The organism is Thauera sp. SWB20 (assembly GCF_000831325.1).
GTDB classification, from domain to species: domain Bacteria; phylum Pseudomonadota; class Gammaproteobacteria; order Burkholderiales; family Rhodocyclaceae; genus Thauera; species Thauera aminoaromatica.
In genome coordinates, this window is the sequence record NZ_JTDM01000018.1 from 57,672 (window position 1) to 173,014 (window position 115,343).

Below are 115,343 nucleotides of genomic sequence, written 5' to 3' on the forward strand. Positions count from 1 at the left end.
GAACTGGGTCGCAGCGACGGCCGACACGTGGAGGTGCTGGCAGGCCTGCAGGCGGGCGAGCGCTACGCGGCGAAGAACAGCTATGTCATCAAGGCGGAGCTCGGCAAGGCCGGCGCCAGCCACGACCACTGACCGGGAGCCCCCGACATGAAACAGATCACTGCCATGATTCGCCCCCACCGCCTCGACGCCGTCGAGACGGCGCTCGAAACGCTCCCGCATTGCCCCGGCTTCACCGTATTCGGCGCGAAAGGCCATCCCCGCGGGCATGGGCCGGACCACCGGTTCGTCGCCGACGAATGGAATCCCCACGCCCACGATGTGCTCGTGCTGCTGATCCTGTGCCAGGACGATGACGCGTCCGCCATCGTCGACGCGGTCGCGGCGGCGGCACGCACGGGGCAACCGGGCGACGGGATGGTCGGTGTCGTCGAACTCGTCACCGCGGTCCGTATTCGCACCGGCGAACGCGACGCCGCGGCGCTTTGAGGAGAGGCTCGTGTTCGAACGCATCATCCGCTTCGCCATCGATCAACGATGGCTCGTGCTGCTCGCCGTGCTCGGCATGGTCGGCGTCGGAATCTACAACTATCAGCGTCTGCCCATCGACGCGGTGCCCGACATCACCAACGTCCAGGTCCAGATCAACACCGAAGCACCCGGCTACTCCCCGCTGGAGTCCGAACAGCGCGTGACCTTTCCGATCGAAACCACGATGGCCGGTTTGCCCAATCTCGAGCAGACCCGTTCCCTGTCGCGCTATGGCCTGTCCCAGGTCACCGTCGTGTTCAAGGACGGCACGGACATCTACTTTGCCCGGCAACTGGTGAACGAGCGCATCCAGGAGGCCCGCAGCAAACTGCCGGCCGGCCTCGCCCCGGCGCTCGGCCCCATCGCCACCGGGCTGGGCGAAATCTACATGTGGACGGTCGAGGCGACCGAGGGCGCGAAAAAACCCAACGGAAGCGCGTACACACCGATGGATCTGCGCGAGATTCAAGACTGGATCATCAAGCCGCAATTGCGCACCGTCCCAGGGGTCACCGAGATCAACACGATCGGCGGCTATGCAAAGGAGTTTCAGGTGGCACCCCTGCCCGAGCGCATGGTGTCCTACGGGCTGGCCATCAGCGATCTGGTCACGGCGCTCGAGCGCAACAACGCCAACGTGGGGGCAGGTTATATCGAGCGTCGGGGCGAGCAGTATCTGATCCGCGCACCGGGACAGGTCGCCGGCATCGACGATATCGCCAATATCGTCGTCGGCCACGCCCAAGGGGTCCCGATACGCATCCGCGATGTGGCTGAAGTGGGCCTGGGCAAGGAGCTGCGCACCGGTGCCGCGACCGAGAATGGCCGCGAAGTGGTGCTGGGCACGGTGTTCATGCTCATCGGTGAGAACAGCCGCGACGTGTCGAAGGCGGTCGACGCACGCCTGCAGGCAATCAACAAGACCTTGCCCGAGGGCATCGTCGCCAAGACGGTCTATGACCGCACCATCCTGGTCGAAAAGGCCATCGACACGGTCAAGAAGAACCTGACCGAGGGCGCTCTGCTGGTCATTGCCATCCTGTTCCTGTTTCTCGGCAACATCCGTGCGGCGCTCATCACCGCGATGGTGATCCCGCTGGCGATGCTATTCACCTTCACCGGCATGGTGACGAACCGGGTCAGCGCCAACCTGATGAGCCTGGGCGCCCTGGACTTCGGCATCATCATCGATGGGGCCGTGGTGATCGTCGAGAACTGTGTGCGCCGCCTCGCCCACGCGCAGGCTGCGCTCGACCGGCCGATGACGCGCAACGAGCGGTTTCACGAAGTCTTCGTGGCGTCGAAGGAATCGCGGCGGGCGCTGCTCTTCGGCCAGCTCATCATCATGGTGGTGTACCTGCCGATCTTTGCCCTGACCGGGGTCGAAGGCAAGATGTTCCACCCGATGGCCTTTACCGTCGTGACCGCATTGCTGGGCGCGATGATTCTGTCGGTCACCTTCGTACCCGCAGCGGTTGCGCTCTTTCTGTCCGGCAAGGTCAGCGAGACCGAAAATCGGCTCATGGCGATCGCCAAGCGCGGCTACGCCCCGGCGTTCGACTGGGTCATGGCGCGCAAGCCGTTGGTTCTGACGATCGCCTGCGTCAGCATCGTGCTGTCAGGGCTACTGGCGACCCGCATGGGCAGCGAATTCATCCCGAGCCTCGATGAGGGCGACGTCGCGCTTCATGCGTTGCGCATTCCGGGCACGAGCCTGAGCCAATCGATCGACATGCAGGTGCAACTGGAGCGCACGGTCAAGGCCTTCCCCGAAGTCGACAACGTGTTCGCCAAGATTGGTACGGCCGAGATCGCAACCGACCCGATGCCACCCAATGTCGCCGACAACTTCGTGATGCTCAAGCCGCGGGACCAGTGGCCGGACCCGCAGAAGTCCAAGAGTGAGCTGGTCGCGGCGATGCAGCGTGCGGTCGGTCAGATACCGGGCAACAACTACGAGTTTACGCAACCGATTCAGATGCGATTCAACGAGTTGATCTCGGGCGTTCGCAGCGACGTGGCGGTGAAGGTCTTCGGTGACGACATGGACACCATGAACGAGACGGCAGAACGCATTGCCGCCGTGCTCGAGGGGGTTCCGGGTGCTGCCGACGTGAAGGTGGAGCAGACCACTGGCCTGCCCATGCTGACGGTCCGGATCGACCGGAATCAGATTGCCCGGCTCGGCCTGAACGTCGCCGACGTCCAGGACAGCGTCTCGGCTGCGCTCGGCGGGCAGGAGGCCGGGGCGGTGTTCGAGGGCGACCGGCGCTTCGACATCCTGGTCCGGTTGCCCGATGCGATTCGCGGTGACCTCGAGGCGATCCGCCGTCTGCCAATCCGCGTGCCCGCCGGCGAGAACGGCGCGCGTGGCTTCGTCCGGCTGGGCGATGTCGCACGCATCGAGTCTGCGCCCGGCCCCAACCAGATCAGCCGCGAAAACGGCAAACGTCGGGTTGTGGTGACCGCCAACGTGCGCGGGCGCGACATTGGTTCCTTCGTCGCCGAGGCGGAAACGAAGATCGCCACGGCGGTGCAGGTGCCCACAGGGTACTGGACGACCTGGGGCGGCACCTTCGAGCAGTTGCAGTCGGCCGCCAAACGGCTTCAGATCGTCGTGCCGGTCGCGTTGCTGCTTGTCCTAACGTTGCTCTTCATGATGTTTGGCAATGTCAAGGACGGGCTGCTGGTCTTTACCGGCGTCCCCTTCGCGCTGACCGGCGGCATCCTGGCGCTGTGGTTGCGCGATATCCCGCTGTCGATCTCCGCCGGTGTCGGCTTCATCGCGCTGTCGGGCGTGGCCGTGCTCAACGGCCTGGTGATGATCTCGTACATCCGGAGTCTGCGCGATGACGGCTTCGATCTCGATGACGCGATCCGGGAGGGCGCGCTGACGCGATTGCGTCCTGTGCTGATGACGGCGCTGGTCGCATCGCTCGGGTTCGTTCCCATGGCGATCGCGGTCGGTACCGGTGCCGAAGTGCAGCGGCCGCTGGCCACTGTGGTCATCGGCGGCATCCTGTCGTCTACCGCACTGACGCTGCTCGTGCTGCCGGCGCTGTATCGCATCGCCCATGGACGCGAGAGGCGAATGGCGCCACCCGCGGAGACATTCGCTCCCGCCCATTGATCCTGTGTGGGGCGGAAGGGTACGAACCGCTGCGCTTTCGCCCGATAGACCCGATCCACCCGCGGTTCTCTACTTCGTCATGGAGGTCGCATGAAACACGCTTCTGTCATTGCAACGGTGATCGTCCTGGTGTCCTTCAGCGTCTTCGCCGCAGGCGGGCATGACCATGACAAGGGCCATGTGCCCCGACATGGCGGCATGGTGGCCGAAGTCAATGAAGTGGACTATGAACTCGTGGCTACGTGAACCCTGCTGCAACTCTACCTTCGCGATCATGGGAAGAGCGTTGCCGTCACCGGAGGCGCCGCAAGAGTCACTTTGCTGTCGGGTAAGGAAAGGATCGAAACCGCGCTATTGCCCGCCGTGGAGAAATTCGAGGTGCAAGGCCACTTCAAGATCATCCCCGGCATGAAGTTTGTGGCCGTGGTTGCCCTCCCCGGGCGGGGTGAGGCAACCGTGTGGTTCCGATTGCGATGACTTGACGCACCCATTGCGTCCGATGTGGGGTCAGCTCACGAAACGGAAAAATCGTACGCTAAGCCGGTCGTAGCGGCCCTAGATTTGCCACGCTCGGCTACGAGGAGGTTTGCGAAGCAACAGGATCAATACCGCCGAGTCTCGCGAGGAAGCGGACATAGACCAACTCGCTGAGCAACTCGACAAGAGTTTGCGTAACGACGATGGCAGGCAATACGGGTATGGCCCCAGGTACAGCGAGAGCAAGCGGCAACACGACAAGGGAATTTCGAGTGCCTGCGCTGAAAGCGATGGCTCGGCCGGCGGGGGCATCAAGGCGGAACAGCCGGCTGATGCTCCATCCGATCAGGGGGGCGATCACAGCAAAGGCGATATAGAAGGGAATCACACCCAAGGCCGCATCGGTCGCGGAGCCGAGCCGCGGCACCACGGCCGCGACGACGACGAATAGGACAAGGGCGGTCGCTGGTACCGGCAATAGACCAAGTGCCGCTGAGGTCTTTTCACCGGCCAGGCTTCGAGCCGCCCATAGTTGCACAAGCCCAGCAAGGGCGAGTGGAACCGCGATCAACCAGACGAAGGCATGAACGAACGGGCCGGGCTGCACGAGGGTTGCGGCATCGTTCCCGAGAAGCAGGCCGAGATAGACCGGCAGCAGCAGCATTTGCACAACCAGGAGCGCAGGGGTTGCCGCCAGTAGCAGCCGCGCATCGGCACGACCGAGGTGCGAGAACGTAACCACGTAGTCAATGCAAGGCGTCAGCAACACCAGCAGCACGCCAAGCCTCACCATAGGGTCCGATGGCAGGAATTGCACCAATACGGCCACCAAGAGCGGCGTTACGATGAAATTGGTAATGAGCAGTGCGGCAAGGAACCGGCCGCGACTGAAGGCCCGGCCAAGGTCGGCCAGGGGCACTTGCAGGAATGTCACGAACAGCATGAGTGCAAGCGCCGGGTTGACGCCACCCTCAAGCGCTGCCGTGCCGGGTACGAGCAAAGCGACAAGCGCAGCCAACACAACGGCCGCGAAGTAAATGCCGACTTGGTGCCTCTCGAATATTTCCCGGATGTCTTGCATGTCTGTATTTCGCTCCTTTGTGTCAATTTGAAGCATACCCTATCCTGATGTCAGGAGAAGCCACCCAGCAACGTCAGAATAGAGCCAATTTTTGTATTTCTTGACACCTGCGGCGAAAGGTCATAAATTTCTTCCTGACACTTTCGTGTTTAGAGGCACCATGCAGGGTCAACGCATCGGCTATGTCCGGGTCAGCAGCTTCGACCAGAACCCGGAACGGCAACTGGAGCATGTCGAAGTCGGCAGGGTATTCACCGACAAGGCGTCGGGAAAAGACACCCAGCGGCCTGAACTCGATTCGTTGCTGGCCTTCGTGCGCGAAGGCGACACGGTGGTGGTGCACAGCATGGATCGCCTGGCGCGCAACCTCGATGATTTGCGCCGCCTGGTACAAAAGCTGACCAAACGCGGCGTGCGCATCGAGTTCGTCAAGGAGAGTTTGACCTTCACCGGCGAGGATTCGCCGATGGCGAACCTGATGCTGTCGGTGATGGGTGCGTTCGCCGAATTCGAGCGGGCCTTGATCCGCGAGCGGCAGCGCGAAGGCATCGCGCTCGCCAAGCAGCGCGGAGTCTACCGGGGCCGTAAGAAAGCACTGTCGCCCGAACAGGTCGCCGAACTGCGGCAGCGTGCCGCAGCCGGCGAACAGAAAGCGAAGCTGGCACGTGAATTCGGTGTCAGCCGGGAGACCCTGTATCAATACTTGAGATTGGAGCAATAGCGATGCCTCGTCGTTCCATACTGTCCGCCGCCGAGCGGGAAAGCCTGCTGGCGTTGCCGGACACCAAGGACGACCTGATTCGACATTACAGATACTGACCTTGCCATCATCCGGCAGCGGCGCGGGCCTGCCAACCGGCTGGGCTTTGCCGTGCAGCTTTGCTACCTGCGCTTTCCCGGCATTATCCTTGGCGTCGATCAGCCGCCGTTCCCGCCCTTACTGAAACTGGTCGCCAACCAACTCAAGGTCGGCATCGAAAGCTGGGACGACTACGGGCAGCGAGAGCAGACCCGGCGCGAGCACCTGGTCGAGCTGCAAAACGCGTTCGGCTTCCAGCCCTTCACGATGAGCCACTATCGGCAGGCTGTGCATACGCTGACTGAGCGAGCCATGCAGACCGACAAGGGCATCGTGCTGGCCGATGCCTTGATCGAACATTTGCGGCGACAGTCCATCATTCTGCCCGCGCTCAATGCCATCGAGCGCGCCAGCTCCGAGGCCATCACCCGCGCCAACCGACGAATCTACGAAGCCCTGTCCGAGCCGTTGTCGAACGGGCACCGGCATGGCCTCGACGATCTTCTAAAACGCCGCGACAACAGCAAGACGACTTGGCTGGCCTGGCTGCGGCAGTCGCCCGCCAAGCCCAATTCTCGGCACATGCTCGAACACATCGAGCGTCTCAAAGCCTGGCAGGCGCTCGACCTGCCGCCCGGCATCGAGCGGCTGGTTCACCAGAATCGGTTGCTCAAGATCGCCCGCGAGGGCGGCCAGATGACGCCCGCCGACCTGGCCAAGTTCGAGCCGCAACGGCGCTACGCCACCCTGGTGGCGCTGGCCATCGAAGGCATGGCCACCGTCACTGACGAAATCATCGACCTGCACGACCGTATCCTCGGGAAGCTGTTCAACGCAGCCAAAAACAAGCATCAGCAGCAGTTCCAGGCGTCCGGCAAAGCCATCAACGCCAAGGTGCGCCTGTACGGCCGCATCGGCCAGGTGCTGATCGACGCCAAGCAATCGGGCGGCGACCCGTTCGCCGCCATCGAGGCCGTCATGTCCTGGGACGCCTTCGCCGAAAGCGTCACCGAGGCGCAAAAGCTCGCGCAGCCCGATGACTTCGATTTCCTGCACCGTATCGGCGAGAGCTACGCCACCTTGCGCCGCTACGCGCCGGAATTTTTGGATGTGCTCAAGCTGCGGGCAGCGCCCGCCGCCAAGGACGTGCTCGATGCCATCGAGGTGCTGCGCGGCATGAACACCGACAACGCCCGCAAGGTGCCCGCTGATGCTCCGACCGATTTCATCAAGCCGCGCTGGCAGAAGTTGGTGATGACCGACGCCGGCATCGACCGGCGCTACTACGAGCTGTGCGCACTGTCGGAACTCAAGAACTCGCTGCGCTCGGGCGACATCTGGGTGCAGGGATCACGCCAGTTCAAGGACTTCGAGGACTACCTGGTGCCGCCCGCGAAGTTCGCCAGCCTCAAGCAGTCCAGCGAACTGCCGCTGGCCGTGGCCACCGACTGTGACCAGTACCTAGACGACCGGCTAACGCTGCTGGAGGCGCAACTTGCCACGGTCAATCGCATGGCAGCGGCGAACGACCTGCCGGATGCGATCATCACCGAGTCGGGCCTGAAGATTATGCCGCTGGATGCAGCCGTGCCCGAGACTGCGCAGGCGCTGATCGACCAGACCGCGATGATCCTGCCACACGTCAAGATCACCGAACTGCTGCTGGAGGTAGATGAATGGACGGGCTTCACTCGTCACTTCGCGCACCTGAAATCGGGCGATCTGGCCAAGGATAAGAACCTGCTGCTGACGACGATCCTGGCCGACGCAATCAACCTCGGCCTGACCAAGATGGCCGAATCCTGCCCCGGCACGACCTACGCCAAGCTGGCTTGGCTACAAGCCTGGCATATCCGCGACGAAACCTACTCGACGGCGCTGGCCGAGCTGGTCAATGCACAGTTTCGGCACCCGTTCGCCGAGCACTGGGGCGATGGCACCACGTCATCGTCGGACGGCCAGAACTTCCGCACTGGCAGCAAGGCCGAGAGTACGGGCCACATCAACCCGAAATACGGCAGCAGCCCAGGGCGGACGTTCTACACCCACATCTCCGACCAGTACGCGCCGTTCCACACTAAGGTCGTGAACGTCGGCGTGCGCGACTCGACCTACGTGCTCGATGGCCTGCTGTACCACGAGTCCGACCTGCGCATCGAGGAGCACTACACCGACACGGCAGGCTTCACCGATCATGTCTTCGCCTTAATGCACCTGCTGGGCTTCCGCTTTGCGCCGCGCATCCGCGACCTGGGTGATACCAAGCTGTTCGTCCCAAAGGGTGAAGCCAGTTACGACGCGCTCAAACCGATGATTAGCAGCGACAAGCTGAACATCAAGGCGATTCGTGCCCACTGGGACGAAATCCTGCGGCTGGCCACCTCAATCAAGCAGGGTACGGTGACAGCCTCGCTGATGCTCAGGAAGCTCGGCAGTTACCCACGTCAGAACGGCCTGGCCGTGGCCCTGCGCGAGTTGGGCCGCATCGAGCGCACGCTGTTCATTCTGGACTGGCTGCAAAGCGTGGAACTGCGCCGACGTGTCCACGCCGGACTCAATAAGGGCGAAGCGCGCAATGCGCTGGCCCGCGCCGTGTTTTTCAACCGGCTGGGTGAAATCCGCGACCGCAGTTTCGAGCAGCAGCGCTACCGGGCCAGCGGCCTCAACCTGGTGACAGCGGCCATCGTGTTGTGGAACACGGTCTATCTGGAGCGGGCGGCGAACGCCCTGCGTAGCCACGGCCAAGTCATCGATGACAGCCTGTTGCAGTGCCTGTCGCCGCTGGGCTGGGAGCACATCAACCTGACCGGTGATTACCTGTGGCGCAGCAGCGCCAAGATCGGAGAGGGCAAGTTCAGGCCGCTACGACCGCTACAACCGGCTTAGCGTGCTTTATTTTCCGTTTTCTGAGATGACCCCAAGACGGGCGGCATCCACACGCTGCGCCACGCCTTCGCCACCCATCTGCTGGAGGCCGGCGTCGATCTGGCCACGCTCGCGAAGCTCCTGGGCCACGGCCACCTGTCGACCACGCAGCGCTACCTGCATCTGGCGCGTCCGGGTTCAATCCCACACGACAGCCCGCTCGATCTGCTGCGCCGGCTCTGAGGCCGAGCGGCCATGGACCGGCCCACGCTGGCCGGCATTCTGCGCGCGCACGGCGAAGACTACCGGCGAGGCCACACCCTGTCGGCGGTGCAGACACGGGCCTGGCGAGCCATCGTCGACTGCCGCACCGCAGCGCTCGGCGGTGTGCGCGAGCGTTGCGCGAACTGCGGCGCCGAGCGCCATGTCTGGCGTTCATGTCGCAACCGCCATTGCCCGCAGTGCCAGACGCGGGCCAAGGAGGCCTGGCGCGCGGCGCGCCTGCGCGAGGTGCTGCCGGTGCCCTACGCGCACTGGGTGTTCACGCTACCCCACGCGCTCAATCCACTGGCGATCCGGCACCCGCGCTGGCTCTACGGCGCGTTATTCGACAGTGCGGCGGCCACCTTGCTCGAGCTCGCCGCCAACCCGCGCTGGCTGAGCGCCGTGCCCGGTTTCAGCCTCGTGCTCCACACCTGGAGTCAGGACCTGCGCATGCACCTGCATGTGCACGCCCTGATCACCTGCGGCGGGCTCGACGCCGAGGGCGGCTGGCGCGCCCCGGTGCGCGGCGCCACCTTCCTGTTTCCGGTCCGGGCCGCCTCGCAGGTGTTTCGCGGCAAGTTCCTCGCGCGGCTCGACGCAGCCCGCCGCAGCGGCGAACTGCCCGACGATCCGCAAGGTGCGCCGGATGCATGGCACGCCCGGCGCAGTGCGTTGCTCGCGCATGACTGGGTGGTCTACGCCAAGCCGCCGCCGGGCGGGCCCGCCCAGGTGCTCGACTACCTTGCCCGCTACACGCACCGCGTGGCGCTCTCGAACGACCGCCTGCTCGGCTGCAATGCGGGTCAGGTGCGCCTTCGGGTGCGTGACAACGAAACCGGCGGCAAGCGCACGGTGAGCATGCCGACCGACGAGTTCATCGGACGCTTCCTGCGTCACGTGCTGCCGGCCGGCTTCAAGCGCCTGCGCCACTACGGGTTGCTCGCCTGCGGCCACAAGCGTGCCCGGCTTGCTGCCGCGCGTGCCGCGCTCCAGACGCCGGCACCGCAGCCGGCGGTGATCGAAGCGGCCGCAGACTTCCTCGCCCGCGTGAGCGGTGAGGACCCGCGATGCTGCCCGCACTGTGGGGTCGGGCGTTGGCACACGGTCGAGATCGTCATGGCTCGCCGGTACGATCCGCCCGCGCCTGCACCGCGCTGTCGGGATGGGCCGCCATGAACACTCACGCTCCCCCGTCTCGGCCCTTGCCGATGCAACGTCCGCACCGGCAGGCCGTGGCACGTCCCCCGTGTGCTGAACGCGACCGACACCGCACGCCGGATGCACGGCCGGCACCCGATCGCTGCCCATTACGGCGATGGTCGCGAGCGGCTCAGCGGCGTCGGATACTCGTTGCTGACCCGACCCTGCCGCGCGCTATCCGATGTGGATGACCCGCGCGTAGAATCCCCAGTATCACCGCCTGAGCGGCGGTTCAGTTCAACAAGGCTTATCCCTCGCGGCAGGCGCCTGCGCACCGAGCGGCGCTTGCGGCGCGAGGGATAAACCCTATTCGTTAGATGTAATTAACCGGAAAGTTGCGCACGAATAATTTTTTTCTTCAAGACTGCAACTTTAAGAGAAAAGAACACATAATCCCTTCGAATCATATTGGAGGCGGATCATGAAAAGCTGGTTATTTCTTACTGTTGCAATTCTTGGAGAGGTAGTTGCAACATCTGCATTAAAGTCCAGTGAAGGTTTTACGAAGCTCGTACCATCTTTCATCGTAATTGTTGGCTATGGAATTGCATTTTATTTCCTTTCATTGGTCTTGAAGTCTATTCCTATAGGGGTGGCCTATGCAGTTTGGTCTGGCCTTGGCGTAGTATTAGTCACTGCTGTTGCATGGGGGCTTTACGGGCAAAAGATTGATGCATGGGGTTTCGTGGGTATTAGTTTAATAGTTTGCGGTGTATTGGTTTTAAATTTGCTTTCTAAAGCAAGCGTTCATTAAGTGGCACTGGCATCTAACAATCGGCAGCAGGCGGACAGCCTACACTACGCGGTTTTGTGTTACTCGCTGCGCTCAAACATTAACACAAAACCGCTCCGTTACGGCTGCCGCTGTGCCGGGCGTTGAATGACAGCTTTCCCAAAAGCTCTACGGCTGCTCTGGGTCGAAACGACTCACCAGCCAGTGGCAGCTTTCGGGAAGCGAACCTTCAACGTCGGCTTTCCGGCGGTGAGTTCGAAGAGTTGTCGGTCGCCACCCGACCCTAAGGCGACGGTGGCTCCCACGAAAAGCGGTCGTTGAGTATGTAGCCCGGAAGCAGCGTAGCGAAATCCGGGTTAGTGGTTACTCAACCGCCGAGTCCCGCAGTCGGGCCAATCGCCCTCGTCCGGGCTACGCTCGCTGTTCTCGCTCGGTTTACACTTTCAATCTTCACCGTGGATCGAAAGTCTTAATAAACCAATTCGCAATCTCTTTCGCTGGAGCAACTAAGCTCAGTGCCTTTCTAGTTCCGATGCCTTCGTTCAGGCCATGAGAGATGACATTCCTACGATCAACAAGAAAGGCGAGCTCCCTTTGCAACTTTTCGTCGTCGGCCTTTAACATCGTTTCGAGTTGATCCGCCCAAGTTGCGTCAAATCTCTTCGTTAGATCGATGAGTTTGACGGAACTGGGGTTCCTGCCTACGCCAAACCAGCTTGACCCGAATGATGAGGAACGAGGGCAAGATTTACTCTTTAAATAGGCTTTGCAACATTCTTCAACCACCTGTTCTAGGTATCCGCATGTTCGGACGACCAGGAAGCGGGCAAGCGCAGCGCTAACCTCGTCGGATCTGCTCGCATCGTTGCTCGCCACGACTTTCTCGAGAGAAGTCAGTGATTTCGTGAGATTTGTGATAGTTAGGTGCGGCCACGCTTCGTTCCAGGCCAATTTCAAAGCTCCGCAAATGCTTTAGTTCCGGCTTCCAAACGGCTCTTTACTTGCTCTTCATCAGCAGTCGAACGCGTAAATGCTTCATTGAAGGCTGCCGACCCACGCATTGTGTCTATGGCAACTGAAACGCTGGCAGCATCAGGCGCATTGCCGCCTTGATCAAGCCGTCTCATTAAGCCGACCATCACGGACTCTGTAAGCGCGGCGTTCACCTGTTGGCCTCGTAGACGAAACGCATTCCTCCCTGCGTGATCGCTAATTATCTCGGTGGCGAGCCTAAATACCTCTCTAGTTGCCTCAAGTTCAGGCGATACATTTGGGCGATTTTTTGCTGCGAAGTCATTGAGAAACTTCTTTAGGGGTCTACTGTATTTGGCTGCGTTTACGTACAAGGCGACTATTCGAAGCACAAGCTCTTGATCTCGCAAGCGTGGGGAACGATTGCCGTATAGAGCTCTCCAGCTGTCGAGGCGGTTTAGATCCTCCAAGAAATCGATGAATGGGCCAGCATGTAACGCCACGCGAATCTCGTGGGGAGTTAGTTGAGTTCCACCGGAATTCAGGCGCTCGAAAATATTGTAAACGGCGTCGAGTGCTTCCGGAGTGCCATCGCTGGCAACCAAGATCGCCTGGATGAATGTATTGTCAAATTTACGGCGTAGATCATCAGGCAGCCCCTTATAGGTTAACCCCTTGAACCGGTCTGCAACATTATCGAGGCTAAAAACTCTCCCCCCATATATGCCGTCTACAAAAAAGCGAAGGGTAGAGAGTCTTTGCTGCCCGTCAAGAACAAGGTAACGGTTGTCACTTTGCTTGACCAAGAATATTCCTGGGATCGGATATCCAAGCAGCAGCGACTCAATGAACCTGTCCATCTGAGGCTTTCGCCAAACGAAGCCTCGCTGAAACCCATCCGCCTCGATTCGATCATCATTGTGACCGAAAGAGGGAACAAGTATGTCTTCTTGGACTATGCGCCTCACCAAACCATTTACATCGAAATCTTGGCCTGAGTAGGTAACTTCTCGCGCGTCGCGCTCTGATTCCTGGAGGTCGGCAATTTCCTGTGGGTTCAGCAGTTCGGGCTCTTTGGCGCTATCTGTCATGGCATTCCTCAATCTGTACCTATGTCTTCAAAATATGCATTATTCGTACCCCTCATGGCGCTTGACGCTGATGACAATATCTAGGTCGATTGAAGGTTTTGTCCGGATCAGTCACCGGTTTTGTGCGGATGAGCCCGAAGGCCGCTCTTGGCCCGGACTCCCCGATCGGACTGCGCCGAGACCGGCCCGTCGTTCCCAACATTCTTCGACCGGCCTCTCAATCCGTGAGCGACAGCCCGGGTCCGACCCAATCGCGACAATCGTCTTGCTGCGAAGCAGTCATTCAATGGGCAGGCTGGAGGCCTGCACGAGAGAGCCAAGCCCACCCTTTACGGCCCCTGCCTTGGTCGATCTGCAACATCAGGCGTTCATCGACGTCGGTGACCAGTAGATGGGTACCCTCGGACGCACGCCGGTCGGGCGCCTGCGCCCTTCAACCATGTGAAACGGAGAGGGGGCCACGTCCGCAGGCCCGAGCGCTTCAGGCAAGGGACCGAAGTAGCAGGCGCACTCGCTGACGTATTCAACATAAAGAATCCAGCGTTCTCGGCGCAATTTAGAATGCCGAGGTTTTCAAGTATGTGCTAGCGAAGGCGCGTCTCGAATAAGCTCCCGTCGGAACTAAGCTGAGGGCAGCAAACAGCAACACCATCCTTCCACAATGCGAACCTCGCGCCAATCTGTCGGCTCCAGTTCCACAACGCGTGGATCAACCCTGCCGCGCCAGCGGTTTCATCCAATAGGCGACACCCACCATCTCTCATGGGATCTGAGCAGGTTCCGACAACCCAGAACGTAGCCCCCAGCAGGTGACAAGCCGAAGCTATCCGCCTACTCTGGCATGTCTACCAGCCCGTTGGTGCCAGGCCGAACGGAAGGTAAGACTTTGAGGATCGTGCATTGCCCCCATGAGGGAAACGCCGAATCGCTGCTGGGGGTAGTCCCAGTATCAAGGAGAACGTTAAGAAAATTAGGGCTCGCCGCGCTTGTTGTTACCTTGAATGAGACTTTCTTCTTCAAGGAACTCGGGAGACCGTCCCCGTACTGTGCGCCGCCAAAAGTGAATGGTGCGCTGATGGGATCAAAGGGTGACGAATCCCAGTACTTGACCTGCAGAATGTTAACAAGGAAGACATCCCAATATCCCGTTCCACCAGCCGTGGGCGCGTTGTAGGAGTCCCAAGTGTTCAGATTGCAGTCCAATTCGACTTGGTAGGATGGGTTCGGCGGGAGTCCGCCAGAAAAGCCATGCCTCGATGGCGACTGGAAACCGGATTCCAGCGGCGTGAGAGGTGCGCCAAACCGAATTACCTTTCCGCGACGCAGAGGATCCTCAGGCCCAACTTCCGGAGGGGTTGGACATCCACCGCAATCCTTCCATTGGATGATATTAACAAGGTTCTTGAATAGTGAAGGGTACCAGATCTCGATGTTAAGAGCTTGTCCTCCAACTCCCGCATAGCCACCCCAGTTCTTACCAACCACCGGTGTATATTGCCAAAACGCTGCGGTCGCCCTATTCGCAGGGGTAACCGAAAGATTCTCCCACGAGCATGACGATCCAGCGCACGTCTTGTTTTCGACGTTAGGCGCCCAACCACCAATAGTCTCACCCTTGGAATCAATATCATCCAGGAACTTGCGGAATCTTGAAACACCGCAATCAAGCTGAGCTCGAAAAGTCTTGGCGCAGCCTTTGGCCCCCATCCAGCCATCAGCAGGTTCGCTCGGTTTTGAACTGGAGGTAACCAGTAGCGATTCTTTTTGCATAGTCACAAGAATAACTTGTGGGTTGATTCTATACTTCTGAGCTAAATCATAAATGAGTTGCGCCGGCGAGAATTTGACTCCGTCCGTGTCCGTGTACGTATCATCGATTGTTTTCGTTTTGAGGAAGCTCCCTCTTTCCGTTAGCAAGTCCAAAATCTGCTGTGGGTTCATTGCAGTCGAATCTTCCATCACGTCGTCGCTGATAAACGCAGAGTTTACGGCAGGATCAATTGTGGCTGATGCCGCAGGGGCTGAAAGCATTGCCGGCAAAGCCGTCTCGGCTGCACTTGACGAATCGATAAATTTTGGAATAGTGAGCGATCCAAAATCCTTAAGTACGTCGCCACTCAATCCCAAGACTTGAAGCTTATAATCGAACATTCCTAGTGAACCATCAATACCGTCGAACAAAGGTAAAATGAAATTTTCGGCATCGTAGTCGAAATCCTGGACCGCTTCCCATGTGTTCGATCCGTGTTGCGATCGGAGAAGCCTCAGTGCCTTGGTATTGGTCGGCAACGGCCCACCAAAGTAAACGGCGATCCCGCCCGTGCCAAGGTTGATTGCCCATAGATCCTTCGCCTTATTGAATACCGTTGTATCCGACCGAACGGATAAATAGAACGGCGACGAGGCAACTCGCAGGAGCTTTCCCTTGACAGCAACGCTGATCTGGAGCCGCAACTCCGAAGGAGTGTCTTCCGAAATCAAGATCGTGGCCGTGTATGTTCCGTCCAGGGAGAGCTCATCACCTGCTGTCCCATCGTCGCGGAGAATACCAAGCGTCCTGATAATCCTTCCATTATTATCAACGAGCTGAGCAGCGACCCCTGTCGGAAGAACTCCCACCCCGCTTATAACGGCACGTACCTTAACTTCGGTTGGAATGCCATTGGGGATCACTGATGGATCGACATCGATACTTTCGATGGTTACAGCTTCCGTCGTACCGCTCAGAGACAAAGTCATAGTAGCCGATGACGAGTTTGGAACTGGGCGGGGCTTTAATTGTGCATATGAAGCCGCGCTACCCAGCATGGCGAACGCTATAAACGCGGTGTAGGCCAGTTTAGACAAAACGGTACTCGCGGTTGCGCCGATGCACCCGCCAGCCCATCGTGTCACCCTCACTAGCAAGATTCCCGCACCAGTTAGGAACACGAGGATCAAGGTTCCAGGTTCCGGAACTGAGAGGGCAGTTGTCGAAAACGCCAAGTCGTCGAAAACGAAGGAAAAGCCGCCTGGATCGCCCATGATGGTCACGCTGGAAATCACGGGCGACGTGTAGGAGAATCCAAGGAGCTCATTTGGGGAGCTACCGAAATCACCCGAAACAAGAGTATTGTTACTGAATTTGCTCACAATCAGATCAAGCAACACACCGTTGGAATCAAAGGCCGCGAGCTCAAGAGGGGCCGCGTAAGTGAAGAATGCAGAGACAAACCTCATTGGCGAGAGGAATTTAATCACAACCGGTCCAGTGTTATCGTACGCGACATTCGATCCACCGTAGGGCGGAAACTCCAGTTCATTTAACGATAACCTGAATCCGTGTTCGCTTAGCCGGAAATCCAGCCTAACGCATTGATGTAATTGTATAATTACGCATCCGAGCCTTTCACCCAACCGACCATGCCGCGCTTCGAAGTCAAGCAATCCGCCAAGCTCAATCTGACGTCCTACTCGGGCCTGGCGTTGATCGGGCAGTGCTGCCAGGCGGCACAGGTCGAGGCGGTGATCGACCCGAGGCTGCCGGTGTCGCAGGGTATGCGGAGCTCGGACCTGGTCAAGTCGGTGGTGGGGCTGCTGAGCCTGGGCAAAAGCGACTTCGAGGCGATCGAGCCGTTTCGCGGCGACCGCTTCTTCAAGGAAGCGCTCGGGCTCGCCAAGGTGCCCGGCAGCGTGTGGATGCGCCAACGGCTCGATGCCCGCGCGGCCGAGCTGCGCGAGCTGACCGACGAGCTGAGCCTGCGCCTGCTCGAGCGCACCGAGGCGCCGATCACGGCGCACAAGGGCTACGTCTGCGCCGATCTGGACACCTTCGTGATGGACAACTCCGACACCAAGAAGGAGGCGGTCAGCCGCACTTACCAGGGCGTCGATGGCTACACGCCGATCGCGCTGTACCTGGGCAACGAGGGCTGGAACCTCGGCCTGGAGCTGCGCGCGGGGTCGCACCACTCGGCGCTGGAGACCGAGTATTTCTTCGAGCGCGCGTTCCCGCGCCTGCGCCGGGTGTGCGCGGCCGATGCGAAGCTGCTGTGGCGGGCCGACAGCGGCTTCGACAGCGCCCGGCTGCTGTTCGCGCTGGCCGACGAGCGCGATCGCTGGGCAGCGCTGGGGCGTTCGTTCGACTACCTCACCAAGTGGAATCCGCGCCGTCAGGACAAGACCGCCTGGGTGGACCGGGCCGAGGCCGCCGGCGTCTTCGAGGAAGTGCGCGCGGGCAAGCGGGTGGGGCTGCTGGACCTGAAGATCGACCGTGCCTGGAAGAAGGCCAAGCGCACGCTGCGTCTGGTGGTGCGGGTGACCGAGCGCACGATCGACAAGAAGGGCCAGCACCTGCTGACCCCCGAGATCGAGATCGAAGGCTGGTGGACCAGCCTCGAAGTGGCGATGGCCGACGTGATCGAGCTCTACAAGCACCACGGCACGCACGAGCAGTTCCACTCCGAGATCAAGACCGACCTGGACCTCGAGCGCCTGCCCTCGGGCAAGTTCGACACCAACGACGCGGTCATGCATCTGGCCGCGTTCGCCTACAACTGCCTGCGCCTGATCGGCCAACTCGGGCTGACCGGCGAGCTCTCGCCGATCCGTCACCCGGCCAAGCGCCGACGCATCAAGACAGTGCTGCAGGAGGTGATGTACCGTGCGGCGAAGTTCGTCGAACACGCCCGCCGCCTGGTGCTGGACTTCGGACGCGGCGTCGCCGCGCATGTGAAGGTGTTCACCACGGTGCAGGCGCGACTGTGCGCGGTGGCTTCGCCGTGATGCAAATCCGACGGCCGGATTCTCCGAATCGAGGCCATTTCGCTGCGGCGAAAGGGCGACGGCCGCGTGGGAGCAGGAAAATGACGTAGCGCACCCCCCGTAAGCCCGGCTCGCCGGGCCTCCGGGCCGTGAAAGGACGGTGCTCGGGGCTGCGGTGAGCTGAGATTGGGAGTCAGGCAGCAGAAAAATCATGCGCTGGGGCTCGCGGAGCGGGTACGCGCTGAAGACAACACGGATTCAGGGATAAGCCTGCCGAGATTGCAGTCGCAAGATCAAAGGTAACTAGTTCGCTGGTCTCATAGAAATCTCGAACTGGCGTATCGTCCGTAAGCTCTTCGAATCCTATGACGGCAGCGAACGACGCATGCGCCGCAATTAGTGTCATCCCTGCAGCAAAGAGGATTTGCCTCAGAACGCGTTTCATTGCATGCCCCCAATTGATAGAAATTAGCTTCACTATGCAGAAGCTTCACCTTTTCGCATTTTTTGATCGGCCGCTAAAGGTGAAATACAACCCATAGAACTCACGCGCATTTGAAAGTCTATGCGGCGGGTCTCTATGGAAGCCCTGGTCCATTCAGAGGCGGTGAAACATGGCAGTAATGAACTCGTCATCGCATTGAGAAATACGATCTACTAGGCGGCCGCCAATAGCTTCTGGCCGGACTGAGAACCCCCCCCCCCGACACAAGCCTACTGCCATGTCATTGGCTCAGCATAGACGGGCGCCATGGATTCGCAAGTGAAATGTAACGGTCACCGGCCGCTACTGGCCGGAGTCGTGAGGTCACGAACGGCAGCTTCGTGGCAGCGAAACTCACAGAAGGGCCCCGTGCCTCAGCAATGCTCTCAACTTAACGCTCCCTTATAGGACATATGCAAATGTGGCTTGCTTCGGGGCGGTCGTGGGTAGCTTCTGCCTGGCTGGATGCGGCATCGACTGCGGCCCATGGCGGCCAGGGTATCGGGCAATGCCGCCCATGCCTGAGCGATGCCGAGCAGGCACCCGGCGAGGATGGGCTTGAGTGCGCCGAATGCGTAGGTGCGATTCGGGCGGGAGCCGGTCTGGATGGCGTCGTCGGTGCCGCTGCCGCTGAGCAGTGCGCACAGGTTGTCGGCCAGAATCTTGGCGGCGAAGTCCTGCTGCAGGGCGAGGTAGTTCAACCCCGTCGTGGCCTCGAGGCGCAGACGATGCTTGATGCGCTTGAAGGCCTCCTCGACGCGCCAGCGCTGGTGATAGAGCGCGCTGAACTGCGCGGCCGGATACGACTGGGCATCGAGCAGGTTGGTCATCAGGACGCGGATCTGGCCGTTCGGAGCGATGTTGCGGATCAGGCGCACGGTGGTGGCGGTGCGGGCCAGATCGAACGTGCTGGCATCGCGTGCGGTGGGCGGCGACAGTGTGACCACGCGCTCGGCCTCGTTCGAGCGTCGGAAGTCGGCGACGCAACGCCAGCCGCTGGCATCGACGCGCAGACAGAAGGCCATGCCGTGTTGCGCCAGCGTCGCTGCCATGGTGTTGCCGACGTAACCTCGGTCGAGCACGAGCAGATCCTGCGCCGGATCGAGTGCGTCGAGCGCCTCGAACAGCATCTGCCGCTCCGAGCCGTCGGCCGGATGCAGACTGGCGTGCAGCGTGAGTTCGGTGCCCGGCAGAAACAAGGCAAACGCGTAGTGGTCCGCCGTCAGTGCGGCCGTCTTGCGTGTCGACACACGCAGGCGCGACGCATCAGCCGCCACCACGCGGCGGCCATTCCAGCGTGCCGCCTCTATGTGCGGGCGCGCCAGGTGCAGCAGGTGCGCACTGGCCAATTCGAACAGCCGGCCCGAAAACCCCTGGCGGGCCTTGCTGAAGGCCTGTGCGCTGACCTCGCGGATCCGCCCGGGCACCGCATGCAGGCGACCGAAAAAGGCGTCGAGTTCGGCTTGAACGCTCGCGCACATGCCCGAGATCATCATGGCCGCCAGGCGCGGCAGGGTGAGCTTGCGATCGCGGGTGAAGGCCCCAGGCCGAAGACGTACCTGCTCGGCCAGCGCGGGGTCGAGCAGAAAGTCAGCGAACTCGGACAGCAGCGACTCGTGGTCGAGTATTCGAGTTCATATTGTCTATTTATCAATGACTTAACGAACGCCATTTTACCCGTTTCCCATAGGGTTCACAAGGGCTATAAGCTAAAGTTGAGAGCATTGCGTGCCTCAGCGGCGGCTTCGGGGAAGTCCGGATGCCCGGTTTGGGTCGATACTTCCAGTTGGCAGGATGGAGAAGCCGCCGTTCGCCCTTGCCTGACGCTCGAACGGCAGGTGACCAACACATTGCTGCCTGACTGTGCCATCAAGCCACCGGCAGCTGAGGCCGAGAACGCGACACATCTCAATCACAGCTGACGCGAAGCCGCCGGCAATCATCACTTCCGACATGCTCCGGGACGCATGGCGTTCACCTCATCCGATTGAATGCCGACGAGACCCGGGGCGAGTTACAGGCTAACGGGACTTTCTCTCAGCGACTCCGAGGCGTCACGCTTAGCGGGGACGTAACTCATCACTCACGGCGAAGCTCAACCGAGCGCAGGTATCGCCCGTTGCGAGTAACGTGATCAAACGAGAAAACGTGTTCGACGGGGGAGTGCTCGCACCGCCCGACCAGCCTGCCCCAAAACTCGAGCCCGCCGGTCTTGACGGTGATTTTGCCTGCACAGATCGGACAAGTCGTCGCGTAGCGAACGGCCTTGATGGACCTATCACCGAATCGCGGCGGCTCGCGCCGCTCCAAGAGGCGATCATCGTCGACGGACTGCATCCACCACGGCGCAACTACGATTTTGCGATCCGCAAGTCTCAGGATGCGCCCTGTCGTACTCCAGAATACGATGCCAAAGACGAACAACGTTGCCGCCGAGCTCCAGACATGCCTGTCGGCACCCGACTTCGAATACAACATCTGAACTAGAACGAGGACGAGGATCAGGGCAAAAATAACGATCGACGAGATCACGGCACCAAGCAGCAGACCGCGCCTCCACCCCTCTAGCAGGTTGTTGATTTAGCCAGATCCGAGCACTGGCAAGGCTTTTCGGGACGTTACAATACGATCTGCATTACCACTCTAATTGTTCCTATGCGCGGCGCCGACCATAAACAAAGCCCCCTGTTCAGCTACGTCAATCTCGAGGATCGAATTCCCCGAGACCACCCGCTGCGTCGCGTGAAGGTGCTCGCCGATCTGGTTTTGCGTTCGATGTCTGCGCATTTCGATGCGCTCTATGCCGAAGGCGGACGTCCCTCGATTGCGCCGGAGCGGCTGCTGCGCGCCTCGCTGCTGCAATGCCTGTTTTCGATCCGCTCGGAACGTGCGCTGGTCGAACATATCGACTTCAACATGATGTACCGCTGGTTCGTCGGGCTGACGCTGGACGAGGCGATCTGGGATCACTCGACGTTCTCGGCCAACCGCGAGCGCCTGCTCAAGGAGAGCGTGATGCGCGAGTTCTTCGGCGGCGTTGTGGCGATTGCCGAATGGGCCGAGCTGGTGTCCGATGAGCATTTCAGCGTCGACGGCTCGTTGCTGCGGGCGTGGGCCTCGCACAAGAGCATGGCCGCGCGCGACGGCTCGGATGAGCCACCCGGACCGGATCAGGGGCGCAACCCTGAGGTCGATTTCCGGGGCAAGAAGCGCTCGAACGCGACGCATGTTTCGCGCACCGACCCCGATTCGCGGCTCGCGAGCAAGGGCGGCGGCATGGCGTTTCTGAGCTACACCACGCACGCCCTGGCCGAGAACCGGCACGGGCTGATCGTCGATGTGCACACGACCACAGCGACCGGGACCGCCGAACGTGAGGCCGCGCTGGTGATGGTCAAGCGCAGCGTCAAGCCGGTGAGTGGGGGCCGCAAACCCACCGTGGCTGCAGATCGGGGTTACGACACCGCCGAATTCGTGGGCGCCCTGACAGCACTGGGCATCGCCCCGCATGTGGCCGCCAAGATCAAGGGCAGTGCAGTGCCGGAGTGCGTCAAGGCCACCGAAGGCTACGCGGTCAGTCTGCGTCGGCGGAAGATGATCGAGGAAGCCTTCGGCTGGGTGAAGGATATCGGCACGCTGCGTCGTTTGATGGCGCGCGGCCTGGACAAGATTCGCGCGCATGCGCTGCTCAATTTCGCTGCGTACAACCTGACGCGATTGGGCAATTTGTTGGCGTCGTAATTCGTTGGCGCTCTCGCGCCATTCGAAGTGCGGCATGGGATAGGAAACAACGTCTTTGCAGCGACGGGAGCGCTGCTGAATTGCGGTAGCGGAATCGGCTCGAAAGACGGCTGGAAAGTGCTTCATGCCGAACCACGCCAGAGTTCTTCAGGGTCCACTTTTCCCAGCCAAGCTGGAAACCGAAGGTGATGATGCAATTTTCAACACCCTGCTAGCCGATAACCACGCCCTAGCACTCGCACGAAAAAGCGCGCGTCCTGTATATCCTCGCAAACGTAACGGACATCTCCAGCCACTCCGAAAGTTTCGGGCTCGACGGCTTCTTTGGCACGCGATTTAGCGTTAGCGGCACCCCACTCGATCCGGTACCGAGTGACTCGCCCGGCGCCCCCCAATGCTCTCAACTTTAGCTTATAGCCCTTGTGAACCCTATGGGAAACGGGTAAAATGGCGTTCGTTAAGTCATTGATAAATAGACAATATGAACTCGAATACTCGACCACGAGTCGCTGCTGTCCGAGTTCGCTGACTTTCTGCTCGACCCCGCGCTGGCCGAGCAGGTACGTCTTCGGCCTGGGGCCTTCACCCGCGATCGCAAGCTCACCCTGCCGCGCCTGGCGGCCATGATGATCTCGGGCATGTGCGCGAGCGTTCAAGCCGAACTCGACGCCTTTTTCGGTCGCCTGCATGCGGTGCCCGGGCGGATCCGCGAGGTCAGCGCACAGGCCTTCAGCAAGGCCCGCCAGGGGTTTTCGGGCCGGCTGTTCGAATTGGCCAGTGCGCACCTGCTGCACCTGGCGCGCCCGCACATAGAGGCGGCACGCTGGAATGGCCGCCGCGTGGTGGCGGCTGATGCGTCGCGCCTGCGTGTGTCGACACGCAAGACGGCCGCACTGACGGCGGACCACTACGCGTTTGCCTTGTTTCTGCCGGGCACCGAACTCACGCTGCACGCCAGTCTGCATCCGGCCGACGGCTCGGAGCGGCAGATGCTGTTCGAGGCGCTCGACGCACTCGATCCGGCGCAGGATCTGCTCGTGCTCGACCGAGGTTACGTCGGCAACACCATGGCAGCGACGCTGGCGCAACACGGCATGGCCTTCTGTCTGCGCGTCGATGCCAGCGGCTGGCGTTGCGTCGCCGACTTCCGACGCTCGAACGAGGCCGAGCGCGTGGTCACACTGTCGCCGCCCACCGCACGCGATGCCAGCACGTTCGATCTGGCCCGCACCGCCACCACCGTGCGCCTGATCCGCAACATCGCTCCGAACGGCCAGATCCGCGTCCTGATGACCAACCTGCTCGATGCCCAGTCGTATCCGGCCGCGCAGTTCAGCGCGCTCTATCACCAGCGCTGGCGCGTCGAGGAGGCCTTCAAGCGCATCAAGCATCGTCTGCGCCTCGAGGCCACGACGGGGTTGAACTACCTCGCCCTGCAGCAGGACTTCGCCGCCAAGATTCTGGCCGACAACCTGTGCGCACTGCTCAGCGGCAGCGGCACCGACGACGCCATCCAGACCGGCTCCCGCCCGAATCGCACCTACGCATTCGGCGCACTCAAGCCCATCCTCGCCGGGTGCCTGCTCGGCATCGCTCAGGCATGGGCGGCATTGCCCGATACCCTGGCCGCCATGGGCCGCAGTCGATGCCGCATCCAGCCAGGCAGAAGCTACCCACGACCGCCCCGAAGCAAGCCACATTTGCATATGTCCTATAAGGGAGCGTTAAGTTGAGAGCATTGCGGCGCCCCCTCCCTCAACCTTGTTGAGCAACGGAACAACGTCGGCTCCAACATCGCACAGCGCCTGCCGAACGCCTTCCTCCTTTGTGGGCCACAGTTCAAGCAACTTGTTCCACTGCCGACGAACGTCGTCCGATACCCGATCCTTGTCTGTGCAATCGGACCATCCGTGCCGCCTGAGACGACCTATCTCAAGCGCAACATCCATCGCGGAAAAACCGTCGGTGGCTTGCTCCGGATCAGCAACCGAAAGCCGGCAGATCGCGCGCAGCACCTGCACATCGAGCCGATTACTCTCCTTCCAGCCTGAAGAAAGTTTCTCTAACAGTTCAGCGAGTTGCGAAGCGTTCAACCCCGTTTGAACCCCGTTTTGCTCCTGTTCGCCATGCGAACGATCGGAAAAATGGACCCCGGCAGTACCCATACGAATAGGAGTAAGACAAATGGAAAGGCTCAGTTTGCTGCAGTCATTCGCAATGGACAAGAACGGGCGCATCCGTTCGATCGATGAGGTCAACCGCGGCTTGGCATGCGAGTGCGTCTGTCCCTGCTGTGAAGAACCGGTCCTTGCCCGTCAGGGGGACGTTCGAGAGTGGCACTTTGCCCACGCATCCGGGTCCGAGTGCGACGGCGGGGCAGAGGGAGCACTGCACGCCGCCGCTAAACAGCTGCTGCTCGAAAGTGGCGGCATGGCGATTCCAGAAAGGCGAGTCACCGCATCAGCATCGCTCCCCGATGGGCGACATGCGGCAGCCGAAGCTGCGCGCCCTGAAGCCTGGATCGATTTCGCCACGATAGAGGCCGAAAGGAAGATCGGCGAGTTGCGACCCGACATCATCGCCACGGTCGGCACCGAGGTCATCTTCATCGAAGTAGCCGTCACCCACTTCATCGACCGGGAGAAAGCAACGAAGATTGAATCGCTCGGCTTCCCGACGCTCGAAATAGACATCGCAAAGCTCCACCGCGAAAAGTGGTCCTGGGAGGAGTTATTTGGCGTCGTCGTTGAAGGCGTCACGGCGAAACGCTGGATTAGCCCCATGTCGGGCAAGGCACTCCACGACGAGGCGCACTCCGCCGCGATTCAAGCAGCTTTTGCCTTGCCGGCTGTACCCCTACCGCACACGCCCCCTCAAAAGCCACCGCGAACTCGCTTCATGGTCGGAGGGCGGATCGTCGATCTCATCGAACTACCATTCGGTATCGCCCTATGGAACAGCTTCGATCCGTCCGTCAATGCGGTCACCAAGTCACTCATGCAGCGCGTAGGCGGACGGTGGCAACCTCGTTTCAAAAATTGGCTAGCGCCAATTGAAGCGAAGGACTACGTGCTCAGCGAGTTGACCAAACTCTCAAGCGCGCCACCCACCCGCAGGGGTTAATCGCGAAAAGCCCGGCGAGGTCGCCCGTTCCCTACTCGAAATCGGCGGGGTTGAAATCGACGACTTCCCGCCGGGCGAAACCAACGAGCAAACGACTGGCACAGAACTATGCCCATGAGCTATCGTTACGCAGACGTTGTTGCCCTTCAATGATAATCCCCTCCCTTCCCATCCCGTCATTCGTCACTCACCCTCACCCCTTTGGACTACCCCGTTCAAAGCTGCCGGCAACTTGCACAAAACAAATGGAAGCTAGCACTCCTCATGCCCGCGCCGAACCGGATAGATCTCGCCCACCACTACTTCGTAAACGACCTTCCGGGCAGCACCATCCCCGCGAGCCGTTTGTGCGACGTCCTCGACAAACTTCAGGAGGGTCGTCCGCTCACTGCGAACGGACTGAACTACCTGCGGCAACTGGGCCTCGCTGCCCTTGGGCAACTCGCCCGAGGAGAGATCGCGTATGAAACGTTTCGGCCACTCGCTAAAACGGAACAGGCCAAGCGCGAACAGACGGCCGAAGCCGAGCGGCACGCCAAACACGAATCCATGCTGGCCAAGGCCGCCGAACAGAAGGCACGCGAAGCCGAGTATTGGGCACAACAGGAAGCAGCCCGTCTGGCGCGGGAGAGTGATCCCAAATACATCGCAAAGATGAAGAACCGGGCACTCCGAGACCGCTACGGCATCGACATCTTCATCGAGCAAGCCCATTTTCCTCGGCTGATGAATATCCTTCGTCGCTTCGATGATGGCAACCGCCTGTCAGACGATGATGTGCTATGGCTGACGACTGAGGGCCAGGGTTATTACAGCGATCTTCTCCAAGCAGCCTTCCACGAACGCGAGGGCGAGTTCTACGCCAGCGAGTACCGGCGGACATCCGACCCGTGGAACGCAGTCAACGCAAGCGGGCACTTCCGCAAGTGCAAGCAGGCCCGAAAAGCCGACGATCTGCTCACTTCGATCCCTTCAGAGCGACAGAAACCGCCGAAGTTGAGGTCGGCGATTGCCACGACCCACGGAGGAGTCATGCGCGATCTGAAACGCCTAGACGATGCGTTGAGCCTCGGCAATCAGGCCCATGCACTCACGCCGAACGACTTCCGCCCCTGCACCCTACTCGGTGCCGTCAACTTCGAACTCGGGCACTACGACATAGCCCGCGACTGGTACACCAAAGCGATCGAGCGCGGGGCAACCGAGCGCTCAATCGACTACGATCTACGCGGCATCTTCCTTCGCGCAGATCCGGCAAGGCGCGAAGAAATCAAGGCATTCCTGCTACGCGAGGACCCAGTCCGTTACCGTTGGGTCAACAACCTGCAGGGCAAGATGCCACGCTCGACGGGAGAATGAGTGCCCTAGTTGTTAGTCGTTCAGACGTCGCAAGCGGTGGCCGCTAGGTCTACGCCGTACCGCAGCCTCTCATCTGACGGGGCGTGGCCGGCCGTAATGGCCGAGTAGGAGCCCCACATCATCGCGACGTCAGAGGTGAAGCCAAGAGCGAAAGTCCAACCGATGAAGCATGTCCCTCGCGGTCGTTGCGTGTGCCATCGGAGTTTGGAATCACGGCACGCGGTGTTACGAATATATTGCCACTCGCGTTCTATTGAAGGCCTAACGGGGGTCCTGCGTTACGATAATTTCGAAGATAATCCGGAAAAGTGGGGTCGCAGAAGCCGCACGAATGCTGGGTTGCCTGTTACGAATATATTGTGCAGAAACAGATCTCCCTGTGCGAACAGGGTTCGAAGGCAGGCAGCGGCGATGGCTGCTTGGCGCTCTTGGGTCTCCCTGTGCGAACAGGGGTCGAAGGAAGCGGCGAGGACTGTCCGCACGGCTGGTCCGGGTCTCCCTGTGCGAACAGGGGTCGAAGGGCAATGCCGCGCCTCCCATCGTCGCGGCTGACTGTCTCCCTGTGCGAACAGGGGTCGAAGGTGAGCGGTTGCCGAACGGCTGGCGCTTCTCCGGGTCTCCCTGTGCGAACAGGGGTCGAAGTTGATCCGGGTCGCCCACGGCAAGGCGCCTGCAGGTCTCCCTGTGAGAACAGGGGTCGAAGGGCGCAGGGGCCAAAGGCCCCGAAGGTCTTCACGGTCTCCCTGTGCGAACAGGGGTCGAAGCCGATACCCGCCTCATCCAGGACTACCTCGGGCGGTCTCCCTGTGCGAACAGGGGTCGAAGGCTGGCCGCGACAACGTGTTGAACCTAAAAGCCTCAGTTACCCCACGCCGTTTGCATGATCAGTCAGCAAGCGGGGCGTCTGGGACGGCCCGATGGCCGCAAGGGTGCGCTTGAGATGCTCGCAGCAGCGCATCCACACCGATCCGGCATTCAACTGCTCCGCAGCATCTCTCGCCCACGCCTGGAGCTGGCCGGAGATACGCATGAGCACCTGCCGGGCCTTGTCGAAGTAGGCATGCTGTCCGGTGAGCGTGATCGTGGTCTGGCCCGCATGCTCGGTGCGCCGACCGACCGAGGACATCAACCAGGGCCGGCTGGTGATGGCCTCGAGTCGGGCTTCGGGGTTGGCCAGACGCACGAACAGACTCCACCAGTTGTAGATCAGCGCCACGGCACGCGCCGACAGTTGGCAACGATGCAGATCGTGCGTGGTGAAGCCGCCCCAGCCCCACTGGTTCTTGAGCTCGTCGAAGGCGTTCTCGGCGTCGGCCCGGTCGCGGTAGAGCTGGCCGAGCGAGAGGATTTCGTGCTCCAGGTTGGTGACCAGCACGGCGTACTCGTAGCCGGTGATGCGTTTGCCACCCTTGCGGTCGGCCTCGATGAAGCCCAGCAGTTGCTGCCCGTTGTCCTCCTGAGCGACGAGCATCTCGCCCTGCAAGGGGCGACGCAGCACGACCACGCGGCGCGTGTCCTCCCACCCGGTGAGCGCCAACGTACTGTCGATCCCTTCCCAGCCCTGGCCGGCATCACACCAGCCCGAGATCCGGAACAGGCGCTCGATGTGGCGTTTGACGTTCTTCGACAGGCGCAGCTTGAACAGGTACGGCTGTGTGCGCGCTTCGAGCTCGCGCATGATGCCGTCCGAGCCGAACCCGCAATCGCCGCGCACCATCTTCGGTTTGTGATGGGCGGGCAACTCATCGAGGATCCTGAGCAAGCCGGGCAAGGTGTGACGACCCGAGTGCTCGTTGCCCGCCTTGACCTCGACCCCCATCACCAGGCGCAGCCCGGCCATCAGGTAGGTGTGGTAACTGTGCGAAGGCCGGCCCGGCTTCTTCGGGTTGTAGGACACCACCGCCCCTTCCTGCTTGCCGTACAGCGGCTTGATCGTCGTGTCGATGTCCAGAATCCAGGGCACCTCGAGCAACGGCGCAGTGCTCTCGCGCAGGTGGCCATCGAGCCAGCCCACGCCTGCCTCTTCCGGGATCGCCAGCAGCGCCCGGCGCAGCGCGTCCTCGCTGATCACCTTGTCCATCCCCAGGAGCCCCGGATTGACCCCGTCACAGCGAATCGTCGTCACGTGCGAGTAGCGCCGGTGCCCCGACAGGATCGACAGCATCCACGTCCCCAGCACCTCGGCCTTGCTCGGCGCGTTCGGGCTCGTGTAGGACAGCGGGCACCGCTCCTGCCAGCCCGACCACAGACCGGTCAGGGTCAGAAACTCGATGAAGTACGCCAGTTGCCCCATCGGCGTGGCTGCTCCGTCCGCTTCCCAGCGCACCTGCACGCGACCGCCCGCCGTCTGCACCCCGGCGCACGACAAAAGCATTTCCTCAGCGTGCAAACGCTTCAATTTCGACTCACCCATCGGGTGACTTCCTCGATCAACGCCAAACCCGTAGCCTGCCAGCGTTTCGGACGCGCTGCACCTCATCAACTGAGGTTCTTAGGTTGAACCGAATTCTCGGTCTCCCTGTGCGAACAGGAGTCGAAGGATGGCGTCATGCCGAGTCTTCGCGTTACGTTCGGTCTCCCTGTGCGAACAGGGGTCGAAGGGAAACCACTTTTGCTATGGGGCGACCGTTAGCGGTCTCCCTGTGCGAACAGGGGTCGAAGGTCAGGCTAGGCGCGCTCACCGGGGCAATCTCCGGTCTCCCTGTGCGAACAGGGTCGAGGGAAAGCCTCGTCCCCCTCCTGCACGACCGGGGCGGTCTCCCTTTGCGAACAGGGGTCGAAGGTAAAGCGTGTTCGGGGAGCGCTCGCACAGCTTGGTCTCTCTGTGCGAACAGGGGTCGAAGGATGGGCGACTAACCAGGGGTCGTCTCAGAAAACGGAAAATAAAGCACGCTAAGCCGGTTGCAGCGGCCGTAGCGGCCTGAACTTGCCCGCGCCGATCTTGGCGCTGCTGCGCCAGAGGTAATCGCCGGTCAGGTTGATGTGCTCCCAGCCGAGCGGCGACAGGTACTGCAACAGGCCGTCATCGACGGCTTGACCGTGGCCACGCAAGGCGTTCGCGGCCCGTTCCAGATAAACCGTGTTCCACAGCACGATGGCTGCCGTCACCAGGTTGAGGCCGCTGGCCCGGTAGCGTTGCTGCTCGAAACTGCGGTCGCGGATTTCGCCCAGGCGGTTGAAGAACACGGCACGGGCCAGCGCGTTGCGGGCCTCGCCCTTGTTCAGTCCGGCATGCACACGGCGGCGCAGCTCGACGCTTTGCAACCAGTCTAGGATGAACAGCGTGCGCTCGATGCGGCCCAACTCGCGCAGGGCGACGGCCAGACCATTCTGGCGCGGATAGCTGCCGAGCTTGCGCAGCATCAGCGAGGCCGTCACCGTGCCTTGTTTGATCGACGTGGCCAGCCGCAGGATTTCATCCCAATGGGCGCGGACGTGCTTGATGTTGAGCGTGCCGCCGATCATCGGTTTCAATGTCTCGTAGGCGGCATCGCCCTTTGGAATGTAGAGCTTGGTGTCGCCCAGGTCACGGATGCGCGGCGCGAAGCGGAAGCCCAGCAGGTGCATCAGCGCGAAGACGTGATCGGTGAAGCCCGCCGTGTCGGTGTAGTGCTCCTCGATGCGCAGGTCGGATTCGTGGTACAGCAGGCCGTCGAGCACGTAGGTCGAGTCGCGCACGCCGACATTCACCACCTTGGTGTGGAACGGCGCGTACTGGTCGGAGATGTGGGTGTAGAACGTCCGCCCTGGGCTGCTGCCGTATTTTGGGTTGATGTGGCCGGTACTCTCGGCCTTGCTGCCGGTGCGGAAGTTCTGGCCGTCCGATGACGACGTGGTGCCGTCGCCCCAGTGCTCGGCGAAGGGATGCCGGAACTGCGCGTTGACCAGCTCGGCCAGCGCCGCCCCGTAGGTTTCGTCGCGGATGTGCCAGGCTTGCAGCCAGGCCAGCTTGGCGTAGGTTGTGCCGGGGCAGGACTCTGCCATCTTGGTCAGGCCCAGGTTGATCGCGTCGGCGAGGATCGTGGTCAGCAGCAGGTTCTTGTCCTTGGCCAGGTCGCCCGATTTCAGATGCGCGAAGTGCCGGGTGAAGCCCGTCCATTCGTCCACCTCCAGCAGCAATTCGGTGATCTTGACGTGCGGCAGGGCCATTGCGGTCTGGTCGATCAGGGCCTGTGCGGTATCGGGCACCGCCGCATCGAGCGGCGTGATCTTCAGGCCCGACTCCGTGATGATGGCGTCCGGCAGCTCGTTGGCCAGCGCCATGCGGTTGACGGTGGCGAGCTGCGTTTCCAGCAGCGTCAGCCGGTCATGCAGGTACTGGTCGCAATCGGTGGCCACGGCCAGCGGCAATTCGCTGGCCTGCTTGAGGCTGGCGAATTTCGCGGGCGGCACCAGGTAGTCCTCGAAGTCCTTGAACTGGCGCGAGCCTTGCACCCAGATGTCGCCGGAGCGCAGCGCGTTCTTCAGCTCCGACAGCGCGCACAGTTCGTAGTAGCGCCGGTCGATGCCGGTGTCGGTCATCACCAGCTTCTGCCAGCGCGGCTTGATGAACTCGGTCGGCGCGTCGGTGGGCACCTTGCGGGCGTTGTCGCTGTTCATGCTGCGCAGCACCTCGATGGCGTCGAGTACGTCCTTGGCGGCGGGCGCGGCCCGCAACTTGAGCACGTCGAGAAATTCCGGCGCGTAGCGGCGCAGCGTGGCGTAGCTCTCGCCGATGCGGTGCAGGAAATCGAAGTCCTCGGGTTGCGCGAGCCGCTGCGCTTCGGTGACGCTCTCGGCGAAAGCATCCCAGGACATGACGGCCTCGATGGCGGCGAACGGATCGCGGCCCGCTTGCTTGGCCTCGATCAGCGCCTGGCCGATGCGCCCGAACAGCCGCACCTTGGCATTGATCGCCTTGCCGGATGCCTGGAACTGCTGCTGATGCTTGTTCTTGGCGGCATTGAACAGCTTGCCCAGGATGCGGTCATGCAGGTCGATGATTTCGTCGGTGACGGTGGCCATGCCCTCGATGGCGAGCGCCACCAGGGTCGCGTAACGCCGCTGCGGCTCGAACTTCGCCAGGTCGGCGGGCGTCATCTGGCCGCCCTCGCGGGCGATCTTGAGCAGCCGGTTCTGGTGAACCAGCCGCTCGATGCCGGAGGGCAGGTCGAGCGCCTGCCACGCCTTGAGGCGTTCGATGTGTTCCAGCATGTGCCGCGAGTTCGGTTTGACCGGGGATTGCCGCAGCCAGGCCAGCCACGTCGTCTTGCCGTTGTCGCGGCGCTTGAGCAGATCGTCGAGGCGACGGCGATGCACGTCCGTCAGCGGCTCAGCCAAGGCGTCGTAGAGACGCCGGTTGGCGCGGGTAATCGCTTCGGCGCTCGCCCGCTCGACGGCGTTGAGGGCGGGCACAATGACCGACTGCCGCCGCAGGTGCTCGATCAAGGCTCTGGCCAGCACGATGCCCTTGTCGGTTTGCATGGCCAGCTCGGTCAGCAACTGGACAGCCTGCCGGTAGTGGCCAATCGTGAACGGCTGGAAGCCGAACACCGTTTGCAGCTCGACCAGGTGCTCGCGTCGGGTCTGCTCACGCTGCCCGTACTCGTCCCAGCTTTCGATGCCGACCTTGAGCTGGTTGGCGACCAGTCTCAGCAATGGCGGGAACGGTGGCTCATCAGCGCCAAGGATGACGCCGGGAAAGCGCAGGTAGCAGAGCTGCACCGCGAAGCCCAGCCGATTGGCCGGGCCGCGCCGCTGCCGGATGATGGAGAGGTCGCTTTCGCTGAACGTGTAGTGACGGATCAACTCATCCTTGGTGTCCGGCAACGCCAGCAGGCTTTCGCGCTCGGCGGCGGAGAGGATCGAACGGCGGGGCATGCGGTTTCCTTCTTCTTGAAAACGTAGGTTTGTGACAAGCCCGCCAAGGCAACCGGCGCTGTCATTTTCAGAAGACGACTGCACCAATTGACGGGGCGTAACGCCAGATGTGCAGGCGACTCCTGACAACGCAATATCAGAAGTCATCTGCACCAATCTCGACTATGCTCAATACTCGTGTGCACCAAAGCGAGGTGTGAGCATGGCGTCAGACACATCATTGATTGCCGAGCAAGGCGTGGCCACCCTGCCCGATGCGGCTTGGGCGCAGGCCCGGCAACGGGCGGAAATCATCGGGCCGCTGGCAGCGCTTGATGTGGTCGGGCATGAAGCCGCCGATGCCGCTGCTCACGCGCTTGGCCTGTCCAGGCGGCAGGTGTATGTCCTAATCCGCCGTGCCCGGCAAGGTGCTGGGCTTGTGACGGACCTGGCTCGCAGCCGATCCGGCGGCGGAAAAGGCAAGGGACGCTTGCCGGAATCAGTTGAGCGCATCATCCGCGAGTTGCTGCAAAAGCGCTTCCTGACCAAGCAGAAGCGTAGCCTGGCAGCGTTCCACCGCGAGGTCGCGCAGGCTTGCAAAGCGCAAAAGCTGCGGGCGCCGGCGCGCAACACCGTGGCTCTGCGGATCGCCGGCCTCGATCCGCTCAAGGCCACTCGCCGCCGGGAAGGTCAGGATGCGTCCCGCAGCCTGCAAGGTGTCGGTGGTGAGCCTCCCGCCGTGACCGCGCCACTGGAACAAGTGCAGATTGATCACACGGTCATCGACCTGATCGTGGTGGACGAGCGCGACCGGCAACCGATTGGCCGTCCGTATCTGACCATCGCCATCGACGTGTTTACCCGCTGCGTGCTCGGCATGGTCGTCACGCTGGAAGCGCCGTCATCTGTTTCGGTCGGCCTGTGCCTTGTGCATGTCGCCTGCGACAAGCGTCCCTGGCTGGAGGGTCTGAACATAGAAATGGAGTGGCCGATGAGCGGCAAGCCCAGGCTGCTCTACCTGGACAACGCGGCCGAGTTCAAGAGCGAAGCGCTACGCCGAGGCTGCGAGCAGCATGGCATCCGGCTTGACTATCGCCCGCTCGGGCAGCCGCACTACGGCGGCATCGTGGAACGGATCATCGGCACGGCGATGCAGATGATCCACGACGAATTGCCAGGGACGACCTTCTCCAACCCTGACCAGCGCGGCGACTACGATTCCGAAAACAAGGCCGCCCTGACGCTGCGTGAGCTGGAGCGCTGGCTCACATTGGCGGTCGGCACCTACCACGGCTCCGTGCACAACGGCCTGCTCCAGCCGCCGGCAGCGCGCTGGGCCGAAGCTATCGCGCGGACCGGCGTGCCAACCGTCATCACTCGCACCACGGCTTTTCTGGTCGATTTTCTGCCCATCATCCGCCGCACGCTGACCCGCACCGGCTTCGTCATCGACCACATCCATTACTACGCCGATGCGCTCAAGCCGTGGATAGCTCGGCGCGACCGCTTGCCTGCGTTCCTGATCCGGCGCGACCCGCGCGACATCAGCCGCATTTGGGTGCTGGAGCCGGAGGGGCAGCACTATCTGGAAATTCCATACCGCACCTTGTCGCACCCGGCTGTCACCCTCTGGGAACAACGACAGGCGCTGGCGAAATTGCGGCAGCAAGGGCGCGAACAGGTGGATGAGTCGGCGCTGTTTCGCATGATCGGCCAGATGCGCGAAATCGTGTCCACCGCGCAGAAAGCTACGCGCAAGGCGCGGCGCGACGCGGATCGACGCCAGCATCTCAAGGCAACGGCAGTTCTTTTCAAAACCACGCCACCACCGGACGCGGACATGGCTGACCCGCAGGCAGACAACCAGCCACCTGCCAAACCGTTCGACCAGATTGAGGAGTGGTAGCCGTGGAAGAATATCCCATCATCGACTTGTCCCACCTGATGCCGGTGGCCCAGGGCTTGGCCCGTCTTCCGGCGGACGAACGCATCCATCGCCTTCGCGCTGACCGCTGGATCGGCTATCCGCGAGCAGTCGAGGCGCTGAATCGGCTGGAAGCCCTGTATGCGTGGCCGAACAAACAACGCATGCCCAACCTGCTGTTGGTCGGTCCAACCAACAACGGCAAGTCGATGATCGTCGAGAAATTCCGCCGCACCCACCCGGCCAGCTCCGACGCCGACCAGGAGCACATTCCGGTACTGGTCGTGCAGATGCCATCCGAACCGTCGGTAATCCGCTTCTACGTCGCGCTACTTGCCGCGATGGGCGCGCCATTGCGCCCGCGCCCACGGCTGCCGGAAATGGAGCAATTGGCGCTGGCACTGCTACGCAAGGTCGGCGTGCGCATGCTGGTGATCGACGAATTGCACAACGTCCTGGCCGGCAACAGCGTCAACCGCCGGGAATTCCTCAACCTGCTGCGTTTCCTCGGCAACGAGCTGCGCATCCCGCTGGTCGGGGTCGGCACACGCGATGCCTACTTGGCGATCCGCTCGGACGACCAGTTGGAAAACCGCTTCGAGCCGATGATGCTGCCGGTGTGGGAGGCCAACGACGATTGCTGCTCACTGCTGGCCAGCTTCGCGGCTTCGCTCCCGCTGCGGCGACCCTCGTCGATTGCCACGCTGGATATGGCCCGCTACCTGCTCACGCGCAGCGAGGGCACCATCGGCGAGCTGGCGCACCTGTTGATGGCGGCGGCCGTCGCTGCCGTGGAGAGCGGTGAGGAAGCGATCAACCATCGCACGCTCAGCATGGCCGATTACACCGGTCCCAGCGAGCGGCGGCGGCAATTCGAGCGGGAACTGATGTGAAGCCAGCGCCACACTGGCCACTGCATCCGGCTCCCAGGGAAGGCGAAGCCTTGTCTTCGTGGCTCAACCGCGTGGCCCTTTGCTATCACATGGAGGTGTCCGAGCTGCTGGAGCACGATCTTGGTCACGGCCAGGTTGATGACCTGGACACCGCGCCACCACTGGCGCTGCTGGCGATGCTCTCCCAGCGGAGCGGCATCGAGCCGGACCGGCTGCGTTGCATGAGTTTCGCCGGCTGGGTGCCTTGGCTACTGGACAGCCTTGATGATCAGATTCCAGACGCATTGGAAACCTATGCGTTCCAGCTCTCGGTGCTGCTGCCGAAACTCCGCCGTAGGACGCGATCCATCACGAGCTGGCGTGCCTGGCTGCCCAGCCAGCCGATACATCGCGCCTGCCCGCTCTGTCTGAACGACCCGGCAAACCAAGCCGTACTGCTTGCATGGAAGCTGCCCCTGATGCTGAGCTGCCCGCTGCATGGCTGCTGGCTGGAATCCTATTGGGGCGTGCCTGGGCGGTTTCTCGGCTGGGAGAACGCCGACACTGCGCCGCGCACCGCCAGCGACGCGATTGCGGTGATGGACCGGCGCACCTGGCAGGCACTGACGACCGGCCATGTGGAGCTGCCGCGCCGACGCATCCACGCTGGATTGTGGTTTCGGCTACTACGCACGCTGCTCGATGAGCTGAACACCCCGCTTTCGACGTGCGGAACCTGCGCGGGGTATCTCCGCCAAGTCTGGGAAGGCTGCGGGCATCCGCTGCGTGCTGGGCAAAGTCTGTGGCGACCGTATGAAACCCTGAACCCGGCAGTACGGTTGCAGATGCTGGAGGCGGCGGCAACGGCAATCAGCTTGATTGAGGTGAGGGATATAAGCCCGCCGGGCGAGCATGCAAAGCTGTTCTGGTCCGAACCCCAAACCGGTTTCACCAGTGGCCTGTCGGCGAAAACGCCGAAGCCCGAACCCGTCGATCACTGGCAACGGGCAATCCAGGCCATCGATGAGGCCATCATTGAAGCGCGGCACGACCCCGAGACGGCACGCTCGCTGTTCGCGTTGGCTTCCTATGGTCGGCGCGACCCCGCTTCCCTGGAACAGTTGCGCGCCACCTTCGCAAAGGAAGGCATCCCCCCCGGAATTCCTGTCACATTACGTGCCTGATGGACCCTTTGCATGTCTTAGACAGAATGACGGGTTAAGTGACAAATTTTGACGACCAGAACTTTCCGGTGCACACTGTCACATAATCGAACGTATATGTGACAGGTACGACATGCTGATAGGCTACATGCGGGTATCGAAGGCGGACGGCTCCCAGGCTACCGATTTGCAGCGCGACGCGCTGATTGCCGCCGGGGTCGATCCAGTACATCTTTACGAGGACCAGGCATCCGGCATGCGCGAGGATCGGCCCGGCTTGACGAGCTGCCTGAAGGCGTTGCGAACTGGCGACACACTGGTCGTGTGGAAACTGGATCGGCTCGGACGCGACCTGCGACATCTCATCAACACCGTGCACGACCTGACTGGGCGCGGCATCGGCTTGAAGGTATTAACCGGGCACGGCGCGGCCATCGACACCACGACCGCCGCCGGCAAGCTGGTCTTTGGCATCTTCGCCGCCCTGGCCGAGTTCGAGCGCGAGTTGATCGCGGAGCGCACGATTGCCGGCCTAGCCTCGGCCCGCGCGCGCGGGCGGAAAGGCGGCCGGCCGTTCAAGATGACCGCCGCCAAGCTGCGGCTGGCGATGGCGGCAATGGGTCAGCCAGAGACCAAGGTCGGCGACCTGTGCCAGGAACTTGGCGTCACGCGGCAGACCCTGTATCGGCATGTTTCACCCAAGGGTGAGCTACGTCCAGATGGCGAGAAGCTACTCAGCCGAATTTGATGCCGGCATGAGGCAACGTAGCGACAGCGTGGTTTGTCTCAATGGGAAGCGCTCATGATCGATCTTTGAAGGCCCGCAGCAGTCGTGTCACAGACAGGACGAACAAACCGGTCAGCGTGAGGGCTGCGATACCCCAGTACTCTCCGATGAACGCGCCGGCCGTCGTGCCGGCCAGCACAATGGCGAGAATCGGCAAATGGCAGGGACAGGTGAGCACGGCCAGCGCGCCCCACAGGTAGCCGGTGATCGGTTTGTGCGTCTCGGACGGCAAGCGCTCGGGGCTGTTCATGGCAGACTCTCCGCGTGCTGTGCCGGCTCGGTCGGCATGGTGGCCAACTGCACCTCCAGATCGGCCAACGCTTCGCGCCGACGCTCGACGAACTGGCGCAGAACGGCAAGCTGCGCGGCCGCTTCATCGCCGTCCGCAGCATCCAGCGCCCGGCACAGCCGCGCCAGCGCGTCCAGGCCGATGCCCGCCTCGAAGGCCGCCCGCACGAAGCACAGCCGTTGCAAGGCGGCATCATCGAACAGGCCATAGCCGCCCGGGGTGCACGCCACCGGACGCAGCAATCCGCGCAGCAGGTAGTCGCGCACGATATGCACGCTCACCCCGGCATCAAGGGCCAGCCGGGACACGGTGTAGGCGCTCATTGAAAACCTCCTTTTTTTATCCAGCGCAGCAGGAAAGCTGCTTCACGTCCTTGTTGAAGGTCTGCGCCGCAAGCTTCAACCCCTCGACCATTGTCAGGTAGGGGAACAACTGGTCGGCCAGTTCCTGCACCGTCATGCGGTTGCGGATGGCGAGCACCGCCGTCTGGATCAGTTCGCCCGCTTCCGGGGCCACCGCCTGCACGCCGATGAGCCGTCCGCTACCTTCCTCGATGACCAGCTTGATGAAGCCGCGTGTGTCGAAGTTGGCAAGCGCTCGCGGAACGTTGTCGAGTGTCAGCGTGCGACTGTCGGTCTCGATGCCATCGTGGTGCGCTTCCGCCTCGCTGTAGCCCACGGTGGCGACTTGCGGGTCGGTGAACACCACTGCCGGCATCGCGGTCAGATTGAGGGCTGCGTCGCCGCCGGTCATGTTGATCGCGGCACGGGTGCCGGCGGCCGCTGCCACGTAGACGAACTGCGGCTGGTCGGTGCAGTCGCCGGCCGCGTAGATGTTCGGGTTGCTCGTGCGCATGCCTTGGTCGATAACGATGGCCCCTTGCGCATTGACAGTGACCCCCGCCGCGTCCAGCGCGAGGCTGCGCGTATTCGGTGCCCGACCGGTGGCAACCAGCAACTTGTCAGCGCGCAATTCACCGTGTCCGGTGGTCAGCACGAATTCGCCGTTCACATGGGCGACCTGGCTGGCTTGCGTGTGCTCCAGCACCTCGATGCCCTCGGCGCGGAAAGCGGCTGTCACGGCCTCGCCGATGGCCGGGTCTTCCCGGAAGAACAAGGTGCTGCGTGCCAGGATCGTGACCTGGCTGCCGAGCCGGGCAAAGGCTTGCGCCAGTTCCAACGCCACCACCGACGAACCGATCACGGCCAGGCGTGCGGGAATGGTGTCGCTGACAAGCGCTTCGGTGGAAGTCCAGTAGGGTGACTCTTTCAGGCCCGGAATCGGCGGCACGGCCGGACTGGCACCGGTGGCGACCAGGCAGCGGTCGAACGTTACCTCGCGCTCGCCACCCTCGTTCAAACGGACGACCAGGCTCTGGTCGTCCTTGAAACGCGCTTCACCGTGCAAAACGGTGATGGCTGGATTGCCGTCCAGGATGCCTTCGTATTTGGCGTGCCGCAGTTCATCGACACGGGCCTGCTGCTGGGCCAGCAGTTTGCTGCGGTCAATCGCAGGCACAGTTGCCGCAATACCGCCGTCGAACGGACTTTCCCGGCGCAGATGGGCAATATGGGCAGCGCGGATCATGATCTTGGACGGCACACAGCCGATATTGACGCAGGTGCCGCCGATGGTGCCGCGTTCGATCAGCGTGACCGTCGCGCCTTGCTCGACGGCCTTCAGCGCCGCCGCCATCGCGGCCCCGCCGCTGCCAATGATGGCGATATGCAAACCGGCGCCCTCAAGTGCATCACGGATTTTTGGTTCATCTTTGAAATCACCAACCCGGATCGAGCCTTGATAACCCAATGCGGCGATGGCGGCCAGCAGTTGGTTGTGGCTCACGGCGGTGTCTGCCATGACTTGCGCGCGGCTTTCTGGATAGGACACCACAGCGGCATTCACGCCGGGAATCTTTTCCAAAGCATCTTTGACATGGGTGGCGCAGGATGTGCAGGTCATGCCATTCACGGTGATTTCGGTCATTTTTTTACTCCATTGAATTTCGGTGTGCAGCAGGCATCGGCTTGGCGTTTTCGTTGGATGGCGTAGATGGTCAAGCCGATGAAAATCGCCAGCGCAGGCAGCAGCACATAGTCCAGATAGCCGGTCAGCGCGGACAAGCCGACCACACCGAGCAAAATGACCAGAACAGGGGTGAAGCAACACAGCGCCACGAGGGTTGTGCCAATGATGCTGACCCGCAGCAGTGTCTTCGGGTCTTTCATGATCAGTTCTTGACTGATGATGGGTAGCCCGCATCCTCGGTAGCCTTGGTCAGTTTCTGCACGCTGGTCTTGGCATCATCGAAGGTGACCACCGCTTCGCGCGTCTCGAAGGTCACGTCAACTTTACTGACGCCATCGACCTTGGAAATCGCCTTCTTGACAGTGATCGGACAGGCCGAGCAGGTCATGCCCGGTACGGACAGCGTAACGGTCTGGGTGGCGGCCCACACGGGGGCAACAACGGCAGCGAGGGCAAGGGCGGAAAGCAGCTTTTTCATGGTGAACTCCTGTGATCAATAGAAAAATGGCACGACGTAGGGAAATCCGAGCGCGACCAAAACCAGCACGGCCACGCCCCAGAAAATGAGCTTGTAAGTAGCTCGCACTTGGGGAATCGCGCAAACCTCACCCGGTTTGCAGGCGGCTGACGGCCGGTAGATGCGCCGCCAGGCGAAGAACAACGCCACCAGCGCCACGCCGATAAAGATGGGGCGATAGGGTTCCAACACCGTCAAGTTGCCGATCCAAGCGCCGCTGAACCCCAAGGCGATCAGAACCAGCGGCCCGAGGCAGCAAGCCGAGGCGAGGATGGCGGCCAGCCCGCCAGTGAAGAGCGCGCCGCGCCCGTTTTGAGGTTCAGACATACGTTTGTCCTTTCGAATCTGAATTGGATAGCTTAAGCTTACTTCCGTAGTTATGTACGGAGTCAAGCGATATGGAAAACAATTTGGAGAACCTGACCATTGGCGTTTTCGCCAGGACGGCCGGGGTCAATGTGGAGACCATCCGGTTCTATCAGCGCAAGGGCTTGCTCCCGGAACCGGACAAGCCTTACGGCAGCATTCGCCGCTATGGCGAGACGGATGTAACGCGGGTGCGCTTCGTGAAATCAGCCCAGCGGTTGGGCTTCAGCCTGGATGAGATCGCCGAGCTGCTGCGGCTGGAGGATGGCACCCATTGCGAGGAAGCCAGCAGCCTGGCCGAGCACAAGCTCAAGGACGTGCGCGAGAGGATGGCTGACCTGGCGCGCATGGAGGCCGTGCTGTCTGATTTGGTGTGCGCCTGCCATGCGCGGAAGGGGAACGTTTCCTGCCCGCTGATTGCGTCACTGCAAGGGAAGAAAGAACCGCGCAGTGCGGACGCGGTGTAGCCCGAGGGAACTACGCCTTAGCGTGCTTTATTTTCCGTTTTCTGAGGCGACTCCAACGTCAGAAAAGACCGTGCGGTCGACTTTTGATATTTCGTGCTGTCGCCTTCTGAAAGTGACAAGCAAGTCAGTGCTGGGTCAGTGTCGGATAGCCCTGGATGAATACGCGGTCGGTCTTGGCCGCCGGCACATGGCAGCCCATGCAGTCGGCTGCGTAGCTGACGGCGACATTCTTGGCGGGGGCGTCGGCCTTGAACAGCGCCCAGCCCCAGCCGTCGCCCCACAAGGGGTTGCTGGCGAAACGGCCTTTGGCGTCCTTGACCATCACGAACCACACGGCCGCATCGGAACCCCAGACCACAGGGTCGCCGGTGGTCATGGCGCTGGTTTCGAGCTTGCGGATCTCTTTCACCAGCGTGGCGCCGTCCGGGAACTTGCCGGTCTTGCGGTAGTGCTCGGCCGAGGCCTTTTCGGTGTACACATCGTGCAGGCCGCGAGAGGCGGATTTTTCGTCCAACACCGCATATGAGCCCAGGTGGACGAAGTTTGTGCGGAAGTCTGTGGGGCGGCTGATGCCGCCCTGGCTGTCCACATAGGGCGAAAAGTCGCCGGCCGTGACGGCCAGTGGCAGGACGAGGGCGCTGGCGAGCAGAGCGCCGGTGAGTGCGATTTTCATCGTGTTCTCCTTATATGCCTATGGAGATCAGACGGCGACCACGGGGAAATCCACCGTGGGGTCGGCGATGTGGTTGGTGTAGTTGGTGAGCGTGTTCAGCGCGACGTTGGCGATCACTTCCAGTATCAGGCCGTCGTCGAGCCCCGCGCGGCGGTAGTTGGCCATGGCGTCGGCCGACACCACGCCGCGTTGCTCGACCAGCGCGCGGGCAAAGCCGGCGATTGCATCGTCAAGTGCGTTGGCCGCCTGGCCGGTGCGGGCCGCGGCGATGGCCTCTGCCGACAGTCCGGCACCTTTGCCGATCAGGGTGTGTGCGCTCAGGCAATACTGGCAGCGATTGGCTTGAGCGGCAGCGAGCCCAACGATCTCGCGCTGGGAGGCATTCAGGCGGCCGGTGCCCAGCGTTTCGGACAAGCCGAGGTAGCCATTGAGCGCCGCCGGCGCGTGGGCCAGCGTGGCGAACAGGTTCGGCACCATGCCAAGCTTGGCTTTGACGGCCTTGAGTGTGGCAGCGGTAGCGGCGTCAGCGGTGTCGATGGTCAGGGGGGCGATTTGGGGCATGTCTATCTCCGTAGTGGGTGAGGTGCAAGAGCACGTGGGCATGATCGCCCTTTGTTTGGTACGATATGGCACGTAAAGTATCAAATACGTAACCTATCGTCTTATATGGAGAGTGGAATGGCGGATCGACTGGCCGGCTTGCTCCGGCACTACTCGCTTTCGGCGCGCGTTTTTCACAGCGGCGCCTTCTGTAGGCAGCATCATTACGCGGCGCCGCATGGCTATATCCATCTGGTGCGGCGCGGCCCGATTACGGCGCGTTCGCCCGTGCATGAAGATCTGCTGGTTACCGAGCCGAGCCTGCTGTTTTATCCGCGCGTGGCGTCGCATCGTTTTGTCGCCGCCCCCGGCGATACCGCTGAGCTGTTGTGTGCGGAGGTCGACCTGGGCGCTTCGACGGGCAATCCGTTGGCCATGGCCTTGCCGTCGATGCTGCTGATTCCGTTGGCGGACTTGCCCGGCCTCGGGCCGACGCTAGAGTTGCTGTTTGCCGAAGCCGAGCGCGACCAGTGCGGTCGGCAGGCCGCCATCGACCGCTTGTGCGAGTTGCTACTGATCCAGTTGCTGCGTTATCTGATGGATGGGCGGCTTGGCGCCACCGGACTGCTGGCGGGCCTGGCCGACCCGAAACTCGCGCGCGCCATAACCGCCATGCACGATGCGCCGCAGACCGCGTGGTCGCTCGAGGCGCTGGCGGCGAAGGCGGGCATGTCACGCGCGCGCTTCGCCGCCGCGTTCAAGGACGCGGTGGGCGTCACGCCGGGCGACTATCTGGCCGACTGGCGGATGAACGTCAGTTGCACCCTGCTCAAGCAGGGGCGGCCGGTGGCGGTGGTGGCCGACCGCGTCGGCTACGGCAGCCCGAACGCTCTGGCGCGCGCCTTCCGCGTGCGCATGGGCTGCGCCCCGCGCGACTGGCTGGCGCAGCAGCGCGGTGACGCGGCGCTCAGCGGTTCGTGAGTTTGAGTTCGATTCGCCGGTTCTTGGCGTAGGCGGCGCCGGTGTTGCGCTCGTCGAGCGGGTGAAATTCACAGGCGCGGCACGGGAATCAAGGCATTGCGATTCTCGAAAATAGTTCTTGAAATTCTATTCTTGATTGCATATCATCTCAACGAGTTTCGATAAGAAAGGATGCGCATGCGACCGTCTGTTGTGCTTGACATGAAGCGAAGCGCAGTGCGTGAAGCGGTAGGCCGCTTTCGCGCCGCGAACCCGCGCGTCTTCGGCTCGGTGCTGCATGGCACCGACCGGGATGGCAGCGACCTCGACCTGTTGGTCGATGCGCTGCCCGGTGCCACGTTGTTGGACTTGGGCGATTTGGAAGAAGAACTGAAATCGCTGCTCGGCGTTGACGTCGATCTGCTGACTCCCGGCGACCTGCCGCCGAAGTTCCGGGCCAAGGTGCTCGCGGAGGCGCAACCGATATGAGCGAGAACCGCCTGCCCGATTACCTCGACCACATTCAGCAGGCCGCAACCGATGCGCGCAGCTTCGTGGAAGGGATGGCCAAGGACGACTTCTTGGCCGACAAGCGCACCCAGCAGGCCGTCATCATGAGCCTGATCGTCATCGGCGAGGCGGCCACAAAGGTGATGGATGGCTACGTCGAGTTCACCCAGGCGCATGCCGACGTGCCGTGGCGCAGCATGCGCAATATGCGTAATCGCATGGCTCACGGCTATTTCGACATCAACCTCGATGTGGTGTGGGAGACGGTACAGGAATGGCTGCCGGCGTTGCTCCAGCAATTGCCCGCCGTGCGTCAGGATGCCGACGATGAAGACCGTAACGACAAAGGCATGGAGCCATGACCAATCAAGCCGCCGATGTTCGGCCCCTCTGGCGTGTTCGATCCCGCGACCTATGAGCCGCGCTCGGGCAAGACCTTCTGGATGGCCGCAACGGACGTGAGTTCGCTGGTGGGCAAGGAGGCAGCAGCCGACACGCTCATCGGCAACTGCACGACCGCACGACCAGCCTCCCGTTCAAATTCGAGTTAGAATTCATATCCAGCCTGTCTGGGGGCACTGTGAAAGAGGGATCTCCGATGACTGTTGAATCGAGAATATTTTCTGTAGCCGAGTATGTTCAGCCGTCCGAAGGCGAGCCTATTCGTTCCGTTGTGCTTGAAACCCGAGACTCAATTATCGTGGTTTGGCATGTCCATCCCGGGCAGGAAATTGCGGCTCACATTCATCCTCACGGCCAAGACACGTGGACTGTTTTGTCGGGAATGGCTGATTACTTTCAGGGCAATGGGATTGTTCGTGCCCTCAGGGAAGGTGAGATAGCCGTGGCAAGACCGGGCCAAGTGCACGGGGCGCGAAATACAGGTACCGAGCCATTTGTGTTCGTCTCGGTTGTGGCATCAGCCAATGCCGGTTTCGTATTGGCTGAGCGATAGAGCCCAATCTCTGGAGTTGGTCCAATGAGCGGTCGGGGAGATAGGTAACAGACATGCAGCGGACACGGCTGCTAAACCAGGTCGCAAACCTCCTTGCGTCGCAGCGTGCCGCAAGCGACGCGATCAATCGAATGGGGTCGGCATGAGACTGAACACCATCCAGTTCCCGACCGCGTAGCCGCCTGTCCTGCCGATCAGGTCTTGACCATCGACGCCTGGGATCAGTCCTGAATGTTCTTGGAGACCACTACGTTATGAGCCGCAGCCGCCGCAAAACACCCATCGTCGGGCACACGACCTGCGGCAGCGAGCGCGAGGACAAGAAGCTCTGGCATCAGCGCTGGCGCACCCGTGAGCGCACGGCGCTGACCAGCGCGTCGCCCGAAGCCCTGAGCGCCCATCTGCCCCTGCTGGAAAACCAGGCCAGCAGCGTCTGGTCGATGGGCAAGGATGGCCGCTCCTACTGGCCCGTCAAGCGCCAGGCCGCCACGGCGGATCGCATCGCCAATCACAAGGGACGCAACCCGCAAGAACGCGCCTCCCTGAAAAAGCGCCTGCTGCGCAAGTGGATGAGCAAATGAAGCTCTCCTTCCATATCAGCACATTGCGCTGTTCTGGATGATCGGTGCTCCGGGCGTCTTCGCGCCCGTGATCGAGAACGCCAAGCGGCCCGATGCCGGCGCCGTCATGGCGTGGGGTGTCGCGATCGTGGCGGTGATGATCCTCTTCACCCCTTTGCTGCTGCGCTGTCCACCATTCCGGCGCTGGTATGGCCGGACGGATGCGCTGTCGGAGCGGCAGCGCCAGGCGCTTGCCGAGCGCGGCCTGCGCCGCTACTACCAGACCGCTTTCGATGACGGCTACGTGCCCCGCGTGATGCCCTACGTGTGGCGCATCATCTGGACGGTCGGCGGGTTGATGGCTGTGACCGCCGTACTGCCTACCAACACCGGACGGCCAGCCTTCGATGCCTTGGTGGTCTTCTCGACCTGGTATCCGATAGGCGTGATGCTGCTGGTTTTCGCGTCGAGGCCCCTTGGCCGGTTGATTCGCCAAAGAGCACAGGAGCGGCGGAAATGAGCACGTCAACCATCGAGGCGCTGGCCAGCGCCTGGGCAAGGATTGCCGAGGAAGCGGAATTCCCCGCTGACTACGAGGGGACTGCCACACCACAAGCGCATCGGGCTAGCGAAGCTATTCAGGAGCAGATTCGGGAGCGCATCGTCGCCACCAACGACATGCGGCTGTTCAGCCTGCTGCACCTGCTGGGTCAGGCGTCGCTGCGCATGGAGCAAGCGCTGTGGCCGGAGGATTACGAGCGGATGACGCGCGAGGTTGAGGAAGCCCTGCGGCAAGCCACCGACGCCAACGCCAGATCGTACACCCACGAAGAAGTGATGCAGGCGATGCAGGAACGCATCGACCGGGCGCGAGACAAGCCATGTTGATTGGCTATGCGCGCGTCTCGACGCAGGATCAGAACCTGGAGCTGCAACGCGAAGCCTTGAGCAAGGCCGGATGTAAAAAGGTCTTCGAGGACAAGGTGAGTGGCACGCGGGCAGACCGGCCTGGCTTGGCCAAGACGCTCGAAATGCTGCGCGAAGGCGATACTTTGGTCGTCTGGAAGCTCGACCGGCTGGGCCGGTCGGTCAAGCAACTGGTCGATCTGGTCGGCGATCTGCACAAGCACGGTGTCCAGTTCAGGAGCCTCACCGACTCCATCGACACCGGCACACCATCCGGGCGGTTCTTCTTCCACGTCATGGCGAGCCTTGCCGAAATGGAGCGCGAGCTGACCGTCGAGCGCACCCGCGCCGGGCTGGAAGTCGCCAAGCAGCTCGGCCGCAAAGGCGGCCGCAAGCCGAAGATGACCGACAGCAAGATCGAGTCGGCCAAGAAGCTGCTGGCCAGCGGGGTGCCGCCCAAGGACGTGGCCAAGAACCTCGGCGTGTCCATTCCGACGCTGTACCGCTGGGTGCCAGCCTCCACGCACGCTTAGCGTGCTTTATTTTCCGTTTTCTGAGACGACCCCAACCACGTCGGCCTGGCTGGATGGTCTCCCTGTGCGAACAGGGGTCGAAGCCTCAGCGAACTTGATCAGTTCCAGCACGCTCTGGTCTCCCTGTGCGAACAGGGGTCGAAGGGTAGTCCTCGGTCCGGGTGGTTCGCCCATCCAGGTCTCCCTGTGCGAGCAGGGTGATAGAAACCGGCGCAAGCAGCGCCCCAACCTTTTGAGGCTTGCCCCGCGATCGTGGGAAGCATCCAGCCCCCGTACTGGAAACCGACGGGCTATTGCTGGGCGCCGTTCTGACGTGTCGGTTTCTCCCACGAGATTGCCATGCTGAGTACAACCCGATCCGTTCGAGAAATCCTGATCGCACTCCCAGACACCCCCGCAGATCTGTATCTTCTGCATCAACAGGTCTGGCAGCATGCTAAAAGGGCCGCAGTGCCAGATCAGAGGCCGACTTTCCTCTACCGCGTCGACGATGGCCTGGTGCGCGTCAGGAGCCCGCACTTTAGGAAATAGAGGTCCCCCTGTGCGAACAGCTCGTCGAAGGGAAGCCTGGCTGCTGTGGTTTGAGAGCGCTGCGGTCTCCCTGTGCGAACAGGGGTCGAAGCTGCGACGCGCCGTAGATCATCGACTCGAGCAAGGTCTCCCTGTGCGAACAGGGGTCGAAGCTGGGGTGCTCAGTATGAGCTGGCCGCGGGTAAGGTCTCCCTGTGCGAACAGGGGTCGAAGGGTGACGACTGGGCTTTGTCTCCCGGGGAGACAGGGTCTCCCTGTGCGAACAGGGGTCGAAGGCAAAGGGGCCGCCGGCAGCCGAGTTTGTCCAAGGTCTCCCTGTGCGAACAGGGGTCGAAGGTTAGCCGACGGCTTCAATTACCGCAAACCCGAGGTCTCCCTGTGCGAACAGGGGTCGAAGAGTCAACTATCGGTCCGCCTTGCCGCGCCCCATGGTCTCCCTGTGCGAACAGGGGTCGAAGGTAGCCTCGCCTCGACTGAGGAGAAGCCCGCCCGGTCTCCCTGTGCGAACAGGGGTCGAAGGTTGGGGCTTGGCCGTCTCCAAAGCCGTGCTGGGGTCTCCCTGTGCGAACAGGGGTCGAAGGGTGACGTACCAGGGGTAACCCAGACGGGCAGTGGTCCCCCTGTGCGAACAGGGGTCGAAGGGCAACCGAGACGATGCGGCCGGTGAGTGTGAGGGTCCCCCTGTGCGAACAGGGGTCGAAGGCTGGAGAGGCTGACAGCCGACCGACGGTAGCGGGTCTCCCTGTGCGAACAGGGGTCGAAGTTGGTATACCTACGCTAAAAAAGGACAACTTTTGGTCTCCCTGTACGAACAGGGGTCGAAGGAGTCTGAAGAGTACATCACGGTCGAGAATATCGGTCTCCCTGTGCGAATAGGGTCGAAGGGTTGTCTCGTCCTGCATCAGCGCGTCGAAGGCGGTATCCCTGTTGAGGGTCGCTAACGGAAGTCGGGGAACCGCGGAAACGGTCATCCCATATGGGTAAGGGTGCTGCGGGCCGGATGACCGCACCGGCCGAGTAGGAGCCCCACATCATCGCGACATCCGAGGTGAAGCCAAGAGCGCAAGTCCAACCGATGAAGCATACCCTCGCTGTCGTTGCGTGTGCCATCGGAGTTCGGAATCACGGCACGCGGTGTTACGAATATATTGCCACTCGCGTTCTATTGATGGCCTAACGGGGGTCCTGTATTACGATAATTTCGAGGATAACCCGGAAAAGTGGCGTCGCAGAAGCCGCATGAATGCTGGGTTGCCTGTTACGAATATATTGTGCAGAAATAGCCGGCCCGCGGCCGGCCGAGCTGGATGCGAAAGCGACCCGCGTGGTCGCTTTCGTGCTTTATGGCCGGTACGAGCGTCGGCGCGCGCGCGCAGCCCCCTGCGCGTCGGCGAGGCACCACCGACGAGACACGAGATGCTCGAGATCCTCTACCGCGACGACTGGCTGGTTGCGATCCACAAGCCCTCCGGCCTGCTCGTGCACCGCAGCCCGATTGCCGCGCACGAGGAACGCTTCGCGGTGCAGCTGCTGCGCGACCAGCTCGGCCGCCGCGTGTATCCCGCCCACCGGCTGGATCGCGGCACCTCGGGCGTGCTGCTGTTCGCGCTCGATCGCGAGGTGGCGCGCACGCTCGCGCAGCGTTTCGAGGCGCAGGCGGTCGACAAGCGCTACCTGGCGGTCGTGCGCGGGCATCCGCCCGAGCACGGCGTGATCGAGCACGCGCTGGTACGCCGACTCGATGCGGTCGAAGTGCGCAGCGGCAAGGGCGCCGGGGCCCGCGACGCGCTGCCCGAGGATGTCGACGACAGTGATTCGCCAGAGGCTGCCGAGCCGGTCGCCCAGCCCGCGCGCACCCGCTTCCGCCGCCTCGCCACGGTCGAGCTGCCGCACGCGGTGGACCGCTACCCCAGCAGCCGCTACGCGCTCGTCGAGCTCCTCCCCGAGACCGGCCGCCGCCATCAGCTGCGCCGCCACCTCAAGCACATCGCCCACCCGATCATCGGCGACGCCACCTACGGCAAGGGCCGCCATAACCGCCTGTTCCAGGCGCTCTTCGGCAGCCACCGCCTGCTGCTCGCGTGCACGCGGCTGGCGCTGGCGCATCCGGTGACGGAGCGCCCGCTGGAGATCGTGGCGCCGGTGGCGGAGGATTTTGCCGCAGTGCTCGCGGCGCTCGGCTGGCAGACGGCACAGCGCAGCACTTTCGAGGCAGAATCCAGGCTTTCCGCCGCCCGCGGGCCCGCGCCCGAGCGGCCCCGTTCCCACGACACTCCAGGTAGAACGATGAACCCGCTGCTCCAGGTACGCCAGCACGGCCAGCAGATCTGGCTTGACAACCTCTCCCGCACCCTGCTCGAGGAAGGCCACCTCGCCCGCTTCGTCGCCGACGACGGCGTCGCCGGCGTGACCACCAACCCGGCGATCTTCCACAAGGCGATTTCCGGCGGGCGTTATTACGAGGACGATCTCGCCGCGCTCAAGCAGCAGCCGCTGAGCGCCGAGGCGCGCTACGAGGCCCTGGTGATCCCCGACGTGCAGCGCGCCTGCGACCTGCTCGCACCCCTGCATCGGGACAGCGGCGGCAGCGCCGGCTACGTCAGCCTGGAAGTCTCGCCCGCGCTCGCCCACGACGCCGACGGTACCGTGGCCGCCGGCCTGCGCCTGAAGGCCGCGGTCGACCGCCCCAACCTGCTGATCAAGGTGCCCGCCACGCCGGCGGGCCTGGTCGCCATCGAGCGCCTGATCGGCGAGGGCGTCAGCGTCAACGTCACGCTGATGTTCTCGCTCGCGCACTGCGAGGGGGTGGCCGAGGCCTACCTGCGCGGGCTCGCGCGTCTGCGCGCGGCGGGCGGAGACGTCGCGGGCGTGATGTCGGTGGCGAGCCTGTTCCTGTCGCGGGTCGACACCCTGGTGGACAAGCTGCTGGAAGAGCGCGGCGGCGACCTGCCGGCGCTGCGCGGCCGCACCGCGGTGGCGATGGCACGGCTGGCCTACGAGGCCTACCAGGAGCGCTTCCACGGCGCCGGCTTCGAGGACCTGGCCGCGGCGGGCGCACGTCCGCAGTACATGTTGTGGGCAAGCACCGGCACCAAGAACCCGGCCTACAGCGACCTGCTCTACGTCGAGCCGCTGATCGGTGCCGAGACCATCAACACCCTGCCCGACGCCACGCTCGACGCCCTGCGCGACCACGGCCGCGTGGCCTCGACGCTGGAACAGGATGTCGAGCAGGCCGCCGCCCACTTCACCGCGCTCGCGGCCGCCGGCATCGACCTCGTGGCCGTGGGCGAGCGCCTGCAGCAGGAAGGCGTGGCGCAGTTCGAGCAGGCCTTCGCAGGGCTGCTCGAACTCACCGCCTGAGTTGCCACCTCGCTCGCCAGCCGAGCACGACCGGGGCGGCGGCTACGCCGCCTCGAACAGCGTCGAGCGCGACACGCTGCGCCGATCGCCGGCCGACTCGAGCAGCTCCTTCATGTCGAGGATCAGCACGATCTGGCCGTTGGCGAGCGTGGTCACCCCGGCCACGCCCTTCGGTCGGAAGACCTCGAGCGACTTGATCACCGCGTCCTCGCGCCCGGCGAAGCTGTCGATCGCGAGAATGAACACCGCGGCGCCCGACTGCATCACCACGCCATACTGCGGCACCGCCTCGCGCGGCCAGCCGAGCAGCGCGGACAGCGGCACGATCGGCAGCACCTCGCCGCGCACCACCATGGTGGCCTTGCCACCGACGTCCTGGATGCCGCCCGGCTCGATCGGCAGGATCTCGCGCACCATCGACAGCGGCACGGCGAAGGGCTGATCGCCGAGGCGCACCAGCAGCACCGGCAGGATCGCCAGGGTCAGCGGCAGGTGGATCAGCAGCGTGGTGCCCTTGCCGAGCTGGGACTGGATCTCGATGCTGCCGTTGAGTTTCTGGATGTTGGTGCGCACCACGTCCATGCCGACGCCGCGGCCGGACACGTCCGACACCTTCTCGGCGGTGGAAAACCCGGGCAGGAAGATGAGGTCGTAGCTCTGGCGCTCATCGAGCGTGCTCGCCTCCTCGGCGGTGATCACGCCTTGCGCGAGCGCCTTCGCGCGCAGCCTCTCGGGATCCATGCCGCGGCCGTCGTCGGCCACGGTGATCACGATGTGGTCGCCCTCCTGGCGCGCCTCCAGGCGCAGCACCGACTTGGCCGGCTTGCCGGCGGCGGCGCGCCGGGCGGGATCCTCGATGCCGTGATCCACCGCGTTGCGGATGAGGTGGATGATCGGGTCGGAGAGATCCTCGACCATGGTCTTGTCGATCTCGGTGTCCTCACCGACCAACGCCAGCTCGACCTCCTTGCCGAGGTTGCGCGCGAGATCGCGGGCGATGCGCGGGTACTTGTGGAAGAGCCGGCCAATCGGCTGCATGCGCGTCTTCATCACCGCGTTCTGCAGATCGGAGACGAGCAGGTCGAGCTGGCTCACCGCCAGGTCGAGCGCCTGCAGGGTCTCGGTGTCGGTGCGGCCGGCAAGGATGTCGCTGCGCAGCGCGTTGAGCCGGTTCTTGGTGAGGCCGATCTCGCCCGAGAGGTTGAGCACCTGATCGAGGCGGGCGGTGTCCACCCGGATCGAGTTGTCGCGCTGACGCTCGCCCTCGCGCCGACCGACCGGCGCGCCGGCACCGGGCACGTCGCTGGCGCGGCGGCCGAAGGCGGCGGCGACCACCGGGTCGGCAGCCGCCGCGGCGGCGGCGGGCACGAGCGCGGGAAGCGGCGCGGGCCGCGGGATCGCGGGCGCCGCGACGGGCGCTCCGGCCGGCGCGGTCGCGCCGGTGACCGCAGCATACAAGGCATCCCAGTCGGGCCCGCCCGGCCGCGGCAGGACCACCCCGGCGGGCCGCACCTCGGCGGCGGGCGCGACGGGTGCCCCCGCGGCGGCTGCCGCCGGTCGCCCGGCGCACGCGGCGCGCAGCGCCTCGAGCAGGTCGGGCGCAGCCGGCCCCGGACGGTTGCCGCGGCCGAGATCGACAAACATGTCGCGCACCGCGCCGGTCGCCGACAGGATCACGTCCATGCGCTCGGGGGTGACCTCGAGCTCGTGCTTGCGCAGGCGATCGAATAGGCTCTCGGTGAGGTGGCACAGGGTCACCAGCTCGGCCGCCCCGAGGAAGCCCGCGCCGCCCTTGATGGTGTGGAAGCCACGGAAGATGTCGTTGAGCAGGCCGGGGTCATCCGGGCTGTGCTCGAGTTCGACGAGCTTGTTGTCGACGTCGGACAGCAGGTCGCCGGCTTCGACGAGGAAGTCCTGCAGCAGATCCTCCATCCCGGCAAAATCACTCACGGCTTGCTCCTGGTTGCGGTGCGACCCCACGCGGGACGATCACCGGTTCGCGCGGGGTCCGGCCCCGCGGCTTGGTCAGAATCCGAGACGCTCGAGCAGCTCGTCGACCTGGGCCTGGTCCTGCACCACGTCGCTGCGCCCGGCCGGGTCGATCACCGGTCCGTTGAGCAGCCCGGCCGCCTGCTCGGGCTCGAGCACCTGCGCCGGCGCGGCCTCGATCAGCACCTGCAGCAGCTGGGTCTCGAGCGTGCGGGTGAGCTCGACCAGGCGCTTGATCACCTGTCCGGTGAGGTCTTGGAAGTCCTGCGCCATCATGATCTCGTGCAGCTGCGCGCCGGTGCTGCGCGCGCCGTCGCCCACCGTGCCGAGGAAGGCGCGCGTGTCGGCGGAGAGTTCGCGGAAGGCCTCGGGACTCAGGCGGCCGGCGTAGAGTTCGTCCCAGCGCGCGCACAGCGCATCGGCCCCGTTCGCGAGTTCCGTCTGGATCGGCCCTGCCACGTCGGTGGCGTTGAGCACCCGGCTGGCCGCCTGCTCGGTGGTGCGGGCGACGTAGGTGAGGCGCTGGCGCGCGTCGGGCACGGCCTCGGCCGCCCGGTGCAGCGTGGTGTCGAGGCCGAGCTCGCGCAGCGCGTCATGGACCTGGCGGGCGAGCTGGCCGAGACGGTTGTACACCACGCCCTCGCCAGCCGCCGCGCCGGCATTCTCGACCGTGCCGCCCGCAACCGGCGCCGCGGCGCCAGCCTGCTCGGCGACGGCGTCGAAGAGCGCCTGCAACTCGTCGTTATCCCCGGACTCGTCGACCGGCAGGATCGATGCCGCCGGCTCCGCACCCGCACCCGCCGCGGCGAAGGGGTCGGCGGCAATGCTGTCGAAGAGCGCCTGCAATTCGTCTGAATCGCCCATCGAGTCCACCTTGGACTTCTTGCTCATATCCATGCTCCGTCTGCGCTGCGGACGAGGTTCATGCCCGGCCGCGGCCCATCTTCTCGAAAATCTTCTCCAGCTTCTCGGCCAGCGTCGCCGCGGTGAAGGGCTTGACCACGTAGCCGCTGGCACCGGCCTGCGCGGCGGCGATGATGTTTTCCTTCTTGGCCTCGGCGGTGATCATCAGCACCGGCAGGTGCTTGAGCTCGGGCGTGCGGCGGATGCTCTGCAGCAGGGTCAGGCCGTCCATGTTGGGCATGTTCCAGTCGGTGACGACGAAGTCGTAGGGGCTGGACTTGAGCTTCTGCAGCGCCACCGCGCCGTCCTCGGCCTCGTCGACGTTGGCGAAGCCGAGCTCCTTCAACAGGTTGCGCACGATGCGGCGCATGGTCGAGAAATCGTCGACGACGAGGAAGCGGGTCTTGGGATCGGACATCAGATGTCTCCGGGTTCTTTGCCTGTTCGGTCAGGAAGTCCGACGCGCCCGTTGCAGCATCGGGCGGATGGTGTCGGCCAACACTTCGGCGTCGAATTTTGCCACGTAGGCGTCCACCCCGACCCGCGTGCCCATGGCGCGGTTGGCCTCGGACGACAGCGAGGAGTGCATGACCACCGGGATGCCGGCGAAGCGCGTGTCGCTCTTGATGCGGCGGGTGAGCACGTAGCCGTCCATCTCGGGCATCTCGGCGTCGAGCATGATGAGGTCGATCTCGTCGATCAGCCGGTGCCCGGTGTTCTCGGCGTGGGCGGCCAGGCTGTCGAGCCGCTTCCACGCCTCCATGCCGTTGGTCGCGTGCTTGTGGCGCACACCGAGGCGGTCGAGCACCTCGGTGATCTTGCGGCGCGCGACCATGGAGTCGTCGACGAAGAACACATTCACCTCGTGGCCGTTGCCGATCGGCGCGATGTCGCCGACCACCGCCTCGCCGAAGGTGTCGGCGAGGATGGACTCGACATCGAGGATCGACACCAGGCGGCCGTCGTCGAGCTCGGTGATCGCGGTGATGAAGCCCTGCGTGCCGGTCGACACGTTCTCGGGCGCACGCACGCGCTCCCAGTCCACGCGCACGATGCGGTCGACCGAATCGACCAGGAAACCGAGCGTGCGCTTGCTGTATTCGGTGACCATCATCGCCTCGCCGAGCGGCGCCCCCGCAGAGGTCAGCCCGAGGATGACGCCGAGCGAGAGCACCGGGATAACGTTTCCGCGCAGCGAGATCAGGCCCTCGACACCGCGCGGCATGTTGGGTGTGCGGGTGATGAAGGGCGTGCGCGAGACCTCGCGCACCTTGAAGACGTTGATGCCGAAATGCTCGCCGGTACCGAGCGAGAACAGCAGGATCTCCATGCGGTTCGAGCCGGCCAGCGTGGCGCGGCCATCGACCGCGTCGAACAGGGCGGATTCTTCGTGACGGTTGTGTTCCATGGCTCTTCCTCAGCGTCCGCTCGCGGCCTCGGCCATGCCGAGCAGCCGGGTCAGCACCTGGGACAGGCGCTGCGGTTCGAACTTGGACACGTATTCATCCACCCCGACAGAGAGGCCGAGCTGGTGGTTCGAGCTGCCCGACAGCGACGAGTGCATGATCACCGGGATGCCGGCGAAGCGGCGATCGGCCTTGATCTGGCGGGTGAGCATGAAGCCATCCATCTCGGGCATCTCGACGTCGGTCAGCACCAGGCTGACGAAATCGGCGACCTTGCGACCATTGGCCTCGGCGCGCGCCGCGACCCGGGAGAGTTCCTCCCAGGCCTGGCGGCCGTTGACCGCGCCGACGTGGCGCAGGCCCATGGCATCCAGGGTCTGGGAGATCTGCTTGCGCGCCACCGAGGAGTCGTCGGCGAAATACACCACGTGGGCATCGGCACCCGGCAGCGGCGCGATGTCGCGGAACAGGAAGGCGTCGTCGTAGCGCGAGGTCTCGGAGAGCACGCGCTCGACGTCGAGCATCATCACCAGGCGGCCGTCGGCGAGCGAAGTCACCGCGGTCACCAGCCCGCCCAGGCGCGCGGTGAGCATCTCGGGCGGCACCCGCATCTGCGACCAGTCCAGGCGCAGGATGGTGTCGACACCCTCGACCAGGAAGCCCTGGGTGTGGCCGTTGTACTCGGTGACGATCATGATCTCGCGCGCAGCATCGTCACCGACCCCGACGTAGCGGCCGAGATCGACCACCGGGACGAGCGCGCCGCGCAGGCTCACCATGCCCTGCACCGCGTCGGGCATGTCGGGCGCGGCGGTGATGGTCGGCCGGCGCATCACCTCGCGCACCTTGAAGACGTTGATGCCGTAAGTCTCGCGGCAGCCGCTGCGCGCGTCCACGCCGAGCGTGAACAGCAGGATCTCGAGCTTGTTGGTGCCGGCGAGCCGGGTGCGGGCGTCGATGTTCTTCAGCAGTTCGGACATGGCTGCAGCCTTGGATTCAATTGGGCGCCGGGACAATCCCCGGGCTTCCCCTCATATCGGCCGGATTGCGCCCGACTTGAGCACCGCCCGGCGGCGGCGTGGCGCCGGGCGCCTGCTGGCTGCGCATCGCCTCCTCGGCCGCACGGTTGAGCACCACGATGCTGATGCGTCGGTTCGCGGGGTCGAGCGGATCGCCCGGATTCAGGTGCGCGGTGTCGGCAAGGCCAACCACGCGCAGCATCTTGCCCGCCTCCAGCCCGCCCGCCACGAGCTCGCGGCGCGCGGCGTTGGCGCGGTTGGAGGACAGCTCCCAGTTCGAGAAGCCGCGCTCGCCGCCTGCGTATTGGGCCGAGTCCGTGTGGCCGGACATGCTGACACGGTTGTCGACATCGTTGAGCGCAGCGGCGATCTCGCGCAGCAGCTCGCGCGTATAGGGGCGCAACTCGGCGCTCGCCGAGGTGAACATCGGCCGGTTCTGCGCGTCGACCAGCTGTATCCGCAAGCCCTCGCTGACGATGTCGATGAGGAGCTGGTTCTTGAACTGGCGCAGCGAGGGGTTGGCCTCGATGACCGCCTCGAGCTTGCCCTTGAGGTCGATCAGGCGCGCGCGTTCACGGCGCTCGGCGACGGCCTGCGCGGTGGCCTCGGCCTCGCTCTTGACGCGCGCGGGCGCGGCGTCGAGATTGATCGCGCGCGTGCTGGGGGTGTCGCCCCTGCGCACCTGGCCGACCTTGCGCGAGAGGTCCTCGCCACCGCCCTTGATGATGCTCGAGCTGTCGCCGGTGCCTTCGCCGCCCTGCATGGCGAGCTTGAGCGGGTTCTGGAAGTAGTCGGCGATGCCCTCGAGGTCGCCCTGCGCGGTCGAGCCGAGCAGCCACATCAGCAGGAAGAAGGCCATCATCGCGGTGACGAAGTCCGCGTAGGCGATCTTCCATGCACCGCCGTGGTGGCCGCCACCGCCCTTCTTGATGCGCTTGACGACGATCGGTTGCTGGGTATCGTCGCTCATCGCGCAACTCCGCACGCCGGCGCAGGGCGCGGCGCCTGGGGACGACGGGAGTCAGGGACGCGGGGGCTCATCGCGTTCAGCCCTTGCGGTTCTTGATTTCCTGCTCGAGCTCGGCGAAGCCCGGGCGGTCGGTCGAGTACAGCACCTTGCGGCCGAACTCCACCGCGACCTGCGGCGCATAGCCGTTCATGCTCGCCAGCAGCACCACCTTGATGACCTGGTAGATCTTGCCGCTCTCCTCGACCTTCTGCTCGAGCTGGCTGGCGATCGGCGCGACGAAACCATACGAGACCAGGATGCCGAGGAAGGTGCCGACCAGCGCGCCGCCGATCATCTTGCCCAGCACCGCGGGCGGCTGACCCACCGAGCCCATCACGTTCACCACGCCCATCACCGCCACCACGATGCCGAAGGCGGGCACCGCATCGGCGACCTTGGAGACCACGTGCGGCGCCTGGTGCGCCTCCTGGTGGTGGGTCTCGATCTCCATGTCCATCAGGTTCTCGATCTCGAAGGCGTTGAGGTTGCCGCCCACCATCATGCGCAGGTAGTCGGTCATGAACTCGACCGCGTGATGGTCGGCGGCGACGCTCGGGTACTTGGAGAAGATCGGGCTGGAGTCGGGGTTCTCGATGTCGTTCTCGATCGACATCAGGCCTTCCTTGCGCACCTTGGCGAGGATCTCGAACAGCAGCGCGAGCAGGTCGACATAGAGCGCCTTGTTGTACTTCGAGCCCTTCACCGCCAGCGACAGCGAGCCGAGCGTGCCCTTGATCGCCTTCGGGCCGTTGCCGGCGACGAAGCCACCGATCATCAGGCCGATGATCGCGAGGTACTCCATGGGCACCCACAGCGCGGCCAGGCTGCCATGCACCGCGTAGGTGCCCAGCGAGGCGGCGAGGATGATGACGTAGCCGATGATCAGGAACACGGGGAAACTCCGAAGCGTTTCGCTGCGCCGCGCACGGACCGGCACGGCTCTCGCAGGGGATAACGGCGGCGGCGGGAGGAACTTGAACGCGCCGGGGCGCGACGCCACGCCGTGCGCGGACGTGACATGGGCCGCCTGTTTCCAGCGCGGCCCATGTAGGAACCTGCATGCGGGCCGGAGGGCCCGCCGGGGTCAGGCGACGACCGCCTTGCGGCTGGCGGCCGTCGTCTTGTGCGTGGGCGCGACCGCCTTGCGGGTGGTGGTCTTGCGGCGCGCGGAGCCGGCGCGCGAGGGCATGTTGCACAGGCCGCACACGTAGTCGTGCACCGGATCGTGGGCGTGGGCGACGAACTCGCCGCCGCAGCGGGTACACGCGGCCATCTGCAGCAGGTCGGCGTCGAAGAAGCGCACCAGGGTCCACGCGCGCGTGAGGCTCAGCGCGGGCTCGATCACGCCGGTCTCGATGTGGTCGAGATAGAGGTGATAGGACTTGAGGATCGCGTCCAGGCCGTGCACGCCGGCCGGGCCGGTGAAGTAGCGGTACAGGTTCATGAACAGCGAGGAATGCACGTTCGGTTGCCAGGTCATGAACCAGTCGGTGGAGAACGGCAGCATGCCCTTGGGGGGCGAGGCACCGCGGACTTCCTTGTAGATCCTGAGCAGCTTCTCGCGGCTCAGCCTGGTCTCGACCTCGAGCATCTGCATGCGCGCACCGAGTTGCACCATCTCGACCGCACGACGCACGTCGTCGGCCTCTTCGATCACACTCTTGTTCTTCATTCGGCACTCCTCAGCGCGCATCGGCCGCCGCCTTGCCGGCGGCGAGGATCGCCGCGTGCAGGCCCGCGCTGGCGGCATCCCGCCCTTCGCCCGCCATGAGCCGGGCCAACTGGGCATCGTCGAAGCGGAAGCAGGGCAGCAGCGTCGGACTGGACGCCATCCTGACCAGCTTGGCCGCCGACATCGACTCGATCAGGTCCGCGAAGGCCTCGCCGATCCCGAGCCGGAACAGCGCGGTCGCGCGGTCGTCGCGCAGCATCTGCTGTGCCAGCATCAGGTAGGCGAGGTTGAGTTCGCGGATTTCTTCCTGGAAGTCGGGGCGATCCATGGTTTTCCATCCCGCACGGGGATCAACGTCTGCAAGTTAAAGTAGTTTCTCAGGAGCGGCAAGCCGCTCCCCCCGGCTCCGTGCCGCATTTCACGCACAAGGTGTCGCCCCCGAACAACACCTGCCGGCGGGGCGGCCGCGCCTTCCCGCCGGCATTCAGCCCGCGCCGGACTGGAGCTGGAGTGCGGCGATGCAGTTGCGGCCACGCTGCTTGGCACGATACACGCTGTCGTCGGCACACTTGATCAGTGCATCGACGCTGCCCATGGCGGGCACGCGCATGGCCACGCCGACGCTGGCAGTGAGGAAGATCTGCGGGCCGCCGGTCTCGACCGGACTGGCCTGCACGGCCACGCGCAGGCGCTCCGCGACCAGCATCGCCGCCTTCAGGTCGGTATCGGGGCACAGCACCAGGAACTCGTCGCCACCGGTACGGCAGATCAGGTCCTGGGCGCGCAGCGCGCCACGCAGGGTCGCCGCGGCCTGGCGCAGGGCCATGTCGCCGACGTCGTGCCCATGGGTGTCGTTGATGGTCTTGAAGCCGTCGAGGTCGACGATCATGACCGAGAAGGCGCGACCGTGACGCGTCGCCGTGGCCCACTCGGCCTCCATCGCCTCGATCGCCCGACGGCGGTTGGGCAGACCGGTGAGCGGGTCGGTCAGCGCGGCCTCCTGCAGGCGGCGGTTCGAGATCGACAGCTCGGCGGCGAAATTGCGCAGTTCCTCGCGCTCGTGCTCGAGTTCCTGCTGCAGCACCAAGGTGCGCACGCAGGCACGCAGGCGCACGGTCAGCGCCGCACGTCGCAGCGGACGGACGAGGAAGTCGTCAACCCCGGCGCCGGAGGCGGCCAGCAGGCGCGCCTCGTCGTCGCTGCCGAGCATGCAGATCACGTACACGCCGCGTCCGAGGCGCATGTCGCGCAGGCCGCGCACCACCCGTTCCCCCTCCTCCGACCAGTCCGCGACCAGCAGTTGCGGCTGGACGTCGAGCGCGGCCTCGAGCGCGGCGTCCGCGCCCGCAGCAGTGAACGGGACGATCCCCGCGGCTTCGAGCTCGCCGCGCAACAGCTCGCGGTCCTCGCGCGCGCCGGCCACGACCAACGCACGCATCGGCTGCGGACCAGCGGCCTCGGCGGCCACCTTGGGCGCCTCGCCAACCGCATCCACCGCCGCGCTGCCCACCTCGGCGAAGCGGGGCGCGTCCTCGGTGCGGATCTGCAGCAGCTTGCCCCACTCCGCCCAGTCGCGCCCGACGCGCTCGCACAGCGAGACGAACTCGCCGCGCCCGAGGCCGAGGCGGCCCGCCAGGCGCAGCATCGGCGCCATCAGACGCACGTGCTCGGAATCGGGCGCGAGGCACAGCTGCGCCACCGCGCGCGCCAGCACGAGGCACTGCACGATCCCGGCCTCGCGCGAATCCTCCGCGTAGCCGGCCAGCTCGGGCTCTTCGTGGAAGCGCACCGGTTGCACCAGCGCGTCCGGCACCCCCCAGTCGGCAAGCATGGCGGCACCGAGCTCGCGGTGGTTCATCGCGAAGGCCTGGTCCTCGAGCACCACCTGCTGCAGGGCGGGATCGCGCTTGAGTTCCGCGAGCAGGCGGGAGAAGGCCTCGGGATAGAGGGTCGCGAGCGAGAGCTCGCCCACGCGAGCGAGCAGGCCGAGGCTGAACGCCTCGTCGGGTGCGACCACGCGCACGCGCTGGGTGAGCGCCTGCATCGAGATCGCCATCAGCAGCGCGGAGGACCAGAAACGCGGGTAGTCGAAGCCCTGGCAGGTACCCTTGCGGTAGGTCGACAGCAGCGAGAAGCCCAGCGCCAGCGTGCGCACGGCGGGCAGGCCGAGCACCATCAGCGCTTCCTGCACCGACACGATCGCGCGCCGGTTCTCCGCGATGAGGCCATTGGCCGCCTTGATCAGGCGCCCGACGAAGGCGGGATCGCCCTTGATCACGCGGCCGAGCTCGGCCAGCGAGACGTCGGGCGCCTGCGTGAGCCGGATGATCGCGAGCGCCACGCCGCGCGGCGAAGGCAGGTCTCCCGCCGCCTTGAGCTGCGCATATCGCTTCATGTCGATCGGTTGCGGCATCCCTTTACACTCCCTCGCTCGCTGTCGCCGGCCGATTCTGGCACAGAGCCCGCTTCATCGGCCGACTGGCGTCATTCTTTAGGCCGTGCTGCCGGCAGACGGGTCAAAGCAAGCTAGAATCGCCGAAAACCATTGTCCGCGACCATGAAATACTGCTCGAATTGCGGCGCCACCGTCGCCTTCCGCATCCCGCCCGGGGACACCCTTCCCCGCCACGTCTGCGAGCAGTGCGGCACCATCCACTACCAGAACCCCAAGTTGGTGGTGGGCGCGCTGGCCGAGTGGGAAGACCGCGTGCTGCTGTGCCGGCGTGCGATCGAGCCGCGCCACGGCATGTGGACGCTGCCGGCCGGCTTCATGGAGAACGAGGAAACCACCGCCCAGGCCGCCGCCCGCGAGACCCTGGAGGAGGCCTGCGCGCGCATCGAGGTGGGCGAGCTGTACACGCTGATCGACGTGCCGCACATCAGCCAGGTCCACATCATCTACCGCGCCCGCCTGCTCGACCTCGACTTCCGCCCCGGCGAGGAGTCGCTCGAGGTCGCGCTGCTGCGCGAGGACGAGATCCCCTGGGAGCGGATCGCCTTCCGTTCGATCGCGATCAGCCTGCGCCACTTCTTCGACGACCGTCGCAGCGGCCGCTGGCAGCTGCACACCGCCAGCCTCGCCCCGCCGCCACCGGATTGGCGCTGAGGCCCGGAGGCCCGGCCGATACATGCTCCCGCATCAGGGTTGATGCGGGACTCGGGCGCGGAGGATAATCCTGCAATTCCCTTCCGCGCGCGGATCATGACCAGCTACATCTTCGTCGTCATCGGCGCCGTCCTGGTGAACAACGTCGTACTCGTCCGCATCCTCGGGCTGTGCCCGTTCATGGGCGTGTCGAAAAAGCTCGAGACCGCCATCGGCATGGGCGCGGCCACGACCTTCGTGCTCACCGTCGGCGCCGGCACCAGTTACCTGATCGACCACTACCTGCTCCAGCCCTTCGATCTCGGCTACCTGCGCACGCTGGCCTTCATCGTCGTGATCGCGGCGATCGTCCAACTCACCGAGCTGATCATCCAGAAGACCAGCCCGCTGCTGCACCAGGTGCTGGGGATCTACCTGCCGCTGATCACCACCAACTGCGCCGTGCTCGGCGTGCCCCTGCTCAACGTCGGCTTGAAGCACGACCTGCTCGAATCCCTGTTGTTCGGCTTCGGCTCCTCGCTCGGTTTCACCCTCGCGCTCGTGCTGTTCGCCGGCATCCGCGAGCGCCTGGACGGCGCCGACGTGCCGATCGCCTTCAAGGGCACCGCGATCGCGATGATCACCGCCGGTTTCATGAGCCTCGCGTTCATGGGCTTCGCCGGCCTCGACCGCTTCCACTGAGGCCCGCTCCACCATGATCACCGCGATTCTCGTGATGGCCGGCATCGCCATCGTGCTCGGCCTCACCCTGGGCTACGCCGCGATCCGCTTCAAGGTCGAGGGCGACCCGCTGGTCGAGAAGATCGACGCCATCCTGCCGCAGACCCAGTGCGGCCAGTGCGGCTTCCCCGGCTGCAAGCCCTACGCCGAGGCGATCGCCAACGGCGAGGCCGACATCAACCAGTGTCCGCCCGGCGGCGAGGAGGGCGTGCGCAAGCTCGCCGACCTGCTCGGACGCGAGTTCAAGCCGCTCTCCGAAGAGCACGGTGTCGAGAAGCCGAAGTCGGTCGCGGTCATCGACGAGCAGGTCTGCATCGGCTGCACGCTGTGCATCCAGGCCTGTCCGGTGGATGCGATCGTGGGCGCGGCCAAGCAGATGCACACCGTGGTCGAGCCGCTGTGCACCGGCTGCGAGCTGTGCGTGGCGCCCTGCCCGGTCGATTGCATCGCGATGGTGCCGCTGGCCGAGACCGTGCACACATGGAAATGGAAATACCCGGTGGTCGAGATGCGGAGGGTCGCCTGATGCTGCGTGAGCTTTTTCGCTTCCATGGCGGCGTGAAGCCCGCAACCAACAAGAGCGCCTCGACGACCTCGCCGATCGCTAAGGCCCCCATCCCCGCGCGGCTGGTCGTCCCCCTGCACCAGAGCCTGGGCAGCCCCGCCATCGCCCTGGTCGAGCCCGGCCAGCGCGTGCTCAAGGGGGAACGCATCGGCGCGGCGGGCGGACGCCTGTCCGCCGCGATCCACGCACCCACCTCCGGCGTGGTGCGTGCGGTCGAGCCGGCGCTGGTCCCGCACGCCTCGGGCCTGCGCGAACCCGCGGTGATCATCGAGAGCGACGGCGAGGACCGCTGGGCCGAGCCCGAACACATCAACTACCGCATCACCCCGCCCGACGAGGTGCGCGACTTCGTGCGCGATGCCGGCGTGGTCGGCCTCGGCGGCGCGGTGTTCCCCACCCACCAGAAGATGCGCCCCGGCAGCGGCGGCAAGACCCGCACGCTGGTGCTCAACGGCGCCGAGTGCGAGCCCTTCATCACCTGCGACGACATGCTGATGCGCGAGCGCGCCGACGGCATCGTCTCCGGGGCCGCGATCCTGCGCCACATGCTGCAGGCCGAGGAAGTCCTGATCGGCATCGAGGACAACAAGCCCGAGGCGATCGCGGCGATGCGGCAGGCGGTCGCGGCGGCGGGCGAGCACATGGAAGTGGTCGCCGTCCCCACCCGCTATCCCGCCGGGGGCGCCAAGCAGCTGATCCGCGTGCTCACCGGCATCGAGGTGCCGCACGGCGAGCGCTCCACCGACTACGGGGTGCAGTGCTTCAACGTCGGCACCGCCTACAGCGTCCACGAGGCGCTCGAGCTCGGCCGCCCGCTGGTGTCGCGCATCGTCACGGTCGCGGGCAACGTCGAGCGCCCGGGCAACTACGAGGTCCTCATCGGCACGCCGATGGACGAGCTGGTGCGCCTGTGCGGCCCGCGCGCGGACACCCGCTTCCTCGTCATGGGCGGACCGATGATGGGCGTGCGCATGCCCGCCTTCGACGTGCCGGTGGTGAAGGCGACGAACTGCGTGCTCGCGGCCGACGACAAGCTTTTCCCGCCGGCTCCGCCCGAGCAACCCTGCATCCGCTGCACCGAGTGCGCCAAGGCCTGCCCGGTCGAGTTGCAGCCCTTCGAGCTGTACTGGTTCAGCCGCTCGAAGAATTTCGGCAAGGCACAGGAATACCACCTCTTCGACTGCATCGAGTGCGGCTGCTGCGCCTACGTGTGCCCCTCGCACATCCCGCTGGTCGACTACTACCGCTTCTCCAAGGGCGAGATCTGGGCGCGCGAGCGCGAGAAGGCGGCCGCGGACCAGGCACGCGAGCGCTTCGAGTTCCGCAACTTCCGCCAGGAGCGCGAGAAGGCCGAGAAGGCCGCCAAGCTCGCCGCCAAGGCGGCCGAGACGCGCGCCAAGCTGGCCGAGGCCGGCACGGCCGAAGCGCCGGCGGCGGCCGAGGCCCCCGCCGCGGAAGATCCCAAGAAGGCCCTGATCGCCGCCGCGCTCGCCCGTGCCAAGGCCCAGAAGGCCGAGATCCAGCCGCAGAACACCGACAACCTCAGCCCGCAGACGCAAGCCGAGATCGCCGACATCGAGACCCGCCGCAAGGCGCTCGAGGCGGCCGCAGTCCCGGCTTCGACCGCACCCGCGCCGCAAGCCGCCGACGCGGCGGACCTCCCCGACGAGCCTCGCCCCTGAGCCCCGCATGATCCACTCTCCCTACGTCCGCAAGGCGGTCAGCGTGCAGCGCACGATGGGCCTCGTGCTCCTCGCGCTGATCCCCGGAATCGTCGCCCACGCACTGCTCATCGGCCCCGGCGTGCTGGTGAACCTGGCGATCTCCACGATCACGGCGGTGGGCGCAGAGGCGCTGATGCTGCATCTGCGCAAGCGCCCGGTGGCGATCGCGGTGGGCGACCTCTCGGCCGTCGTCACCGCCTGGCTGGTCACCTTGTGCTTCCCGCCGATCGTGCCGTGGTGGCTCACGGTGTGCGGCGCCCTGGTGGCGATCGTGGCCGTCAAGCACCTCTATGGCGGCCTCGGCCAGAACCCGTTCAACCCGGCGATGATCGCCTACTGCTCGATGATCGTCGCCTTCCCGGCGCTGATGTCGCAGTGGCCGCCGGCCGGCCAGCTGTCCTTCGACACCCAGCTTGCGCTGATCCTCGGCGGAGCGCGCGACATCGACGGCATCACCGGCGCCACCGCGCTCGACGCCCTGCGCACCGGGCTGCGCTCGGGAACCCAGACCGTCGATGCGGTGCTGCAGGGCTCGGCCTTCGGCGCGCTCGGCGGGCGCGGCTGGGAGTGGATCTCGGTCGGCTATGTCGCCGGCGGCCTCTTCCTGCTCGCCAAGCGCATCATCACCTGGCACATGCCGCTCGCCTTCATCGGCGTGCTCGCCGGCATCTCGACCCTGTTCTGGCTGCTCGATCCGGGCCGCTTCGCCTCGCCGCTGTTCCATCTCGCCAGCGGCGGCGCGATGCTGGCGGCCTTCTTCATCGTCACCGACCCGGTCTCGGGTGCGACCACCCCGCGCGGCAAGCTGCTCTTCGCCGGCGGCATCGCGTTGATCGCCTGGCTGATCCGCAACTTCGGCGCCTACCCGGAGGGCATCGCCTTCGGGGTGCTGCTGATGAACATGTGCGTACCCCTGCTCGACATGAAGACCCAGCCGCCGGTCTTCGGTCACCACAAGGACGCGAAGGGAGGCGGCAAATGAGCGCGCGCTATTCCGCGACCCGCACCGCCCTGCGCACCGGGGCGATCATGGTGGTGTTCACGCTGGTGTTCACCGCCTTGATGGCCGCCACCCACCGTGTCACCCAGCCCGCGATCGAGGCCTCGGCACAGGATGCCCAGCGCCGCCTGATCGACGAGGTGCTGCCGCCCGGCAGCTACGACAACGACCTGCTCGCCGACGTGGTGCGCTTCGGTCCGGCGCCGCAGATCGGCATGGACGAAGGCGGGCGGGTGTGGCGCGCGCGCAAGGGTGGCGAGCCGGTGGCGCTGATCGCCGAGGGCGCAGCCACCGACGGCTACTCCGGACGCATCGCGCTGCTGGTGGCGGTCAATACCAACGGCCTGCTGTCGGGCGTGCGCGTCACCCAGCACAAGGAAACCCCGGGCCTGGGCGACTACATCGACCCGAAGAAGGACCGCCGCAAGGACATGCCCTGGATCGGCCAGTTCGCGATCGCCACCTGGAAGGACGTGAACACCGCCGCATGGACCGTGCGCAAGGACGGCGGCACCTTCGGCTACCGCACCGGCGCCACCATCAGCGCCCGCGCCGTGGTGCGCGCGGCCGGACGCAGCACGGCGTTCGTGGTCGAACGCATGGACGCGCTCTTCGCCGCCCCCTCCGGCGGCGTGCTGGGAGAATGAGCATGAGCCCGCAACAATTCCGCGAGATCGCCTGGAACGGCCTGTGGAAGCAGAACACCGGCCTGGCGCAGCTGCTCGGCCTGTGCCCGATCCTCGCGATCAGCACCAGCATGGTCAATGCGGTCAGCCTCGGGCTGGCCACCATCCTCGTGATGGCGATGTCCAACCTCGCCGTGTCGGCGCTGCGCAACTTCATCCCCTACGAGATCCGCATCCCGGTCTTCGTCCTGATCATCGCCGCGCTGGTCACCGTGGTGGATCTCTCCTTCAACGCCTTCTTCCACGACCTCTACCTGGTGCTCGGCATCTTCATCCCGCTGATCGTCACCAACTGCATCGTGCTCGCGCGCGTCGAGGCCTATGCGGCCAAGAACGACCCGCTCACCTCGACGGTGGACGGCATCATGATGGGCATCGGCCTGGTGTGGGTGCTCGCGGTGCTCGGCGGCATGCGCGAGCTGCTCGGCGCCGGCACGCTGTTCTCGGGCATCGAGATGATCCTCCCCGGCGCCTCGGCGTGGAACGTGTTCGGCGACGGCTACCCCGGTTTCCTGATCGCCATCCTGCCGCCCGGCGCATTCTTCGCGCTCGGCGTGCTGATCGCCGCATTCAACGCCATCAACGTGCGCCTGGCGGCGCGCGCGCGGCGCAATCCGCCACCCGCGCCGACACAGACAGCCGAGCCGAAGGAAGACGCTGCCGAGCCGGCCGCCGCGGGCTGAGGACGCGCATGGCAGCGATGAAGCGCGAGGCGATCCGCGAGTTTTTCCGCCGCCTGCACGAGGCCGACCCGCACCCGCAGACCGAACTCGAGTACGCGTCGCCCTATCAGTTGCTGGTCGCGGTGGTGCTGTCCGCCCAGGCCACCGATCGCGGCGTCAATCTGGCCACGCGCAAGCTGTTCGCGCTCGCCCCCACGCCCGAGGCCATGGTCTCGCTCGGCGAGGAAGGCATCGCCGAGTGCATCAAGAGCATCGGCCTGTTCCGCAACAAGGCGAAGAACACGCTCGCGCTGTCGCGCCTGCTGCTCGAACGCCACGGCGGCGAGGTGCCGGCGGTGCGCGAGGCGCTCGAAGCCCTGCCCGGTGTCGGCCGCAAGACAGCCAACGTGGTGCTCAACACCGTCTTCCGCCAGCCGGCGATGGCGGTCGACACCCACATCTTCCGCCTCGCCAACCGCACCGGGCTGGCCCCGGGCAAGGATGTGCTGGAGGTCGAGAAGGCGCTGCTGCGGCGCGTGCCGAAGGACTACCTGCTCGACGCCCACCACTGGCTGATCCTGCATGGCCGCTACGTGTGCACCGCGCGCAAGCCCAAGTGCGGCGAGTGCGGCGTGCGCGACCTGTGCCTTTGCCGCGACAAGACCGACTGAAACCCGGCGCGGACGCCCGCCGGCGCGCGCTGCGCCCGCACCGCACCCGCGCCCGAACACCCCGCGCCCGAGTGCGCAAGAGAACCGAGGACCCGACATGTTCAACCCCAGCCGCGACCAGGTGCGCAGCTTCTTCATCGACACCTGGCGCAAGGCGCGCGCCAAGGAAGTGCTGACGCCGATGGAGACCATCGCCGCCGACATCATCGCGCTCCACCCCGAGTACCACGCCGTGGTCGAGGACCCGGAGGCGGTGCACCGCGACTTTCCGCCCGAGGCCGGGCAGATCAACCCCTTCCTGCACCTGTCGCTGCACCTGGCCATCGAGGAGCAGCTTTCGATCGACCAGCCGCCCGGCATCCGCGCCGCCTTCGAGGCCGCCTGCCAGCACCGCGGCGACCGTCACGACGCCATGCACGACGCGCTCGAGTGCCTCGGCGAGATGCTCTTCGACGCCCAGCGCAAGGGCACCCCGCCCGACGGCGCGGCCTACGTCGGCGCGCTGCGCAAGCGCGCCGGGCTGGCGCTCTGAACGCAGCCCGATCGGACGCCGTTCGCCCTCCGCGCCTCGCCCTGCACGCGGGCGAGGCGCTAGAATGATCGCTTTCGGACGAATGGATCGGGCCCGCCTCGACGAGGCCCGGGGCCGATCCCGGCCCACGCCCCGCCCACCTCATTCCCGCCCCCCTTCTTCCTCGAAGAATCCCCGCTCCCCAGGAGGTCTCCATGCCCGGTCTGCTCACCCACGTCGATCCCGATGGCCTGCTCGAATACTCGGTGGTCTATACCGACCGCTCGCTCAACCACATGTCGCAGGCCTTCCAGGGCGTCATGCGCGAGCTCTCGGCGACGCTGAAGAAGGTCTACCACGCCCACGCCGTCGCCATCGTCCCCGGCAGCGGCACCTTCGGCATGGAAGCGGTCGCGCGCCAGTTCGCCACCGGCCGGAAGACCCTGGTGATCCGCAACGGCTGGTTCAGCTACCGGTGGACGCAGATCTTCGAGATGGGCGACATCCCCGCCGAATCCGTGGTGCTCAAGGCCCGCCAGGTGCGCGACGAGGCGCAGGCGCCCTTCGTCCCGGCGCCGATCGACGAGGTCGTTGCGGCGATCCGCCAGCACCGCCCCGACGTGGTGTTCGCCCCGCACGTCGAGACCTCGGCCGGCATGATGCTTCCCGACGACTACCTGCGCGCGGTGGCCGACGCCACCCACGCGGTCGGCGGCCTCTTCGTGCTCGACTGCATCGCCTCGGGCACGATCTGGGTGGACATGGACGCCACCGGCGTCGACGTGCTGGTGAGCGCGCCGCAGAAGGGCTGGAGCGCCTCGCCGTGCTGCGCGATGGTCATGCTGAGCGCCGCCGCGCGCGAGCGCATCGAGGGCACCACCAGCACCAGCTTCGCCTGCGACCTCAAGAAGTGGCTGCAGATCATGGAAGCCTACGAGGGCGGCGCCCACGCCTACCACGCCACCATGCCCACCGACGGCCTGGTCACGCTGCGCAACGTGATGCGCGAGACCGAGGCCTACGGCTTCGACAAGGTCAAGGCCGAGCAGGTGGAACTCGGCGCTGGCGTGCGTGCGCTGCTCGAGGCGCGCGGCTTCCCGAGCGTGGCCGCCGCGGGCTTCCAGGCCCCGGGCGTGGTGGTGAGCTTCACCACCGACGACGGCATCAAGACCGGCGCCAAGTTCGCCGCCGCCGGCCTGCAGGTCGCCGCCGGCGTGCCGCTCGCCTGCGACGAGCGTCCCGACTACAAGAGCTTCCGCGTCGGCCTGTTCGGGCTCGACAAGCTGCACAACGTCGCGCGCACCGTCGCCACGCTGGAGAAGGCGCTCGATCAGGTCGGCTGATCGGGCTCGCCCCACCCGACCGGGGGGCCACTCGCCCGAGACCCGACGCCGCATGCGCGCCAGTCCGGGCGCATCAGCTCACCGGCAAACGCCACCCTTGCGGTGGCGTTTGCGCGTCAGCGTGTCAGGGCACATTGCGCGCGCAGTCGTTCGACGGTGTCGGGCTCGCCGCGCAGCCTGAAGACCGCCCCTTCATCCTCCGCCCTTTCCTCCAGCACCTCGCAGTTGGCGTAGATCTCCTTGCGCAGCTGCTGCGCCGACCACGGCAAGAGCAGCTCCGCCTCGACCAGATCCTGCTGGAAGAACGCCACGATCGTCTGCCGCAGCCTGGCCACCTCATCCGGCCGGCGCGCGCTCATGACGATGCAGCCGGGGTATTTCGCGCGCAGCGCGGCCTCGCATTCGGCCTGCGCCGCAGCGTCGCCGACATGGTCGATCTTGTTGAAGACACGGATGCGCGGCAGCTCGTCGGCGCCGATTTCCTGCAGGACGCTGTCGGTGACCTCGAGCTGGCGCTCGAAGCCGGGATCGCTGGCGTCGATGACGTGCAGCAGCAGGCCGGCGTCCAGCGCTTCGTCCAGGGTGGACTTGAACGACGCCACCAGGCCGTGCGGCAGGTTCTTGATGAAGCCGACGGTGTCGCTGACGAGCACGCGCGGCACGCTCTCGGGGTAGAGCGTGCGTACGGTGGTGTCGAGCGTGGCGAAGAGCTTGTTGGCGACCAGCACCTCGCTGCCCGTGAGCGCGCGCATCAGCGTGGATTTGCCCGCATTGGTGTAGCCGACCAGCGCCACGCTGGCCGGGCTCTGGCGACCCTGGCGGCGCGCGCGCTGGGTCTTGCGCTCGGCCTCCATCGCGACGATCTCCAGTTGCAGCTCGGCGATGCGGTCGCGAATCTTGCGGCGATCGAGCTCGGTATGCGACTCGCCGGCACCGCGACCGCCCACGCCGCTGCGCTGCCGTCCCTGCGGCCCGGCAAGCTTGGCGGCTTCGCGCAGGCGCGGCGCCATGTAGCCCAGGCGGGCGATCTCCACCTGTGCCTTGGCCGCGCGCGAGCGCGCGTTGCGGTGGAAGATCTCGAGGATGACCATGGTCCGGTCCATCACCTCGCAGCCGGTCTCGAGCTCGAGGTTGCGCGCCTGCGAGGGCGAGATCTCGTGGTCGACCAGCAGGGCCTCGATCGCGCCGGTGCGCGGCACGGTGTCCGTCGACGCCGCGTCGAAGCCGGCCTGCGCGGCCACGAACTCGCGGACCTCCTGACGCTTGCCGACCCCCAGATAGCCGGTGGTGTCGAAACCCGCACGCTTCTGGGTGAAGGTGTGGACCACCCGGTAGCCGAGGGTTTTCGCCAGTTCGCGCAACTCGGCGAGCGAAGCTTCGAACTCGGCATCGCTGACGTTGGGGCGTTGCACCGAGGCGACGATGGCCTTCCGGGGTTCGTCGGCGAGGTCTGTTTGCATTCAGGGCGCTTCTATCGAGGGATGAGGGGTGCGATGGTAACCCGCCGCGCCACTGCCCTGCGACGATCGCCGCCCCATCCCCGCCGCCGCTCAGCGCCCGCCGCCCGCATCCAGGTCGGTGAGGATGGGGCAATCCGGGCGTGCGTCACCATGGCAATGCGCCGCAAGGGTGCGCAGCGTATCCACCATCCCCTGCAGCTCGGCGATCTTGCGTTCGAGCGCGGCGACGTGCCCGAGCGCGATGCGCTTGACGTCCGCGCTCGCCCGCCCCTGGTCGCGCCACAGCGCGAGCAGGTCGCCGATATCCGCCAGCGAGAAGCCCAGGTCGCGCGCGCGGCGGATGAAGCGCAGCACGTGAACGTCCTCGCCGGTGTAAGCGCGGTAGCCCACGTCGGTCCGCCGCGCCGCCGCCACCAGGCCGATCGACTCGTAGTAGCGGATCATCTTCGCCGACACGCCGGAGGCGGCGGCCGCCTTGCCGATATTCATGCTGTTCTCCATGTGCCGCTCGCGCCTCCCAGTCGCCGGCATCCAAGCGGAGTGCCCGGCCATGCGATGCACCGACGCCCTGCGCATGCCGCGTAGGAGCGACGCAAGTCGCGATTGCAGCGGCGGAAACACCGCGGCGCGGAGAGGAGCGCCGGATCGCGACTCGCGTCGCTCCTACACAAACCACCGTGCATCCAAAGCACTGCGACTTCCCGCACGCAGCTTGATGCGCGGCTCGCCGCGGCCCGTGGCCTGCACTCACCCGGCCGTCTGCGGCGCGTCGGCGGCGAAGCGGCGCAGGCGCAGGGCGTTGCCGAGCACGAACACGCTCGACATCGACATCGCCGCCGCGGCGAACACCGGCGACAGCAGCGCGCCGAAGGCCGGGTAGAACACCCCCGCGGCGAGCGGGATCAGCGCGCTGTTGTAGGCGAAGGCCCAGAACAGGTTCTGGCCGATGTTGCGCATGGTCGCGCGCGACAGCGCGATCGCGCGCGGCACGCCCGTCAGGTCGCCCGACATCAGCACCACGTCGGCGCTCTCGATCGCCACGTCGGTGCCGGTGCCGATCGCGATGCCGACGTCGGCCTCGGCGAGCGCGGGCGCGTCGTTGATGCCGTCGCCGACGAAGGCGACGCGGCGCCGGGCGCCCACCTCCGTCGAACCGCCAGCGCCGGACATCGGCTCGACCGGGCCTGCGCCCGCCGCTGCGGTCGAGGCTTCACCGCGGCCGTCTCCCTCCGCCAGCCTGCGCAGCGCAGCCACCTTGCCGTCGGGCAGCACCTCCGCGACAACCTCGTCGATCCCCGCCTGGCGGGCGATCGCGCGCGCAGTGCGCGCGTTGTCGCCGGTGATCATCGCGACCTTCAGCCCCATGACGTGGAGCGCCCTCACCGCCGCGACCGAGCTCGGCTTGAGCGGGTCGGCCACTGCAAGGATGGCGGCGAGGCGGCCGTCGATCGCGGCATAGAGCGGCGACTTGCCCTCGTCGGCGAGGCGAGCCGCGGTGGCGGCGAACACGTCCGGCTCCAGCCCCAGCCGGCGCATCAGGCGGTCGGCGCCGACCTCGACGCGCTGCCCGCCCACCCGTGCGCGCACACCGTAGCCGGGCTCGGCCCCGAAGCCCTCCGCGGCGGCGATATCCAGCCCTTCCGCACGCGCCGCGACGACGATGGCCTCGGCGATCGGATGCTCCGAGGCACGCTCGACCGCCGCCACGCATGCGAGCACGTCGGCACGCGCAAAGCCCTCGGCAACCACCAGGTCGGTGAGCTGCGGCTTGCCGACGGTGAGCGTGCCAGTCTTGTCCAGCGCCACCACGGCCGCGTCTCGCAGCAGCTGCAGCGCGTCGCCCTTGCGGAACAGCACGCCCATCTGCGCCGCGCGCCCGGTGGCGACCATGATCGAGGTCGGCGTCGCCAGCCCCATCGCGCACGGGCAGGCGACGATCAGCACCGCCACCGCATTCACCAGCGCGAAGGTGAGCACCGGCACATCCGCCGGAAGCCAGGCGGCCCCGAACAACAGCCAGGCGAGGAAGGTGAGCGCCGCCACCCCCATCACCACCGGCACGAACACCATCGTCACCTTGTCGACCAGGGCCTGGATCGGCAACTTGGCGCCCTGCGCCGCCTCGACCATGCGGATGATCTGCGCGAGCACGGTGTCCGCCCCCACCCGGGTGGCGCGGAAGGCGAAGGCGCCGCGGGTGTTGAGCGTGCCGCCGACCACGGTCGCACCGGCGCCCTTCTCCACCGGCACCGGCTCGCCGGTGATCATCGACTCGTCCACGAAGGACGCACCCTCGACCACCTCGCCATCGACCGCCACCTTCTCGCCCGGGCGCACCTCCACCACGTCGCCCACCGCGACCTCGGCGATCGGCAGCTCCACCACCCCGGCGTCGCGCCGCACGCGCGCGGTGCGCGGCTGGATGCGCATCAGGCGGCGGATCGCGTCGCTGGTGCGGCCGCGCGCGCGCGCCTCGAGCAGGCGCCCGAGCAGGATCAGGGTGATGATCACCGCCGCGGCCTCGAAATACACATTGACCGTACCCGCCGGCAGCAGCGCGGGCGCGAACAAGGCCACCACCGAGTAGCCCCAGGCCGCCGAGGTGCCCACCGCCACCAGCGCGTTCATGTCCGGCGCGCCGCGCAGCAGCGCGGGCACGCCCTTGCGGAAGAAGCGCAGCCCGGGCCCGAACATCACCGCGCTGGTCAGTACGAACTGCAGCAGCCAGCTCTCGCGGTGGCCGATCGTGGCCATGACCCAGTCGTGCATGCCGGGGATCAGGTGCGCGCCCATCTCGAGCACGAACACCGGCAGGGTGAGCGCGAGCGCGATCCACACCGCACGTCGCAGCGCCGCCTCCTCGGCCGCGGCGTCGGCCTCGCGCACCCCCTCGCCCACCTCCGCCGCCGGACGCGCGCCGAAGCCCGCCTTCTGCACTGCCTCCACCAGGGCCGCGGTCGGCACGCCGCCGGCGAGCTCGACGTGGGCGCGGCGCGCGGCCAGGTTCACATTGGCCGTCACCACCCCGGGCACGCGCTGCAGCACCTTCTCGACGCGGCCCACGCAGGCCGCGCAGCTCATGCCCTCGATGTCGAGCTCGAGGGTGTCGCGCCGCACCTCGTAGCCGGCCTTATCGACCGCGGCGATCAGCGCCGACAGCGGCACCGCCGCCGGAGCCGTCACGGTGGCGGTCTCGGTGGCCAGGTTGACGCTGGCGGCCTGCACGCCCTCGACCTTCAGCAAGGCCTTCTCGACGTGGGCGACACAGGAGGCGCAGTTCATGCCGGCGATGGCGAGGGTGCGCACCGCAGCGGCGGGCGAGACAGTCCGGGGGGTGTTCATGGTGTCCATCCAGTACGGAACCGGGATAGTCCGCACTGTAGACCTTGCCAACGTGGGAAGGTCAACCCGACCTCCGCGGTCGCCACGCCAAGCGGGCTCGTGCCCGTGAAAGCCTGCGCCACCTCGGCCGGCGCCGCAGGTGCGGAGCCCGAGCGAAGTCGCAATCGACCCCGCGCACCCCGCTTCGCATGCGTCCCGGCGCGTGTAGAGGCCATAATTCACGGCTTGTTCACGCCTTCCCGGGCACAATGCGGGGCAACATTCCGCCCGCTTAGGCCTCGTTCCCATCCAGATGAGTACATCGAACTCGATTCGCAGCGGCATCAAGTGGCTCGTCACCGGCAGCCTCGGCGGTCAGGTGCTTCAGTTCGCCTTCGGCATCGTGCTCGCGCGCCTGCTCGTCCCGGAGGATTTCGGCTTCATCGTCACCATCCAGATCTTCACGGGTTTCGTCGGCCTGATCAGCGGCGGCGGCATGGGGCAGGCGCTGGTGCAGTCCAAAGACGCGCAAGCGCGCGATTTCGACGTGGTGTTCACGGCGCAGTTGCTGATCGGCCTCCTGATCTTCGCCGGCTTCTACGTCGCTGCGCCCTGGTTCGCGCACACCTTCGGCGATGCGCTCTACGCCGACCTCGTCCGCGTCTCGGCGATCAGCTTCCTCCTGCGCCCCTTCGTGAACACGCGTGCGAGTGCGCTGCACCGCGACATGCGCTTCAAGGAGCGCTCCGTGATCGGGCTCGCCGTAGCGGTCCTCACCGGCCTCGCCAGCATCGCGCTCGCGGTGGTGGGCGCCGGCCCGTGGAGCCTGATCCTGTCGGGCATCCTGGGCAGCCTGATCACCCTCGCCATGCTCGACCGCGTGAGCGACCGCCGCCCGCAGCTGTGCCTGGACCTCGAGGTGGCACGACGCTTCGGCGCCTACGGGGTCAAGGTTTCGCTCAACGACCTCGCCGCCTATTTCACCAAGCAGGCCAGCAACGCAATCATCAGCCGGGTTGCGGGGCCCTCGGCGGTCGGTCTCTTCAACAAGGGCGAGAGCCTTGCCTGGCTGCCCTTCTCGACCGTGAGCGCTGCGGTCTACGACGCGGTCTTCCGCGCGATGGCGAAGGCGCAGGACCGCCCCGACGAGGTCAAGTATCTCTTCTATCGCATGATCGGCCTGATGGTCGTCTACACGCTGCCGATCTATATCGGCCTGGCGTGGATGGCGGAGCCCTTCATGCTCTTCGTCTATGGCGCGAAATGGGTTCCGTCCGCCGATCCGCTGCGCATCGTCTCGCTCGCCGGCCTGCTGATCTGCATCGGCCACCCCTGCGGCGCGGTACTCGCGGCGATGAACCGCCTCGGCCGCGAAGTGTGGATTCACATCGCGCAGGGCGTGCTGGTATCCGTCGCGTGCTACTACGGCCTGAAGCACTCGGGCATCAGCGGAGCCGCATGGGGCGTCTTCGCCGGCATCGCCTTCTCCACCCCGGTGATGTACTACCTCGCGACGCGCTGCTTCCCGAGCCGTCTCGGCGACCTGTGGCGCGCGCTCGCGCCCGGCCTCGGCCTCAACCTCATCCTGCTGGCGGTGCTGGCACTCGCCGATGCGGCACTCCCGGCGGACTGGCGTGAAATCCGTCCCGCCCTGTACATGCTGGTCACGGGCGGGTGCGCCGCGATCGCCTACGCCGCCGCCTTCCTTTTCCTTCCGCTCGCCACACTCGCGGACGAGAGCCTGCGCTGGCGCCGTACGCTCCGGCTCGCCCGCTGACGAACCATGAAGCACCTCGACCTCCTGGAGCACTTTTCGGCCGCCGACGGCGGCATCGCCATGCAGTTGCGGGGCGCGCAGCGGCGCCTCGGGTCGCATGACGGCGTCGACATCGTGCGCGACGATTTCGCCGACGAGGCCGCGAGCGCGCTCTTCCTGCGCGTCCAGCGGACCGCCACCGCGGAATCGGTCCGCCTGCGGCTCGCCGGCAACCACTTGTTGAAACGCTGCGCCATCGGCGGCTGGATGTTCGAGCCGACGACACCTGGCGAGGCCGTCTTCTGGGTGCCGCGCCTGCCGGTATGCCGGACCCTGGATGCCGTCGGCCGCATCCGCGCGGAATCACCGGCAACGCTGGCGAACATGGAGATCGGCGGCGGCGAGGTGGCGGCCACGTTCGAGCTCGCACCCGACCAGGTGCTCGATTGTGTCGTCTGGCGGCTGGAGTCCGAGGCGTCGGGCACGGACGGGAGCCGCGCCGCAGACGAGCTGATGACGGCAAGCGCACTCGAGTCCCAAGCTTTCTTCGCATACGCCTCCCATACCGCGACGCGATGCGCGGCGGATTTCTACACGCACATCGTGCACGGCCAGGTCTACGGCGCCTGCTGGGCCTGGCCCAAGAAGCTGAAGATCTGCGACGAGCTCGACGCGCTCGCCCTGCACATGGTCGCCAGCGCCCTCGGCCACAGCACCGGCAAGCGCGTCTACCGCCTGTTGCGCCGCCAGATCGTGCTGGCCGTCCTCTGCCGCCAGGACGCCGACGGCGGTTTCCGGCACGGCGAATGGACCGACGAGTACGAGAGCCACAACCGCCTCATCAATGGCGCGATGCAGTTGCTGGCCACCGAGTTCGCCGCCGCGCCCGAGCCGGCCCTGGAGGGCGCGCTTCGCCGGATCGCGCGCTATCTCGCCGAGCAGGTCGACCACACCGATGCCGGGGCCTGGTTCCTGCACGATTCGCTGGAGCGCTCCGAGGAAGGCATGCGCCACTACCCGCTGGCGTGGGAACGCGGACGCTGGCTGGGCAAGTCGCCGACGAACCTCCTCATCCTCAACACCCACCTCGACTGCATGCTGGCACTCGCCCGCGAGCGCGCGGTGTGCGGCGACGACACCCACGACGGACTGCTGCGCTCCGCCGAGGCCTGCCTGCGCACGGTGATGTCCGCGCGTCCGGCCGACTGGCTGTTCCGCCCGCTGCTCGCGGTGATCGCCCTCTCCTTGCTGCCGAAGGCGGAGCAGGAACAACTGCCGTTCGCGCGCCGCGCCTTGAAGCGGCTCGGCTGGAAATACCTGATTCCGCGCTGGCACCTGATCCGCCGACGCTTTCCACGCCTGCTGATGCCCGCCGGCTACATCGAACGCAGCCTCGGCCAAGCCGATTTCGTGCACCGCTACCACGGGGTGCACCTGATGGATTTCGAACGCCTGCTCGCGTGCGGCGCCGTCGACCCGAAAGACCCTCGGTGGACGTCCATCAGCGACGGCCTGGTCGACTTCGGCGTAAATAGCCGCGTCACCCGACTCTGGAAGGAGACCGCGGCCAGCCGGGACTCGCTCGCATTCTGGGCCGAGGGCTTGTACCGCCGCTGCCTGCGCACGCGCGCGCAGCGCGACCGCGAGCTGCTGGCGACCGCGGTGCTCGACCTGCACGATGCCGGTCTCGGCCTGCCGCCCTCGCTGCTCGGCGCCAACGGCGAGATCGTGCCCGCACAATCGGCCGCGCCCACGCCGTCTGCCGCGGATGCACGCCTCAGGGTGATCAACCTGGGCGCGCGCAAGACCCCCTGCCTCCTCGTGGTCAACACCGCCACGACGGACCTGCCGCTTGCCTTCGAGCCGCCGCTCACAGCCGCCCACCCCGGGTGGATGGACGCTACGCGGAGCGTGCCGGCGCGCGGCTGGATCCTGTTGCAGCCCGGCCCGTCCGACGCAGAGCCCGGCCCGGCCTCCTCCTCTCACGCATTCCTGCCTGCACGGCCCCGGTAACGATGAGCAACGCCCGCGCGATCGCCTTCCACCTGCCCCAATACCACCCCACCCCCGAGAACGACGAGTGGTGGGGCAAGGGCTTCACCGAGTGGACCAACACCACCCGGGCGAAGCCCCTCTACCCGGGCCACTATCAGCCGCACCTGCCGGCCGACCTGGGTTACTACGACCTGCGCCTGCCCGAGGCCCGCCACGCGCAGGCCGAGCTCGCCCGCGCATACGGCATCGAGGGCTTCTGCTACTACCACTACTGGTTCGGCGGACGGCGCATCCTCGAGCGCCCGGTCAACGAGATCCTCGCCAGCGGCGAGCCCGACCTGCCGTTCTGCCTGTGCTGGGCCAACCACAGCTGGAGCAACATCTGGCAGGGCGTGGCCGATCGCATGCTGATCGAGCAGACCTACCCGGGCATGGACGACCACCGCCGCCACCTCGAATGGCTGCTCGCCGCATTCCACGATCCGCGCTACATCCGCGTCGACGGCAAGCCGATGTTCCTGATCTACAACCCGCCCGACATTCCCGACGTGGCGCGGGTGATGGACTACTGGCGCGAGCTCGCTGCGCAGGCGGGGCTGCCGGGGCTGCACCTGGTCGCGGTGAATTACCTCGGCGCTGCGGTCGATCCGGCCGACTTCGGCATGGACGCCGCCACCTGGCAGCCCCTGCCGCCCAAGAGCGGCCACATCCCGTGGCGCTACCCGGCCTTGAAGGCGCGCATGCGCATGGCGAAGGGAAAATACAAGCTGACCGTGCTGGACTACGCCCGCATCATGAGCGGTCTGACCCGCGCCAGCCCGCCGCAATTCACCGAGTACCCCACGGTGCTCCCGAACTGGGACAACACCCCGCGCTCGGGTCTCAACGGACTGGTGCTGCACGGCTCGACCCCGGAGCTCTTCAAGACCGTGCTGCGCCGCGGCGTCGACCTGGTGCAGGGCTACCCGGCCGAGCAGCGCATCGTCTTCATCAAGGCCTGGAACGAGTGGGCCGAGGGCAACTACCTCGAACCCGACCAGCGCTTCGGCCACGGCTACCTGCGCGCGGTGCGCGAGGTCCTGCAGGAGACGCGCTGAAGTGTGCGGCATCAACGGGATCTTCGCCTACGCCCCCGCTGCTAACGCAGTGGACCGCGCCGAACTGCTGCGGGTGCGCGACACCATGATCGAGCGCGGCCCCGACGGTGCCGGCGTGTGGACCGGCGACGACGGGCGGATCGGCCTCGGCCACCGGCGCCTCGCCATCCTCGATCTCAGCGCGGCGGGCGCCCAGCCGATGCACTCGGCGGACGGCACGCTGGTGGTCAGCTTCAACGGCGAGATCTACAACTACCCCGAGCTGCGCGGCGATCTCGAGCGCGCCGGCGTCGAGTTCCGCTCCCATTCCGACACCGAGGTGCTGCTGCACCTGTATCGCCGTCACGGTCCCGCGATGGTGGGCCGCCTGCGCGGCATGTTCGCCTTCGCGCTGTGGGACGCGCGGGCGCGCAGCCTGCTGCTCGCGCGCGACCCCCACGGCATCAAGCCGCTGTATTACGCGGACGACGGCAGGACCCTGCGCTTCGCCTCCCAGGTCTCCGCCCTGCTGGCCGGCGAAGGCGTCGACACGCGCCCCGAACCCGCGGGAGCGGTCGGATTCCTGCTGTGGGGCTCGGTTCCGGAACCGTTCACGCTCTACCGCGGCATCCGCCTGCTGCCGGCAGGCTCGACCCTGCTGGTGAACGAAGCGGCCGGCGCCGGCGCGGCGGTACGCTACTGGAGCCTGTCCGCCGCCCTGCAGCGCTCGGTGCAGGCCGCGGCGGCCGTCCCGGCCGGCGGGGAGGCCGCCTTCATGCGCGAACGCCTGCTCGAGAGCGTGCGCGCCCACCTGCTCTCCGACGTTCCGGTCGGTGCGTTCCTGTCCGCAGGGCTGGATTCGTCCACCCTGGTCGGCCTCGCCCGCGAAGCCTCGCCCGCCCGCCTGCGCACGCTCACCCTGACGTTCGACGACCTGCAGGGCACGGCGCACGACGAATGTCCGGCCGCGAGCCTGATCGCCCGCCATCTGGACGTCGACCACACCTGCATCGTGCTCTCTGCGGGCGAACAGGAAGACGAGCTCGATCGCTTCTTCGCCGCGATGGACCAACCGACCATCGACGGCATCAACACCTGGTTCGTGAGCCGCGCAGCACAACAGGCCGGCCTCAAGGTCGCACTCTCGGGCCTGGGAGGGGACGAATTGCTCGGCGGCTACGTCACCTTCGCAGAGCATCCGCGGCTGCGCGCGCGCGCCCACGCCAGCCCCTGGCGGCACGCACCCCGGCTCTACCGCGGCGCCCACCGCCTGCTCGGTGCCCGCCTCGGCTGGCCGCCCAACGCGGCCGGGATCCCGGCTTGCGGCGCCGATCCGGAGGGCGCGTACCATCTGCTCAAGGGCGTGTTCATGCCCTGGGAACTGGACGGCGTGGTCGATGCCGACGTCCTCTGCGAAGGCCTGCAAGCCCTCGCCGAACACGATGCGGCTCACACCGAGGCGCTTGCGGGGCTGAACGACTTCGGCCAGGTCGCCTGCCTGGAGTCGGTGCGCTACATGCGCAACCAGCTGCTGCGCGACACCGACTGGGTCAGCATGTCGCACTCGCTGGAGATCCGGGTGCCGCTGGTGGACCACCTGCTCAGCGAGGCCCTGCTCGGTCTCGCCGCGAGCGGACGCCTCGGCCCGGGCAAGAGCATGCTGCCGCGGACGCTGGCACGCGGCCTGCCCGACGAGATCCTGAACCGCCCCAAGAGTGGTTTCGTCGTTCCCACCTGGCGCTGGCTGCGCCACCATCCGGGGCTCGATGCGTGGAAGTCCTTGCCCGCGCTGCGCCACCCGCGCATGTCCGATGGCCGGCGCTGGGCCTACACGCTGCTGAGCCGCCACCCGGCAGGCAAGGCCCTGATCCGCAACTGAACCAGCTCCGCCCGACCCCGCCCTTCATCGTCCGCCCCATGGAAACCAAGCCCGATCCGATCCCGCCCGCCACCAGCGCACGCATCAGCGTGGTGATGCCCTGCTACAACGCCGCGCCTTTCGTGCGCGAGGCGGTGGAATGCGTGATGGGGCAGACCCGTGGCGACGTCGAGCTCATCGTGGTCGACGACGGCTCGACCGACGCGAGCCGCGACCTCCTGCACGCGCTGGCGGCGGCGCACGGGCCGCGCATGCGGGTGCTGCACCAGGACCGCAAGGGCCCTTACCCCGCGCGCAACCTCGGCCTGCGCCACGCGAGCGGCGGCCTGGTCGCCTTTCTCGACGCCGACGACTACCTGAGCCCCGACTGCCTGGACAAGCTGGCCAACGCCCTCGAACGCACGGATGCGGACATCGCCTACTGCGGCTGGCAGAACGTCGGCGAGGGTGCGCCCGGCACCACGCCCTATGTGCCGCCCGACTATGCGGCGCTCGACACCGCGGCCGAGTTCCTGCGCGCCTGCCCCTGGCCGATCCACGCCGCCCTCGTGCGTCGCGCTGCGATCGACGCCGTCGGCGGCTTCTCGGAGCGCTGCTTCTCGGCGATGGACTACGATCTGTGGCTGCGCCTCTACGCCCACACGCAGAAGATCGTGCGCGTGCCCGAGGTGATGGCCTTCTACCGCTGGCACGGCGGCGGGCAGATCTCGAAGACGCGCTGGAAGCAGGTCCTCGACGCCCTGCGCGTGCGGCGCGACTTCGTCGCCGCGCACCCGGAGCGCATCGCCCACCTGCCCGCCGCCCGCCTGGCCGAGCTGACCGACGGCTACCTGCTGCGCGAGGCCTACCGCGCGTACTGGCGGCGCGAGCTCGACGACGCCCAGGTGCTGCTGCGCGCGGCCCTGCGCGAGGGCGCCTGGGGGGTGCGCGACCTCAAGTACATCCTGCCGGCCCTGCTGCCCGCCCCGCTCTTCCGCCGCCTCGTCGGACTCGCCGGGAGCACCGGATGAGGGCGGCGGCCCAGCCAGCCCGCCAGCATGGGGTCTACCGCAACACCCGCACACCCGCTACCCTGCCGCCCGAATCGCTCCTCTCCGCTCGAACACGATGACGACCTCCCCCGCCCAACGCGTCCCGGTCCTGATGTACCACCGCATCGGCGCTGCACACAACGACTGGGAACGCAAGTACTGCGTGAGCCCGGAAGCCTTTGCGGCACACATGGACACGCTCGCGCGCGCCGGCTGGAAGGCGGTGTCCATCGACGCCTTCTTCGCCTGGCTGGACGGCGGAGCGTCCCTGCCGGAGGGCGCCTTCCTGCTCACCTTCGACGACGGCTTCCGCGGCGTGCACGACCACGCCGGTCCGGTGCTGCGCAGGCTCGGCTGGCCGGCAACGGTCTTCCTGGTCAGCGCGCTCGTCGGCGAGCGCGACGCCTGGTGCGAGAAGCACAATCCGGACGGCCACACCTACCCGCTGATGGATCGCGCACAGATCCTCGCGCTGCGCGCCCAGGGCTTCGCCTTCCACTCCCACACGCGCGACCATGCCGACCTGCCGACGCTCGACGACGCGGCGCTCCAGGCCCAGCTCGCCGGTGCGCGCGACGACCTCGAGGCCCTGCTCGGTGCGCCGGTCGACTACCTCGCCTACCCGTACGGGCGCTACGACGAACGCGTCCTGCACCAGGCGCGGCAGGCCGGCTACCGCGCCGCGTTCTCGGTGCAGCCCGGGTTCAACCGTCCCGAGGTCGACCGCTTCCGCCTGCGCCGGCTCGACGTGTTCGGCACCGACACCCCGGCGATGCTGCGCCGCAAGATCACCCTGGGCAGCAACGACGGCCGCCTGACGGCCGCGCTGCGCTACAACGCCGGCCGGGTCCTCGCCCGGCTCGGCATTCGTCACTGAGGCGGGATCATGGACGGCTCCACGCCCTTCATCACGGTCGCACTGTGCACCCACAACCACGCCGACCGCCTCGCACGCACGCTCGAGACGCTCGCCGACCTGCATCCTCCCGGACGGCCGTGGGAGCTGCTCGTGATCGACAACGGCTGCACGGACGCCACGCCCACGCTGCTCGCGCGCACCGCATGGCACCCCGCGGGGGTTGCGGTGCGGGTGGTGCGGGAAGAACGCCTCGGCTTGTCGAACGCGCGCAACCGCGCGCTGCGCGAGGCACGCGGCGAGTACCTGCTGTTCATGGACGACGACGAGACGCCAGACCCCGAGTGGCTGCGCGCCTATGAACAGGCGATGGAAGCGTTCGAGCCCGACGCGCTGGGCGGCCGCATCGAGGTCTTCTTCGAGGATGGCGTCCGGCCGCGCTGGCTGCAGGACGAGCTGCTCGGCTTCCTCGGCAAGCTCGACCACGGCGAGGCACGCTGGCTGGATGCGCCGGGAACGCCGATCTTCGGCGGCAACTTCGCCTTCCGCCGCGGCGTCTTCGACACCATCGGCGATTTCGACGCCCGCCTCGGACGCATGGGCAAGGCCAACATCGGCGGCGAGGACACCGAGATCTACCGTCGCCTGCTGGCGCACGGCTGCCGGGTGCGCTGGGTTCCGCAGGCGATCATCCACCACCGCATCCAGACCCCGAAGCTGCGCCGCGGCTATTTCCTCGACCTGCACTTCCGCCAGGGACGCACCGAAGGGTCGGCGAAGCGCGGCAGCGGCCGACGCATCCCGCCCCCCTACCTGATCGCGCAATGGCTGCGCGCCCTCGGCCGCGCCGCCGGACTCAGGCTGCGCGCGGGCGCCGACCATTCGCTGCGGATGGAGATGAACGCGGCCTACTTCTGCGGTTTCCTGCTCGGCTGGATGCGCGACCGCGGCTAAGCCGCCGCAGCGCCCCCCTGTCTCTCTGATTGGACCTGCCCCGATGTCATCGTTCCGGCTGTCGCACCTGCACAAGCTGCTCGACCCCGAGATCCGCGCCAAGAACCTCCAGTGGCTGCGCTGGCGGGCCCGGGAGCTCTACTGGTCGGCCGCCCATCCGGCCATGCCCGACCCGGTCTTCGTGATCGGCTGCTCGCGCTCGGGCACCACCGTCACCTTCGAGACGCTCGCCGCGTCCGGGCAGTACCTGCATTTCGACTACGAGCTGCCGCAGCTCTGGGACGGGCTGTACGGGCCGCTGAACAACGGCTGGGCATCGGAAGCCGCAGGCCCGGAACATGCCGACCACGCGCACCGCGAACGCGCGCTCGCCTACTTCTATGCGCGCCTCGGCGCCGGCCCGGTGCTCGACAAGACCTGCATCAACACGCTGCGCGTGGCCTACCTGCACAAGCTGTTCCCGCGCGCGAAGTTCGTCTTCATCCACCGCGATGGACGCGACAACATCAGCTCGATGATAGACGGCTGGCGGCTGGGCCGTACCGATGGCGGCTTCGGCCTGGAGAAATTCTTCGGCCCGTCGCCGGTGCCGGTGGAGATCAACGGCGGCGAGTTCCGCGAATGGCACTTCTTCCTGCCGCCGGGGTGGCGCGACTACAACCGGGCCAGCCTGGAAGAGGTATGCGCGTTCCAGTGGATCAGCGCCAACCGGCTCGCCCTCGACGCGGCGCGCGACGTGCCGGCGGCGCAGTGGATCCAGGTGCGCTACGAAGACATCTTCGAGCGCCCGGTGGAGATGTTCCGCACCGTGTTCGAACGCCTCGGCCTGCCCTTCGACGCGCGCATGGAGGCCCACTGCGCAGGACTCTCGGGGCGCCCGACCAGCATCGTCAAGGGCACGCCGAAGAAGCAGAAATGGAAGGAGAGCAACCCCGAGGCGATCGCGCGCATCCTGCCGGCGATCGCTCCGCTGATGCGCGAGCTGGGCTATGCGCTCGACGACTGAGCCGACGGTCAGCGTCGTCATCCCGGCCTTCAACGCCGCCTGGTGCATCCGGCGCGCGGTCGACAGCGTGCTGGCGCAGGACTTCACCGATTTCGAGCTGATCGTCGTGGACGACGGCAGCACCGACGACACCGCGGAGGTCCTGCGCGGCTACGGCGACGTGCTGCGCCTCGTCTCCCAGCCCAACGGCGGCATGAGCCGGGCGCGCAACGCCGGCATCCGCCTCGCACGCGGGCGCTACATCGCCTTCCTCGACGCCGACGACCGCTGGCTCCCCGCCAAGCTCGGGCGCCAGGTCGCACTGCTCGATCAGCGCCCGGAGCTGGCCTTCTGCGCCGCGACGGCGAGCCTCGAGGACCCGGACGGCAAGCCAGTCGGCATCTGGGCCTGCCAGGGCGACGGCACCGCCTCGGTGGCCGAGGTATTCGCCGCCCATGCGCTGATCGCGGGGGGCGCCTCGTCGGTGCTCGCGCGACGCGAGCCGGTGCAGGCGCTCGGCGGTTTCGACGAGGCCCTGTTCGGCGCGGAAGATACCGACCTGTGGATCCGTCTGGCCGCATGCGGCGGCTTCGCATGCATCCCCGAGGCGCTGGTGGTGGTACTCAAGCGCCCCGGCAGCGTGAGCCGGAACCGCGCGCGGATGCGCGCCGGCGCGCTGGCGATGACGCGCAAGAACCGTCACCTGCTGCCCGCCGACAAGCAGGGCGCCTACTGGCGCGCACTGTACGCGGGCACGCTGTGCGACTACGCCAAGTGGGCCTGCCGCGAGGGCGATCGCGGCGCTGCGCTCGCCGATCTCGCGCGCGCCTTCGCGTGCGCGCCCATCGGGCGGGGACGACTGATCGCCTCGATCGCGCTCGCCGTGCTCGCCGGAGGACGGCTATGAACGTCGCCACCGCCGCCCGCAGCCTCACCATCCTGATCTGCACGCACAACCGCGCGGACCTGCTCGCACGCGTCATCGATTCGCTCGAGTCCGCCCGCCAGCCTGCCGGCTGGAGTGTCCGCCTGTTCGTCGTGGCCAACGCCTGCACCGACGGCACGCACGAGTTCCTGGCCGGGCGCAGCGACCGCGCGGATCGGCTGGCGCTGTCGTGGATCGCGGAGCCCACGCCGGGAAAGTCGCATGCGCTCAACCGCGCCCTGCCCTTGCTGGAGGACGAGCTGGTCGCCTTCGTCGACGACGACCACCGCGTGGACGCCGACTACCTGCTCGGGGTCACCGCCGCCGCGGAGCGCTGGCCCGAGGCCGATCTCTTCTGCGGGCGGATCGTGCCCGACTGGGACGGCAGCGAGCCGGCCTGGGTGCACGACGAAGGCCCCTATCGCATCTACCCGCTGCCGGTCCCGCGCTACGACCAGGGCATGGAGGACTTCCCGATCGACCTCGAGGGGCCGATCCCGGGAGGCGGCAATCTCGTCGCCCGCCTGCCGGTGATCGGTGCGACGGGACCGTTCGCGATCGAACTCGGGCCGACCGGACACGATCTCGGCGGATCGGAGGACGCCGACTGGATCCTGCGCGCCTTGCGCAAGGGGGCCCGCCTGCATTACGCACCGCAGATCCTCCAGTACCACTATGTCGATAGCGAACGCCTGACCTTGTCCTACGTCGCACGCAAGGGGTACCAGCGCTCGCAATCGGTCACGCGGGTGCGCGCGGAGTTCGACCGGGTGCCGCGCTACATGTGGCGCAAGGCCGCGGGCTACGCCCTCGGGCTGGCGTTCTCGTGGCGGCTGCAGGCACGGCGCTTCTATCTGGTCCGCCTGGCTTCCTCGATGGGCGAGATCTCCGGCATCCGCGACCGCCACCGGCGCAAGCGCAGGCGTGCGGCACTGCCGATGCTCGGGGCGGAAGCGGGATCGGCGGCCTTGCTGGTGGCCGCCGCGCTCACGCTCGCGCTGGCGGCGGTGCTCGCGCGCCACTGGCTGGGCGAAGCCCTGCTCGGCGCCGGCGTGGTGGGCGCGCTGACGAGCGCGGTGCTGGTAGCCAAGTCGGTGCGGGATTTCTCGCGCACCGGGCCGGGCCTGCGCGAAGAGATCCTCGCGCGCTATCGCGGCTACGTCGTCTTCGCCATCGCCCGCCTGGGGCTCGCGGCCCTCGGCCTCGCCGCGTTCTGGGCCTTCCCGGGCACCGCGCTGTGGATCACTGCGGCGGAAGCGCTCGGTCGGGAACCGCCGCTGTGGACGACTGCCGCGGGCGGCGCCCTCACCCTCGCGCTCGCGACGGTGTATGCCGGCTGCCGAGCACTTTCGCAAAACCCGGGCCTGGTGATCGCGTCCTGGCAATATCGCACCGTCCGCATCCATCGCCTGTGGCGCGCGCTGTCGCAGCGCGGTCTCGACCTCATCGCGCGCATCGTGCTGGCGACCGGAATCGGCCTGGTCGGGGCGATCGCGTTGCTGCGCTACCACCAGGGCGGCAGCGCGGACGCGGGGGCCATGCTGCTCGTCACCTGCGGCTACATCGCGCTGCTCGCCTGGGCGATCTGGGAGCCCGACGGCACACACGCCCCCACCCCGCGACGGCGCGCGCGGCGCAACGTGTTGATGATCGGCAGCGATACGCTCCGGGCCGACCGCATCGGCGCGCAACGCGAAGGCGCGTCGATCACCCCGAACATCGACGCGCTGGCCGCACGAGGCACCCGCTTCGGCGCCTGCTACGTCCCCTGCGCGCGCACCGCGCCGAGCCTGATCTCGCTGTTCACCGCGACCTGGCCGCACCACCACGGGGTGCGCGACAACTACGTGGCCGGCGCCGAGACGCGGCTCGAAGACAAGACCCTGCCGAACATCCTGCGCGCACTGGGCTATCGCACCGCGGCGGTTTCCGACTGGTGCGGCGCCGATCTGGGCAAGTTCGATTTCGGCTTCGACATCACCGATCTGCCCGAGGATCAGTGGAACCTGAAGTACCTCATCCGCCAGGGCCCGAAGGACATCCGCCTGTTCCTGTCGCTGTTCCTGCACAATCGTCTCGGCCGTCACCTTCTTCCCGAGATTCACTACCTCGGCGGCGTGCCCCAGACCGGCATGCTCGGACGCCGCGCGCGACGCACGCTGTCGCGTTTGGCTGCGGGCGACGAACCCTTCCTGCTCAACCTCTTCTATTCGACCACGCATCCGCCTTTCGCATCGGAGCACCCCTACTACACCCGGTTCTCCGATCCTGCCTATTCCGGCGCGTCCAAGTTCGCCATGGCCCGGCTGACCGAGCCGTTCGAGATCATCCGCCGCCAGGGCGAGCCGCGCGAGGAATTCGACCTCGACCAGATCCTCGATCTCTACGATGGCTGCGTGGCCCAGTTCGACGACGAGGTCGGGCGCCTGCTGCGCCAGCTCGACGACAGCGGCCTCGCGGAGGACACCATCGTGGTGCTCTACAGCGACCACGGCATGGAGTTCTTCGAGCACGGCACCTGGGGCCAGGGCAACTCCGCCCTGGGCGACTTCAGCGCGCGCGTGCCGCTGATCGTCGTCGACCCGGCCCGACCGGGCGGCCAGCGCGTCGACCAGGTGGTGCGCAGCGTGGACATCATGCCGACCCTGCTCGATCTGCTCGGTGCGCCCTCGGTCGGCTGCGACGGGGTGTCGCTGCGCCCGGCGATCGCCGATCCGACGACGGACCTGCACCTGCGCGCGTTCAACGAGACCGGGATCTGGATCGCACCGGTCCCCGGTCTGCCCGAAGGACACCTGAGCTATCCCAACCTGCTGGAACTGCTCGACGTTCCGGACATCGCGGCGGGCAGCCTGTCGCTGCGCGAGCGCTACCGCCAGACGGTACTGGTCGCCAAGGACCGCATGGTGCGGGACGGGCGCTGGAAGCTCGTCTACCAGCCGCTCGAGCACGGCAGGCTTCTCAGCCTGTACGACGTCGAGAGCGACCCCGGGTGCACCGCGGACGTCGCGTCCCGGCATCCCGCAGAGGTCGAGCGCCTGTGGGCGCAGCTGCGCGCCTGGATGGCGAACGACCCGGCGCTGCGCGGGGATCCCCGCCTGGATCTGCCGCCGACGCCCGCGGCGACCTCAGCCGCCAGCACGCCGGAAGCGGATCTCGCGCCCGAGATGCGGTAGCGGGATCACGATCTCCGCATCGGCTGCGGGAACATGATCGCGGTAGCGATGGAGGACGATCCGCTCCGGCGCCTCGGCCCCGCCGGCGGCATGCACGGGAAACTCGGCGACGCGTTCGAAATCGGCTTGCGCGAGCAGCTCGGCAAGCATCTCGAACTCGGGAACGCCGACGATGTCCGGGCGCTCGATCACCACGTATTCGATTCCGTAGCGTCGAATCAAGGCGCGGATGTCGTCCATGCCGGAGACGTGCGAGCTCATGCCGAAGTACTTGTGTACCGCGAGCGAGACCAGGACCTTGTCCGCGCGCAACACCACGGCCTCGCGCGCATGGTCGAGCTGCCGCAGATGGAAGATGAAGCTGCCGTCATGCTTGCCGGCAAACAGCACGGGAGCGCCTGTCCGCCGCTCGTGGACCGCCTGCGCCACCTCGCGATAGCCGTCGATCCGCGGGACCGGCTGCGTCAGCGTTCGCCAGCCCTGGAAAGCGAGCATGACCACGAGCAGGACGAGGAAGCCGTCGTGCGATCGCCGCCCCCGCAGCAGGAACAGCGGACGGGCGGCCAGCACGGCGAGCGCAGGCAGGGCATATAGCGTGTAGCGCGGCGCATTGCCCGCACCGCCGAGCACCAGCGTCATCACCACGTACCAGCACAGCAGCCAGGCGTGGATCAGGGCCAGCCGGCCCTCGCCCTGGCGGGCCGGAAGCAGCGCCCCCGCGAGCGACAGCAGCGCCAGCGGCCAGCCCCAGACCTCGATCAGGGCCCGCGGATAGGTCAGCCAGCGTTCGAGCGAGAGGCGGGCCGCACTTTGTCCGACTTCGACCCGGCTGTCCCCGACGGTGGCCGCGAGGCCGAGATTGCCGAACTTGAGCGCATGCAGCGCGACCAGGGCGATCGCCAGCGCCGCGATCAGATAGGCGGGCACGGCCTGCACGCGCCACAGGGCGGCACGCCGCGACGAGATCAGGCCGTACGCCAGCAGCGCCGGCAGCAGGAGCGCGACGGTCTGCTTGACCGCCAGTGCGGCGGCGATCGCCAACCCGGCCGCGATGGCCCGCGACCATGCCGGGCGGTCGAGATAGCGCTCGAAGGTCCACACCACGAGGACGAGCAAGGCGATCGCCGGCGCCTCGAGCATGACGCTGCGCGCCCAATGGTTCCACTCCGGGACCGCGATGAACAGTGCCGTCGCCATGAAGGCCATCAGGGGGTTCCAGCCCGTGCGCACCCAGTCGAACCACAGCCCGGCGGCGAGCAGGACGAAGGCGAACACGGTCCAGTGCGCAACCGTCTCGCTGACCCCGAAGAGCGCGAAGAAACCGGCCTCGACGAAATAGAAGCCGGGCAGGTACCAGTTGAGCGCGAGCGCAGGATACTGCGCGAAATAGCGCAGGGCGTAGCCCATCGGGTCGTCGAGCGGCAGGTCGCGCAGCAGGTCGAGGATGAACACCCCGCCCATCGCATGCCGCGTCTCGTCGGTCCACCAGAATCCGCTCCCACCCAGAGCGGGCGCGAGAAAGAGCGCGGAGAGGGCGAAGAGGAGCGCACAGGGAAGCCAGGATCTCATGGCGGGGAGCCCTCGGGAGATGGATCGGGAACGGGCAGCGGCCCGAGTTGCTCGAGCACGAAGCCGGTGGTCTGCAGCAGCGGCGCGGCACCGGCCAGGGGCGGATCGCCGACCCGCCGCAGATGGAGCACGCGATGCCCGACCAGGCTGGTGCGCAAGGCCGCGGCATCTCCGAAGCCGGTGCAGAAGCGTACCGGCTCGTGGGCGCGGTCGCGGCGAAGCTCGCAGCGCCCGGGGTTGGTGGGGTCGCCCGCCAGTGCCATGTGCGCATCGGCCGGATAGGCCGGCCCGTAGAAGCGCACCAGGTTGAGGTATTCCTGTTTGACGGACGGGGCTGCGATCAGGATTCCCGGCCGCCCCTCTCCGCCGAACACCTGCGCGCTGATCGCCGCCATCTCCCGGGGGACGTAATCGACGCGCTCGTAGCGCGGCACGAACATCGCCGCACCGAGGCGCTGGATCCGCCAGAGACCCGGTTGCTCGACGAACCAGCCATAGATCGGGGGTCTCGACATCAGGACAAGCACCATCGCCAGGCCGAGGGCCGCGCACCTCTGCCGCGCCCCCAGCACAAAGGTCCAGCCCGCCGCCGACAGCAGGATCAGGGGAGGGACGAGGCCGATCAGCATGCGGGTCTGGACGGCGGAGTCGGAGGCGATCAGCGCCCATGAGGGCAGGCCCGCGAGCAGCAGCCACAGGACGCCGAAACGCACCACCCGCGAGCCGCGGAACCGCGGCAGCGCGAACACGGCCCCGAGCCAGAGCATGCCGCCGGCGACGAACACCAGGTTTCCCGCATGCACCCCCTCGCGCGCGCGCTGTGCAAGGCTTGCGGCGAAGGCCAGATAGCTGCGCGGGTCCGCCAGCGGGTGGAAGACGAACGCATAGGTGGCGTAGCCGAGCAGGGCCGTCCCCCCTGCGAGGACGAAGCGGCGCAGCGTCCGTGCGCGTGCCTCCGCGGCGCCGGCAAAAGGCAGATAGGCGAGCATGAACGCCAGCCAGATCCACACGCTCTCCACCCGCACGGTGTAGCCGAGGAAGGCCAACCCTCCGGAGACCGCCGCTAGCCAGCCCGCGGCCGTGGCGGTCGACGCCAGCAAGGCCCACACCGCCGCAGCGCCGAGCCCGAAGCTGAGCACCTCGCTCACCAGGTTGCCGCTCAGGTAACCATGGACGTCGGACAGCACGAACAGAAGGGCGCTCGACGCCAGCCCACCGGCCCCGACCGCACCCGGCTCGAGCGCTCGTCCGGCGAGATGGCTCACCCGGCACCAGGCCAGCAGGCCGAGCGGCATGGCGAGGACGAACATCCAGTGGGCGGCCGTGATCGCCGCATCCGTGCTTCCGAACGCGGCCACCGGCGCGCCGAGCAGCGCGATGTGGCCGAGACGGCTCGATCGCCAGAAGGCCTCGGAATAGCTCTCGTCCTCGGGCCAGGCACCGGCGAGCTGGGCGACGATCTCCTGCGCATTGCGTGCGACATCGACGAGGTAGGCGGTCTCGGCGAAGCGCTTGGCCTGATAGAGGTAGATCGGCGCGTCCCAGTGCACGTCCGCGAGCGGTGCGCGCGACAGCGCGACGAGCAGCATCGCGAGCCCGACCGCCAGCCAGAGTACGCGGGTCCTGCCCGCCACCCGGCCGCGCCCCCCACCCGACGCGCAGCCCCCGCCCGCGCCCGGCAGGCAAGCTCGATGGTGACTCATGCGGATGCGTCGTGCGGGTGGCAGGCGGCGCTCAGAGCGCGGCGAGCACTTGCTGGATGATCTCGGCCTGCGCGTCCTCCATGCCCAGCCACAGGGGCAGCCGCACCAGACGGTCGGCGATGTTCTCGGTGACGCTCAGTTCGCCGTGGGCACGACCGAAGCGGCGGCCCGCCGGCGCATCGTGCAGCGGGATGTAGTGGAACACGCAGTGGATCCCGAGGCCGCGCAGGCGCTCGATGAAGGCCGTGCGTTGCTCCAGCCCCGGCAGCAGCAGGTAGTACATATGGGCGTTGTGCCCGCAATGTGCGGGGATCACCGGGCGCCGCAGCCTGCCCTGGCGCTCGGCCTCGGCAAACCACTGGTGGTAGGTGTTCCAGATGCCCAGACGGCGACGGGTGATGCTGTCGGCCTCCTCCATCTGCGCCCACAGAAAGGCGGCGATGAGCTCTCCGGGCAGGTAGGACGAGCCGATGTCCACCCAGGTGTATTTGTCCACCTGGCCACGGAAGAACTGGGAGCGGTTCGTGCCCTTCTCGCGGATGATCTCCGCGCGCTCGGCGCGCCCCGGAGCATTGACCAGCAGGGCGCCGCCCTCGCCCGAGATGATGTTCTTGGTCTCGTGGAAGGAGAGCGCCCCCATGTGCCCGATCGCGCCGAGCGGCCGGCCCTTGTAGCTCGCCATCACCGCCTGCGCGGCATCCTCGACGACGAGCAGGTCGTGGCGGCGGGCGATGTCCATGATCGTGTCCATCTCGCAAGCGACGCCCGCGTAGTGCACCGGCACGATCGCGCGCGTGCGCGCGGTGATCGCCGCCTCGATCAGACGCTCGTCGATGTTGAGCGTGTCCGGGCGGACGTCGACGAACACCGGCACCGCGCCCCGCAACACGAAGGCATTCGCGGTGGACACGAAGGTGTAGGCCGGCATGATGACCTCGTCGCCCGGCTCCAGGTCGGCGAGGATCGCCGCCATCTCGAGCGCGGCGGTGCACGAATGGGTCAGCAAGGCCTTGGAGGCACCGGTACGCGCCTCGAGCCAGCGCGAGCACTGGCGGGTGAAGTTCCCGTCGCCCGCAAGGTGGCCGTTGGCGTGGGCCTGGGCGATGTACCAGAGTTCCTTGCCCGTCATGTGGGGCTTGTTGAAGGGGATGTTCATGGCTGCGGCCCGGTCGAGTGCGAGTGAGGAACGGAATTCGGACGGAAGACCCAAAACTTCTGCAGAAGAAACAGCAGGATCGCGAGCACGACGATCGACACGCCCTGGACGAGCTGATGGGGATGGCCCATGCGGTCGACCAGCACCATCAGCGCGACCAGGTTGAGCAGGTAACCCGCTGCGTAGGAGAGACAGTAGCGCACGAACGCCGGCCCGTGCATCCCGCCGTGTCGGAAGGACCAGCGCTTGTTGAAGACGAAGGTCTGCACCACCCCGAGCAGATAGAGCACGCTCATGGCGAGCTTGGCCCCGACGCCTGTCGCCGTCAGCGCGAGATAAGCCAGGTAGAGCACCACGTTCGATGCCAGCCCCACCGTCGCGTAGCGGACGAACTGGCCCAGGGTGGCTTGCGCGCTCATGCAAGCCGAACCCTGTGGAAAGTCATCGAGGGCGCCGGGAAGCTGAAGCCGAGACGCGCATAGAGGTTGAGCACCCGATGGTTGCGCGCCACGATGCTGGTACGCACCCGGATCGCCCCTTCGAGGCGCGCCTGGTTCATCATCGCGCGCCAGGCGCGCAAGCCGTACCCCCTGCCCTGCCGCTGCGGCACGACCGCGTTGAGATGCCAGTAGCAGGTGCCGTCGGCAAACTGCTCGGTGACGAAGAAGGCGACCAGTTCGGCCCCTTCACGCACGGCATGGAGGCGTTGCGAGGGATGCTCGAGGCTGCTGCGCACCCAGTTCTGGTAGCGCAGGTCGCCAAGCCGCGATGGCAGCCGCGGGTCGACGTGGAAACGTTCGTTCCGGAAGGCGCCTCCCGCCACCTCGACGATTTCCTCCAGATCTTCAGGTCGCGCTCGTTCGACCACCAGCCCCTGTGCATCGCGCGGCCCGGCCGACTGCAGGTCGCCGAACTCGGGCTGGAAGACCATCTCGATGAAACGAAAGCCGACCTCCTCGAGCAGCATCGATTCGCGCAGCCGATCGTGGGGGAGCCGGCAGCTCGCCAGCCCCACGCCCCCGACCTCGCAGGCGGCGACGAAGGGCGCCAGATCCGCCGCGCTGGCGCCCGTGCGGGCTTCGATGCGCGACACCTGCACCACCGGATGGCCGAATACCGCCGTGTCCCAGGGGGCCTCCGCCCATTCGAGGCGGAGCTCAGCCATGTCGATGCGGCCGTGCAGGGGGTGGGAGGGGGCGGCTTCAGCAGCACTGGTCATGGACAGTCTCCGTGTCGCACTGCGCAGCGGTGGAGGATCGCAGCGCATAGGGCGGACGCTCCATCGAGCGGAAATGCATCCTCGCCAGGTACTCCCCGAAGATCCCCAGCGCGAACAGCTGGACGCCCGAGAAGATCGCGATGATCGAGGCCAGGAAGGGGAATCCGGGCACCGCGCTTCCGTCGACGAGATAGCGCAGGAGCACGTACAGGAGCACCAGGAAGCCCATCGACCCGAAAGCCAGCCCGAGCACGCTGGCGACCTGCAGCGGCAGCACCGAGAAGCCGGTCATCATGTTGATCGCATGATTGATGAGCTTGCGCAGGGTGTAGCCGGAATCGCCGACGGCACGCTCGTCCTGGCGAACGAGAACGGAGCCGAAACGCGTCGTGCCCCAGGTGAGCAGCACGTCGATATTGACCGACGGGCTGCGGTAGGCCGAGAAGGCCTCGCGCAGGCGGGCGCGGAAGACGCGGAACGCGCTCACCTTGCTCGCCGACTCCACGCCCATCGCCCCCTGCAGCGCGAGCTTGGTGATCCTCGAGGCCTGGTCGCGCAGGAAGCCGTGCGTCTCGGCCTGTGGCGAACCATAGACGACGTCGTAGCCTTCATCCAGTCTGGCCAGCAGGCGATGGATCTCTTCCGGCGGATTCTGCAGGTCGTCGTCCAGCGTCACGACGAGCTCGCCGCGCGCGGCCCGAATGCCGCACAGCAGGGCGTTGTGCTGGCCGTAGTTGCGCGCCAGGCGCAGGCCGAGCACGCGGGGATCGGCCGCAGCCAGCTGCTCGATGACGCTCCAGGAGTCGTCGCCGCCGCAGTCTTCCACGAGGATGATCTCGAACGGCCGGCCGATCTGCTCGAGCGCGCCGACGAGCCGTCGATGCAGTTCGGGCAGCATGGCCTGCGAGCGATAGACCGGAACGATGGCGGAAATATCGATGGACATGGTCGTCTTCAGGGGGCGGTCAGGGTTTCTGCGGCTCGCCGAACGACTCGCGCCAGCGCTTCTGGATCTCGGCCGGCGGACAGAACCGGCAGCCTTGGGAAGCGCCCTCGGCGGTGCCGGCATCCTGGTCGACCTGCGCCGCCGAACGCGCCGCGGTCGCCGCCTCCTGCGTCACTGTCGCCTCGGAGGTGGCCGGAGCGGCGTCTGCAGGCTCCGCCTGCGACGGCTCGTCGGGCGCTGCCGGCTTCGGTGCAGGCGGGCGCACCAGCGGCGGCAGCTCGACGCCGAACTCCTCGCCCATCTTGCGCAGCCGAAAGTCGTTCGGCGAAAGCTTCAGGGCCGTGCGCACGACCTCGGCCGCCTTGGCGCGCCGATCGGTCGCCCGGTACAGGGTGGCCAGCTGCGCGGCCGCCCGTGCATGGCGGGGGTCCAGTTGCAGGGCATTGAGCAGGGCGGACTCCGCCTCGATGTGCTGCTTGCCGTAGTACTGGGCCCAGCCGCGCAGGAAATAGACCTCCGGCATGAGGAAGTGCGACCGTGCCGCATGGCTGATGATGTAGCTGGTCTCGTTGACGATCGAACCGACGTAGCGCTCGCGCTCCTTCTGCGAGGCGGAGCCGACCACCTTGTTCTCCCACTGCATCCCGAAGCAGAAGTGATGGAAGTGGAAGTATTTCTGCGGATTGTTGGCCGCCTGCCAGGCGGCATTGTTCTGGTTCTGCAGGCGCTGCACGCACCAGGCGCGCAGCGCCTGATAGTCGGCCTCCGTTCCGGCGCTCGCGCCCGTCATCGCGATCGACCCGGCAAGCAACACGGCTGCTCGCAGCACTTTAACCATCATCGTCTCCTGTCATTTCGGCGCTTCGGGTCCTTGCGCCCGCGCACCGCCCCTGGCGACATCCGCCTGCGCACGCAAGCGCGACAGGCGCTCGAATATCACCTGCGCCGCAAGCGCATGCCCTGCTCCGCTCCAGTGCGTATCGTCCGGCATATAGACGTCGATAACACCGCGCTCCACGGCGTCGCGAATGGCGAGGTCGAGCCGGGCGTCGGGCACATCGAGTCCGTCGAAGAGCTCGCCCAGCCGCTCGGCTGGCAGTCGGGCGGGATCGCGCGCCCAGGGACGATACGCGCTCGACTTGTCCGGCGCCAGCGCGGTCATGAACACCGTCCGTCCGTCGGCCTGAAAGCGCGTCGCCAGGTCTGCGAGGGCGCAGCGGATCCGGCGCAGGTGTTCCGCACTCCAGGCGGCCTTGTTGAAATCGTCGCCGTACACCAGCAGGCGGGCGGATGCGCGCGACGAGAAGAGGTCGGCACGCACGAGTTCGACCTCCACCGTGTTGCCGGCCTGCACACCGAAGAGACCACGCATGGCACTGCGGTAGAGCCAGCTGCGCGCGAACCCGGGGTTGGCCTCCGCCAGCGCATGCGGCCGCGGCACCGCGCGGGCATGCGCCACGACCGCCATCGGCGGCGGCAGCGCGAGCGGCGGCGCGGGGCGCGAGCTCGGACACAGCCCCTCCACCTTCGCGTGATCCGCAGCCAGGCCGCGCTCGACCACGTTCCAGATCACCACCTTCGGCGGATGTTCCACGAACAGGGGCGACGCGCGCAAGGCGTCCACGTCTACGCGATGGACGTCGAGCGTATGCACGCTCCAGCCGGTCATTGCGGCGAGGTGGTTCTGCCATTGCTGGGCCGGTCGCAGGTTCGCGAACGAATCGCCGACCACCAGGATGTCCACCGGCCGCGTCCATTCGCCGAACGAGGTCGGAAGCGGATCGAATTCGAGCACCGGCTCGTTCCAGCCATGCGTGCGCTCGGCGTACCCGCCGAGGCGGGTCAGGTCGCCATAGACCGGCTGCAACCACCACGCCAGCATCCACGCGGCCGCGACCAGGACCAGGGTGAGTCCGACGACGAAGAGGGAAAAGGCGCGCGGCTGCATCAGAACTGGAAGTACAGGAACTCGGAAATCGCATCGCCCCGCGTCAGCGCCGTGGCGAGCAGCAGCACGGTCGCGACCAGCCAGGGGGTGCCGATGCGGAAACGCAGCAGCCCCGCTTCATCGACTCCGCCGCGGAAATCGAGCGCGGGCCGGTAGCGGGACATGATCTGCTGCGTGTTGGGGGCGAAGAAGGCGATCGCCGCCAGGATGGCGAGGTCCCGCCAGACCCAGGCATCGGCGAACTGCCCGGCCAGCAGTCCCGCGCCCACCCCCATCTCGCCGGCGAGGCGGTTCAGCCGCCAGTGCAGCGCGTTGAGCCAGTCGGGCGGCACGGCCACGCCATTCGCGCCTGTCATCGCGCCGAGCATGGCGAGCGCGGCATCGAAGGAGTTCGCGCGGAAGAACGCCCACGCGACGACCACCGCCACGAAGGTGAGCGCCCAGCCGAGCACCCGCCACGCCCGGCCGCCGCGCAGGCCGAGGCGGCCCACCAGCCAGCGCCAGGCATGATTCACCATCAGGTAGAACCCGTGCAGCGCCCCCCAGACCACGAAGGTCCAGCCCGCGCCGTGCCAGAGCCCGCCCAGCACCATCGTTACGAACAGGTTGGCGTGGCGCCGCAACGGCCCCTTGCGGTTGCCGCCCAGCGCGATGTACAGGTAGTCGCGCAGGAAACGGGACAAGGTCATATGCCAGCGCCGCCAGAACTCGGAGATGCTGCCCGCCTTGTAGGGCGAATCGAAATTGAGCGGCAGCTTGACGCCGAACATGCGGGACAGGCCGATCGCCATGTCGGAATAGCCGGAGAAATCGAAGTAGAGCTGGAAGGTGTAGGCCAGCGCGCCGCCCCAGGCGTCGAGCAGGCTGAGCGCCTGCCCGGCCTCGGCGGCCTGGAACACGGCGTTGGCATGCGGCGCGATGCCGTCGGCGAGGACCACCTTCTTGAAGATGCCGAGCCCGAAGATCGCCAGCCCGACCGCGATGTTCTCCCAGTCGAGCCGGTAGGTGGATGCGTGCGCGAACTGCGGCATCATCTCGCGGTGATGCAGCACCGGCCCGGCGATCAGGTGGGGGAAGTAGGTCACGAACAAGGTGTAGTGGACGAAGTTGAACTCCCTCGCCTCGCCTCGCCAGGCATCGACCAGGAAGGCGATCTGGGTGAAGGTGAAGAAGGAGATCCCCAGCGGCAGCACGATGGCGTCGAAATGCCAGTGCCCGTCGAAGACGACGCGGGCGCTTTCGGCGAAGAAGTTGAAGTACTTGAAGTAGCCGAGCAGGAGCAGGTTGGCGCCCACCGCGAAGACGAGGAGCGCACGCCGACGCTGGCCGGCCGGACGTGCGGACTCGCGCGCCAGGCGGACGCCCATGCCGTAGTTGAAGACGATCGACGCGCCGAGCAGGCCGAGGTAGATGGGGTTCCACCAGGCGTAGAAGAAGCACGACGCCGCCGCCAGCCATGCCGCGGCGAGGCGCTGGCTCGTGGCGGCGAGCCAGAAGAAGCCGACCAGCACGATCGGCAGGTACAGGTAGATGAACTGCGGCGAATTGAACAGCATCGCTCAGGCGCGCAGGCAGTTGCGGGTGCGCTCGGCCACCGCCTGCCAGCTCAGCGACTGGCGCACGCGCGCGAGCCCCGCCTGTCCCATCGACTCGAGCAGCGGGGGGTCGTCCAGCAGGCGCGCGAGGGCGTCCACCAGTTCGGCCCCCGTGCTCGCGTCGACGCGCAGGCCGGTCACGCCGTCGAGCACCGCCGAGCCGGTGCCGCCGGCACGTCCGGCGATCGCCGCCTTGCCGCAGGCCGCCGCCTCGAGGAACACCATGCCGAAGCCTTCAGTGTCGCCGCCGATCTCGCGATTGGCCAGCACGAACACATCGCAGGCGTTGTACCAGCGCGGAAGGTCCTCCATCGGCACGTGGCCGAGCCGATGCACCCGCTCCGCGACCCCCGCCTCCCGCGCCACGCCGTCGAGGTAGTCGGCGTCCTCGCCGATGCCGACGATCGCCAGATGCACGTCGACGCCGCGCGCGCGCAGCGCCGGCAGGCTGGGGATCAGGGTGTCGAAACCCTTGCGCCGGCTCAAGCGTCCGACGGACAGGATCAGCCGTGCCGAATCGCCCAGCCCGAGGCGCGCGCGCAGGTCGCCCGCGGGCAGCCCGGGGCGGAAGCGCTCGTTGTCGACACCCGGATGGATGAGCACGATGCGCTCGGGCCGGACCCCCATCCCGATCAGGGTGTCGCGGGTGAAATCGCTGTTGGCGATGACCCGGTCCGCGTGGCGCAAGGCGAAGCACATCGCCTTGTACTTGTTGCCGCGGCCCCAGCCGGTGAGCTCTTCGCCATGGGCGTAGATCACGACCGGGCGCAAGGTCAGGCGGGCGACGAGCCAAGCCACCAGCCCCTCGGGCAGGGCACGCCCGGCGTGGATCGCATCGAATCGCCGCGTGAGCGCGAGCCGCAGCGCGCAGACGAGGAATCTGAGGTACATGCCGAGCGACTCCGGCCGCAGCCAGCCGACGCGCTGCAGGTTCAGGCGGTGCACGCTGTTGGGGTGATCGCGGTCGTACTCGGCTGCGCCCGGAACCTGCGCCGTCAGGATGTGGATCTCCTTCCCGCCGAGTCGGCGATAGACCTCGTCGAACCAGACGGCGGTGCCACCCTTGGTGGGCAGGAAAAGCTCGGTGAGGACCAGGTAGCGGTTCCGCATGGGAGATCTCGGGATCGAAGCGCGCCAGATCGTATCACCGTGCCCGCGCGGCGCAGCGGCCATGCATCACGCCCGCGATCAGGAAGACCGGCGCGAGCGCGAACCGCAGGCCGCTGTATTTCAGGAAGCGCCGCAGCGCGGGCTCGTGCTCGACCCGGGCCAAGAAGACGGCCACCCTGTGCGGCAAGGAACGGGTGACGAGCCCCGTGGCCGCAGCGGCCAGTTCGTCGGCGAGCTCGGCGGTGGACAGGAAGCGCACGTCCGGATGGCGTTCGAGCACCCCGCGCAAGGCCCGCTCCAGCTCGTCGTTCGCCGCGCGCGCGACCGCTGCGGCGCCCACGAAGCTCTCGCGATGGGTCTCGAGCAGGACCGGGCGGCCGAGGCGCCGCTTCGCCGCCACGGCCCGCCAGACCTGTTCCGCCCGATGGCCGCGGATCGGTTCGAAATAGTCGTCGCGCACCAACTGCATCAGTCCGTCGGCGGTGCGCTCTCCATTGCGGATGACGCGCGTCGGCGGCATCAGTGCCCCCTGGCCGTCACGCCCCTCGATGCGACGCCCCGGGGTGACGATGCAGCGCACGCTGCTCCCCGCCCACGCACGCTCGACCGCGTCGTCCCAGACGAAGGTGTTCGGCACCGCCACCACCGGCGCCGCACCGAACAGGCGCTCGAGCAGCCGCGCCTCCTCATCGACGGCACATTGCACCGCCGCGGGATCCAGGGGCCGGCTGGGCAGCACCGAGGCGTCGATCCAGCGGCTCTGCAAATGCGACGGCAGCCCTTCGCTGCGCGCCTGCGGATCGGCCAGCCAGTCGCGCAGCGAGGCATCGACGCGGGCTCGCGCAAGCAGCGCATCGGGCCAGAAATGTTCCATGCCGTGTCGCTGGAGGGCGAAGACCCCCGCGCCGCAGCCGGCACGCATCGCCTCGACCATCGGCGCGAACTCGGGCGCATCGAGCGCCCTGCGGTGGTAGCGCGCAAGGCCGTCGGCCAGCATGGCGGCCCCGTCCGGCAGGCTGCACACGACACCGAGGGTCATCACCGCCGGCCTCCCGCGCTGGTCGCGCACCGCGGCGAGCCGGGAAGCGAGCCCTGCAAGCGCGTCGGCGTCTGCCACCGGCCCGGGACCCCAGTCGTCGCTCTCGACGATCAGCACGGGCTGTGCGAGCACGGGTTCGTTCCACAGGGCTCGCAGAGCGGCACGGTGCACAACGAGGAATGCCAGCACCGCCGCTCCGCCCCACAGCACGAGAGCAAGAATTGAAAACGACATCGTAAAGACGCTCTACCTCACATGGATCGTTGGGGCGGACCCGCCAGCCAGCACAGGCCGTCGCGAACCTGAATGCAACGGCCGTACGCGTTTCCCCGCCCACCTGTGTACTGCACCGCACTTGCGCGAAGCCTACTCGGCTACCATAGACCGCGATGTGATCAATTTTACTATTCAAGACGATGACGACACGACGAGTACTGTGCGGCTGGATCAACCTGGACGAACGCGTCGCAAGCCAGGACGCACTCGCTGCGATGCTCGCCGCCGAGGGGCTCGCACCGGCACAGATCCGCGTGCAGACGTCCGAGGCAGGCGTTTTGGCCTGCACCCATCCCGCGGGGAGCAGTGCGGTCGACCTGCGCTCGGGCAGCATGGCCGTGCTGCTCGGGAACCCGCGCTGGCCCGACGCGCGGCTTGCCATGCTGGCTCATAGCGAGGGCCACGCAGCCGCGCTGCTCGATGCCTGGCGGAACAGAGGTGAAGCTGCCTTGGAAACGATCCAGGGCAGCTTCGCCCTGGTCCTCGTCGACAGCGCTCGCGACCGGATCCTGCTCGCGGTCGACCGCTGCGGAGCGGAGCGCCTGTGCTTCGCCGCCGTGGGCGGCACGCTGGTCTTTTCCACCAGCGCGCGCGCAGTGGCGCACCACCCGCTCGTGGCAGCGACGATCGACAGGCAGGCGCTTTACGAATACCTCTATTGCCACATGGTTCCAAGCCCCGATACGGCGTTCGCCGGCGTCGAGAAGCTGCTCCCCGCCCAATGCGCGAGCTTCTCCGGCGGCCGCCTCGAGCGCCGCTTCTACTGGCAGCTTCCTTACGCGCCGGAAGTCGACGCCGACGAGGCCAGCCTGCGCAAGCGATTCCTCGACCTCACCGAGCAGGCGGTCGCCCGTCAGTACGACGAGAAGCGATCGACCGGCGCCTTCCTGTCCGGCGGCACGGACAGTTCGACGGTAAGCGGGATGCTCGGGAAGGTCAGCGGGCAGCCGGCGCGCACCTACTCGATCGGCTTTCGTGCGGAAGGCTTCGACGAGATCGAATATGCCCGCATCACCTCGCGCCACTTCGGCACCGAGGCGCACGAGTATTACGTGACCGCAGACGACATCGTCGAAGCCATGCCGCTGATTGCCGCGGCCTACGATGAACCGTTCGGCAATGCCTCGGCCGCACCGACCTATTTCTGCGCGAAGATGGCACGCGAGACCGGTATCGAAATCGTGCTTGCGGGCGACGGCGGCGACGAGTTCTTCGGTGGCAACGAGCGCTATGCCAAGCAGGGCGTTTTCGAGCGTTATCACCGTACGCCCGCAGCACTGCGCAAGCTGCTCGAGCCCCTGGTGATGAATTTTCCGCTCGGCGATTCAATCCTTCCGGTGCGCAAGGCGCAGAGCTACATCCGGCAGGCGCGCATCCCGCTGCCCGACCGTCTGGAGACCTACAATTTCCTGCATCGTGATCCGCTGCAGGAGATCTTCGAGCCGGAATTCCTCTCCGCGGTCGACACCGAACGCCCACTGAAACTCGCACGCGACGCCTATTTCCGCAGCGCCTCGACGGAAGTCATCGAGCGCATGATGCACCTCGACCACAAGATCACCCTCGCCGACAACGACCTGCGCAAGGTCACGCGGATGTGCGAGGCCGCCGGCGTGGAGGTGCGCTTTCCATTTCTCGACGACGATCTCGTCGAGTTCTCGGGCCGACTGACGCCGCGGCACAAGGTGGACAAGGGGCGGCTGCGGGTGCTGTTCAAGGACGCGCTGCGGGGCTTTCTGCCGAACGAGACGATCACCAAGAGCAAGCACGGCTTCGGCCTGCCGTTCGGCGTCTGGCTGAACAGCCATGGTCCGCTGAAGAGCCTCGCCGACAACGCGCTCGACAGCTTGTCCCAGCGCGGAATCGTCCGACCCGCATACCTCGACGCTCTGCGCAAGGCGCATGCATCCGGACATGCGAGCTATTACGGGGTGATGATCTGGATCCTGATCGAACTCGAACTCTGGCTGCAGCACAACGCCTGAACCGACCGCTCCAGTCCGGCTCCGACAAGACGCTGCCCCGGCTCCGAAATGCAAGGACCGGGCCGGCGAACACCTGCCAGCCAGCGGGGCATCCGCACGCGCTAGGCGAAGAACGGCCTCACGCGAGGCCACCTGGCGAGAAGGCCAACCACGGACAGGGTGAGCAGATAGACGAGCGGCGTCTTGAGGAACTCCCAGAGCAAGCCGCCGCCTTCACGAGCGCCGAGGACCTCCATCACCGCGACATGGCCGGCATACACCCCCAGCGTGTAGCGTCCCCATTGGGGCAAGGGCGTCCCCACCGCCCACGATGGAGACGACCTGAGCAGGTTTAACAGCCCCCAGACCTGAAAGGGCGTGGCAAGCAGAAAATCATGCCCCTCCAGCGGGACACCGTAGATGTGCAGCAGGGTCCAGGCCTCGACAAAAGTGGCGACCGTACCGCCGATGAAGAGGAAGCAGGCGACGCGGCGCCCGATGCGAACCGTGTCCCCAGCCGACCACCATCCGGTGGCGATGATCAACGGCGCACACATGAGCCCCCCCGGCACACCCGGAGAAAGAGGCCTCAGCAACGGGTGGTCTGCATATGCTCCGGCGCCGAGCCCCATCGCATACAGCAAGGCGAAATAGACGAGGCAGGGGACGCGCCGCTTCACGCGCATGACCGCAAACACATGCAGGGTCCCGATCAGCAGCGCGGGCAGGAACCATAAATGCGCACGCGGCCCGGCGAGCAGACTCCAGCCGTCGCCGAACAGTGCCGCGGCGCGCCAATAGGCAAGGCGGATCCATCCGCCTTCCCATGCTGCGTTCCAGTCGGGGGTCCAGAGCAGGTAGAACGCGTACCAGAAGAGGACAAGCCCGGCCAGCCGACCCGCAAAGCCGCTCACGACGCGCAGGTCGCGCCCGCTCTTCCTGCATCGTTCACCAAGCAGATAGCCCGATACGACAAAAAAGAAGGGGACGGCGAACCGCCCCGCCAGATCGATCAGTTCCCCTGCGGAAACCTCTCCAAGTGAATACACCCGCCCGATGAAGGGGTCACAGTGAATCGCCAGCACGGCAAAGATGGCGATCGCCCTCGCGGCGTCGATACTGGGCATCCTGCCAGCGACCTGGGGAAACACTGCATGCTTGACGGCATCCATGGAAACGGCATCTCGGAAAAGAGGGAGGTGGAGCCGGAAGGATCATCGGCCAAGGTGGATTGCAAGGATCCGCGCCTCGACCGAAGCAGCCCCGATTCTCGATCCATCGAACTCATCGGGACACCCTGCGTTCGTGATTCCCCGAACATCACCGCGCGAGGCAGCGCTGCGGGCTCCCGGGTCAGCCGCGGACAAGACCGATCGCCCGTGCAAGGATGCGGGCCAGAAGGCGCAATTGCCCAAGTTCCAGCCTGATCCTTGCACTGTTCCACAGATATTCGAGCGCCCGGGCCTGATCTCCGCCCTTGCTGCTCGACCAGGCGGCACCGAACCACAACTCGACCAGCGCGTCACGCACCGCGGCCCGGCCTTCTGCTTCCAGCTTACCCTCCAGCAAGCGCTGCTTCATCAGGGCGTTCGAGCGCAGATGCTCCCTTTGTCGATCGGACTTGGACGAAAACCCCTGACCCGATGCTCGCTGCATGTACAGGCCATCGGTCACGAGAGCGCATCTCGCCTGCAGCGCGGCACGTATCGCCCAGTCGCAGTCCCAGAGCAGGATATCTGCCTGGTACGGACCGATCCGCTCGAAACTCGAACGTCTGACGACCGGGCGCTGAAACGCCATCGGCACAGTCCTCAGCAGTCCGCGGAACAACTCCGCCGGCTCGAACGCGAGGACTCCCCCCCTGGGAGAGGAGAACGGATGGAGGGTCGACAGCAGCACCCCCATCGCCTGTTCGTAGGCCCTCTGGCCCGCCTCGCTCCGCTCGCCGAACCATGAGACGCCCATGAACACCACATCGAGCTCGGGGTCCTCCGCGAGGGCCGCGACTGCACGCTGCAGATAGGACGGAGCGTAGAGATCGTCGTCATCGAGGAATGCCAGCACGTCGCCCCGGGCCTGGAAGGCGCCTGCATTCTTCGCCTCGGCACCACCGCGGCTGCGAACGTTGCGGATGAGCGCGCAACGGGGGTCATCCGGTATCGACGCGGGCGGATCCGAGGCGTCGTCGACGACGATCAGATCCCAGTTCTCCCAGGTCTGAGCGCGGACACTTGCGATTGCCTCGGCCAATAGTCGAGGCCGATCATGAGTCGGGAGGACGACGGTGACCGACGGCGAACGTGTCGAGGTGCTCATGAGCCCCCCTCGGTGCGCCGGAGGCTCGATCTCATCGGTGCGACCTGGAGCTCGCGAATCGGCCACCGGCAACGCGGGGTTGCGGGAGATGGCTCTTGTCGGGCGGCGTCGGGCCGGCACTCGACAATGGCCGCTCGAGCCCGGAGGCGCTGCTTCCCCGAGCTTGCACCCGCGGTTCGGCAATTTCCCCGACCGCCCGCCGAACCAGTTCGTGCACCACCACGATGATCACGATCAGGTGGTAAAACAGGTCGAAATACTGCAGGCCCAGGAAGGAGCCGGCCGACATGTAGCCGATCAGGCTGACCTGGATCATCGCGGCGAGGTCCCGCGCCCAGGTCAGTTCCTTGTGCGGCTTCACCATGCGGATGATCTGTGTCGCCGACCGCCAGGTGAAGATGTGCAGCAGCACGAACATGACGAGACCGGGCCAGCCCTGCTCGCCGAGCGTACCGAACCAGTTGCTGTGCGAATCGGTGCCTCCGAAGCCCGTGACCGCGCGGAAACCCCCGCCGAGCAGGCTGGAGTTGGCGATGTAGACGGCATTCCCCCAGGCGTAGATGCGCCCTTGTGCCGAGCCGTCCTCATCATAGGTCTGGATCGTGTGCATGCGCTCGAACCACTCCGGCGGCATCACGTAGAAAACGACCAGCACCACCGGGATGATCCCGATCAGGACCCCGAGCCGGTTGCGCGCCTTGAGCAGGAAGAATACCCCCATGGCGCCGAGCCCGACCAGCGCACCGCGCGAATGCGTGCCGATCACGGCGATCAGGGTGAGGACGGACATGGCGAGCAGCCCCAGGCGCTGCCAGGCCACCTTGAGCTGCAGGCGGATGTACCAGAGCAGCGGGACCGTCATCAGCAGGGCGAGGCCGATTGAGTTGCGGTCCTCGATGAAGGAGCCGCCGGGGCCGCGCACGTTGTTTCCGCTGCCCCCGGTCAGGACGAAGATGCCGCCCTTCACCCCGTAGAAGGCCAGCGAGAAGGCGATCACGACCACCAGCCAGTGAACGCGGTCGCAGTCGCGGATCAGCATCAGGGTGACGTAGGTCATCAACATGATCCGCCACACCTTGTCCCACTGCGGCCAGGCCAGGCCCGGATACCACGAGAAAGCCGTGGTCAGGAACATCCATCCGGTGAACACCAGCATCAGCCAGGTCTCGCGCGACCACACGATCTCCTTCTTCTCGCGCGAGAACAGGATACCGACGAAAGTGGCGAGCGCGACCATGAATGCGAAGGGCATCGAGGTCGAGAAGCCCCAGGCCATCCGGTGCGGATTCATGTAGCTCAGCCACGACCACGCGAGAATGCCGATCCACGGGTATCTGAGGATGAAGGGCAGCGTGCCGAACACCGCGAGGGTGACGATCAGGTCGCGCATGACACCTCCGAGGCGTCGACCTTGCTGACGACGTAGCGATACTTTCCGGACTTCTCCGGCGCAATCTCGGCAACCTGCTCCACGTCGATCCGCACCCCCTCGCCGAGCCGGGCCGCCAGACCGTGCTCGATCCGACCGACAGTGTCGGCGTCGAACCCCACGCCCGGCACCACCTGCACCCGAGTGTGCTCCAGCGACTCCTGCACGATGCGGAAGCCCGCCACCTGGGGCAGGTCGCGCAGCACGTAGATCAGCGCCAGCCCGTGCATCACGGTGCCGTCGCGGGCGACGACGAAGTCGGTCGCGCGTCCCTGGATCTCCCTCAGCATCGGCAGGCCGCGCCCGCAGGCGCAGGTCGCGGTGTCCATCACCGCCACGTCCCCGGTGCGGTAGCGGATGAAGGGGAAGTCGCCGGTGGCGAGATGGGTAACGACGATCTCGCCCGCCTGCCCGGGCGGCAGCACCCTGCCCTCGCCATCGACGATCTCGACAATGAGGTCCTCGGCAGTGAGGTGCATGCCGCCTTGCGGGCACTGGTGGGCGATGAAGCCGGCGTCGCGGGAGCCGTAGCCGTTGGCGACCGGGCAGCCGAAGACACGCTCGATGGCCTCGCGCTGGTGGTCGTAGAGGCGCTCGGAGGTGCAGAACGCCACCTCGATGCCGAGGTCGTCCATGCGAATCCCGCGCCTTTCGGCGTGCAGGCCGATATGGGACAGCGCCGAAGGGTAGCCGAAGAGCATCCTCGGGCGGCGCGCGCGGATGCGGGCGACGAAGCCGTCCAGCTTCGTGGCGGACATCTCGAAGGCGGGCAGCAGCTCGGTACGGAACAGCCGATCCCGCAGTGCGCGCACCCGGTCCTGCGCGCCGAGCTCGATCGGCGAGCCCCACACGACAATCTCGGGATCGCCGATGTCGACGCCCCACCAGCGCGTGGCGCGCCACTTGGCGGCGACGTCGTGACTGACACGCTGGTTGCCGATGAAGAAGATGAGCGGCTCGCCGCTCGAGCCGCCCGTATTGAAACGCGCCAGGCCGACGGCGTCGTCGGCCTTCAGGCCCTCGGTATTGGCGCGGATCTCCGCCTTGCCCAGGAAGGGCAGGCGCTGCAGCTCGGCCAGGCTGCCGATCGTCGCGGGATCGAAGCCGATGCGCGCGAAGCTCTCGCGGTAATAGGGCACGTGCTCGCGCGCATGCGTCAACAGCGCGCGCAGGCGGTCGAGCTGCACGGCCTCGATGCGCTCGCGCGGCCACCACTGGCTGTCCTCCAGGCCGCGCCGCAGGGCGACGCTGTCGTGTTGCTTGAGGCGCTCGTGGAGCGGGAAAAGCAGGCCCGAGACCAGGCGGGTGTAGAGGCCGGACATTTCGTTTTCCTCCGCCTCAAGGGTTCGCGGTGCGATCCAGCATGGCCTGCAGGGGCCCGCCCATCTCGCGTGCGAAGTCTTCGAGCGCGGCGATCGTGCCGGCGTGTCCGCCCTGACCCTGCGGCGCATGCAGCATGACCACCGCCGAATCGTCCCCTTCGCCGCGCAGGCGGCTCAGCGCCAGATAGACCTTGGCGAGATGATCGCTGGTGGTCCACCGGCCGCCGATCCAGTACGCGTACCAGACGACCATGCGTGCATGCTCGCTCGCCATCTCCAGCGTGCGCCACGCCTGCGCCTGGTCGCCGAGTTGCACCCGGACCGGACCCGCGGCGGTCATGCGCCACACCGGGTCCTTGCTGATCAGCACGCGGTTCTCGGAATTGATCAACTCCCTGCCCGGTCCCTGGTCGCGGTAATAGCCGATGTACACCCCCACCGGAACGCTCCCCGCGCGCCAGGTCGAACGGAAGGTGTCGCGCATGCCGGAATAGCTCGGCGACCACGGCGGCAATTCGCCCGCTTCCGTCCGCTGCCACGCGCCCTGCCCCTCCAGCGCGGCGAAGCGCACCGGCCCCTGCTCGCCCTGGCGCTCGAGGTGGCCGAGGACCGGCACCCACAGCCCCACCGCGACCACCGCCACGGCCAGCCAGCCCAGGCCACCGGTGCGTGCGCCCGACGATCGCGCAGAGCCGACGGGCATGGCCGGGGCCTCTTCCTCGTCCTCCTGCCAGCGCGAACCGATCCAGAACAGCGCGAGGATGATGATGCCGAAGAAGACCCAGCCGTAGATCAGGTGGTCAGCCCCGGCAGCGAGGCGGTTGTCGGTGAGGTGGCCGAGCATCACGATGCCGTAGGCGCGCAGCCAGTTGGCGAATACCGGCAGCACGATCGAGGCGGCGACGAAAAGCAGGCGCTTCTGCGTGCTGCGGTAGTTCAGGTAAGCGTACAGGCTGCCGACGACGATCGAGGCCATCAGGTAGCGCACGCCGCTGCACCCCTCCACCACCTGCCAGCGCCCGGAGGGGATCACCAGCAGGAAGCCTTCGGCGTACACCGGCACTCCGGAGGCGCGCACCGCCCAGATGATGAAGTCGGCGGTCCACTGCATCATGGTGGGGAAGAGGAACTCGCCGAACGGCACCATGAAGAACAGGAAGCCGATCGGGAAGGCGTAGGTGCGCACCACCGCGCTGCCCATCACCGCCCAGACGAAGCCCACCAGCATGCCCACGAAGGCGAACTGCGACACCGCATCGACGCTGGCGAGCTCGCCGAGCAACCAGGCCGCGCCGGCGACGAGTCCGGCGCAGATGCCGAGCAGCGAGGGCGCGATCGGTACATGGTCGATGAAGTGCCGGCGCCGCCATACCAGCCAGGCCGAGATCGGCGCGATCACGAAGCCGTGGGCGAAGGTGTCCGAGCGGTCCCAGATGCCCACCATGGCCAGGAAGGTGTCGCGATACCAGAACAGCAGCCACAGCAGTCCCAGCGCAAGCACCGCCAGGTGAAGCCTGCGCGTGCGCGGATCACCGAGCGTCGCAGGGCGGGCGTCGGTCGCCTGCAGGTGGGTCGGCATCGCGCCCGGCCGCACGGATTGAAGCATCGCGGTTCCTTTCATGTTCATGTGGCCCTCTTCGCGGCAATCGCATCCGCGTAGGCGGACAGCAGTTGTGCGCGCACCGAGCTCCAGCGGTAGCGCTGCACCTCGGCGCACCCGGCGGCGACCAGCGCGGCGCGCAGGCCGGTGTCGGCAAGCACCTTGTGCGCGGCGTCGGCCATCGCCTGCGGATCGTCGGGTGGAACCAGCATGGCCGTGTGGCCTTGCGTGACGATGAAGGGAATGCCGCCGACGTCGGTGGTGACCACCGGCAGGCCGCTCGCCAGCGCCTCGAGGATGGCATTGGGCATGTTATCCACCCGACTCGGGTTGAGCATGAGATCTGCGTCACGGTAGAGCGCAGCCATCTGCTCGCGGTCCAGGCGACCGGTGAAGCGGACCCGCTCGGCGATGCCGAGTTCCTGCGCGAGCGCGGCCAGCGCCGCGGCCTCCGGCCCGCTGCCGGCGATCGAGAGGCGCGCCGCCGGCCAGGCCGCGCACAGCCGCGCGAAGGCGCGCAGCGCGGTGTCGTTGCCGTAGAGGGCTTCGAGGTTGCGGGCGACGACCAGATGCGGGCCCTCGCCGGCCGCGCGCGGCGCCGTCGCGGGATGGAAACGCTCGAGGTCGACGATGTTGGAGACGATGCGCCCGGCCATGCCGTGGCGCGCGAAGACTTCGAGCAGGAAGCCGGACGGCAGCACCAGGCTGGACGCGCGGCGCAGGGTGGCACGCACGACCGCCGCCGAGCGGGCAAGGAAGCCGGCCGCCTCGCCTCCGCGGTAATTGACCACCACCGGCACGCCACGCAGCCAGCCGATCCACACCGCCGGCGCGGCGAAGAGATGCCAGGACCAGCCGGAGTTGGCCATCACGTGCATGAGGTTCGCCCGCCCTGCGGCCTGCCACAGCCGCAGCAGGTAGGGCAGGAGCCGGAACAGCGCGCGCACGCCCTTCAGCCTTTCGACCCAAGCCGGACAATACGGCGCATTGACCTGCACGACCTCGACCGACGCGCCCTCGCCGCGCAGCAGCTCGGCGAGCTGGCGGGTCTGGTTGGCCATGCCGCCGGCAGGCGGCGGCAGCGGCCCGACGAGCAGGACGCGCAGCGCGGAGAAATTCATGCCGCGGCGCGAGGCTTCGCGACCAGTCTGCGATACACCGGCGTGTAGTTCGCCACGCTGTTCGTCCAGTTGCGCACGTCCTCGACGAACTGCCGCCCCGCCGCGCGCATCGCCGGCCAGCGCTCGCGGTGCGCGAGCAGGTCGTCGATGGCGGCGGCGAGCGCCTCGGCGCTGCCGGCCTTGAACAGCCTGCCGGTCTCGCCGTCGCGGATCAGCTCCTTGTGGCCGCCGACGTCGGAGGCGACGAAGAGCCGACCCTGCGCCATGGCCTCGAGCGGCTTGAGCGGGGTGACGAGCTCGGTGAGTCGCATGGAGTGGCGCGGATAGGCGAGCAGGTCGATCTGGTCGTAGTAGCGGCTGACGTCCTTGTGCGGCACGCGACCGGTGAAGACGACCTTGTCGGCCACGCCGAGGCGCAGGGCCTGAGCCTTGAGGTTTTCGTCCTGCGGCCCGCCGCCGACGAGCAGCAGGCGCAGCTCGGGGCGCTTCTGCAGCAGCGCGGGGAAGGCCTCGAGCAGCAGATCGAGGCCCTCGTAGGCGTAGAAGGAGCCGACGAAGCCCACCACGGTGGTGCCGGCGAGGCCGAGCTGCTCCCGCAAGGCAGGGTCGGCGTCGCCCGAGAGCTGGAAGGACTCGATGTCGACCGCGTTGGGGATGACCGTGACCTTGGCCGCCGGGATGCCGCGGCCGACGATGTCGGCGCGCAGGCCTTCGCAGATGGTGAAGACGTGGTCGGCGCGCTTGATCGCCCAGGTCTCGAGCGCCTTGGTGGCGCGGTAGCGCAGGCTGCCCTCGGTGGTAGTGCCGTGGTCGACCGCGGCGTCTTCCCAGAAGGCGCGGATCTCGTAGACGACCGGGATGCCGAGCTTGCGCCCGGCGCGGATGGCCGGAATGGCGTTGAGCACCGGCGAGTGGGCGTGGAGGATGTCGGGGCGCAGTTCGGCCGCGAGCTGCTCGATGCGCGCCTGCACCGCACGGATCTGGCGCAGCTCGGCGATGCCGCTGCTCGCCGGCGTCGGCACGCCGGTACGGTGGAAACGCAAGCCCTCGATCTCCTCCACCATGGCCTTCGTCTCGCCCTGCTTGGGCGAGGTCAGGTGGAAGGTCTCCCAGCCGAGCGCGCGCTGCTCGCGCAGGATCGCCGCGGTGCGGAAGGTGTAGCCGCTGTGCAGCGGGATCGAGTGATCGAGGATGTGCAGGATGCGCATGGAGTATTCGGAACGTCGCGATCAGACCGCCTCGGCCAGCGCGACCGGCAGGGTGGCGCCGGCTGCGGTGTTGCGGACGAAAGCCTCGAACATCAGCAGCGTCCACAGCGGGGCGCTGTAGTCGCGCGCGCCGGACTGGTGGGCGTCGACCAGATGCTCGAGGTAGCTGCGCTCGAAGATACCCGTAGCGGCCAGGGTCTCGCCCAGCACTGCGTCACGCACGCGCTGCTTTAGCGGGCCGCGGAACCAGCGCTCGAGCGGCACCGCGAAGCCCATCTTCGGGCGGTAGAGCACGTCGTCGGGCAGCAGCGGCTCCATCGCCTTCTTGAACAGGTACTTGCCCTCGTTGCCCTGGATCTTGAGGCCGGAGGGCAGCGTCGCCAGCCACTCGACCAGCTTGTGGTCCATCAGCGGCTCGCGCACCTCGAGCGAGTGCGCCATGCTCGCGCGGTCGACCTTGGTGTTGATGTCGCCGACCAGGTAGGTCTTGAGGTCGAGGTACTGGATCAGCGCGAGCGCATCGTCGGTGCCGGCGGCTGCGGCATGGCGGCGGAAGACCTCGAGCGCGTCGTAACCGCCGAGCCTGTTGCGGAATTCGGCGCTGAACAGCTTGCGCCGCATGTCGCCGCGCAGGATGGAGACGCTGTGGAAGTAGGCCTCGGTGGCGTCGCGCGCCATCGCCTGGAAGGTGGTCTTGGCGCGGAACACGCGCGGCGCCCAGTCGGCCTTGGGATAGACGCGGCCGAGCAGTCCGAAGAGCGGTCGGCGCACGCCCATCGGCAGCGCGGCGCGCATCTTCTCTTCCATCAGGTGCATGCGGTAGCGGCGGTAGCCGCCGAAGCTCTCGTCGCCGCCGTCGCCCGACAGCGCCACGGTGACCTGCTTGCGCGCGAGCTGGCACACGCGGTAGGTGGGGATGGCCGAGCTGTCGGCGTAGGGCTCGTCGTAGAGCGCGGCCAGGGTGTCGATGAGGTCGAAGTCGTCGGACTTGACGGTCTCGACGAAGTGACGGGTGCGGTAGCGGTCGGCGACCTTCTGCGCGAAAGCCGACTCGTTGTACTTGGGATCGTCGAAGGCGATCGAGCAGGTGTTGACCGGATCGTCCGAGAGCCCCGCCATGGTCGCCACCACCGCGCTCGAATCGACCCCTCCGGAGAGGAATGCACCCAGCGGCACCTCGGCGATCATGCGCAGCCGCACCGATTCGCGCAGGCGCTCGGTCAGCTCGGCGGTGGCGTCGGCGAGGCCGATGTCGTTGTCGAGGGTGAAGCGCACGTCCCAGTACTGCTTCGGCGCGGGGATCGGCTGGCCGCGGCGGATGCACAGCGATTCGCCGGGGCCGAGCTTCCTGGCGCCGAGGAAGATGGTGCGCGGCTCGGCGACGTAACCGAGGGCGAAGTACTCCTCGACCGCGAGCGGGTCGATGCGGCGGTCGAGCGCCGGGTGCTGCATCAGCACCTTGAGTTCGGAACCGAAGGCGAGCGTGCCGTCGGGCAGCAGCGCGTAGAACATCGGCTTGACCGCGAGGCGGTCGCGCGCCATGAAGAAGGTGTCGCGGTTGCGGTCGTGCAGCGCGAATGCGAACATGCCGCGGAAGCGCTGCACGCAGTCCTCGCCCCAGGCCTCCCAGGCGTGCACGATGACCTCCGTGTCGCTGCGGGTGTGGAAGACGTGACCGAGCGCCTCGAGCTCGGGCACGAGCTCCTGGAAGTTGTAGATCTCGCCGTTGAACACCACCGCCACCGAGCCGTCCTCGTTGAACAGCGGTTGCTGGCCGGTGGCAAGGTCGATGATGGACAGGCGGCGGTGGGCGAGCGCGACGCCCGGCTCGAAGTGGTAGCCGCCCTCGTCCGGGCCGCGATGGTGCTGGACGTCGTTCATGCGCTGCATCAGGGCGCGCTCGAAGTCGCGTCTGCCACGGGTGTCGAAGAGGCCGGCAATGCCGCACATGATCGCGTGTCCTCGTCAGGCTGCGCCCTGCGGGCGCAGAAGGGATTCGTAGAGCTCGGCGTAGCGGGCCACCATGCGCTCGATGCTGAACTCCGCCTCGACGCGCCGGCGCGCAGCCAGGCCATGTTTTTGCCGCAATGCAGCATCCGCAGCGTAGCACAGCAACGCCTCCGCCATGCCGCGCGGGTCTTCGGCCGCCACGAGCGCGCCGGTCTCGCCGGGCACGACCAGTTCCGCATTGCCGCCGACCGCGGTGGCGACGACCGGCAGCCCGCTCGCCATCGCCTCGAGGACGGTGTTGGAGATGCCCTCGGCGCGCGACGGCAGCGCGAACACGTCGAGCGCGCGCATCACCGCGGGCACGTCGGCACGCTCGCCGGCCAGCCAGACGGCGTCTTCCAGCCCGCTGCTGCGGATCTCGGCCTCGAGCGTGGCGCGCAGCGGCCCGTCGCCCGCGAGCAGCAGGCGCAGCCTGCCCCCGACCCCGCCGTGTGTGCGCGCGAGCGCGAAGGCGCGCACCAGGGCGAGCGGATCCTTGACCGCCTGCTGCCGCCCGACCGTGCCGACGATGACCGTGCCGGGGGTGGCGAAGCCTTCCGGCAGACCGGCGAGGCTGCGCGCCTGCGCCGACAGGCGGGGGTGGAAGCGCCGCGCGTCCACGCCGTTGCAGATGCGCGCGACCCGCGCGGGGGAAATGCCCACGCGCTCGACGAGATAGGACTCGATGTGGCCCGAGAGCGCCACGTAGCGGTTCACGAAGGGGCTGTAGGCACGCCGCAGCCACTGGAACTTGCGCCGCGTGCCGCCGGGGTCGGAGACGTCCCAGCCGTGCTCGCCATGCACCGTCGCCGGCACGCCGGCGAGCCGCGCCGGCACGACGGCCTCGAGCGCGGCGAGGTTGCGCGTATGCACGATCGCCGGACGCAGCGCGCGGAACAGCCGGTACAGGCGCGGATAGAGCTTGAGGCCGTGGCCGGGCGGCTTGTGCAGCGACACGAAGCGCACGTCCGCGCGCTCGATGCGGCGCGAGAAGCCTTCGGTGCATTCGGTGAGCGCCACCACCGCATGACGGAAGCGCTCGGCAGGGAGGTGGTTGA

Annotated in this window: 98 protein-coding genes, 3 pseudogenes and 2 CRISPR repeat arrays (2 of these 103 cut by a window edge); of the genes and pseudogenes, 51 read left to right on the forward strand and 50 right to left on the reverse strand. The window is 66.3% G+C overall.

Annotated features, from left to right (window positions below; translation table 11 throughout):
• From PO78_RS10680 to PO78_RS22860, 4 genes are all read left to right on the forward strand, one after another.
• Positions 1 to 132 carry the 3' end of an efflux RND transporter periplasmic adaptor subunit gene (locus tag PO78_RS10680; RefSeq protein ID WP_043743686.1) on the forward strand. Its footprint begins 1,458 nt before the window's first position, so the window shows 132 of its 1,590 coding nt (coding positions 1,459-1,590); its start codon lies beyond the left edge, outside the window; it ends in the stop codon at positions 130 to 132.
• A 15-nt stretch (positions 133 to 147) separates the two neighbouring features.
• Positions 148 to 489 carry a P-II family nitrogen regulator gene (locus PO78_RS10685; RefSeq protein ID WP_034928697.1) on the forward strand — a complete coding sequence of 114 codons (342 nt, stop codon included), beginning with the start codon at positions 148 to 150 and terminating at the stop codon, positions 487 to 489.
• Positions 490 to 499: 10 nt separating this feature from the next.
• Positions 500 to 3,661, forward strand: coding sequence for an efflux RND transporter permease subunit (locus PO78_RS10690; RefSeq protein WP_043743688.1), 3,162 nt, complete (start codon positions 500 to 502; stop codon positions 3,659 to 3,661).
• Positions 3,662 to 3,751: 90 nt separating this feature from the next.
• On the forward strand, positions 3,752 to 3,907 hold the full coding sequence (locus PO78_RS22860) for a hypothetical protein (protein WP_156147802.1): 156 nt from the start codon (positions 3,752 to 3,754) through the stop codon (positions 3,905 to 3,907).
• Between the two features lie 328 nt (positions 3,908 to 4,235).
• On the opposite strand, the gene PO78_RS10700 is transcribed toward PO78_RS22860, so the two are convergent.
• Positions 4,236 to 5,255 (reverse strand): arsenic resistance protein, encoded by a 1,020-nt coding sequence (locus PO78_RS10700; RefSeq protein ID WP_231570686.1) that lies wholly within the window; start codon positions 5,253 to 5,255, stop codon positions 4,236 to 4,238.
• A gap of 124 nt (positions 5,256 to 5,379) precedes the next feature.
• Here PO78_RS10700 and PO78_RS10705 point away from each other — a divergent pair, with 124 nt between their 5' ends.
• The 5 genes and pseudogenes from PO78_RS10705 (at position 5,380) to qacK (ending at position 11,101) form a co-directional block, all read left to right on the forward strand.
• The gene (locus PO78_RS10705) at positions 5,380 to 5,940 is read left to right on the forward strand and encodes a recombinase family protein (RefSeq protein ID WP_043743699.1); all 561 of its coding nucleotides are present in this window, start codon (positions 5,380 to 5,382) and stop codon (positions 5,938 to 5,940) included.
• Between the two features lie 2 nt (positions 5,941 to 5,942).
• A pseudogene (locus PO78_RS10710) lies at positions 5,943 to 8,904 on the forward strand (Tn3 family transposase).
• A 48-nt stretch (positions 8,905 to 8,952) separates the two neighbouring features.
• Positions 8,953 to 9,126 (forward strand): annotated as a pseudogene (locus PO78_RS22270) (tyrosine-type recombinase/integrase); the annotation flags it as partial.
• Positions 9,127 to 9,138: 12 nt separating this feature from the next.
• Positions 9,139 to 10,323 carry an IS91 family transposase gene (locus PO78_RS10715; protein WP_043743701.1) on the forward strand — a complete coding sequence of 395 codons (1,185 nt, stop codon included), beginning with the start codon at positions 9,139 to 9,141 and terminating at the stop codon, positions 10,321 to 10,323.
• A 445-nt stretch (positions 10,324 to 10,768) separates the two neighbouring features.
• Positions 10,769 to 11,101 (forward strand): quaternary ammonium compound efflux SMR transporter QacK, encoded by a 333-nt coding sequence (gene qacK, locus PO78_RS21895; RefSeq protein ID WP_052484405.1) that lies wholly within the window; start codon positions 10,769 to 10,771, stop codon positions 11,099 to 11,101.
• 429 nt (positions 11,102 to 11,530) lie between these two features.
• Here the strand turns inward: qacK and PO78_RS23635 are convergent, their stop codons facing one another.
• From PO78_RS23635 to PO78_RS22865, 3 genes are all read right to left on the reverse strand, one after another.
• A complete protein-coding gene (locus PO78_RS23635; protein ID WP_443080473.1) occupies positions 11,531 to 12,037 on the reverse strand; it encodes a HEPN domain-containing protein in 507 nt (168 codons plus the stop codon).
• The gene (locus tag PO78_RS22275) at positions 12,034 to 13,143 is read right to left on the reverse strand and encodes a DUF262 domain-containing protein (protein WP_043743705.1); all 1,110 of its coding nucleotides are present in this window, start codon (positions 13,141 to 13,143) and stop codon (positions 12,034 to 12,036) included. The genes PO78_RS23635 and PO78_RS22275 overlap by 4 nt, the downstream gene beginning before the upstream one ends.
• An 831-nt stretch (positions 13,144 to 13,974) precedes the next feature.
• On the reverse strand, positions 13,975 to 16,383 hold the full coding sequence (locus tag PO78_RS22865; RefSeq protein ID WP_156147803.1) for a PEP-CTERM sorting domain-containing protein: 2,409 nt from the start codon (positions 16,381 to 16,383) through the stop codon (positions 13,975 to 13,977).
• A gap of 162 nt (positions 16,384 to 16,545) precedes the next feature.
• On the opposite strand from PO78_RS22865, the gene PO78_RS10725 reads away from it, so the two are divergent.
• Entirely contained in the window at positions 16,546 to 17,907 is a 1,362-nt protein-coding gene (locus PO78_RS10725; protein ID WP_004357889.1) for an IS1380 family transposase, read from the forward strand.
• A gap of 849 nt (positions 17,908 to 18,756) precedes the next feature.
• Here PO78_RS10725 and PO78_RS10730 read toward each other — a convergent pair.
• Positions 18,757 to 19,941: an IS4 family transposase gene (locus tag PO78_RS10730; RefSeq protein WP_110820759.1), complete on the reverse strand. Its 1,185-nt coding sequence runs from the start codon at positions 19,939 to 19,941 to the stop codon at positions 18,757 to 18,759.
• On the opposite strand from PO78_RS10730, the gene PO78_RS22870 reads away from it, so the two are divergent.
• Complete coding sequence (locus PO78_RS22870; protein ID WP_156147804.1) at positions 19,834 to 20,292, forward strand: hypothetical protein; 459 nt, start codon at positions 19,834 to 19,836, stop codon at positions 20,290 to 20,292. The genes PO78_RS10730 and PO78_RS22870 overlap by 108 nt on opposite strands.
• A gap of 157 nt (positions 20,293 to 20,449) precedes the next feature.
• Here PO78_RS22870 and PO78_RS10735 read toward each other — a convergent pair whose 3' ends face one another.
• On the reverse strand, positions 20,450 to 20,902 hold the full coding sequence (locus PO78_RS10735; protein WP_052484406.1) for a hypothetical protein: 453 nt from the start codon (positions 20,900 to 20,902) through the stop codon (positions 20,450 to 20,452).
• 123 nt (positions 20,903 to 21,025) lie between these two features.
• Between PO78_RS10735 and PO78_RS10740 the strand changes: the two genes are divergently transcribed.
• On the forward strand, positions 21,026 to 22,111 hold the full coding sequence (locus tag PO78_RS10740; protein WP_043743707.1) for an IS5 family transposase: 1,086 nt from the start codon (positions 21,026 to 21,028) through the stop codon (positions 22,109 to 22,111).
• 548 nt (positions 22,112 to 22,659) lie between these two features.
• The gene (locus PO78_RS10745) at positions 22,660 to 23,844 is read left to right on the forward strand and encodes an IS4 family transposase (RefSeq protein ID WP_110820759.1); all 1,185 of its coding nucleotides are present in this window, start codon (positions 22,660 to 22,662) and stop codon (positions 23,842 to 23,844) included.
• Here PO78_RS10745 and PO78_RS22875 read toward each other — a convergent pair.
• Positions 23,836 to 24,336, reverse strand: a complete 501-nt coding sequence (locus PO78_RS22875) for a hypothetical protein (protein WP_156147805.1) — start codon at positions 24,334 to 24,336, stop codon at positions 23,836 to 23,838. The genes PO78_RS10745 and PO78_RS22875 overlap by 9 nt on opposite strands.
• Here PO78_RS22875 and PO78_RS21900 point away from each other — a divergent pair.
• Positions 24,329 to 25,234 carry a competence protein CoiA family protein gene (locus tag PO78_RS21900; protein ID WP_197068767.1) on the forward strand — a complete coding sequence of 302 codons (906 nt, stop codon included), beginning with the start codon at positions 24,329 to 24,331 and terminating at the stop codon, positions 25,232 to 25,234. The two genes, PO78_RS22875 and PO78_RS21900, sit on opposite strands and share 8 nt — an antisense overlap.
• Positions 25,235 to 25,498: 264 nt before the next feature.
• Entirely contained in the window at positions 25,499 to 26,593 is a 1,095-nt protein-coding gene (locus PO78_RS10755; RefSeq protein WP_052484408.1) for a hypothetical protein, read from the forward strand.
• A 371-nt stretch (positions 26,594 to 26,964) separates the two neighbouring features.
• Positions 26,965 to 27,418: a CRISPR direct-repeat array (repeat unit 27 nt; unit sequence GTCTCCCTGTGCGAACAGGGGTCGAAG).
• A 37-nt stretch (positions 27,419 to 27,455) separates the two neighbouring features.
• Here the strand turns inward: PO78_RS10755 and PO78_RS10760 are convergent.
• Positions 27,456 to 28,886 carry a transposase gene (locus PO78_RS10760; protein WP_197068768.1) on the reverse strand — a complete coding sequence of 477 codons (1,431 nt, stop codon included), beginning with the start codon at positions 28,884 to 28,886 and terminating at the stop codon, positions 27,456 to 27,458.
• Between the two features lie 599 nt (positions 28,887 to 29,485).
• Positions 29,486 to 32,452, reverse strand: a complete 2,967-nt coding sequence (locus PO78_RS10765; protein ID WP_043743712.1) for a Tn3-like element ISPa38 family transposase — start codon at positions 32,450 to 32,452, stop codon at positions 29,486 to 29,488.
• A gap of 238 nt (positions 32,453 to 32,690) precedes the next feature.
• Here PO78_RS10765 and PO78_RS10770 point away from each other — a divergent pair, with 238 nt between their 5' ends.
• The 4 genes from PO78_RS10770 to PO78_RS10785 all read left to right on the forward strand — a co-directional run bounded on the left by PO78_RS10770 (position 32,691) and on the right by PO78_RS10785 (position 37,138).
• Entirely contained in the window at positions 32,691 to 34,337 is a 1,647-nt protein-coding gene (locus PO78_RS10770; protein ID WP_443080474.1) for a transposase, read from the forward strand.
• 2 nt (positions 34,338 to 34,339) lie between these two features.
• Positions 34,340 to 35,248, forward strand: coding sequence for a TniB family NTP-binding protein (locus PO78_RS10775; RefSeq protein ID WP_000393453.1), 909 nt, complete (start codon positions 34,340 to 34,342; stop codon positions 35,246 to 35,248).
• Positions 35,245 to 36,411 carry a TniQ family protein gene (locus PO78_RS10780; protein ID WP_014237540.1) on the forward strand — a complete coding sequence of 389 codons (1,167 nt, stop codon included), beginning with the start codon at positions 35,245 to 35,247 and terminating at the stop codon, positions 36,409 to 36,411. The genes PO78_RS10775 and PO78_RS10780 overlap by 4 nt, the downstream gene beginning before the upstream one ends.
• Before the next feature lie 112 nt (positions 36,412 to 36,523).
• Positions 36,524 to 37,138, forward strand: a complete 615-nt coding sequence (locus tag PO78_RS10785; RefSeq protein WP_000904941.1) for a recombinase family protein — start codon at positions 36,524 to 36,526, stop codon at positions 37,136 to 37,138.
• Positions 37,139 to 37,190: 52 nt separating this feature from the next.
• On the opposite strand, the gene merE is transcribed toward PO78_RS10785, so the two are convergent.
• The 6 genes from merE to merT are packed head-to-tail and all read right to left on the reverse strand — an operon-like array spanning position 37,191 to position 40,338.
• Positions 37,191 to 37,427 (reverse strand): broad-spectrum mercury transporter MerE, encoded by a 237-nt coding sequence (merE, locus tag PO78_RS10790; RefSeq protein WP_001087809.1) that lies wholly within the window; start codon positions 37,425 to 37,427, stop codon positions 37,191 to 37,193.
• The gene (gene merD / locus PO78_RS10795) at positions 37,424 to 37,789 is read right to left on the reverse strand and encodes a mercury resistance co-regulator MerD (RefSeq protein WP_003465059.1); all 366 of its coding nucleotides are present in this window, start codon (positions 37,787 to 37,789) and stop codon (positions 37,424 to 37,426) included. The genes merE and merD overlap by 4 nt, the downstream gene beginning before the upstream one ends.
• Before the next feature lie 16 nt (positions 37,790 to 37,805).
• A complete protein-coding gene (gene merA / locus PO78_RS10800) occupies positions 37,806 to 39,452 on the reverse strand; it encodes a mercury(II) reductase (protein ID WP_000136268.1) in 1,647 nt (548 codons plus the stop codon).
• Positions 39,449 to 39,694 carry a mercury resistance system transport protein MerF gene (gene merF / locus PO78_RS10805; protein WP_000654684.1) on the reverse strand — a complete coding sequence of 82 codons (246 nt, stop codon included), beginning with the start codon at positions 39,692 to 39,694 and terminating at the stop codon, positions 39,449 to 39,451. The genes merA and merF overlap by 4 nt, the downstream gene beginning before the upstream one ends.
• Before the next feature lie 2 nt (positions 39,695 to 39,696).
• Positions 39,697 to 39,972 carry a mercury resistance system periplasmic binding protein MerP gene (gene merP / locus PO78_RS10810; RefSeq protein ID WP_000735441.1) on the reverse strand — a complete coding sequence of 92 codons (276 nt, stop codon included), beginning with the start codon at positions 39,970 to 39,972 and terminating at the stop codon, positions 39,697 to 39,699.
• Positions 39,973 to 39,987: 15 nt separating this feature from the next.
• Positions 39,988 to 40,338 (reverse strand): mercuric ion transporter MerT, encoded by a 351-nt coding sequence (gene merT / locus PO78_RS10815; protein ID WP_001294667.1) that lies wholly within the window; start codon positions 40,336 to 40,338, stop codon positions 39,988 to 39,990.
• A 71-nt stretch (positions 40,339 to 40,409) separates the two neighbouring features.
• Here merT and merR point away from each other — a divergent pair, with 71 nt between their 5' ends.
• Positions 40,410 to 40,844 carry an Hg(II)-responsive transcriptional regulator gene (gene merR, locus PO78_RS10820; protein WP_000429838.1) on the forward strand — a complete coding sequence of 145 codons (435 nt, stop codon included), beginning with the start codon at positions 40,410 to 40,412 and terminating at the stop codon, positions 40,842 to 40,844.
• Between the two features lie 124 nt (positions 40,845 to 40,968).
• On the opposite strand, the gene PO78_RS10825 is transcribed toward merR, so the two are convergent.
• Positions 40,969 to 41,517 carry a cytochrome P460 family protein gene (locus tag PO78_RS10825; RefSeq protein WP_043743735.1) on the reverse strand — a complete coding sequence of 183 codons (549 nt, stop codon included), beginning with the start codon at positions 41,515 to 41,517 and terminating at the stop codon, positions 40,969 to 40,971.
• 27 nt (positions 41,518 to 41,544) lie between these two features.
• Positions 41,545 to 42,078: a carboxymuconolactone decarboxylase family protein gene (locus PO78_RS10830; protein ID WP_043743738.1), complete on the reverse strand. Its 534-nt coding sequence runs from the start codon at positions 42,076 to 42,078 to the stop codon at positions 41,545 to 41,547.
• 117 nt (positions 42,079 to 42,195) lie between these two features.
• On the opposite strand from PO78_RS10830, the gene PO78_RS10835 reads away from it, so the two are divergent.
• The 10 genes and pseudogenes from PO78_RS10835 (at position 42,196) to tal (ending at position 50,375) form a co-directional block, all read left to right on the forward strand.
• A complete protein-coding gene (locus tag PO78_RS10835; RefSeq protein WP_043743740.1) occupies positions 42,196 to 43,038 on the forward strand; it encodes a helix-turn-helix transcriptional regulator in 843 nt (280 codons plus the stop codon).
• A gap of 201 nt (positions 43,039 to 43,239) precedes the next feature.
• Complete coding sequence (locus tag PO78_RS10840) at positions 43,240 to 43,506, forward strand: nucleotidyltransferase family protein (RefSeq protein ID WP_016487057.1); 267 nt, start codon at positions 43,240 to 43,242, stop codon at positions 43,504 to 43,506.
• The gene (locus PO78_RS10845; protein WP_003100872.1) at positions 43,503 to 43,889 is read left to right on the forward strand and encodes a HepT-like ribonuclease domain-containing protein; all 387 of its coding nucleotides are present in this window, start codon (positions 43,503 to 43,505) and stop codon (positions 43,887 to 43,889) included. Before PO78_RS10840 ends, PO78_RS10845 begins: the two co-directional genes overlap by 4 nt.
• A gap of 236 nt (positions 43,890 to 44,125) precedes the next feature.
• On the forward strand, positions 44,126 to 44,482 hold the full coding sequence (locus PO78_RS22285) for a cupin domain-containing protein (protein WP_003465043.1): 357 nt from the start codon (positions 44,126 to 44,128) through the stop codon (positions 44,480 to 44,482).
• A 254-nt stretch (positions 44,483 to 44,736) separates the two neighbouring features.
• On the forward strand, positions 44,737 to 45,063 hold the full coding sequence (locus PO78_RS10850; RefSeq protein ID WP_003100858.1) for a hypothetical protein: 327 nt from the start codon (positions 44,737 to 44,739) through the stop codon (positions 45,061 to 45,063).
• 67 nt (positions 45,064 to 45,130) lie between these two features.
• Positions 45,131 to 45,562, forward strand: coding sequence for a hypothetical protein (locus PO78_RS10855; RefSeq protein WP_011875607.1), 432 nt, complete (start codon positions 45,131 to 45,133; stop codon positions 45,560 to 45,562).
• Positions 45,559 to 45,930 (forward strand): hypothetical protein, encoded by a 372-nt coding sequence (locus tag PO78_RS10860; RefSeq protein WP_003100853.1) that lies wholly within the window; start codon positions 45,559 to 45,561, stop codon positions 45,928 to 45,930. The genes PO78_RS10855 and PO78_RS10860 overlap by 4 nt, the downstream gene beginning before the upstream one ends.
• Entirely contained in the window at positions 45,924 to 46,481 is a 558-nt protein-coding gene (locus PO78_RS10865; RefSeq protein WP_003100847.1) for a recombinase family protein, read from the forward strand. The genes PO78_RS10860 and PO78_RS10865 overlap by 7 nt, the downstream gene beginning before the upstream one ends.
• A 594-nt stretch (positions 46,482 to 47,075) precedes the next feature.
• Positions 47,076 to 47,837: direct repeats of the CRISPR family, unit length 29 nt; unit sequence GGTCTCCCTGTGCGAACAGGGGTCGAAGG.
• 591 nt (positions 47,838 to 48,428) lie between these two features.
• A pseudogene (locus tag PO78_RS23390) lies at positions 48,429 to 48,986 on the forward strand (pseudouridine synthase); the annotation flags it as partial.
• A 312-nt stretch (positions 48,987 to 49,298) separates the two neighbouring features.
• Positions 49,299 to 50,375, forward strand: a complete 1,077-nt coding sequence (gene tal / locus PO78_RS23395; protein WP_043743941.1) for a transaldolase — start codon at positions 49,299 to 49,301, stop codon at positions 50,373 to 50,375.
• Positions 50,376 to 50,417: 42 nt separating this feature from the next.
• On the opposite strand, the gene PO78_RS10875 is transcribed toward tal, so the two are convergent.
• From PO78_RS10875 to PO78_RS10920, 10 genes are all read right to left on the reverse strand, one after another.
• On the reverse strand, positions 50,418 to 52,325 hold the full coding sequence (locus tag PO78_RS10875; RefSeq protein ID WP_012585868.1) for a chemotaxis protein CheA: 1,908 nt from the start codon (positions 52,323 to 52,325) through the stop codon (positions 50,418 to 50,420).
• Between the two features lie 75 nt (positions 52,326 to 52,400).
• On the reverse strand, positions 52,401 to 53,255 hold the full coding sequence (cheZ, locus tag PO78_RS10880; protein ID WP_004309319.1) for a protein phosphatase CheZ: 855 nt from the start codon (positions 53,253 to 53,255) through the stop codon (positions 52,401 to 52,403).
• Between the two features lie 31 nt (positions 53,256 to 53,286).
• Positions 53,287 to 53,685 (reverse strand): chemotaxis response regulator CheY, encoded by a 399-nt coding sequence (cheY, locus tag PO78_RS10885; RefSeq protein WP_004309318.1) that lies wholly within the window; start codon positions 53,683 to 53,685, stop codon positions 53,287 to 53,289.
• A 30-nt stretch (positions 53,686 to 53,715) separates the two neighbouring features.
• Complete coding sequence (locus tag PO78_RS10890) at positions 53,716 to 54,675, reverse strand: chemotaxis protein (RefSeq protein ID WP_004309317.1); 960 nt, start codon at positions 54,673 to 54,675, stop codon at positions 53,716 to 53,718.
• Between the two features lie 9 nt (positions 54,676 to 54,684).
• A complete protein-coding gene (locus PO78_RS10895; RefSeq protein ID WP_004309316.1) occupies positions 54,685 to 55,653 on the reverse strand; it encodes a chemotaxis protein in 969 nt (322 codons plus the stop codon).
• Between the two features lie 16 nt (positions 55,654 to 55,669).
• Positions 55,670 to 56,662: a flagellar motor protein MotB gene (gene motB / locus PO78_RS10900; protein ID WP_043743745.1), complete on the reverse strand. Its 993-nt coding sequence runs from the start codon at positions 56,660 to 56,662 to the stop codon at positions 55,670 to 55,672.
• A gap of 76 nt (positions 56,663 to 56,738) precedes the next feature.
• Positions 56,739 to 57,593 (reverse strand): flagellar motor stator protein MotA, encoded by an 855-nt coding sequence (gene motA, locus PO78_RS10905; RefSeq protein WP_004309314.1) that lies wholly within the window; start codon positions 57,591 to 57,593, stop codon positions 56,739 to 56,741.
• 192 nt (positions 57,594 to 57,785) lie between these two features.
• A complete protein-coding gene (gene flhC / locus PO78_RS10910) occupies positions 57,786 to 58,373 on the reverse strand; it encodes a flagellar transcriptional regulator FlhC (protein ID WP_004309313.1) in 588 nt (195 codons plus the stop codon).
• A 10-nt stretch (positions 58,374 to 58,383) separates the two neighbouring features.
• Positions 58,384 to 58,701, reverse strand: coding sequence for a flagellar transcriptional regulator FlhD (flhD, locus tag PO78_RS10915; RefSeq protein ID WP_004309312.1), 318 nt, complete (start codon positions 58,699 to 58,701; stop codon positions 58,384 to 58,386).
• 156 nt (positions 58,702 to 58,857) lie between these two features.
• A complete protein-coding gene (locus tag PO78_RS10920) occupies positions 58,858 to 60,786 on the reverse strand; it encodes a diguanylate cyclase (RefSeq protein WP_004309311.1) in 1,929 nt (642 codons plus the stop codon).
• A 144-nt stretch (positions 60,787 to 60,930) separates the two neighbouring features.
• On the opposite strand from PO78_RS10920, the gene PO78_RS10925 reads away from it, so the two are divergent.
• From PO78_RS10925 to PO78_RS10970, 10 genes are all read left to right on the forward strand, one after another.
• On the forward strand, positions 60,931 to 61,479 hold the full coding sequence (locus tag PO78_RS10925) for an NUDIX hydrolase (protein ID WP_004309310.1): 549 nt from the start codon (positions 60,931 to 60,933) through the stop codon (positions 61,477 to 61,479).
• A gap of 96 nt (positions 61,480 to 61,575) precedes the next feature.
• Positions 61,576 to 62,160 (forward strand): electron transport complex subunit RsxA, encoded by a 585-nt coding sequence (rsxA, locus tag PO78_RS10930; protein WP_004309308.1) that lies wholly within the window; start codon positions 61,576 to 61,578, stop codon positions 62,158 to 62,160.
• 13 nt (positions 62,161 to 62,173) lie between these two features.
• Entirely contained in the window at positions 62,174 to 62,725 is a 552-nt protein-coding gene (gene rsxB / locus PO78_RS10935) for an electron transport complex subunit RsxB (RefSeq protein ID WP_004309306.1), read from the forward strand.
• Complete coding sequence (rsxC, locus tag PO78_RS10940) at positions 62,725 to 64,446, forward strand: electron transport complex subunit RsxC (protein WP_004309304.1); 1,722 nt, start codon at positions 62,725 to 62,727, stop codon at positions 64,444 to 64,446. The genes rsxB and rsxC overlap by 1 nt, the downstream gene beginning before the upstream one ends.
• 7 nt (positions 64,447 to 64,453) lie before the next feature.
• Positions 64,454 to 65,470: an RnfABCDGE type electron transport complex subunit D gene (locus PO78_RS10945; protein ID WP_004309303.1), complete on the forward strand. Its 1,017-nt coding sequence runs from the start codon at positions 64,454 to 64,456 to the stop codon at positions 65,468 to 65,470.
• The gene (locus PO78_RS10950; protein ID WP_004309301.1) at positions 65,467 to 66,135 is read left to right on the forward strand and encodes an RnfABCDGE type electron transport complex subunit G; all 669 of its coding nucleotides are present in this window, start codon (positions 65,467 to 65,469) and stop codon (positions 66,133 to 66,135) included. Before PO78_RS10945 ends, PO78_RS10950 begins: the two co-directional genes overlap by 4 nt.
• A 2-nt stretch (positions 66,136 to 66,137) precedes the next feature.
• On the forward strand, positions 66,138 to 66,857 hold the full coding sequence (locus PO78_RS10955) for an electron transport complex subunit E (RefSeq protein ID WP_012585872.1): 720 nt from the start codon (positions 66,138 to 66,140) through the stop codon (positions 66,855 to 66,857).
• Positions 66,858 to 66,874: 17 nt separating this feature from the next.
• Positions 66,875 to 67,507, forward strand: coding sequence for an endonuclease III (gene nth / locus PO78_RS10960; protein WP_043743943.1), 633 nt, complete (start codon positions 66,875 to 66,877; stop codon positions 67,505 to 67,507).
• Positions 67,508 to 67,604: 97 nt separating this feature from the next.
• Positions 67,605 to 68,039 carry a DUF1841 family protein gene (locus tag PO78_RS10965; protein WP_004309293.1) on the forward strand — a complete coding sequence of 145 codons (435 nt, stop codon included), beginning with the start codon at positions 67,605 to 67,607 and terminating at the stop codon, positions 68,037 to 68,039.
• Between the two features lie 194 nt (positions 68,040 to 68,233).
• A complete protein-coding gene (locus tag PO78_RS10970; protein WP_004309292.1) occupies positions 68,234 to 69,361 on the forward strand; it encodes an aminotransferase class V-fold PLP-dependent enzyme in 1,128 nt (375 codons plus the stop codon).
• Positions 69,362 to 69,477: 116 nt separating this feature from the next.
• On the opposite strand, the gene hflX is transcribed toward PO78_RS10970, so the two are convergent.
• The 3 genes from hflX to PO78_RS10985 all read right to left on the reverse strand — a co-directional run bounded on the left by hflX (position 69,478) and on the right by PO78_RS10985 (position 74,163).
• Positions 69,478 to 70,821, reverse strand: coding sequence for a GTPase HflX (hflX, locus tag PO78_RS10975; protein ID WP_043743749.1), 1,344 nt, complete (start codon positions 70,819 to 70,821; stop codon positions 69,478 to 69,480).
• A gap of 90 nt (positions 70,822 to 70,911) precedes the next feature.
• Complete coding sequence (cueR, locus tag PO78_RS10980; RefSeq protein ID WP_004309288.1) at positions 70,912 to 71,310, reverse strand: Cu(I)-responsive transcriptional regulator; 399 nt, start codon at positions 71,308 to 71,310, stop codon at positions 70,912 to 70,914.
• Positions 71,311 to 71,568: 258 nt separating this feature from the next.
• Positions 71,569 to 74,163, reverse strand: coding sequence for a heavy metal translocating P-type ATPase (locus tag PO78_RS10985; protein WP_043743751.1), 2,595 nt, complete (start codon positions 74,161 to 74,163; stop codon positions 71,569 to 71,571).
• A gap of 292 nt (positions 74,164 to 74,455) precedes the next feature.
• Between PO78_RS10985 and PO78_RS10990 the strand changes: the two genes are divergently transcribed.
• The 10 genes from PO78_RS10990 (at position 74,456) to PO78_RS11035 (ending at position 88,775) form a co-directional block, all read left to right on the forward strand.
• A complete protein-coding gene (locus tag PO78_RS10990; RefSeq protein ID WP_004324858.1) occupies positions 74,456 to 75,919 on the forward strand; it encodes a lipopolysaccharide biosynthesis protein in 1,464 nt (487 codons plus the stop codon).
• Between the two features lie 6 nt (positions 75,920 to 75,925).
• Positions 75,926 to 77,911, forward strand: coding sequence for a hypothetical protein (locus PO78_RS10995; protein ID WP_012585875.1), 1,986 nt, complete (start codon positions 75,926 to 75,928; stop codon positions 77,909 to 77,911).
• Between the two features lie 2 nt (positions 77,912 to 77,913).
• Complete coding sequence (locus tag PO78_RS11000) at positions 77,914 to 78,990, forward strand: glycosyltransferase WbsX family protein (protein WP_043743754.1); 1,077 nt, start codon at positions 77,914 to 77,916, stop codon at positions 78,988 to 78,990.
• A 1-nt stretch (position 78,991) separates the two neighbouring features.
• Entirely contained in the window at positions 78,992 to 80,848 is a 1,857-nt protein-coding gene (gene asnB / locus PO78_RS11005) for an asparagine synthase (glutamine-hydrolyzing) (RefSeq protein ID WP_012585876.1), read from the forward strand.
• Between the two features lie 38 nt (positions 80,849 to 80,886).
• A complete protein-coding gene (locus tag PO78_RS11010) occupies positions 80,887 to 81,858 on the forward strand; it encodes a glycosyltransferase family 2 protein (RefSeq protein WP_004299576.1) in 972 nt (323 codons plus the stop codon).
• Positions 81,859 to 81,955: 97 nt separating this feature from the next.
• Positions 81,956 to 82,756 carry a polysaccharide deacetylase family protein gene (locus PO78_RS11015; protein WP_012585877.1) on the forward strand — a complete coding sequence of 267 codons (801 nt, stop codon included), beginning with the start codon at positions 81,956 to 81,958 and terminating at the stop codon, positions 82,754 to 82,756.
• Positions 82,757 to 82,765: 9 nt separating this feature from the next.
• The gene (locus PO78_RS11020) at positions 82,766 to 83,689 is read left to right on the forward strand and encodes a glycosyltransferase family 2 protein (RefSeq protein WP_043743757.1); all 924 of its coding nucleotides are present in this window, start codon (positions 82,766 to 82,768) and stop codon (positions 83,687 to 83,689) included.
• A 43-nt stretch (positions 83,690 to 83,732) separates the two neighbouring features.
• Positions 83,733 to 84,695, forward strand: a complete 963-nt coding sequence (locus PO78_RS11025) for a sulfotransferase family protein (RefSeq protein WP_004299582.1) — start codon at positions 83,733 to 83,735, stop codon at positions 84,693 to 84,695.
• Entirely contained in the window at positions 84,679 to 85,581 is a 903-nt protein-coding gene (locus PO78_RS11030; protein ID WP_012585878.1) for a glycosyltransferase family 2 protein, read from the forward strand. The genes PO78_RS11025 and PO78_RS11030 overlap by 17 nt, the downstream gene beginning before the upstream one ends.
• Complete coding sequence (locus tag PO78_RS11035) at positions 85,578 to 88,775, forward strand: sulfatase-like hydrolase/transferase (RefSeq protein ID WP_043743761.1); 3,198 nt, start codon at positions 85,578 to 85,580, stop codon at positions 88,773 to 88,775. The genes PO78_RS11030 and PO78_RS11035 overlap by 4 nt, the downstream gene beginning before the upstream one ends.
• Here PO78_RS11035 and PO78_RS11040 read toward each other — a convergent pair.
• Genes PO78_RS11040 through PO78_RS11090 form a run of 11 tightly spaced genes read right to left on the reverse strand, consistent with a single transcriptional unit; the run spans position 88,728 to position 101,192 of the window.
• Positions 88,728 to 90,344, reverse strand: coding sequence for an ArnT family glycosyltransferase (locus PO78_RS11040; protein ID WP_004299587.1), 1,617 nt, complete (start codon positions 90,342 to 90,344; stop codon positions 88,728 to 88,730). The genes PO78_RS11035 and PO78_RS11040 overlap by 48 nt on opposite strands.
• Positions 90,341 to 92,047 carry a hypothetical protein gene (locus PO78_RS11045; protein WP_231570687.1) on the reverse strand — a complete coding sequence of 569 codons (1,707 nt, stop codon included), beginning with the start codon at positions 92,045 to 92,047 and terminating at the stop codon, positions 90,341 to 90,343. Before PO78_RS11045 ends, PO78_RS11040 begins: the two co-directional genes overlap by 4 nt.
• A gap of 31 nt (positions 92,048 to 92,078) precedes the next feature.
• Positions 92,079 to 93,203 (reverse strand): dTDP-4-amino-4,6-dideoxygalactose transaminase, encoded by a 1,125-nt coding sequence (gene rffA / locus PO78_RS11050; protein ID WP_004299592.1) that lies wholly within the window; start codon positions 93,201 to 93,203, stop codon positions 92,079 to 92,081.
• The gene (locus PO78_RS11055) at positions 93,200 to 93,622 is read right to left on the reverse strand and encodes a GtrA family protein (RefSeq protein ID WP_004299595.1); all 423 of its coding nucleotides are present in this window, start codon (positions 93,620 to 93,622) and stop codon (positions 93,200 to 93,202) included. The genes rffA and PO78_RS11055 overlap by 4 nt, the downstream gene beginning before the upstream one ends.
• Complete coding sequence (locus PO78_RS11060; RefSeq protein WP_043743767.1) at positions 93,619 to 94,422, reverse strand: GNAT family N-acetyltransferase; 804 nt, start codon at positions 94,420 to 94,422, stop codon at positions 93,619 to 93,621. The genes PO78_RS11055 and PO78_RS11060 overlap by 4 nt, the downstream gene beginning before the upstream one ends.
• The gene (locus tag PO78_RS11065; protein WP_004299598.1) at positions 94,406 to 95,368 is read right to left on the reverse strand and encodes a glycosyltransferase family 2 protein; all 963 of its coding nucleotides are present in this window, start codon (positions 95,366 to 95,368) and stop codon (positions 94,406 to 94,408) included. Before PO78_RS11065 ends, PO78_RS11060 begins: the two co-directional genes overlap by 17 nt.
• Positions 95,369 to 95,387: 19 nt before the next feature.
• Entirely contained in the window at positions 95,388 to 96,209 is an 822-nt protein-coding gene (locus PO78_RS11070; protein ID WP_231570688.1) for a tetratricopeptide repeat protein, read from the reverse strand.
• Between the two features lie 9 nt (positions 96,210 to 96,218).
• Positions 96,219 to 97,316 (reverse strand): alginate O-acetyltransferase AlgX-related protein, encoded by a 1,098-nt coding sequence (locus PO78_RS11075; protein WP_004299602.1) that lies wholly within the window; start codon positions 97,314 to 97,316, stop codon positions 96,219 to 96,221.
• Positions 97,316 to 98,872, reverse strand: coding sequence for an MBOAT family O-acyltransferase (locus PO78_RS11080; RefSeq protein ID WP_043743775.1), 1,557 nt, complete (start codon positions 98,870 to 98,872; stop codon positions 97,316 to 97,318). The genes PO78_RS11075 and PO78_RS11080 overlap by 1 nt, the downstream gene beginning before the upstream one ends.
• A 3-nt stretch (positions 98,873 to 98,875) precedes the next feature.
• The gene (locus PO78_RS11085) at positions 98,876 to 100,021 is read right to left on the reverse strand and encodes a glycosyltransferase family 4 protein (RefSeq protein WP_043743778.1); all 1,146 of its coding nucleotides are present in this window, start codon (positions 100,019 to 100,021) and stop codon (positions 98,876 to 98,878) included.
• A gap of 34 nt (positions 100,022 to 100,055) precedes the next feature.
• On the reverse strand, positions 100,056 to 101,192 hold the full coding sequence (locus PO78_RS11090) for a hypothetical protein (RefSeq protein ID WP_231570689.1): 1,137 nt from the start codon (positions 101,190 to 101,192) through the stop codon (positions 100,056 to 100,058).
• Between the two features lie 284 nt (positions 101,193 to 101,476).
• Here PO78_RS11090 and PO78_RS11095 point away from each other — a divergent pair, with 284 nt between their 5' ends.
• Complete coding sequence (locus PO78_RS11095) at positions 101,477 to 103,321, forward strand: asparagine synthetase B family protein (RefSeq protein WP_231570690.1); 1,845 nt, start codon at positions 101,477 to 101,479, stop codon at positions 103,319 to 103,321.
• 101 nt (positions 103,322 to 103,422) lie between these two features.
• Here PO78_RS11095 and PO78_RS11100 read toward each other — a convergent pair whose 3' ends face one another.
• The 9 genes from PO78_RS11100 to PO78_RS11140 form a co-directional block, all read right to left on the reverse strand.
• Positions 103,423 to 104,472, reverse strand: coding sequence for an acyltransferase (locus PO78_RS11100; RefSeq protein WP_043743787.1), 1,050 nt, complete (start codon positions 104,470 to 104,472; stop codon positions 103,423 to 103,425).
• Between the two features lie 181 nt (positions 104,473 to 104,653).
• Complete coding sequence (locus tag PO78_RS21905) at positions 104,654 to 105,616, reverse strand: glycosyltransferase family 2 protein (protein WP_052484409.1); 963 nt, start codon at positions 105,614 to 105,616, stop codon at positions 104,654 to 104,656.
• Between the two features lie 31 nt (positions 105,617 to 105,647).
• Positions 105,648 to 107,006, reverse strand: a complete 1,359-nt coding sequence (locus PO78_RS11110) for a putative O-glycosylation ligase, exosortase A system-associated (protein WP_043743790.1) — start codon at positions 107,004 to 107,006, stop codon at positions 105,648 to 105,650.
• Complete coding sequence (locus PO78_RS11115; RefSeq protein WP_043743793.1) at positions 106,994 to 108,367, reverse strand: phenylacetate--CoA ligase family protein; 1,374 nt, start codon at positions 108,365 to 108,367, stop codon at positions 106,994 to 106,996. The genes PO78_RS11110 and PO78_RS11115 overlap by 13 nt, the downstream gene beginning before the upstream one ends.
• Positions 108,368 to 108,383: 16 nt before the next feature.
• Positions 108,384 to 109,994, reverse strand: coding sequence for an exosortase A (xrtA, locus tag PO78_RS11120; protein ID WP_043743796.1), 1,611 nt, complete (start codon positions 109,992 to 109,994; stop codon positions 108,384 to 108,386).
• Complete coding sequence (locus PO78_RS11125; protein WP_043743800.1) at positions 109,991 to 111,088, reverse strand: glycosyltransferase family 4 protein; 1,098 nt, start codon at positions 111,086 to 111,088, stop codon at positions 109,991 to 109,993. The genes xrtA and PO78_RS11125 overlap by 4 nt, the downstream gene beginning before the upstream one ends.
• Positions 111,085 to 112,296, reverse strand: a complete 1,212-nt coding sequence (locus PO78_RS11130; RefSeq protein ID WP_043743804.1) for a TIGR04063 family PEP-CTERM/XrtA system glycosyltransferase — start codon at positions 112,294 to 112,296, stop codon at positions 111,085 to 111,087. Before PO78_RS11130 ends, PO78_RS11125 begins: the two co-directional genes overlap by 4 nt.
• A 21-nt stretch (positions 112,297 to 112,317) precedes the next feature.
• Positions 112,318 to 114,246: an XrtA/PEP-CTERM system amidotransferase gene (locus tag PO78_RS11135; protein ID WP_043743807.1), complete on the reverse strand. Its 1,929-nt coding sequence runs from the start codon at positions 114,244 to 114,246 to the stop codon at positions 112,318 to 112,320.
• Positions 114,247 to 114,261: 15 nt separating this feature from the next.
• On the reverse strand, positions 114,262 to 115,343 hold the 3' portion of the coding sequence (locus tag PO78_RS11140) for a TIGR03088 family PEP-CTERM/XrtA system glycosyltransferase (RefSeq protein WP_043743810.1). It continues 85 nt past the right edge of the window; the window shows 1,082 of its 1,167 coding nt (coding positions 86-1,167); its start codon lies off the right edge, out of view; its stop codon occupies positions 114,262 to 114,264.

Coding starts and splice junctions, on each gene's coding strand:
- PO78_RS10685 (WP_034928697.1), top strand. CDS start 148: ATGAAACAGATCACTGCCATGATTCGCCCCCACCGCCTCGACGCCGTC.
- PO78_RS22860 (WP_156147802.1), top strand. CDS start 3,752: ATGAAACACGCTTCTGTCATTGCAACGGTGATCGTCCTGGTGTCCTTC.
- PO78_RS10700 (WP_231570686.1), bottom strand. CDS start 5,255: ATGCTTCAAATTGACACAAAGGAGCGAAATACAGACATGCAAGACATC.
- PO78_RS10705 (WP_043743699.1), top strand. CDS start 5,380: ATGCAGGGTCAACGCATCGGCTATGTCCGGGTCAGCAGCTTCGACCAG.
- PO78_RS10715 (WP_043743701.1), top strand. CDS start 9,139: ATGGACCGGCCCACGCTGGCCGGCATTCTGCGCGCGCACGGCGAAGAC.
- qacK (WP_052484405.1), top strand. CDS start 10,769: ATGAAAAGCTGGTTATTTCTTACTGTTGCAATTCTTGGAGAGGTAGTT.
- PO78_RS22275 (WP_043743705.1), bottom strand. CDS start 13,143: ATGACAGATAGCGCCAAAGAGCCCGAACTGCTGAACCCACAGGAAATT.
- PO78_RS10725 (WP_004357889.1), top strand. CDS start 16,546: ATGCCGCGCTTCGAAGTCAAGCAATCCGCCAAGCTCAATCTGACGTCC.
- PO78_RS10740 (WP_043743707.1), top strand. CDS start 21,026: ATGCGCGGCGCCGACCATAAACAAAGCCCCCTGTTCAGCTACGTCAAT.
- PO78_RS21900 (WP_197068767.1), top strand. CDS start 24,329: ATGGACAAGAACGGGCGCATCCGTTCGATCGATGAGGTCAACCGCGGC.
- PO78_RS10755 (WP_052484408.1), top strand. CDS start 25,499: ATGCCCGCGCCGAACCGGATAGATCTCGCCCACCACTACTTCGTAAAC.
- PO78_RS10760 (WP_197068768.1), bottom strand. CDS start 28,886: ATGGGGCAACTGGCGTACTTCATCGAGTTTCTGACCCTGACCGGTCTG.
- PO78_RS10765 (WP_043743712.1), bottom strand. CDS start 32,452: ATGCCCCGCCGTTCGATCCTCTCCGCCGCCGAGCGCGAAAGCCTGCTG.
- PO78_RS10785 (WP_000904941.1), top strand. CDS start 36,524: ATGCTGATAGGCTACATGCGGGTATCGAAGGCGGACGGCTCCCAGGCT.
- merE (WP_001087809.1), bottom strand. CDS start 37,427: ATGAACAGCCCCGAGCGCTTGCCGTCCGAGACGCACAAACCGATCACC.
- merD (WP_003465059.1), bottom strand. CDS start 37,789: ATGAGCGCCTACACCGTGTCCCGGCTGGCCCTTGATGCCGGGGTGAGC.
- merA (WP_000136268.1), bottom strand. CDS start 39,452: ATGACCGAAATCACCGTGAATGGCATGACCTGCACATCCTGCGCCACC.
- merF (WP_000654684.1), bottom strand. CDS start 39,694: ATGAAAGACCCGAAGACACTGCTGCGGGTCAGCATCATTGGCACAACC.
- merP (WP_000735441.1), bottom strand. CDS start 39,972: ATGAAAAAGCTGCTTTCCGCCCTTGCCCTCGCTGCCGTTGTTGCCCCC.
- merT (WP_001294667.1), bottom strand. CDS start 40,338: ATGTCTGAACCTCAAAACGGGCGCGGCGCGCTCTTCACTGGCGGGCTG.
- merR (WP_000429838.1), top strand. CDS start 40,410: ATGGAAAACAATTTGGAGAACCTGACCATTGGCGTTTTCGCCAGGACG.
- PO78_RS10825 (WP_043743735.1), bottom strand. CDS start 41,517: ATGAAAATCGCACTCACCGGCGCTCTGCTCGCCAGCGCCCTCGTCCTG.
- PO78_RS10830 (WP_043743738.1), bottom strand. CDS start 42,078: ATGCCCCAAATCGCCCCCCTGACCATCGACACCGCTGACGCCGCTACC.
- PO78_RS10835 (WP_043743740.1), top strand. CDS start 42,196: ATGGCGGATCGACTGGCCGGCTTGCTCCGGCACTACTCGCTTTCGGCG.
- PO78_RS10840 (WP_016487057.1), top strand. CDS start 43,240: ATGAAGCGAAGCGCAGTGCGTGAAGCGGTAGGCCGCTTTCGCGCCGCG.
- PO78_RS10845 (WP_003100872.1), top strand. CDS start 43,503: ATGAGCGAGAACCGCCTGCCCGATTACCTCGACCACATTCAGCAGGCC.
- PO78_RS22285 (WP_003465043.1), top strand. CDS start 44,126: ATGACTGTTGAATCGAGAATATTTTCTGTAGCCGAGTATGTTCAGCCG.
- PO78_RS10850 (WP_003100858.1), top strand. CDS start 44,737: ATGAGCCGCAGCCGCCGCAAAACACCCATCGTCGGGCACACGACCTGC.
- PO78_RS10860 (WP_003100853.1), top strand. CDS start 45,559: ATGAGCACGTCAACCATCGAGGCGCTGGCCAGCGCCTGGGCAAGGATT.
- PO78_RS10865 (WP_003100847.1), top strand. CDS start 45,924: ATGTTGATTGGCTATGCGCGCGTCTCGACGCAGGATCAGAACCTGGAG.
- tal (WP_043743941.1), top strand. CDS start 49,299: ATGAACCCGCTGCTCCAGGTACGCCAGCACGGCCAGCAGATCTGGCTT.
- cheZ (WP_004309319.1), bottom strand. CDS start 53,255: ATGAGCAAGAAGTCCAAGGTGGACTCGATGGGCGATTCAGACGAATTG.
- cheY (WP_004309318.1), bottom strand. CDS start 53,685: ATGTCCGATCCCAAGACCCGCTTCCTCGTCGTCGACGATTTCTCGACC.
- PO78_RS10890 (WP_004309317.1), bottom strand. CDS start 54,675: ATGGAACACAACCGTCACGAAGAATCCGCCCTGTTCGACGCGGTCGAT.
- PO78_RS10895 (WP_004309316.1), bottom strand. CDS start 55,653: ATGTCCGAACTGCTGAAGAACATCGACGCCCGCACCCGGCTCGCCGGC.
- motB (WP_043743745.1), bottom strand. CDS start 56,662: ATGAGCGACGATACCCAGCAACCGATCGTCGTCAAGCGCATCAAGAAG.
- flhC (WP_004309313.1), bottom strand. CDS start 58,373: ATGAAGAACAAGAGTGTGATCGAAGAGGCCGACGACGTGCGTCGTGCG.
- flhD (WP_004309312.1), bottom strand. CDS start 58,701: ATGGATCGCCCCGACTTCCAGGAAGAAATCCGCGAACTCAACCTCGCC.
- PO78_RS10920 (WP_004309311.1), bottom strand. CDS start 60,786: ATGCCGCAACCGATCGACATGAAGCGATATGCGCAGCTCAAGGCGGCG.
- PO78_RS10925 (WP_004309310.1), top strand. CDS start 60,931: ATGAAATACTGCTCGAATTGCGGCGCCACCGTCGCCTTCCGCATCCCG.
- rsxA (WP_004309308.1), top strand. CDS start 61,576: ATGACCAGCTACATCTTCGTCGTCATCGGCGCCGTCCTGGTGAACAAC.
- rsxB (WP_004309306.1), top strand. CDS start 62,174: ATGATCACCGCGATTCTCGTGATGGCCGGCATCGCCATCGTGCTCGGC.
- rsxC (WP_004309304.1), top strand. CDS start 62,725: ATGCTGCGTGAGCTTTTTCGCTTCCATGGCGGCGTGAAGCCCGCAACC.
- PO78_RS10945 (WP_004309303.1), top strand. CDS start 64,454: ATGATCCACTCTCCCTACGTCCGCAAGGCGGTCAGCGTGCAGCGCACG.
- PO78_RS10950 (WP_004309301.1), top strand. CDS start 65,467: ATGAGCGCGCGCTATTCCGCGACCCGCACCGCCCTGCGCACCGGGGCG.
- PO78_RS10955 (WP_012585872.1), top strand. CDS start 66,138: ATGAGCCCGCAACAATTCCGCGAGATCGCCTGGAACGGCCTGTGGAAG.
- nth (WP_043743943.1), top strand. CDS start 66,875: ATGAAGCGCGAGGCGATCCGCGAGTTTTTCCGCCGCCTGCACGAGGCC.
- PO78_RS10965 (WP_004309293.1), top strand. CDS start 67,605: ATGTTCAACCCCAGCCGCGACCAGGTGCGCAGCTTCTTCATCGACACC.
- PO78_RS10970 (WP_004309292.1), top strand. CDS start 68,234: ATGCCCGGTCTGCTCACCCACGTCGATCCCGATGGCCTGCTCGAATAC.
- hflX (WP_043743749.1), bottom strand. CDS start 70,821: ATGCAAACAGACCTCGCCGACGAACCCCGGAAGGCCATCGTCGCCTCG.
- cueR (WP_004309288.1), bottom strand. CDS start 71,310: ATGAATATCGGCAAGGCGGCCGCCGCCTCCGGCGTGTCGGCGAAGATG.
- PO78_RS10985 (WP_043743751.1), bottom strand. CDS start 74,163: ATGAACACCCCCCGGACTGTCTCGCCCGCCGCTGCGGTGCGCACCCTC.
- PO78_RS10990 (WP_004324858.1), top strand. CDS start 74,456: ATGAGTACATCGAACTCGATTCGCAGCGGCATCAAGTGGCTCGTCACC.
- PO78_RS10995 (WP_012585875.1), top strand. CDS start 75,926: ATGAAGCACCTCGACCTCCTGGAGCACTTTTCGGCCGCCGACGGCGGC.
- PO78_RS11000 (WP_043743754.1), top strand. CDS start 77,914: ATGAGCAACGCCCGCGCGATCGCCTTCCACCTGCCCCAATACCACCCC.
- PO78_RS11010 (WP_004299576.1), top strand. CDS start 80,887: ATGGAAACCAAGCCCGATCCGATCCCGCCCGCCACCAGCGCACGCATC.
- PO78_RS11015 (WP_012585877.1), top strand. CDS start 81,956: ATGACGACCTCCCCCGCCCAACGCGTCCCGGTCCTGATGTACCACCGC.
- PO78_RS11020 (WP_043743757.1), top strand. CDS start 82,766: ATGGACGGCTCCACGCCCTTCATCACGGTCGCACTGTGCACCCACAAC.
- PO78_RS11025 (WP_004299582.1), top strand. CDS start 83,733: ATGTCATCGTTCCGGCTGTCGCACCTGCACAAGCTGCTCGACCCCGAG.
- PO78_RS11030 (WP_012585878.1), top strand. CDS start 84,679: ATGCGCTCGACGACTGAGCCGACGGTCAGCGTCGTCATCCCGGCCTTC.
- PO78_RS11035 (WP_043743761.1), top strand. CDS start 85,578: ATGAACGTCGCCACCGCCGCCCGCAGCCTCACCATCCTGATCTGCACG.
- PO78_RS11040 (WP_004299587.1), bottom strand. CDS start 90,344: ATGAGATCCTGGCTTCCCTGTGCGCTCCTCTTCGCCCTCTCCGCGCTC.
- PO78_RS11045 (WP_231570687.1), bottom strand. CDS start 92,047: ATGAGTCACCATCGAGCTTGCCTGCCGGGCGCGGGCGGGGGCTGCGCG.
- rffA (WP_004299592.1), bottom strand. CDS start 93,203: ATGAACATCCCCTTCAACAAGCCCCACATGACGGGCAAGGAACTCTGG.
- PO78_RS11055 (WP_004299595.1), bottom strand. CDS start 93,622: ATGAGCGCGCAAGCCACCCTGGGCCAGTTCGTCCGCTACGCGACGGTG.
- PO78_RS11060 (WP_043743767.1), bottom strand. CDS start 94,422: ATGACCAGTGCTGCTGAAGCCGCCCCCTCCCACCCCCTGCACGGCCGC.
- PO78_RS11065 (WP_004299598.1), bottom strand. CDS start 95,368: ATGTCCATCGATATTTCCGCCATCGTTCCGGTCTATCGCTCGCAGGCC.
- PO78_RS11070 (WP_231570688.1), bottom strand. CDS start 96,209: ATGATGGTTAAAGTGCTGCGAGCAGCCGTGTTGCTTGCCGGGTCGATC.
- PO78_RS11075 (WP_004299602.1), bottom strand. CDS start 97,316: ATGCAGCCGCGCGCCTTTTCCCTCTTCGTCGTCGGACTCACCCTGGTC.
- PO78_RS11080 (WP_043743775.1), bottom strand. CDS start 98,872: ATGCTGTTCAATTCGCCGCAGTTCATCTACCTGTACCTGCCGATCGTG.
- PO78_RS11085 (WP_043743778.1), bottom strand. CDS start 100,021: ATGCGGAACCGCTACCTGGTCCTCACCGAGCTTTTCCTGCCCACCAAG.
- PO78_RS11095 (WP_231570690.1), top strand. CDS start 101,477: ATGACGACACGACGAGTACTGTGCGGCTGGATCAACCTGGACGAACGC.
- PO78_RS11100 (WP_043743787.1), bottom strand. CDS start 104,472: ATGGATGCCGTCAAGCATGCAGTGTTTCCCCAGGTCGCTGGCAGGATG.
- PO78_RS21905 (WP_052484409.1), bottom strand. CDS start 105,616: ATGAGCACCTCGACACGTTCGCCGTCGGTCACCGTCGTCCTCCCGACT.
- PO78_RS11110 (WP_043743790.1), bottom strand. CDS start 107,006: ATGCGCGACCTGATCGTCACCCTCGCGGTGTTCGGCACGCTGCCCTTC.
- PO78_RS11115 (WP_043743793.1), bottom strand. CDS start 108,367: ATGTCCGGCCTCTACACCCGCCTGGTCTCGGGCCTGCTTTTCCCGCTC.
- xrtA (WP_043743796.1), bottom strand. CDS start 109,994: ATGAACATGAAAGGAACCGCGATGCTTCAATCCGTGCGGCCGGGCGCG.
- PO78_RS11125 (WP_043743800.1), bottom strand. CDS start 111,088: ATGAATTTCTCCGCGCTGCGCGTCCTGCTCGTCGGGCCGCTGCCGCCG.
- PO78_RS11130 (WP_043743804.1), bottom strand. CDS start 112,296: ATGCGCATCCTGCACATCCTCGATCACTCGATCCCGCTGCACAGCGGC.
- PO78_RS11135 (WP_043743807.1), bottom strand. CDS start 114,246: ATGTGCGGCATTGCCGGCCTCTTCGACACCCGTGGCAGACGCGACTTC.